At 71.8% G+C, this 113,634-nt stretch carries 103 protein-coding genes, 1 tRNA gene and 1 pseudogene (1 of these 105 cut by a window edge); 68 read left to right on the top strand and 37 right to left on the bottom strand.

Going from position 1 to position 113,634, the window contains the following annotated elements:
* Window positions 1-268, bottom strand: partial view of a CoA transferase subunit A gene (locus tag AC5L35_RS08460; protein ID WP_495058997.1) — the beginning only. It extends 539 nt beyond the left edge of the window; the window shows 268 of its 807 coding nt (coding positions 1-268); it begins with the start codon at window positions 266-268; its stop codon lies off the left edge, out of view.
* 182 nt (window positions 269-450) lie between these two features.
* Here AC5L35_RS08460 and AC5L35_RS08455 point away from each other — a divergent pair, with 182 nt between their 5' ends.
* The 4 genes and pseudogenes from AC5L35_RS08455 to AC5L35_RS08440 all read left to right on the top strand — a co-directional run bounded on the left by AC5L35_RS08455 (window position 451) and on the right by AC5L35_RS08440 (window position 4,014).
* On the top strand, window positions 451-1,248 hold the full coding sequence (locus AC5L35_RS08455; protein WP_495058996.1) for an alpha/beta fold hydrolase: 798 nt from the start codon (window positions 451-453) through the stop codon (window positions 1,246-1,248).
* Window positions 1,248-2,521: pseudogene (locus AC5L35_RS08450) on the top strand (M20 metallopeptidase family protein). The gene AC5L35_RS08455 and the pseudogene AC5L35_RS08450 overlap by 1 nt, the downstream one beginning before the upstream one ends.
* 88 nt (window positions 2,522-2,609) lie before the next feature.
* Window positions 2,610-2,975 carry a BlaI/MecI/CopY family transcriptional regulator gene (locus AC5L35_RS08445; RefSeq protein WP_495058995.1) on the top strand — a complete coding sequence of 122 codons (366 nt, stop codon included), beginning with the start codon at window positions 2,610-2,612 and terminating at the stop codon, window positions 2,973-2,975.
* 217 nt (window positions 2,976-3,192) lie between these two features.
* Window positions 3,193-4,014 carry an aldo/keto reductase gene (locus tag AC5L35_RS08440; RefSeq protein WP_495059259.1) on the top strand — a complete coding sequence of 274 codons (822 nt, stop codon included), beginning with the start codon at window positions 3,193-3,195 and terminating at the stop codon, window positions 4,012-4,014.
* A 79-nt stretch (window positions 4,015-4,093) separates the two neighbouring features.
* On the opposite strand, the gene AC5L35_RS08435 is transcribed toward AC5L35_RS08440, so the two are convergent.
* The gene (locus AC5L35_RS08435) at window positions 4,094-5,593 is read right to left on the bottom strand and encodes an SDR family oxidoreductase (RefSeq protein WP_495058994.1); all 1,500 of its coding nucleotides are present in this window, start codon (window positions 5,591-5,593) and stop codon (window positions 4,094-4,096) included.
* A gap of 65 nt (window positions 5,594-5,658) precedes the next feature.
* Here AC5L35_RS08435 and AC5L35_RS08430 point away from each other — a divergent pair, with 65 nt between their 5' ends.
* The 3 genes from AC5L35_RS08430 to AC5L35_RS08420 all read left to right on the top strand — a co-directional run bounded on the left by AC5L35_RS08430 (window position 5,659) and on the right by AC5L35_RS08420 (window position 9,854).
* Window positions 5,659-7,935, top strand: coding sequence for a hypothetical protein (locus AC5L35_RS08430; protein WP_495058993.1), 2,277 nt, complete (start codon window positions 5,659-5,661; stop codon window positions 7,933-7,935).
* Between the two features lie 167 nt (window positions 7,936-8,102).
* Window positions 8,103-8,495, top strand: a complete 393-nt coding sequence (locus AC5L35_RS08425; RefSeq protein WP_495058992.1) for a hypothetical protein — start codon at window positions 8,103-8,105, stop codon at window positions 8,493-8,495.
* A 525-nt stretch (window positions 8,496-9,020) separates the two neighbouring features.
* Window positions 9,021-9,854: a type IV toxin-antitoxin system AbiEi family antitoxin gene (locus AC5L35_RS08420; protein ID WP_495058991.1), complete on the top strand. Its 834-nt coding sequence runs from the start codon at window positions 9,021-9,023 to the stop codon at window positions 9,852-9,854.
* A gap of 330 nt (window positions 9,855-10,184) precedes the next feature.
* Here AC5L35_RS08420 and AC5L35_RS08415 read toward each other — a convergent pair whose 3' ends face one another.
* Both AC5L35_RS08415 and AC5L35_RS08410 read right to left on the bottom strand, forming a co-directional pair.
* Window positions 10,185-11,507, bottom strand: a complete 1,323-nt coding sequence (locus AC5L35_RS08415; RefSeq protein ID WP_495058990.1) for an amidohydrolase family protein — start codon at window positions 11,505-11,507, stop codon at window positions 10,185-10,187.
* Window positions 11,504-12,130 carry an NYN domain-containing protein gene (locus AC5L35_RS08410; RefSeq protein WP_495058989.1) on the bottom strand — a complete coding sequence of 209 codons (627 nt, stop codon included), beginning with the start codon at window positions 12,128-12,130 and terminating at the stop codon, window positions 11,504-11,506. The genes AC5L35_RS08415 and AC5L35_RS08410 overlap by 4 nt, the downstream gene beginning before the upstream one ends.
* Before the next feature lie 73 nt (window positions 12,131-12,203).
* On the opposite strand from AC5L35_RS08410, the gene paaI reads away from it, so the two are divergent.
* Window positions 12,204-12,656: a hydroxyphenylacetyl-CoA thioesterase PaaI gene (paaI, locus tag AC5L35_RS08405; RefSeq protein ID WP_495058988.1), complete on the top strand. Its 453-nt coding sequence runs from the start codon at window positions 12,204-12,206 to the stop codon at window positions 12,654-12,656.
* Between the two features lie 14 nt (window positions 12,657-12,670).
* On the opposite strand, the gene AC5L35_RS08400 is transcribed toward paaI, so the two are convergent.
* The 4 genes from AC5L35_RS08400 to AC5L35_RS08385 all read right to left on the bottom strand — a co-directional run bounded on the left by AC5L35_RS08400 (window position 12,671) and on the right by AC5L35_RS08385 (window position 16,522).
* Window positions 12,671-13,792: a nitric oxide synthase oxygenase gene (locus AC5L35_RS08400; RefSeq protein WP_495059258.1), complete on the bottom strand. Its 1,122-nt coding sequence runs from the start codon at window positions 13,790-13,792 to the stop codon at window positions 12,671-12,673.
* A 123-nt stretch (window positions 13,793-13,915) separates the two neighbouring features.
* The gene (trmB, locus tag AC5L35_RS08395; protein ID WP_495058987.1) at window positions 13,916-14,662 is read right to left on the bottom strand and encodes a tRNA (guanosine(46)-N7)-methyltransferase TrmB; all 747 of its coding nucleotides are present in this window, start codon (window positions 14,660-14,662) and stop codon (window positions 13,916-13,918) included.
* Complete coding sequence (locus AC5L35_RS08390; RefSeq protein WP_495058986.1) at window positions 14,655-15,704, bottom strand: glycosyltransferase family 2 protein; 1,050 nt, start codon at window positions 15,702-15,704, stop codon at window positions 14,655-14,657. The genes trmB and AC5L35_RS08390 overlap by 8 nt, the downstream gene beginning before the upstream one ends.
* Before the next feature lie 38 nt (window positions 15,705-15,742).
* Window positions 15,743-16,522, bottom strand: a complete 780-nt coding sequence (locus tag AC5L35_RS08385) for a glycosyltransferase family 2 protein (protein ID WP_495058985.1) — start codon at window positions 16,520-16,522, stop codon at window positions 15,743-15,745.
* Between the two features lie 244 nt (window positions 16,523-16,766).
* On the opposite strand from AC5L35_RS08385, the gene AC5L35_RS08380 reads away from it, so the two are divergent.
* From AC5L35_RS08380 to AC5L35_RS08355, 6 genes are all read left to right on the top strand, one after another.
* Window positions 16,767-18,722 (top strand): DUF2339 domain-containing protein, encoded by a 1,956-nt coding sequence (locus tag AC5L35_RS08380; protein ID WP_495058984.1) that lies wholly within the window; start codon window positions 16,767-16,769, stop codon window positions 18,720-18,722.
* Window positions 18,723-18,795: 73 nt separating this feature from the next.
* Window positions 18,796-19,590: a hypothetical protein gene (locus tag AC5L35_RS08375; RefSeq protein WP_495058983.1), complete on the top strand. Its 795-nt coding sequence runs from the start codon at window positions 18,796-18,798 to the stop codon at window positions 19,588-19,590.
* Window positions 19,583-19,912, top strand: coding sequence for a hypothetical protein (locus tag AC5L35_RS08370; protein ID WP_495058982.1), 330 nt, complete (start codon window positions 19,583-19,585; stop codon window positions 19,910-19,912). The genes AC5L35_RS08375 and AC5L35_RS08370 overlap by 8 nt, the downstream gene beginning before the upstream one ends.
* A gap of 44 nt (window positions 19,913-19,956) precedes the next feature.
* Window positions 19,957-21,468: a TldD/PmbA family protein gene (locus AC5L35_RS08365; protein WP_495058981.1), complete on the top strand. Its 1,512-nt coding sequence runs from the start codon at window positions 19,957-19,959 to the stop codon at window positions 21,466-21,468.
* A complete protein-coding gene (locus AC5L35_RS08360; RefSeq protein WP_495058980.1) occupies window positions 21,465-22,880 on the top strand; it encodes a metallopeptidase TldD-related protein in 1,416 nt (471 codons plus the stop codon). The genes AC5L35_RS08365 and AC5L35_RS08360 overlap by 4 nt, the downstream gene beginning before the upstream one ends.
* A gap of 18 nt (window positions 22,881-22,898) precedes the next feature.
* On the top strand, window positions 22,899-23,315 hold the full coding sequence (locus AC5L35_RS08355) for a hypothetical protein (protein WP_495058979.1): 417 nt from the start codon (window positions 22,899-22,901) through the stop codon (window positions 23,313-23,315).
* 54 nt (window positions 23,316-23,369) lie between these two features.
* Here the strand turns inward: AC5L35_RS08355 and AC5L35_RS08350 are convergent, their stop codons facing one another.
* Complete coding sequence (locus tag AC5L35_RS08350) at window positions 23,370-23,915, bottom strand: TetR/AcrR family transcriptional regulator (RefSeq protein WP_495058978.1); 546 nt, start codon at window positions 23,913-23,915, stop codon at window positions 23,370-23,372.
* 146 nt (window positions 23,916-24,061) lie between these two features.
* On the opposite strand from AC5L35_RS08350, the gene AC5L35_RS08345 reads away from it, so the two are divergent.
* Window positions 24,062-25,603, top strand: coding sequence for an MFS transporter (locus AC5L35_RS08345; protein WP_495058977.1), 1,542 nt, complete (start codon window positions 24,062-24,064; stop codon window positions 25,601-25,603).
* 27 nt (window positions 25,604-25,630) lie between these two features.
* Here AC5L35_RS08345 and AC5L35_RS08340 read toward each other — a convergent pair whose 3' ends face one another.
* Window positions 25,631-26,086 carry a hypothetical protein gene (locus AC5L35_RS08340; protein ID WP_495058976.1) on the bottom strand — a complete coding sequence of 152 codons (456 nt, stop codon included), beginning with the start codon at window positions 26,084-26,086 and terminating at the stop codon, window positions 25,631-25,633.
* Between the two features lie 473 nt (window positions 26,087-26,559).
* Here AC5L35_RS08340 and AC5L35_RS08335 point away from each other — a divergent pair, with 473 nt between their 5' ends.
* The 4 genes from AC5L35_RS08335 (at window position 26,560) to AC5L35_RS08320 (ending at window position 32,562) form a co-directional block, all read left to right on the top strand.
* Window positions 26,560-28,386 (top strand): phosphoenolpyruvate carboxykinase (GTP), encoded by a 1,827-nt coding sequence (locus tag AC5L35_RS08335; protein ID WP_495058975.1) that lies wholly within the window; start codon window positions 26,560-26,562, stop codon window positions 28,384-28,386.
* A gap of 116 nt (window positions 28,387-28,502) precedes the next feature.
* Window positions 28,503-28,766, top strand: coding sequence for a DUF3311 domain-containing protein (locus AC5L35_RS08330; RefSeq protein WP_495058974.1), 264 nt, complete (start codon window positions 28,503-28,505; stop codon window positions 28,764-28,766).
* Window positions 28,763-30,412: a monocarboxylate uptake permease MctP gene (gene mctP, locus AC5L35_RS08325; protein WP_495058973.1), complete on the top strand. Its 1,650-nt coding sequence runs from the start codon at window positions 28,763-28,765 to the stop codon at window positions 30,410-30,412. Before AC5L35_RS08330 ends, mctP begins: the two co-directional genes overlap by 4 nt.
* 266 nt (window positions 30,413-30,678) lie before the next feature.
* Window positions 30,679-32,562, top strand: coding sequence for a hypothetical protein (locus AC5L35_RS08320; RefSeq protein WP_495058972.1), 1,884 nt, complete (start codon window positions 30,679-30,681; stop codon window positions 32,560-32,562).
* Between the two features lie 19 nt (window positions 32,563-32,581).
* Here AC5L35_RS08320 and AC5L35_RS08315 read toward each other — a convergent pair whose 3' ends face one another.
* Window positions 32,582-32,884, bottom strand: a complete 303-nt coding sequence (locus AC5L35_RS08315; protein ID WP_495058971.1) for a DUF3024 domain-containing protein — start codon at window positions 32,882-32,884, stop codon at window positions 32,582-32,584.
* 40 nt (window positions 32,885-32,924) lie between these two features.
* Here AC5L35_RS08315 and AC5L35_RS08310 point away from each other — a divergent pair, with 40 nt between their 5' ends.
* The 4 genes from AC5L35_RS08310 to AC5L35_RS08295 are packed head-to-tail and all read left to right on the top strand — an operon-like array spanning window position 32,925 to window position 35,666.
* Window positions 32,925-33,512, top strand: a complete 588-nt coding sequence (locus tag AC5L35_RS08310; protein ID WP_495058970.1) for a peroxidase-related enzyme — start codon at window positions 32,925-32,927, stop codon at window positions 33,510-33,512.
* A 44-nt stretch (window positions 33,513-33,556) separates the two neighbouring features.
* Complete coding sequence (locus AC5L35_RS08305) at window positions 33,557-34,687, top strand: glycosyltransferase (RefSeq protein ID WP_495058969.1); 1,131 nt, start codon at window positions 33,557-33,559, stop codon at window positions 34,685-34,687.
* The gene (locus AC5L35_RS08300; RefSeq protein WP_495058968.1) at window positions 34,666-35,163 is read left to right on the top strand and encodes an acyltransferase; all 498 of its coding nucleotides are present in this window, start codon (window positions 34,666-34,668) and stop codon (window positions 35,161-35,163) included. Before AC5L35_RS08305 ends, AC5L35_RS08300 begins: the two co-directional genes overlap by 22 nt.
* The gene (locus tag AC5L35_RS08295; RefSeq protein WP_169398031.1) at window positions 35,160-35,666 is read left to right on the top strand and encodes a class I SAM-dependent methyltransferase; all 507 of its coding nucleotides are present in this window, start codon (window positions 35,160-35,162) and stop codon (window positions 35,664-35,666) included. Before AC5L35_RS08300 ends, AC5L35_RS08295 begins: the two co-directional genes overlap by 4 nt.
* A 9-nt stretch (window positions 35,667-35,675) precedes the next feature.
* On the opposite strand, the gene AC5L35_RS08290 is transcribed toward AC5L35_RS08295, so the two are convergent.
* Entirely contained in the window at window positions 35,676-35,837 is a 162-nt protein-coding gene (locus AC5L35_RS08290) for a hypothetical protein (RefSeq protein ID WP_495058967.1), read from the bottom strand.
* Between the two features lie 208 nt (window positions 35,838-36,045).
* Here AC5L35_RS08290 and AC5L35_RS08285 point away from each other — a divergent pair, with 208 nt between their 5' ends.
* The 5 genes from AC5L35_RS08285 to AC5L35_RS08265 all read left to right on the top strand — a co-directional run bounded on the left by AC5L35_RS08285 (window position 36,046) and on the right by AC5L35_RS08265 (window position 43,426).
* Complete coding sequence (locus AC5L35_RS08285; protein WP_495058966.1) at window positions 36,046-38,400, top strand: LuxR C-terminal-related transcriptional regulator; 2,355 nt, start codon at window positions 36,046-36,048, stop codon at window positions 38,398-38,400.
* A 78-nt stretch (window positions 38,401-38,478) separates the two neighbouring features.
* Window positions 38,479-40,752, top strand: coding sequence for an ATP-binding protein (locus tag AC5L35_RS08280; RefSeq protein WP_495058965.1), 2,274 nt, complete (start codon window positions 38,479-38,481; stop codon window positions 40,750-40,752).
* An 87-nt stretch (window positions 40,753-40,839) separates the two neighbouring features.
* Window positions 40,840-42,408, top strand: a complete 1,569-nt coding sequence (locus AC5L35_RS08275) for an FAD-dependent monooxygenase (protein WP_495059257.1) — start codon at window positions 40,840-40,842, stop codon at window positions 42,406-42,408.
* Window positions 42,405-43,040, top strand: a complete 636-nt coding sequence (locus tag AC5L35_RS08270; protein WP_495058964.1) for a TetR/AcrR family transcriptional regulator — start codon at window positions 42,405-42,407, stop codon at window positions 43,038-43,040. Before AC5L35_RS08275 ends, AC5L35_RS08270 begins: the two co-directional genes overlap by 4 nt.
* Entirely contained in the window at window positions 43,037-43,426 is a 390-nt protein-coding gene (locus AC5L35_RS08265; RefSeq protein WP_495058963.1) for a VOC family protein, read from the top strand. Before AC5L35_RS08270 ends, AC5L35_RS08265 begins: the two co-directional genes overlap by 4 nt.
* Before the next feature lie 23 nt (window positions 43,427-43,449).
* Here the strand turns inward: AC5L35_RS08265 and AC5L35_RS08260 are convergent, their stop codons facing one another.
* Genes AC5L35_RS08260 through AC5L35_RS08250 form a run of 3 tightly spaced genes read right to left on the bottom strand, consistent with a single transcriptional unit; the run spans window position 43,450 to window position 46,049 of the window.
* On the bottom strand, window positions 43,450-44,214 hold the full coding sequence (locus AC5L35_RS08260) for an amino acid ABC transporter ATP-binding protein (RefSeq protein ID WP_495058962.1): 765 nt from the start codon (window positions 44,212-44,214) through the stop codon (window positions 43,450-43,452).
* 4 nt (window positions 44,215-44,218) lie between these two features.
* A complete protein-coding gene (locus AC5L35_RS08255; RefSeq protein ID WP_495058961.1) occupies window positions 44,219-45,133 on the bottom strand; it encodes an amino acid ABC transporter permease in 915 nt (304 codons plus the stop codon).
* Window positions 45,134-45,140: 7 nt separating this feature from the next.
* The gene (locus tag AC5L35_RS08250; RefSeq protein WP_495058960.1) at window positions 45,141-46,049 is read right to left on the bottom strand and encodes an ABC transporter substrate-binding protein; all 909 of its coding nucleotides are present in this window, start codon (window positions 46,047-46,049) and stop codon (window positions 45,141-45,143) included.
* Between the two features lie 209 nt (window positions 46,050-46,258).
* Here AC5L35_RS08250 and AC5L35_RS08245 point away from each other — a divergent pair, with 209 nt between their 5' ends.
* From AC5L35_RS08245 to AC5L35_RS08225, 5 genes are all read left to right on the top strand, one after another.
* Window positions 46,259-46,585, top strand: a complete 327-nt coding sequence (locus tag AC5L35_RS08245) for an antitoxin (RefSeq protein ID WP_495058959.1) — start codon at window positions 46,259-46,261, stop codon at window positions 46,583-46,585.
* 213 nt (window positions 46,586-46,798) lie between these two features.
* On the top strand, window positions 46,799-48,043 hold the full coding sequence (gene pdhA / locus AC5L35_RS08240) for a pyruvate dehydrogenase (acetyl-transferring) E1 component subunit alpha (protein WP_495058958.1): 1,245 nt from the start codon (window positions 46,799-46,801) through the stop codon (window positions 48,041-48,043).
* 1 nt (window position 48,044) lies between these two features.
* Entirely contained in the window at window positions 48,045-49,019 is a 975-nt protein-coding gene (locus tag AC5L35_RS08235; protein WP_495058957.1) for an alpha-ketoacid dehydrogenase subunit beta, read from the top strand.
* A gap of 5 nt (window positions 49,020-49,024) precedes the next feature.
* Window positions 49,025-50,383 (top strand): dihydrolipoamide acetyltransferase family protein, encoded by a 1,359-nt coding sequence (locus tag AC5L35_RS08230; protein WP_495059256.1) that lies wholly within the window; start codon window positions 49,025-49,027, stop codon window positions 50,381-50,383.
* A 98-nt stretch (window positions 50,384-50,481) separates the two neighbouring features.
* Window positions 50,482-50,961: an FxsA family protein gene (locus AC5L35_RS08225; protein ID WP_495058956.1), complete on the top strand. Its 480-nt coding sequence runs from the start codon at window positions 50,482-50,484 to the stop codon at window positions 50,959-50,961.
* A 20-nt stretch (window positions 50,962-50,981) separates the two neighbouring features.
* Here the strand turns inward: AC5L35_RS08225 and AC5L35_RS08220 are convergent, their stop codons facing one another.
* Together AC5L35_RS08220 and AC5L35_RS08215 are read right to left on the bottom strand one after the other, a co-directional pair.
* Window positions 50,982-51,545 carry an Rv1733c family protein gene (locus AC5L35_RS08220; protein ID WP_495058955.1) on the bottom strand — a complete coding sequence of 188 codons (564 nt, stop codon included), beginning with the start codon at window positions 51,543-51,545 and terminating at the stop codon, window positions 50,982-50,984.
* 67 nt (window positions 51,546-51,612) lie between these two features.
* Window positions 51,613-52,239, bottom strand: coding sequence for an SIMPL domain-containing protein (locus tag AC5L35_RS08215; RefSeq protein ID WP_495058954.1), 627 nt, complete (start codon window positions 52,237-52,239; stop codon window positions 51,613-51,615).
* 99 nt (window positions 52,240-52,338) lie between these two features.
* On the opposite strand from AC5L35_RS08215, the gene AC5L35_RS08210 reads away from it, so the two are divergent.
* The 5 genes from AC5L35_RS08210 to AC5L35_RS08190 all read left to right on the top strand — a co-directional run bounded on the left by AC5L35_RS08210 (window position 52,339) and on the right by AC5L35_RS08190 (window position 58,216).
* Window positions 52,339-53,169, top strand: a complete 831-nt coding sequence (locus tag AC5L35_RS08210; protein WP_495058953.1) for a DUF1206 domain-containing protein — start codon at window positions 52,339-52,341, stop codon at window positions 53,167-53,169.
* Window positions 53,170-53,294: 125 nt separating this feature from the next.
* Window positions 53,295-54,485, top strand: a complete 1,191-nt coding sequence (locus tag AC5L35_RS08205; RefSeq protein WP_495058952.1) for a DUF8462 domain-containing protein — start codon at window positions 53,295-53,297, stop codon at window positions 54,483-54,485.
* 208 nt (window positions 54,486-54,693) lie between these two features.
* Window positions 54,694-55,011: a GroES family chaperonin gene (locus AC5L35_RS08200; RefSeq protein ID WP_495058951.1), complete on the top strand. Its 318-nt coding sequence runs from the start codon at window positions 54,694-54,696 to the stop codon at window positions 55,009-55,011.
* A 52-nt stretch (window positions 55,012-55,063) separates the two neighbouring features.
* On the top strand, window positions 55,064-57,688 hold the full coding sequence (locus AC5L35_RS08195) for a VanW family protein (protein WP_495058950.1): 2,625 nt from the start codon (window positions 55,064-55,066) through the stop codon (window positions 57,686-57,688).
* 102 nt (window positions 57,689-57,790) lie between these two features.
* A complete protein-coding gene (locus AC5L35_RS08190; RefSeq protein ID WP_495058949.1) occupies window positions 57,791-58,216 on the top strand; it encodes a CBS domain-containing protein in 426 nt (141 codons plus the stop codon).
* 13 nt (window positions 58,217-58,229) lie between these two features.
* Here the strand turns inward: AC5L35_RS08190 and AC5L35_RS08185 are convergent, their stop codons facing one another.
* Window positions 58,230-58,781: an NADPH-dependent FMN reductase gene (locus AC5L35_RS08185; protein ID WP_495058948.1), complete on the bottom strand. Its 552-nt coding sequence runs from the start codon at window positions 58,779-58,781 to the stop codon at window positions 58,230-58,232.
* Between the two features lie 289 nt (window positions 58,782-59,070).
* On the bottom strand, window positions 59,071-60,945 hold the full coding sequence (locus tag AC5L35_RS08180; protein WP_495058947.1) for an acyl-CoA dehydrogenase: 1,875 nt from the start codon (window positions 60,943-60,945) through the stop codon (window positions 59,071-59,073).
* Between the two features lie 217 nt (window positions 60,946-61,162).
* On the opposite strand from AC5L35_RS08180, the gene AC5L35_RS08175 reads away from it, so the two are divergent.
* Window positions 61,163-62,179 carry a peptidoglycan recognition protein family protein gene (locus tag AC5L35_RS08175; protein ID WP_495058946.1) on the top strand — a complete coding sequence of 339 codons (1,017 nt, stop codon included), beginning with the start codon at window positions 61,163-61,165 and terminating at the stop codon, window positions 62,177-62,179.
* A 26-nt stretch (window positions 62,180-62,205) separates the two neighbouring features.
* On the opposite strand, the gene AC5L35_RS08170 is transcribed toward AC5L35_RS08175, so the two are convergent.
* The gene (locus tag AC5L35_RS08170) at window positions 62,206-63,024 is read right to left on the bottom strand and encodes a glucose-1-phosphate cytidylyltransferase (RefSeq protein WP_495058945.1); all 819 of its coding nucleotides are present in this window, start codon (window positions 63,022-63,024) and stop codon (window positions 62,206-62,208) included.
* A 303-nt stretch (window positions 63,025-63,327) separates the two neighbouring features.
* Here AC5L35_RS08170 and AC5L35_RS08165 point away from each other — a divergent pair, with 303 nt between their 5' ends.
* Complete coding sequence (locus AC5L35_RS08165; RefSeq protein ID WP_495058944.1) at window positions 63,328-66,051, top strand: helix-turn-helix transcriptional regulator; 2,724 nt, start codon at window positions 63,328-63,330, stop codon at window positions 66,049-66,051.
* A 60-nt stretch (window positions 66,052-66,111) separates the two neighbouring features.
* On the opposite strand, the gene AC5L35_RS08160 is transcribed toward AC5L35_RS08165, so the two are convergent.
* From AC5L35_RS08160 to AC5L35_RS08145, 4 genes are all read right to left on the bottom strand, one after another.
* Window positions 66,112-67,599 (bottom strand): dynamin family protein, encoded by a 1,488-nt coding sequence (locus AC5L35_RS08160; RefSeq protein WP_495058943.1) that lies wholly within the window; start codon window positions 67,597-67,599, stop codon window positions 66,112-66,114.
* Window positions 67,596-69,455 carry a dynamin family protein gene (locus AC5L35_RS08155; RefSeq protein WP_495058942.1) on the bottom strand — a complete coding sequence of 620 codons (1,860 nt, stop codon included), beginning with the start codon at window positions 69,453-69,455 and terminating at the stop codon, window positions 67,596-67,598. Before AC5L35_RS08155 ends, AC5L35_RS08160 begins: the two co-directional genes overlap by 4 nt.
* Window positions 69,456-69,620: 165 nt before the next feature.
* A complete protein-coding gene (locus AC5L35_RS08150) occupies window positions 69,621-70,493 on the bottom strand; it encodes an IniB N-terminal domain-containing protein (RefSeq protein WP_495058941.1) in 873 nt (290 codons plus the stop codon).
* 272 nt (window positions 70,494-70,765) lie between these two features.
* On the bottom strand, window positions 70,766-71,620 hold the full coding sequence (locus AC5L35_RS08145; RefSeq protein ID WP_495058940.1) for an IniB N-terminal domain-containing protein: 855 nt from the start codon (window positions 71,618-71,620) through the stop codon (window positions 70,766-70,768).
* Between the two features lie 272 nt (window positions 71,621-71,892).
* Here AC5L35_RS08145 and AC5L35_RS08140 point away from each other — a divergent pair, with 272 nt between their 5' ends.
* The 5 genes from AC5L35_RS08140 (at window position 71,893) to AC5L35_RS08120 (ending at window position 76,186) form a co-directional block, all read left to right on the top strand.
* On the top strand, window positions 71,893-73,968 hold the full coding sequence (locus tag AC5L35_RS08140) for an Hsp70 family protein (protein WP_495058939.1): 2,076 nt from the start codon (window positions 71,893-71,895) through the stop codon (window positions 73,966-73,968).
* A 182-nt stretch (window positions 73,969-74,150) separates the two neighbouring features.
* Window positions 74,151-74,417 (top strand): hypothetical protein, encoded by a 267-nt coding sequence (locus AC5L35_RS08135; RefSeq protein ID WP_495058938.1) that lies wholly within the window; start codon window positions 74,151-74,153, stop codon window positions 74,415-74,417.
* A 34-nt stretch (window positions 74,418-74,451) separates the two neighbouring features.
* Complete coding sequence (locus tag AC5L35_RS08130) at window positions 74,452-74,919, top strand: GNAT family N-acetyltransferase (protein ID WP_495058937.1); 468 nt, start codon at window positions 74,452-74,454, stop codon at window positions 74,917-74,919.
* Between the two features lie 51 nt (window positions 74,920-74,970).
* Window positions 74,971-75,789 (top strand): hypothetical protein, encoded by an 819-nt coding sequence (locus AC5L35_RS08125; RefSeq protein WP_495058936.1) that lies wholly within the window; start codon window positions 74,971-74,973, stop codon window positions 75,787-75,789.
* A gap of 49 nt (window positions 75,790-75,838) precedes the next feature.
* Window positions 75,839-76,186, top strand: coding sequence for an MmcQ/YjbR family DNA-binding protein (locus AC5L35_RS08120; protein WP_495058935.1), 348 nt, complete (start codon window positions 75,839-75,841; stop codon window positions 76,184-76,186).
* A 42-nt stretch (window positions 76,187-76,228) separates the two neighbouring features.
* Here AC5L35_RS08120 and AC5L35_RS08115 read toward each other — a convergent pair whose 3' ends face one another.
* A complete protein-coding gene (locus AC5L35_RS08115; RefSeq protein WP_495058934.1) occupies window positions 76,229-77,113 on the bottom strand; it encodes a LysR family transcriptional regulator in 885 nt (294 codons plus the stop codon).
* A gap of 71 nt (window positions 77,114-77,184) precedes the next feature.
* Between AC5L35_RS08115 and AC5L35_RS08110 the strand changes: the two genes are divergently transcribed.
* Genes AC5L35_RS08110 through AC5L35_RS08095 form a run of 4 tightly spaced genes read left to right on the top strand, consistent with a single transcriptional unit; the run spans window position 77,185 to window position 80,076 of the window.
* Complete coding sequence (locus AC5L35_RS08110) at window positions 77,185-77,679, top strand: cupin domain-containing protein (protein ID WP_495058933.1); 495 nt, start codon at window positions 77,185-77,187, stop codon at window positions 77,677-77,679.
* 4 nt (window positions 77,680-77,683) lie between these two features.
* Entirely contained in the window at window positions 77,684-78,148 is a 465-nt protein-coding gene (locus AC5L35_RS08105) for a GNAT family N-acetyltransferase (RefSeq protein ID WP_495058932.1), read from the top strand.
* A gap of 56 nt (window positions 78,149-78,204) precedes the next feature.
* Window positions 78,205-79,404: a DNA polymerase IV gene (gene dinB, locus AC5L35_RS08100; protein WP_495058931.1), complete on the top strand. Its 1,200-nt coding sequence runs from the start codon at window positions 78,205-78,207 to the stop codon at window positions 79,402-79,404.
* 33 nt (window positions 79,405-79,437) lie between these two features.
* The gene (locus AC5L35_RS08095) at window positions 79,438-80,076 is read left to right on the top strand and encodes a class I SAM-dependent methyltransferase (protein ID WP_495058930.1); all 639 of its coding nucleotides are present in this window, start codon (window positions 79,438-79,440) and stop codon (window positions 80,074-80,076) included.
* 6 nt (window positions 80,077-80,082) lie between these two features.
* Here AC5L35_RS08095 and AC5L35_RS08090 read toward each other — a convergent pair whose 3' ends face one another.
* Together AC5L35_RS08090 and AC5L35_RS08085 are read right to left on the bottom strand one after the other, a co-directional pair.
* Complete coding sequence (locus tag AC5L35_RS08090; protein ID WP_495058929.1) at window positions 80,083-80,700, bottom strand: GyrI-like domain-containing protein; 618 nt, start codon at window positions 80,698-80,700, stop codon at window positions 80,083-80,085.
* Between the two features lie 83 nt (window positions 80,701-80,783).
* Window positions 80,784-80,857, bottom strand: a tRNA-Gly gene (locus AC5L35_RS08085).
* 186 nt (window positions 80,858-81,043) lie between these two features.
* Here AC5L35_RS08085 and AC5L35_RS08080 point away from each other — a divergent pair.
* Window positions 81,044-82,198, top strand: coding sequence for a UDP-N-acetylglucosamine 2-epimerase (locus AC5L35_RS08080; protein WP_495058928.1), 1,155 nt, complete (start codon window positions 81,044-81,046; stop codon window positions 82,196-82,198).
* A 23-nt stretch (window positions 82,199-82,221) separates the two neighbouring features.
* Window positions 82,222-82,803 carry a dCTP deaminase gene (gene dcd, locus AC5L35_RS08075; RefSeq protein WP_495058927.1) on the top strand — a complete coding sequence of 194 codons (582 nt, stop codon included), beginning with the start codon at window positions 82,222-82,224 and terminating at the stop codon, window positions 82,801-82,803.
* Window positions 82,804-82,815: 12 nt separating this feature from the next.
* Here dcd and AC5L35_RS08070 read toward each other — a convergent pair whose 3' ends face one another.
* On the bottom strand, window positions 82,816-83,604 hold the full coding sequence (locus AC5L35_RS08070) for an ABC transporter permease (protein ID WP_495058926.1): 789 nt from the start codon (window positions 83,602-83,604) through the stop codon (window positions 82,816-82,818).
* Window positions 83,601-84,560 carry an ABC transporter ATP-binding protein gene (locus AC5L35_RS08065; RefSeq protein ID WP_495058925.1) on the bottom strand — a complete coding sequence of 320 codons (960 nt, stop codon included), beginning with the start codon at window positions 84,558-84,560 and terminating at the stop codon, window positions 83,601-83,603. Before AC5L35_RS08065 ends, AC5L35_RS08070 begins: the two co-directional genes overlap by 4 nt.
* A 137-nt stretch (window positions 84,561-84,697) precedes the next feature.
* Between AC5L35_RS08065 and AC5L35_RS08060 the strand changes: the two genes are divergently transcribed.
* A complete protein-coding gene (locus tag AC5L35_RS08060; RefSeq protein WP_495058924.1) occupies window positions 84,698-85,885 on the top strand; it encodes a sensor histidine kinase in 1,188 nt (395 codons plus the stop codon).
* Window positions 85,882-86,505: a response regulator transcription factor gene (locus AC5L35_RS08055; RefSeq protein WP_495058923.1), complete on the top strand. Its 624-nt coding sequence runs from the start codon at window positions 85,882-85,884 to the stop codon at window positions 86,503-86,505. Before AC5L35_RS08060 ends, AC5L35_RS08055 begins: the two co-directional genes overlap by 4 nt.
* A gap of 7 nt (window positions 86,506-86,512) precedes the next feature.
* On the opposite strand, the gene AC5L35_RS08050 is transcribed toward AC5L35_RS08055, so the two are convergent.
* Window positions 86,513-87,106, bottom strand: a complete 594-nt coding sequence (locus AC5L35_RS08050; RefSeq protein WP_495058922.1) for a class I SAM-dependent methyltransferase — start codon at window positions 87,104-87,106, stop codon at window positions 86,513-86,515.
* 281 nt (window positions 87,107-87,387) lie between these two features.
* Between AC5L35_RS08050 and AC5L35_RS08045 the strand changes: the two genes are divergently transcribed.
* Together AC5L35_RS08045 and AC5L35_RS08040 are read left to right on the top strand one after the other, a co-directional pair.
* Window positions 87,388-88,179 (top strand): helix-turn-helix transcriptional regulator, encoded by a 792-nt coding sequence (locus AC5L35_RS08045; protein ID WP_495058921.1) that lies wholly within the window; start codon window positions 87,388-87,390, stop codon window positions 88,177-88,179.
* Between the two features lie 52 nt (window positions 88,180-88,231).
* Window positions 88,232-89,143 (top strand): hypothetical protein, encoded by a 912-nt coding sequence (locus tag AC5L35_RS08040; protein ID WP_495058920.1) that lies wholly within the window; start codon window positions 88,232-88,234, stop codon window positions 89,141-89,143.
* A gap of 19 nt (window positions 89,144-89,162) precedes the next feature.
* Here the strand turns inward: AC5L35_RS08040 and AC5L35_RS08035 are convergent, their stop codons facing one another.
* A complete protein-coding gene (locus tag AC5L35_RS08035; protein ID WP_495058919.1) occupies window positions 89,163-91,604 on the bottom strand; it encodes a heterodisulfide reductase-related iron-sulfur binding cluster in 2,442 nt (813 codons plus the stop codon).
* Between the two features lie 429 nt (window positions 91,605-92,033).
* Between AC5L35_RS08035 and AC5L35_RS08030 the strand changes: the two genes are divergently transcribed.
* From AC5L35_RS08030 to AC5L35_RS08000, 7 genes are read left to right on the top strand one after another with little or no spacing between them, the layout of a single operon-like run.
* The gene (locus AC5L35_RS08030; RefSeq protein ID WP_169400471.1) at window positions 92,034-92,294 is read left to right on the top strand and encodes a hypothetical protein; all 261 of its coding nucleotides are present in this window, start codon (window positions 92,034-92,036) and stop codon (window positions 92,292-92,294) included.
* A gap of 4 nt (window positions 92,295-92,298) precedes the next feature.
* Window positions 92,299-92,799 (top strand): hypothetical protein, encoded by a 501-nt coding sequence (locus AC5L35_RS08025; protein WP_495058918.1) that lies wholly within the window; start codon window positions 92,299-92,301, stop codon window positions 92,797-92,799.
* Entirely contained in the window at window positions 92,786-95,824 is a 3,039-nt protein-coding gene (locus tag AC5L35_RS08020; RefSeq protein ID WP_495058917.1) for an ATP-binding protein, read from the top strand. Before AC5L35_RS08025 ends, AC5L35_RS08020 begins: the two co-directional genes overlap by 14 nt.
* On the top strand, window positions 95,824-97,767 hold the full coding sequence (locus tag AC5L35_RS08015; RefSeq protein WP_495059255.1) for a hypothetical protein: 1,944 nt from the start codon (window positions 95,824-95,826) through the stop codon (window positions 97,765-97,767). The genes AC5L35_RS08020 and AC5L35_RS08015 overlap by 1 nt, the downstream gene beginning before the upstream one ends.
* Window positions 97,757-98,374 carry a hypothetical protein gene (locus AC5L35_RS08010; protein ID WP_495058916.1) on the top strand — a complete coding sequence of 206 codons (618 nt, stop codon included), beginning with the start codon at window positions 97,757-97,759 and terminating at the stop codon, window positions 98,372-98,374. The genes AC5L35_RS08015 and AC5L35_RS08010 overlap by 11 nt, the downstream gene beginning before the upstream one ends.
* A 15-nt stretch (window positions 98,375-98,389) precedes the next feature.
* Window positions 98,390-99,400, top strand: a complete 1,011-nt coding sequence (locus AC5L35_RS08005) for a C40 family peptidase (RefSeq protein ID WP_495058915.1) — start codon at window positions 98,390-98,392, stop codon at window positions 99,398-99,400.
* Between the two features lie 37 nt (window positions 99,401-99,437).
* Window positions 99,438-99,866, top strand: coding sequence for a hypothetical protein (locus AC5L35_RS08000; protein WP_495058914.1), 429 nt, complete (start codon window positions 99,438-99,440; stop codon window positions 99,864-99,866).
* A 259-nt stretch (window positions 99,867-100,125) separates the two neighbouring features.
* On the opposite strand, the gene AC5L35_RS07995 is transcribed toward AC5L35_RS08000, so the two are convergent.
* Genes AC5L35_RS07995 through AC5L35_RS07980 form a run of 4 tightly spaced genes read right to left on the bottom strand, consistent with a single transcriptional unit; the run spans window position 100,126 to window position 103,162 of the window.
* Window positions 100,126-100,914: an ESX secretion-associated protein EspG gene (locus tag AC5L35_RS07995; RefSeq protein ID WP_495058913.1), complete on the bottom strand. Its 789-nt coding sequence runs from the start codon at window positions 100,912-100,914 to the stop codon at window positions 100,126-100,128.
* 2 nt (window positions 100,915-100,916) lie between these two features.
* Window positions 100,917-102,227: a hypothetical protein gene (locus tag AC5L35_RS07990; RefSeq protein ID WP_495058912.1), complete on the bottom strand. Its 1,311-nt coding sequence runs from the start codon at window positions 102,225-102,227 to the stop codon at window positions 100,917-100,919.
* Window positions 102,228-102,233: 6 nt separating this feature from the next.
* A complete protein-coding gene (locus tag AC5L35_RS07985; RefSeq protein WP_495058911.1) occupies window positions 102,234-102,812 on the bottom strand; it encodes a DUF3558 family protein in 579 nt (192 codons plus the stop codon).
* Window positions 102,809-103,162, bottom strand: coding sequence for a WXG100 family type VII secretion target (locus AC5L35_RS07980; protein WP_495058910.1), 354 nt, complete (start codon window positions 103,160-103,162; stop codon window positions 102,809-102,811). The genes AC5L35_RS07985 and AC5L35_RS07980 overlap by 4 nt, the downstream gene beginning before the upstream one ends.
* A 190-nt stretch (window positions 103,163-103,352) precedes the next feature.
* Here AC5L35_RS07980 and dnaK point away from each other — a divergent pair, with 190 nt between their 5' ends.
* Genes dnaK through AC5L35_RS07960 form a run of 4 tightly spaced genes read left to right on the top strand, consistent with a single transcriptional unit; the run spans window position 103,353 to window position 107,536 of the window.
* Window positions 103,353-105,212, top strand: coding sequence for a molecular chaperone DnaK (dnaK, locus tag AC5L35_RS07975; protein ID WP_495058909.1), 1,860 nt, complete (start codon window positions 103,353-103,355; stop codon window positions 105,210-105,212).
* A complete protein-coding gene (gene grpE, locus AC5L35_RS07970; RefSeq protein WP_495058908.1) occupies window positions 105,209-105,880 on the top strand; it encodes a nucleotide exchange factor GrpE in 672 nt (223 codons plus the stop codon). Before dnaK ends, grpE begins: the two co-directional genes overlap by 4 nt.
* 19 nt (window positions 105,881-105,899) lie before the next feature.
* On the top strand, window positions 105,900-107,102 hold the full coding sequence (gene dnaJ / locus AC5L35_RS07965; protein ID WP_495058907.1) for a molecular chaperone DnaJ: 1,203 nt from the start codon (window positions 105,900-105,902) through the stop codon (window positions 107,100-107,102).
* Entirely contained in the window at window positions 107,099-107,536 is a 438-nt protein-coding gene (locus AC5L35_RS07960) for a heat shock protein transcriptional repressor HspR (RefSeq protein ID WP_495058906.1), read from the top strand. The genes dnaJ and AC5L35_RS07960 overlap by 4 nt, the downstream gene beginning before the upstream one ends.
* Before the next feature lie 97 nt (window positions 107,537-107,633).
* On the opposite strand, the gene AC5L35_RS07955 is transcribed toward AC5L35_RS07960, so the two are convergent.
* Window positions 107,634-108,737: a globin domain-containing protein gene (locus AC5L35_RS07955; protein WP_495059254.1), complete on the bottom strand. Its 1,104-nt coding sequence runs from the start codon at window positions 108,735-108,737 to the stop codon at window positions 107,634-107,636.
* Between the two features lie 371 nt (window positions 108,738-109,108).
* Here AC5L35_RS07955 and clpB point away from each other — a divergent pair, with 371 nt between their 5' ends.
* Window positions 109,109-111,721: an ATP-dependent chaperone ClpB gene (gene clpB, locus AC5L35_RS07950; protein ID WP_495059253.1), complete on the top strand. Its 2,613-nt coding sequence runs from the start codon at window positions 109,109-109,111 to the stop codon at window positions 111,719-111,721.
* A 129-nt stretch (window positions 111,722-111,850) separates the two neighbouring features.
* Complete coding sequence (locus AC5L35_RS07945; RefSeq protein WP_495058905.1) at window positions 111,851-112,327, top strand: cupin domain-containing protein; 477 nt, start codon at window positions 111,851-111,853, stop codon at window positions 112,325-112,327.
* A gap of 10 nt (window positions 112,328-112,337) precedes the next feature.
* Here the strand turns inward: AC5L35_RS07945 and AC5L35_RS07940 are convergent, their stop codons facing one another.
* Window positions 112,338-113,585: a flavin-dependent oxidoreductase gene (locus AC5L35_RS07940; protein ID WP_495058904.1), complete on the bottom strand. Its 1,248-nt coding sequence runs from the start codon at window positions 113,583-113,585 to the stop codon at window positions 112,338-112,340.
* Window positions 113,586-113,634 lie beyond the last annotated feature (49 nt).

Here is a 113,634-nt window from a genome sequence, read left to right as displayed (position 1 = left end):
CGAGGGCGTCGCGCATCCGGTGCAGCGAGCCGACGCCGGGGTTGCCGCCCCAGGAGAACACGAGTTTGGCGGCGCAGCCCGCGCCGATCAGCTGGTCGTAGATCAGGTCGGGCGTCATCCGGACGAGGGTGAGGCCGCGCCGCCTCTGCCGGATGATCTCGTGCCCTGCGGCGAACGGGATGAGGTGGGTGAAGCCCTCAAGCGCGACGGTGTCCCCGTCATGCACAAGCTCGGACACCGCCTGCGGCAACGACACGATCTTGGCCACGTGGGAACGCTAGTGCGCGCGGGCAGGCCCGGCAATCGAAGGCGAGTGGCCGGAATCCTTGGGAAACCTCACGTTCCCTGCCCCACCCGGTGCTCGGCCCGCCTGTGGCCCGCACCCCGTACAAATTGTGCACCCCTCGTTTACGCCCCCTTGGGTGAGGCTTCGATGAAGGAAGAGGGGACATGACGGACAGGGACGACGGCCAGTACTTCGGTGGCCTGGCCGGTGAGATCCGGGGCACGGACGACGACCGGCCGCCGCTGGTCCTCGTGCACGGTCTGACCTACGACCGGCGGATCTGGCGGCCGCTGCTGGACGAGCTGGCGACGCTCGACCCGGGCCGGCGGGTGCTGACCGTCGACCTGCCCGGGCACGGGGGGTCGCCGCGGTGGGACGGCTACGACCTCGACGAGGTCGTAGCCGCCGTTCACGGGGCGGTGACCGAGGCCGGGCTCGCCGCGCCGATCGTCGTCGGGCACTCGGTCGGCGGCGTGGTGGCGACCATGTACGCCTCGACCCGTCCGACCCGTGGCGTGGTCAACATCGACCAGCCGTTGCTCGTGGGCAAGTTCGCAGACGTCCTGAAGCAGGCCGAACCGGTGCTGCGCAGCCCGGCCTGGCGCGAGGTCTGGGACCGGATGCTCGTCACCATGCAGGTCGACCGGTTGCCGTCGGCGGCGCGGGAGCTGGTCTCGACCGCTACCTGTCCTCGGCAGGACCTGCTCCTCGGCTATTGGAACGAGGTCCTGGTCTCCTCCGCCGAGGAGATCGGCCGGCGCCGGACCCATGACCTGGGCGTGATTCGGGCCGGCGGGGTGCCGTACCGCTACGTGGCCGCGTCCGAGCCGGATCCCGCGTACCTCGGGTGGCTGACGTCGGCTCTGCCGAACCTCACCGTCACCGTGCTGCCCGACGGCGGGCACTTTCCGCACGTGGTCCACCCGCGCCGGATGGCCGGGATGCTGGCCGGGAACACCTGATGCCTCTGGCGGCCCGGCTGCGTGACGACGCCGCAGCCCTGCAGGACGACCTGGTACGGCTGCGGCGCGACATCCATCGGCACCCCGAGGTCGGCCTCGACCTGCCGCGCACCCAGCGGGCGGTGCTGGACGAGCTGGCCGGTCTGGGGTTGGAGGTCACCCCGGGCAGGACGTTGAGCTCGGTGACCGCGGTGCTGCGCGGCGGACGACCGAGCGCGGCGATGCCGGGCGGCGAACCCGCCCCCGCGGTGCTGCTGCGAGCCGACATGGACGCCCTGCCGATCACCGAGACGACCGGGCTGGACTACGCCAGCCAGGTGGACGGCGCGATGCACGCCTGCGGGCACGACACACGGCGATGCTGGTCGGTGCGGCCCGGCTGCTCAGCGCGCACCGTGACGCGTTGGCCGGCGACGTCGTGTTCATGTTCCAGCCCGGCGAGGAGGGCTGGAACGGCGCCGCCCGCATGATCGACGAGGGGGTGCTCGACGCGGCCGGACCGCGGGTCTCCTCGGCGTACGGCATGCACGTGCGCTCGTACGGAACCCCCAGGGGACTGTTCCGCAGCCGACCCGGCCCGTTGATGGCGGCCATGGCAGAGCTCAAGGTGACCGTGCACGGAGCCGGCGGGCACGCCTCCATGCCGCACCTCAGCCGCGACCCGGTCACCGTGGCGGCGGAGATCGTGACCTCGTTGCAGACCCTGGTCACCCGGCGCTTCGACGTCTTCGACCCGGTGGTCGTCACGGTCGGCTCGATCCACGCCGGGACCAGATCCAACACCATTCCCGACACGGCCGAGATCGCTGCCACGGTGCGCACCTTCTCGGCGGCGAACCAGGCGCGACTGCGTACGGAAGCCACCCGACTGTGCCGGCACCTCGCCGAGGCGTACGGGCTGACCGCCGAGGTCGAGTACGTCGTGGGCTACCCGGTGACGGTGAACGACGAGCAGCAGTACGAGTTCGCCAGTAGGGCGATCTCCGAGGTGCTCGGCGCGGAGCGGTTCGAACCTCTCGCATCACCGGTGAGCGCCGCGGAGGACTTCTCCGAGGTGCTCAACGAGGTGCCCGGCTGCTATCTCGTCCTGGGCGCGAGTGGCGCCGACGATCCGTCGAAGGCGCCGGTGAACCACAGCCCGGGAGCCATCTTCGACGACCGGGTGCTCGCCGACGGTGCGCTGGTCCACTCGGAGCTGGCGATCCGGGCACTGCGATGGCACGCGGCGCGGCGGTCACCCGCGTCACGGGGCGGGCCACCCGCAGGGCCTTGAGGGGTAGGCCCTGCGGGTAGCGGTACCCAGTGCAGGTTGGGCCCTCCGGGCGGTCGTGCGGCTTTATGCTGCTCCGGGGGGAGGACACGTGCGAGGTCTGGGTGAGCTCGAAGCTGCGGTCATGGACGTGCTGTGGTCGTCACCGGAGCCGGCCCACCGCGTGCGCGACGTCCTCGAGGAGCTGACACCGCAGCGCAAGTTGGCCTACACCACGGTCATGACCGTCCTCGACAATCTGCACCGCAAGGGGTGGGTGCAGCGCGAGATGGACGGCCGCGCCTACCGCTACCGTCCCAGCGCCACCCGTGAAGAGGTCACCGCCCGCGCGCTGCGCGACCTGCTGGACGCCTCCGCCGACGTCGAGACCGTGTTGCTGCACTTCGCCCGCTCGGTGTCCGAGCGGGAGTCCGCCGTGCTGCGCGATGCACTCGGCGAGGCGCCGGACGGGCGATGATGATCGCCCTCGGCATGCTTTACGCCAGCACACCCCTGCTCGCCGCAGCGGTACTGCTCCGAATCGCATCCGCCCTGGCCACCGCACTTTCCTGAGATACGGGTGACATCGGGCGAGGCGCCCGTCACGAACTGCGGCGCCCGGTTCGTCACGGTGCGATGGTGACGGCGTGGTCACTCTTCATGACACCGTTCCCGCACTCAGCACGCGCTTCTCGCTGCCGACCGGGCCGGTGAACCGGCTCGGTTTCGGCACGATGCGCGTCCTCACCGGACCCGGAATATGGGGTCCACCGTCCGATCCCGACGCCGCCGTCGCCGTGGTGCGCCGCGCGGCCGAGCTCGGCGTCGACCTCTTCGACACCGCCGACTCCTACGGTCCGGAGGTGGCCGAGGACCTCGTGCGCCGGGCGCTGCACCCCTATGACGGCATCACCGTCGCCACCAAGGCGGGCTTCCTGCGTACGGGGCCCGGCAAGTGGTTCCCGTGCGGCCGCCCGGAGTACCTGCGTCAGCAGTGCGAGCTGAGCCTGCGCCGCCTCGGCGTCGACCGGATCGACCTGTTCCAGCTGCACCGCGTGGACCCGATGGTGCCCGCCGACGAGCAGTTCGGCGTGCTCGCCGAGCTGCAGGCGGAGGGCAAGGTCGCCGCGGTCGGGCTCTCCGAGGTCGACGTCGAGCAGATCGAACGCGCCACCTCGATCGTCGACGTCGCGGCCGTGCAGAACCGCTACAACGTCCTCGACCGCAAGTACGACGCGGTCCTGCGCTACTGCACCGAGCTCGGCATCGGTTTCATCCCGTGGGCGCCCATCAGCGCGGGAAAGCTGGCGGAGCCCGGTGGCGCCGTGGCCGACATCGCCGCCCGGGTCGGCGCCACCGCGTCGCAGGTCTCGCTGGCGTGGCTGCTGCAGCGCTCGTCGGTGATGCTGCCGATCCCGGGCACCAGCAGCCAGGAGCACCTCCAGGAGAACGTCCGCGCCGGCGAGCTGCAGCTGGACCAGGAGGCCGTCCAGCAGCTGGACGACGCCGCAGCCTGACCCACCACCCCGCGAGTCGCCCGAATCCCGTCCGCGAGTCGCCCCGGATCGACCCCTGAGCTGCCCGGAATCCCTAGCCCTACCCGCGGCCGGTGACCTCGCCGTTCCGGTGCCGACGGTCGACCCGCTCGGCGCTGCGGGTGATGTTGCGGACCATGCCTCCGAACACGATGCCGTGGAACGGAGCCACCGACCGCCAGTACAGGTGGCCGGTCAACCCGCGCGGGATGAACACCGCCCGCTGCCCGTACCGCGAACCGTCCGGTTGCGGTGTCACCGTCATCTCCAGCCACGCGCGGCCGGGGACCTTCATCTCCGCGCGCAGCCGCAACGTCCGGCCGCCCGCGTCGTCGCGTAGCTGCTCGACGCGCCACCAGTCCAGCGCGTCGCCGGTCTGCAGCCGGTCGGGATCACGTCGGCCGCGGCGCAGGCCGACCCCGCCGACGAGCCGGTCCATCCATCCGCGCACCGCCCAGGCGAGCGGGAAGGAGTACCAGCCCCGTTCGCCGCCGATCCCCGTGACGACCGCCCACAGCGCGTTCGGATCGGCCGTGCTGCTCTGCTCCCGTTCGTCCAGGTAGACGCTTCCCCCGGACCACTGTGGGTCGCTGGGCAGCGGATCGGACGCCATGTCGGCCACGGCCGCGTCCGACCACCTGGTCTCGACGTCACCGCCGCTGATCTTCGTCAACGCGAGCTGGACGGCCCGGTCGTAACCGGTGCGGCCACCCGCCGGCTCGGGCACGTACTCGAGGATGTCCTGCTCGGAACACACGACCTCGTGCACGAGCGACTCGATGAGCGGGGCCGCGATCGTCTTCGGCACCGGTGTCACGATGTTCACCCAGTGGGCCGACAGGCGTGGGGTCAGCACCGGCACCGGGACGATGCGCCGCCACGGCAGCCCGGCCACCGCCGCGTAGCGCTGCATCATGTCGAGGTAGGTGAGCACCTCCGGGCCGCCGAGGTCGAACGTCCGGTTCACGTCGGGCGGCAGCGTGGCCGCGCCGATGAGGAAGTGCAGCACGTCGCGAACCGCGATCGGCTGGATCCGGTTGCGCACCCACCGCGGCGTGACCATGACCGGGAGCCGCTCGGTCAGGTAGCGCAGCATCTCGAAGCTCGCCGAACCGGAGCCGAGGATCACCGCCGCCTGCAGCACGGCGGTCGGAACGCCGCAGCGCAGGAGGATCTCACCCACCTCGGTGCGGGAGGCCAGGTGTTCCGACAGGCCTCCCTCTGGATGCAGCCCGCCGAGGTAGACGATCCGGCTGACGCCCGCCTCGCGCGCCGCCTGCCCCGTGACGAGGGCGATGCGGCGGTCGGTGGCCGCGAAGTCCCGGTCCGACAGCGAGTGCACCAGGAAGTAGAGGACGTCGACGCCCTCGCAGGCCGCACGCATGCTCGCCGGGTCGAGGAGGTCTCCGCGCACGATCTCCGCGCGGTGGGCCCACGGGACGTCCCGGAGCTTCTCCGGGTCGCGCACCAGGCAGCGGACCGTGCCCGTGCCGGCATCGACCAGCCGGGCGGCCAGCCGGCCGCCGATGTACCCGGTGGAACCCGTGACGAGGTATCGCACCCTCCGATGCTCCTGGTGGGCGGAGGCGCCCGCCACTCGACGACCCGTTTGCGAGCTTTTCCCCGATGATCACCACGGGGCGCCGGGCCGTGATAAACATCCGCCGCGAAGTCTGTGGATCTTGGGAGGCCGGCGCGGTGGTGGTGGATGCGGCGGCGCTCGCCGACGCCCTGGCAACCGGACGGGAGCTCGATCTCGAGGGTGCCGCGCTGTCGGCCACCACCCTCGCGGCCGTCCTCACGGAGACCCCGTCGTCGGGCGCACCCGCGCTGACGCTGCGGCGCGCCAACATCACCGGCGTTCTCCGGCTCACCGGCGCCGAGATCGGCGTCCCCGTCGAGCTGCGTTCCTGCGTGTTCGCCCAGGTTCCCGACCTGCGGATGGCGCACTTCGCCGGCCTCGCACTCACGGGCTGCCGGCTGCCCGGACTCCGGGCGGGCAACCTGCGGGTGGCCGCCGACCTGCTGCTCGACGACGGGTTCACCGCCCATGGACCCGTGCACCTCACCGACGCGCAGATCGGCGGGTCACTGCGGTTCTCGGGTGGGCGGCTGCGGGGAGCCGGGGGCCGGGCTCTCATCGCCGACCGCATCGTCGTCGACGGCACGTTCTACGCGCGGCGGCTGCGCAGCAGCGGTGAGATCCGGCTGCCGGGCGCGCGCATCACGGGCAACCTCGACTGCAGCGGGGCCGACCTGAACAGCCCCACCAGCGACGCGCTCGACGCCACCGGGATCACCGTCGGCGGCAGTCTCCTCGCCGGTCGTCACGACGCCGGGCCGGACGTCGCGTTCTGCGCGTCGGGCCGGCTCATGCTGGCCGGGGCCAGGGTCGGCGGTGACCTCGTGTTCTCCGGGGCACGCATCGAGCGTGGCTCCGCGGCCATGTCCGTCGAATCGGAACCGGAGCCGGGGGAAAGCCGGTTGCCGCTGGTTCCCGGCGGGATCGTGGACGGATCGGCGTGCCTGGTGGCCGACCGCGTCCGGGTGGAGGGCAACCTCGAACTCGACGACGGGGTGCACACCGACGGCACGGTGCGCCTGCCCAACGCCGTCGTCGGCGGATACCTGCGGCTCTCCGGTGCCCGGCTGGTCGGTCCGATGGGTCCGGCGGGGCGCGGGATTGCGCTGCTCGCCGACGGGATGGACGTCAGCGGCGACCTCGAGGGCCGCGACAACGGGCGCGGTCCGCTCCGGTGCGCCGGTCAGCTGCGGCTGGTGGACGCCCACGTCCGCGGGAGCGCGAGTCTCACGGGGATCGCGCTGTCCACGCCGCGCGGGTACGCGCTGCTGGGCGACCGGCTGCGGATCGGCGGCGAGTTCTACCTCCGCCGGCTGGAGTGCAAGGGCACGGTCCGGCTGCAGAACGCCGAGATCGGGGCGACGCTCGACTGCACCGGAGCCCACCTGGAGCAGCCCCGGCTGCGGCCCAACGGAGATGCACGACCCTCCCTGGACCTCCGCGCGGCCACCGTCGGGAAGGACGTCGTCTGTTCGGAAGGGTTCGTGGCCACCGGCGGCGTCCGCATCCGGCGGATGGAGGCGCGCAAGTCGGTGCAGTTCGTCGACGTGACGCTGGGGGCGCCGGAGCCGGAACCGTCGGAGTCCCCGGAACGGTCGGAGTCGGAGGAGGCTGCCGAGCCGGATCGGGTCCGTTATGCCCTCAACGCCCACGGCCTGGTCACCGGGGAACTCGTCGTGCGCCCGGCCCGAGCCCCCGGCGCGGCCGTGCGTCTGGCCCAGGCCCAGGTCGGCACCTTTGAAGATTGCCCAGAGTTATGGAGGGCCGTTGGTGGCATCGATCTGGACGGTTTTGATTACCAGAAACTGAATGACACACATGTGATTGACATCCGAAAGCGGCTAACCTGGCTCAAACAGGTGATACCCGACTACGCACCGGGACCGTACGACCAGATGGCGGCCGCGTACCGGCGCGCGGGCGACGAGGCGGCCTCCGAGCGCGTCCTCATGGAGATGCAGAGCCGGCACTACGCCGAGGCGGGTGTCGCGGGTCGGATCTGGGGTGTGCTCCAGCGGTGGACCGTCGGATTCGGATATCAGCCCTGGTTAGCGGTCTGCTGGCTCGCGCTCTTCGCTGTGCTCGGCGGTGCCTGGTTCGCCACGCACGTGCCGCCGCCCGTCGACAACGGACAGAACCCGGTCTTCAACCCCTGGATCTTCGCCATCGACACGCTGCTCCCGATCGTGAACCTCGGGCAGGACGGGTACTGGCGATTGGACGGCGCATCCCAATGGATAGCGAGTTTGTTGATCGCGCTGGGGTGGATCCTCGCCACAACCGCTGCAGCGGGCGCTGCCCGAATGCTCAAGCGTGTCTGAAGGGGGAGGAGATCCACCCGAACGGGCGGAATCGAGCCGCAGAGCAGTAACGGTCGCTCCGAACCCGTTTCCACGCCCGAGTGTCCCCGTTGTGGGTGTAAGTGCGCAGATAGAACCGCTGAAGGCAGCACCATGGACGGCGCACAGGAAGACGATGGAGGTGACGCGTGTCCCCAGCGACCCGCTACTCGACGACCGACGACGACTGGACTCCGGCCACGGGTAGGCATGCGTTCGACGAGGACGCCGAGCTGACGCCGATCTTTCATGCGCTCACGCGTAGTGGATGGCGCAGTCGCCAACACGAGCCTGCCCCCCCGGCCGCCCGGCCGGCCCAGGCTGCTCCGCCCGCGCCGCCCCGCCCGGATCCGGTCGACGCGTTCCGACGCGACCCCCTGACCGCGCCGATCCCGGTACAGGCCCTCACCCCGGCCCCGTCCATCCCGAACTCGCGGATCTCGGGCACCGGAGCACATGTCGCCGTACCGGCTGCGCGCCACGAACTGGTCGACGAGGGACGGCACCACCACAGACGCGAGGCCTACAGCTCCCGCTGGTGACGTCCCCGCACGTTCGGGCGTGCAGGGATGGACGGCCGCTGGGGAGTGGCCGTGCACGACGGCAGTACTGCACCACTGCCCTGACGAGGGCCGGGGTCGCGCTGGAACCTCGGCGCCGCGGCCCCGGCCCTCAGCAGCCCCACCCCCGCGAGTCGCCCGTCCCGGGTGCGCGAGTCGCCCGTTGCAGCCGCGCGAGTCGCCCCTCCTGGGCGCGCGAGTCGCCCACTTTGCGTCCGCGAGTCGCCCGTTTCGGGTCCGCGAGTCGCCCGCCTCGTTGTGGAAAGGCCCAGGGTCGTTCGGCCTGACAGCGGGTCCTGCGAGCCGAGTTGTCCACATGCCGCCGCAGTTGTCCACAGTTTCGGCGTCCGGCCTCGGCGCTCGGGTTCACCGCGGGATCGTCGAGTCGTGTTTCCGACAACTGGTACAGCCGGTGCATGCCGGCGACGCGATGCCGTCCGGCTGCTCGGTGCGCACCGGGTTCGTTCGGCGATCAGGTCGGGCGAGTTCAGCTCGCCATGGCCGGGCGTGCTCGTTGATCCTGCCCGCGCGGCCGAACCGTCCACCGTGATCGCGGCGGGATGGCTCGCCTCCGGTCCGGACGCGGTCATCACCGGCCCCACGGCTGCGTTCATGCACGGCTGCACGGCGGCCGAGCCGACGCCGGTGCACGTCGTCGTGCCCTACAGCAGCAAGAAGCGGACCCGTCCCGGGCTCGTGGTGCACAACGGCCTCGCGCTTGATCGCGATCGTCGGCTGGTCGACGGTCTGCCGGTCCTCTCCGTGGAGCGCGTCGTCACCGATCTGCTCTGCACCGCCGAGCCGGCGGGCGCGCTGGCCATCGCCGACCAGGTGCTCTCCGCTCTGGCGCCACATGATCGTTCGGCTCTGCGCGACGAGATCCATCGTCGAATCCGAGCACGTCCGGATCCCCGGGGCACCCGCATCGGAGCCCGTCTCTTGAATCTCGCCACCGGTGCAGCCGAGTCCCCGGCGGAGAGCTGGCTGCTCTGGCGGATCGTCGACCGGGGCTTCCCCGTGCCGGTGGTGAACCACTGGGTGTGCACGATCGACGGCGAGCCGCGGTACCGAGTCGATCTCGGCTGGCCGGAGCTGAAGATCGCTGTCGAGTACTACGGGCATGCCGCACATGCCGGGCGCGAGGAGCGGGACGCGGCGCGCATCCTCGAGCTCGAACGGCGGGGCTGGATCGTGATCATCGTCCGCGCGGACGATCTGACCTCCATGTATCGGGTGGAGAGCGAGATCGACCAGGCCTTCACCGCCCGGGGCATGCCCCTTCGCGGCCGCACCGTTGGAGGGCTGCGCGCGAGGCGGCACCGCGAGCTGCGAGCCGGCTGAGCCCGTCATCCGCGCTGACGGACAGGAGTACGGGCAGGCGTCCTGCGACCTGGCCTGCCGGATGACGCACGCCATCGAGCCCGGCATTCGCTGACGGATCACGGCCCCCGTGCCTACGCGCCACCCATGCGCGGTCGGGGCGACTGTGCGCACCAAAGCGGGCGACTCGCGCACTCAAAACGGGCGACTCGCGCGCGCAATACGCGCGACTCGCGCACTCGAAACGGGCGACTCGCGCACCCGGAGCGGGCGACTCGCGCACCTAGAACGGGCGACTCGCGCACCTAGAACGGGCGACTCGCGCACCTAGAACGGGCGACTCGCGGGGGGTCAGTGGAGGCGTGCGGCTGCCTGCCGGAGGTCGGCGGTTGCGGCGGCGCGGTCCACGCGGGTCGGCTCCCGGTCGGCCAGCACCTGCTCGCCCGCCACCCAGACGTCCCGGACGAGCCGGGAGCCCCCCGCCCACACCAGGTTCGACAGCAGCTGGGCGTCGTCCTCGGGCATGACGAACGTGGAGTCGCTCAGGTCGACGTGCACCAGGTCGGCCCACCGGCCGGGCTCCAGGGCGCCGATGTCGTCGCGCCCGATCGCGGCGGCGCCGTCCCTCGTCGACATGAGCAGCAGTTCCGCCGCGGTGAGCGCTGCGGCGTCCCCGCTGGTGACGCGGGCGAGCAGGCCGGCCAGCCGCGCCTCGGCCCACATGTCGAGGTTGTCCCCGGACGCGGGTCCGTCGGTGCCGATGCCCACGCGCACACCGGCGCGACGAAGGGCCGATACCCGTGCGATACCTGCGGCGAGCTTGGCGTTGGAGCCGGGGCAGTGGGCCACGGCCGCGTTGTTGGCCGCCAGCAGCGCGATGTCGTCGTCGGACAGCTGCACGGCGTGGGCGGTGAGCACCCGCCCGCCGAGCATGCCGAGCTTGTCGAGCATCGCAGGCACCGAGCCGTAGGCCTCGCGCTGGACGAGGTCCTCCTCGGCGGACTCGGACATGTGGATGTGGATGAGTGCTCCGCGTTCCCGGGCGTGCTCGCCCACGGACGTGAGTGCCTCCGGAGGCAGCGTGTATGCCGCATGGGGCCCGTAGCCGAGCTCGATGCGCTCGCCGGGACCCGATCGCACACCGATGTCGTCGATCAGCGCGGACACGTCGTCGCGCATCTGCTGCCAGGTGCCGAGCCGGTCCCAGCCCGGCGCGGCGATGATGGCCGGGGTCAGGACGGCGCGGGAACCGACGGTGGTGACGGCGTCGATCACCGCTTCGGTGAAGAAGTACATCTCGACGCTGGTGGTGCAGCCGTTGCGGAGCAGCTCGATGCATCCCGCGGTCATGCCCACGTGCACGTCCGGTGCGGTGAGCTTGCCCTCGGCAGGCCACATCACCTCCTGCAGCCAGCGCATCAGCGGCAGGTCGCCGCCCATGCCGCGCAGCAGCGACATGGGGGTGTGGGCGTGGGTGTTGACGAGCCCGGGGAGCAGGGCGCCGGGCAGCGCCCGGACAGGTGCGTCGTTCGGTGGGGCTGACGACCGCGGTCCGACGTGGGTGATGCGGCCCGTGGAGTCGATGTCGACGACTCCGTTGCGCAGCACCGTGCACTCGGGGTCGCACGGCAGGACGACCGGGGCGGTGAGCCGTTCGCCGAGGGATGTGGTCATCGGCGTGCTTCCAGCAGCGAGCGCAGAGAGCGGAACGGCGGCAGCCAGGCTCCGCCCTCGGGCAGCGAGTCGAGGGTGATGCGCGGGAGGGGCTCGCGGAACACGCCGTCGATGTCCTCGAGGTCGATGAACTCGATCACCTCGGAGGTCAGTGCGAAGCTGGCGTGCTCCCGGAAGCCGATGACCGTGACGCCGGTGCCCTGCTTCTCGAGATCCTCGAGCGGTTCGCGGAACGCGCGTCCGTCGCCGGAGGCCACCACGACGTGGCGCAGCGTGCCTTCCTGCGCCCGGAGGCGGATGTGCGCGAGCATGTCCTCGTCGACATCGGAGTCCTCGCTGATCTTGGGCTTCGCGAACACGGCGAAACCCACGTTGCGCAGCGCCTCGACCCACGGCCGGACGACCTCGGTGCTCCCCGGCACCACGTTGGTGAACACCGTGGCCTCGGCGACCGCCTCCGGTCCGGCGAGATCCAGCAGCCAGCGGCCCACCGCGTCGAAGCGCGGCCGGAAGGCGGCCGTCGGGCGGGCGCCGAGCAGCGAGCCCAGACTCATGTCCATGTTGGGCGCGTCCCAGACCAGCATCACGCGGGGGACCGGGTCCGTCGGGATGGTCGCGGTCACGAGCGCCGGACCGGGGAGCAGGTCGGGGTCATGAAACGACCCTAGCGCTGCGTGAGCGATAGCATCCGCGGCGATGGACGAGAGGGCGTCAGGGTGGACCGGGCCGGCACCCGAGGACGTCGCCGCACGCACCGCCGAGGCGATGGAACGGGCCGACGCGGCCGGTCGTGGAGCCGGCGTGCGGCTGCTCGACGTCGGTCCCGGGCGCGCGAGGGTCGGCATGGCCGTGGCGGAGCGGCACGTGAACGGCCACGGCATCTGCCACGGCGGGTACCTGTTCCTGCTCGCCGATGCCGCGCTCGCCTACGCGTCCAACAGCTACGGCACCTCTGCGGTCGCGTCGGGCGCCGACATCACGTTCCTCCGGCCGGTGCCCCTCGGAGCCGAACTCATCGCCGAGGCGGTGGAACGGGCGAGGACGGGCCGGTCGGGGCTGTACGACGTGACGGTCCGCAGCGGCGAGTCGGTGGTGGCGGAGTTCCGCGGCCGGACCCGTCAGGTGCCCGGCCTGCCCCCGCCGGTCTGAACGGAGCCCCCTGGTCAGGGGTGGTTCGGGGGGAGGAAGGCCGGGCGCGTCGCCGGGTCGGGCTCGTCGTAGTAGCGGTGGTACACCGGCGTGAGACCCCCGGAGACGGGCGGCACGATCCAGCTCCAGTCGGCCGGGCAGCGCCGGCCGGCGCTCTCCTCGCGGGCGACGTGGGTGAGGAACCGCCGCGACTCGGAGTGGTGGTCGGCCATCGTCACGCCCGCCACGTCGAAGGAGTACTGTACCGCCCGCACCATCTCGACCAGCGCCCGGTCGCGCCACAGGGTGCGCTCCGAGCTGGTGTCGAGCCCCAGCCGCTCCGCGACGACGGGCAGCAGGTCGTAGCGGTCGGCGTCGACGAGGTTGCGGGCACCGATCTCGGTGCCGAGGTACCAGCCGTTGAACGGCGCGGCGGGGTAGGTGACGCCGCCGACGTCGAGCGGCATGTTGCTGATCGCCGGTACCGCGTGCCACCGCAGGCGTAGATCGGCGAACCAGTCGTGGTCGGGGTGGATGAGCGGGACCTCGAGCACGGCGTCGGCCGGGACGTCGAAGATCTCGGGCTCGTCGTCGCCTGCGGAGATGAGCAGCGGCAGCACGTCGAATCGGCCGGGCGGATCGGGCCGCCGCCACCCGGCCGCGACGGCGCGCTGGGTGAAGTCGACGTGGCGCCCGTCGCCCCGGGTCTCGCCGGTGGGTAGGCGATGCCCGGCGTACCGCACGAGCTGGTCGTTGTGGATGCGCGGGCCGGGATGGTTCGGCCGGTCCGGCGCGAAGATCGTGATGGTGGAACGGATGCGGCCGTCGCGGGTGGCGTCACGCAGGTGCCCGACGCACTCGGCGGCGACGTCGGCGGGGGCGCTGACGTGTCGCCTGTCGCGCACCCGCAGGCTGTTCCAGTACAGCCTGCCGATGCAGCGCGCCGAGTTGCGCCAGGCCACGCGGGCGCCGAACGTCAGCTCGTCGACGGTGTGGGTGTAGCTGCCGGTCTTCTCGATCTCGTGTCGCACTTGCCACATCCGGTGGTCGAACCTGGTGGGTGGCGAGGTCTCGGCGTAGAACTGATCGAGGAACTCCTCCGCCGCGGCCGGGTCCACGGTGGCCGTCGGCGGTGCGGGGGCGGCAGCTCCGGTCAGGCTGCTGTCAGCCTTTCGGGGAGCGGGTACGGCAGCATTTGTTGCAACGAGCGATGACACCCGGCGCTCAGCCTTTCACTCGCCGACACCCCTGGGGAGCGGGGCGTCGTCCTTCCTACACGGTCACACCCTGTGATCAGAAGGTGGCCCGGTGCCGACACGCCGATAAATTAGGTCGTGCACGGCGCGTCCCTCGAGACGCGCGCGCTGCTCGAACTTCGTGACGGGACGCCAGTCCGGACGCGGTGTCCAGCCCCCGGGGAGGCCGGCCGCGGTGTTCTCCAGCAGCGGTTCGGCGTCGCAGACCTGACGCATCTGGTCGGCGTAGTCGTCCCAGTCGGTGGCCATGTGCAGGGTGCCGCCAGACACGAGCCGCGAGGCGGCCAGCGCAGCGAAGTCCGGCTGGACGAGCCGTCGCTTGCGGTGCTTGCGCTTGGGCCACGGGTCCGGGAAGAAGACCCGGACTCCGGCGAGCGAGGCGGGCGGCACGCACTCGCGCAGCAGCGCGACCGCGTCGCCGCGCAGCAGGGCCACGTTCGTCAGCCCGGCATCGGCGAGACGCATCAGCAGTTGCGCGAGGCCCGGCTCGAACACCTCGACGGCGACGTGGTCGACCTCGGGGGCGGTCGCGGCGAGCGCCGCCGTCGACTCCCCCATCCCGGACCCGATCTCGAGCACCAGCGGCGCCGTCCGACCGAACCATGCGGGCGGGTCGAACGGCTCCGCGCCGCTCAGCAGGTCGGCGACGTCGCGCCCGCGGCTCTCCCACCACCGGTCCCAGGCGTGCTGCTGGCCCTCGGTGAGACGGCTGCGGTGGTGGACGAAGCTGTGGATGGGCGGGTGCACCGCGGTCTGCCCGACCTCAGCCACCCGTGTTCGGGCGGGGGGCGCCTGCGGTGCCCGCGGTGGCGGCAGGGAGCCGCACCCCCGCGGTGGCCCCGGGCAGCTTTCCCCTGAGGAAGCCGGCACCGGTGCAGGCGAGAGCGGTGACGACGGCGGCCGCCGACACGACGTTGCGTTGGCGGAGCTCGCGAACCACGGCTGTGGGCAGCACCTTCGCAACATAGCTGCGCTCGGTGGAGAGCGCGTCGTCGGTGCCGACGAGCTTGGAGACCGCGGCCTTCGACAGCCCCTCCGCCCAGCTGCGACGGCGCAGGTAGGCCCACTCCACGCGGTCCTCGCTCACCCGGTGGTCGACGATGGCGCGCGGCTCGAACAGGATGCGGATCTTCTCGCCCGCCCGGTGGTAGGCCTGCCGGGCCCGGATGCAGAGCTCCGTCTCCTCGCAGCCCAGCGGGTTCTTGCCGATGCGGCCGATGTCCTCGGCGAAGCCCCCGACGCGCTCGAACACCTCACGGCGGAACGACATGTTGCAGCCCATCAGGTTGCGCACCTCGGACTGCTGCCTGGGCTGGCCGGTGTAGGTGCAGCCGACGATCCAGTCGAGCTCGCCCGTGGCGTCGCCGTTGCGGGGATCGGCTCCCGGCAGGACGTGCGGACGTCTGGTGCGCATGGGTATCCCGACCGACGGCCAGCGCGGGTGCGCGACCCCGCCGACCGCGGCGACCGTGGGGTCGCTGTAGGGCTCGAGCAGGGCGGCGAGCCATCCGGGGCGCGCTGCGGCGTCGTCGTCGAGGAACACGATCACGTCGGCGGTGGCCTCGGCGATCGCCGTGTTCCGGGCACCGGACAGGCCCTGCTTGTGGGCGTTGGGCAGCACCCGGACGCCGCGCGGGCCGAAGGCCTCCTGAGCACGGGTGAGGAGCGAGGCGTTGTGGTCGACGATCACCAACGTCTCCGCCGCGGGGACGTCCTGCGCCTCGACCGAATCGACCGCGGCGACGATGTCGTCCCACCGCTTCTCGGTGTAGACGCAGATCACGACGGTCGCCGTGACGGCGGGCGTACTCACGGGGCGGTCTCCTTCAGGCAGTGGGTGACCGCGCGGCGCTAGCGGCGGTCGGACTTGCGGCGGTCGGCGCGCCGGTGCTCGGCCAGCAGGGTACGCAGCACCCGCGAGCCGTCGGCGAACGTGCGGAGGTTGGTCTCGCCGAACATCCGCTGCCGCTCGATCGAGGGCACTTCGGTGATCTTCAGGCCGGCTGCGGCGATGCGGCAGTTCAGCACCGTCTCGATCTCGAAACCGTCGCCCCACAGCATTCCCTCCGGGGGCGGCGGCGCGTCCACCGGGGGCAGCTCGAGGACCGGCAGGAGATCGGACCAGAACGCGTTGTAGCCGTAGCAGAGGTCGGTGTACGCCGTGCCGAAGAGCGCGTTCGCGACCCCGTTGAGCCCGGCGTTGCCGGTCTTGCGCAGGAGGGTGATGTCATCGCTGCCGCCGCCGTTGGTGAACCGGCTGCCCTTGGCGAAGTCGGCCCCGGCCACCAGCGCGGACACGAACGAGGGGATCTCCGCCGGGTCGGCGGAGCCGTCGGCGTCGAACATCACGATGACGTCGCCGGTGGCCGCGCCGAACCCGCACGCCATGGCGTTGCCCTTGCCCTTGCGGGTCTGGGTGATCGTGCGGACCCACGGCAGGACGCGCTTCGCGACCTCGATGGATCCGTCGGTGGAGTTGCCGTCGACCACGATGATCTCGTGGACGGCGGGGCGGACCGCGGCGATCGCCGGGAGGATGATCTCCAGGTTGCGGGCCTCGTTGCGGGTGGGCACCACGACGGAGACGGCAGGGAACCGGGAGCGGCTCGGCTGGGGGCGCGGTCGGGGCACGCGCAGCGTTCGACGGTCCGCCTCGAAGGGCGCCGCCCCTACGGGGACGGCTGGGCGGGCAGGTGAAACGGCGCTCACACAACCTCCAGACAAGTCCGCTCGATCGGGACAACGAGGCTGTCCCGAGCGGGTTGCGGGTGATCGGGCACGATTCCCCCGGATGGGGGTACGTGATGGATCTGTGACCCGAACCGGGTAGGGATACGGACCCCGCCGGACTCGGCGGGGCGCCATCCTGCCCGGCATGAACACCGAGACCGTGGATCCCTACGTCGCTCTCGCCACCGAGATGAGCCTGCTCGGACGCAGGCTCGACGCGATGAGCATGGATCTGGTGCGGCTGCGTGCTGCTGCCGCCCCGGTCGGTCCCGGACCGGCGCCGGCCGTGGAGGCGCCTTCATGGTCACGTTCTAGAGACGCACGTTCGGTGGGGCGGGTTGCTTCGGACATCGGTCCCGAATCTCGCGACCACGCGGATACTTCCGCCGGCGACCCGGCCCGGCGGGCTCCGTCGCCGGTCGGGCCGCCGGTCGGCCCCTACCCGGCCGGCCGGCGGTCGCCCGGCGTGTCGGCATCCGGCGCGGCCGCGCCCGGGTGGCCCCCGGTGGCCGGCGGCCCGAACCCGGCGCCGATGGCGCGGGCGAGGTCGACGATGTCGGGCGCGCGGCTGCTGGCCTGGGTCGGCGGGGGCGTGACGCTGCTCGGCGTGGTCCTGCTGCTCGTGCTGGCCGCGTCGCGTGGCTGGTTCTCCCCACCTGCGCGGGTGACGGCCGGTGCGCTGCTCGGTATCGCGCTGGTCGGCATCGGGCTGTGGCTGCACCGCAGGGAGAACGCGCGCGCAGGCGCTCTCGCGCTGGCGGCGACGGGCCTCGCGACGCTGTACCTCGTGGTCGCCGCGGCCACCGTGCTCTACGGCTACCTTCCCGTCGTGCCGGCCTTGCTGGTCGAGCTGCTGGTGGCAGCCGCAGGCCTCGGGCTGGCCGACCGGTGGCGGTCGCAGCTGTTGGGTGGCGGTGTGGTGGTCGGGGCGGCGCTGCTGGCACCCGTGATCGTGGCGGACTGGCGGCTGGTGGCGCTCGCACTGGCCCTGCAGCTGGCGGCGCTGCCGGTGGTGCTGCGCAGGCGCTGGCCCGTACTGATGCTCCTGGCCGCGGCCGGACCGGTGCTCTTCGGATCGGCCGTCGGCGCCCTTGTCGCCGTGAACGACGAAGCGGCCACGGTCGCGGTCGTGCTCGCGGCCCTGGCGGTGGGCCTCTCGACCGCGGTGCCCGCCGCGCGGCTGTTGCCGCGGGGACCCGTGGCCGGGTTGGTGGCCGCCACGCCCGTCCCGGTGCTCGCGACCGCGGCCGCTCTCGGTGACTGGGGCGGTGGCGCGGTCGCCGCCGTCGCTGCGCTCGCACTGGGCGGGTTCGCCATGACTCCCGGCCTGGACCGCCTGCTCCGGACGGTGGGCATCACAGCGGCGGCCATCGCGCTGTTCGAGGCCACGCTGGTGGCGGTGGAGGGGAGCGGCGCCACCGTGGTGCTGCTCGGGCAGGCGGTGGTGCTCGCCGTGCTGGCTGCCGTGCTGCGCTCGCGGCTGCCGCTGAACATCGCGATGGCGTACGGCGCCGTCGGGTCGCTGCTGGCGCTCGCGCAGGACGCTCCGCTCGCGGCGCTCGTGCAGTTCCCGGCCTTCCCCTACCACCAGGGCGGCCAGGGCGCCCTCCTCACCGGCGCCGGGGTCTCGGTGCTGGTGTTGGTGCTCGCGGTGGCGCTGCTGGTGGCGGCAGGCCGGGTGGACCTGATCCGGCCCGACGCGGCGTCCGCCCCGCTGTGGGTACCGATCGGGGTCGTCGGCCTCTACGGCGCCACGTCGCTGGTGGTCACGGTCGCGCTGCTCGTGTCGCCGGACCGCGCAGGGTTCACCGGGGGGCACGCCGTGGCGACGGTGTCCTGGACGGTCGCCGCGCTCGTGCTGCTGGCCCGCGGGATCAGCAGGCCCGCGCTGCGGATCACCGGGCTCGTGCTGGTCGGCGCGGCCGTCGCGAAGCTGGTGTTGTTCGACCTCGTCGCGCTCGACGGGCTGGCCAGGGTGGCGGCGTTCCTCGGGGCGGGCCTGGTGCTGCTGGCAGCCGGCACGCGGTACGCGCGGCTCGTCGCCGAGGCAGAGAAGGAGAAGCCGGAGCAGTCCGGCGGTGTCTCGGCCGACCCGAGCTGACCGGTCGTTCGCGATCGCACACCGCTGCCGCCGTTCGGCCCCGCCGCTGCGCCTGCGCTGCGACGCTGGCCGGATGCCCGATCGCTACGTCGACGCCGTTCGTGCCCGCCGTGCCGAGCTGCGCGCCGCGCGCGCCCTGCTGACCGGCAGCCACCGCGTGGAGCTGCGCAGCTGTCTGGCGCTGAGCCGGATCACGGCGGCTGCCGACGCGGACGCGGCGCTGGCCGGGCTCGCGCGAGAGGCGGCCGACCACGTCGACGCCGGCCCATCGGTGGGCCGGCAACGGCTCCCCGGCCTTCTCTCCACGGCGGTCGACGCCGTCGCGGTCGAGGTCCACGCCGGTTGGGCGGCTGCTCTGCGGCCCGCGTTGCGCAGGATCGCAGGCGAACGCGGTCTCGTGCTGGATCCCGGTTGGCCGCGGCTGCCGCCGCCACGGCTTTCCGGCCTGGTGGCGACGGTGCCTGCACCGGCCGCCCGGCCGTGGTCGCTGCTCGCCGGGGCGGCCGACGGCGCAGCGATCTGGAGGCTCGCCCTGTTTCCGCTGGCCGTGCTGCCCCTGCTCGGGTTGCCTGCCCTCGCCGGGCCCGCGCTGGCCCCGCTCGCCGTCGGCATCGGAGTCGCGGCGGTGGTCGCCGCCGTGCGGGCCCGCCGCGCGTCGGCGGAACGCCTGCGGCTGCACCGGCACACCGAACAGGTGCTCGCCGCGGCCACCCGGGCCGTCGACGCCGACCTCGGACGCCGGCTGGTCGAGCTGGAGCGGGCGGCGGTGGCGACCCTGGACGCCGCGGTGCTGCGCCGCCGTGCGGAGGTCGATGCCGAGCTGGCCCTGCTGGCCCCCGAGCGCACCGGGCAGGTGTCCGGTGCCTGAGCTGCCGCTGCCCGGGCCACCGCCGGGGCGCCATCCGGGGCTCGTGCCGGACGACGACGCGCCCCCCGACGTTCCCGGTGGGTTCGACGTGTCCGGTGGCTTCGACACCGACGGCGACGGCCGCGCCGACACGACGGTCACCTGCGACGGCGTCGACCTCGTCCTGCTCACCGACCTCGACGGCGACGGGTTCGCCGACCAGATCCTGCGGATCGGCCCGGACGGGACGGTGCGGCAGACGGTCGTGGAGCCGCCCGCCGGGGCCGGCACCGGAATCACCGACGGCCTGCGCGGCGGGGCCGAGGCGGGGTACGAGCCGTGAGGTCGGCGCGCCGGCACCGAGCTGCGGGCCAGTAGGTTGCGGGGATGGCCGTAGATCGGATCGACCCGGAGTTCCGGGCTCTGCCGCTGGCCGCTCTGGCCGACGCCGCCCTCGCCCGGGGGCGCGAGCTGGGGGCGCAGCACACCGACCTGCGGGTCGAGCGGATCGTGTCGCAGTCGATCGACCTGCGCGACGGCACCGTCACGGGTGTCGCCGACAGCACCACCGTGGGCCTCGCGGTGCGGGTGATCGTCGACGGGGTGTGGGGCTTCGCATCCCATGTCGAGCTCACCCCGGACAGGGCGGCGGCCACGGCGGAGCGCGCGGTGGCCGTGGCCCGCACCCTCGCGCCGGTGGCGATCGAGCGCGTCGAGCGGGCCGCGGAGCCGGTCTACGCCGATGCCGTGTGGGTCTCGGAGTACACGGTCGACCCGTTCACCGTCCCCACGCGGGAGAAGGTGGAGCTGCTCACCGACTGGTCGCAGCGGCTGCTCGCCTCGGACGGCGTCGACCACGTCCAGGCCGGGGTCGCGGTCGTGCGGGAGAACAAGTTCTACGCCGACTCGGCGGGCACCACCACCACTCAGCAGCGCGTCCGGATCGACCCGACGGTCACGGCCACCGCCGTCGACCGTGCCGCGGGCGGCTTCGAGACGATGAGCTCCCTCGCCGCGCCCGCGGGCCGAGGCTGGGAGTACCTCACCGGCGACGGCTGGGACTGGGACGGCGAGCTCGCCCTGATCCCGGAGCTGCTCGCGGAGAAGACGAAGGCGCCGTCGGTGCGGGCGGGCACCTACGACCTCGTGATCGACCCGACGAACCTGTGGCTCACGATCCACGAGTCCGTCGGGCACGCCACGGAGTACGACAGGGCGATCGGCTACGAGGCCGCCTACGCCGGCACCAGCTTCGCCACCCCCGACCTGCTCGGCACGCTGCGGTACGGCTCGGAGTACATGCACGTCACCGGCGACCGGACCGTGCCGCACGGGCTGGCCACCGTCGGCTTCGACGACGACGGGGTCGCCACGGGCGAGTGGGACCTGGTGCGCGACGGCGTGCTGGTCGGTTACCAGCTCGATCGGACGTTCGCGCCCCGGCTGGGGCTGGAACGTTCCAACGGCTGTGCGTTCGCCGACTCGCCCCACCACGTGCCGATCCAGCGGATGGCCAACGTGTCGCTGCAGCCCGACCCGGTACGTGACACCAGCACCGACGAGCTCATCGCCGGGGTCGACCGGGGCATCTATGTCGTCGGCGACAAGTCGTGGTCGATCGACATGCAGCGCTACAACTTCCAGTTCACGGGCCAGCGCTTCTACCGCATCGAGGACGGCAAGCTCGCCGGCCAGCTGCGCGACGTCGCCTACCAGGCCACCACCACCGACTTCTGGGGTTCGCTCGACGCGGTCGGTGGTCGTTCCACCTGGCTGCTCCACGGCGCCATGAACTGCGGCAAGGCTCAGCCGGGGCAGGCTGCCCCGGTCAGCCACGGCTGCCCGTCGGCCCGGTTCCGTGGCATCAACGTGCTCAACACGCAGGAGGAGGGCCAGTGACCTCGACGAGGCGAAGCGGTGCCCCGGCAGCGGTGCTCGCTCCGCAGGAGGTCGTGGAGCGGACGCTGGTCGCGGGGTCCCATCTGCACGGCTGTGCCGTGCTGGTCCACGAGACCAGCGAGGCCGTCCTGCGGTGGGCCAACTCCACCATGACCACCAACGGGCACACCACGTCCGGCCGGGTCACGGTGATCGCGTTCGTCGTGGTCGAGGGCGGCACCGCGGCCGGTGTGGTGAGCTCCAGCGCCGCGGTCACCCACGTCGGGCAGCTCGAGGACCTGGTTCGCGCGGCCGAGGCGGCAGCGCGTGACGCCGGGCCGGCACGCGACGCGATGCCACTGGTCGAACCGGACGGCGACGACCCCGGCTGGGGCGATCCGGGGGCCGAGACGTCGATCGGGGTGTTCGGGTCGTTCGCCGAGGGCCTGTCCGAGGTGCTGGCCGGGCCCCACCGGCAGTACGGGTTCGCCAGCCACGAGATCACCACGGTCTGGCTCGGCTCGTCCACCGGGGTGCGGCGCCGCTGGGTGCAGCCCACGGGGTCGGTCGAGCTCAACGCGAAGACACCGGACCTCGCAGGGTCGGCCTGGACCGGCGTGTCCACGGCCGACTTCCGCGACGTCGACGTGGTCGCGCTGGCCGCGGAGGCGGCACGGCGGCTGGAGTGGGGGAAGCGGCGGGTCAGCCTGCCCGCGGGCCGGTACGAGACGCTGTTGCCGCCGTCCGCGGTGTCCGACCTCCTGATCTACCTGGCCTGGTCGATGGAGGGCAGGCCGGCGCAGGAGGGCCGCAGCGCACTTGCGGGCCCGGACGGTCTGCGCGTCGGTGAGCGTCTGACCGACCTGCCGCTCACCATGGCCAGCGACCCTGCGGCGCCCGGGCTGGAGTACGGACCGTTCGTCACCACAACCCGCTCCGGCGACGGGGTCAGCGTCTTCGACAACGGCGCGCCCACCCGCCGCGCGGAGTGGGTCGACCGGGGTGTGCTCGGCGAACTGGTGTACTCGCGTGCCGAGGCGGCCGAGTTCGGCACCACGTTCACCCCGTCCGGGCACAACCTGGTGCTCACCGGGGGGTCGCAGGCCTCGATCACCGACATGGTGGCGCGCACCGAGCGCGGCGTGCTGCTCACCTGTCTCTGGTACATCCGCGAGGTCGACCCGACCACGCTGCTGCTCACCGGGCTCACCCGGGACGGGGTGTACCTGGTGGAGGGCGGTGAGGTGGTGGGTGAGGTCGACCACAACTTCCGGTTCAACTACTCGCCGCTCGACGTGCTGCGCCGCACGACCGAGGTCGGGGCCACGGAACAGACCCTGCCGCGGGAGTGGAAGGACTGGTTCACGCGGGTGGCGATGCCGCCGGTGCGGGTGCCGGAGTTCAACATGTCCTCGGTGTCGCTGGGCCGCTGACGCGAGCGCCGTCCGGCCGTGACCGGCGACCGGATGGCGCTCCGCAGTGTGGCGTTGCGAACCTCCCGGCGCTCGGTGCCGTTGACTACAAGGTGCGCCGAGGTCGTCGCCGGGTCGTTGACGGGAGAGGGGCCGAAGGTGTCGTTCGAGGTGGTGAGCGTGTACACGTTGCTCGTCGGGGATGCGGCAGGCCCACCGACGGTGAGCGTGCACACCACGGCCGACGACGCCTGGCGGGCGCTGGACGCCGAAGTGCGCAGGCGGTGCCACATGCGGCCGCGGCCGCGGCGGCGGATGGATTCCGAGGCCGCCACGCGGCTCGCCGACGCCTGGCGTGCGGGTGAGCCGGAGTCACGGTTCTGGAACGTGGCCGTGCACCGGCTGCCGATCCCGTTGCCCGTGATCGCGCGGTCGGCCAGCACCGCCGCCCGCTGACGCACCGGTCGCGCCCGGCGGTGCTCCCGAGTCCCTGACCGATCCCCCGCGGGCTCAGTCGGTGTCGGCGAGGAGGAAGCGGCGCATCCGCTCCAGCAGGTCCTCCACGTCGAGGCCGGGGGGCAACGGGGTGCCGGTGAGGGTGCGCAGGTAGAGCCCGTCGCCGACGAGCTGGGCCAGCCAGGCGAGCACCGGGTCGGCGAGCTCCTCGCGCAGGGCGGCGAAACCGTCGGCGTCCACCACGGCGAGTGCATCGCGCACGGCCTGGCCCGCCGCCGTGCCGTCGGCGAGCCGCAGCACGGCGAGGTAGGTACGGGTCACGCCGCCCGGTACGCCACCGCCGGGCGCTGACGTGCGCAGGTAGTAGGCAACGGGCCCGTCGGGTGCGCTGCGGATGGCGTCGGCGTCGGCGGCGCTGCGCTCCCGGAGCCGGTCGAGCAGCCCTGCGGCGAGGGCGTCCTTCGACGCGAAGTGGTACAGCAGGCCGCCCTTGGACACGGTGGCGGCCGCTGCGACGGCGTCGAGGGTGACGGCACCGGCGCCGTGCTCGATCAACAGCGTCTCGTACGCGTCCAGCACGCGGTCCCGGGCGCTCGCCATCGACCGAGTGTAGAGGCCGAGTGTGCTCGGCCACGTCGGGCGCCAAGGGGGAACAACCAGCGGAACTGTACCGTCTAGACGGTATATTAACGCGCATCTCCCCGATCACTACCTGCCCATGACGGGCGGCGCTCTCCGAGGACGTCATGACCGCTGTTGCCCCTGCCCGCCTTCCGCTCGCCCCGACCCGTGCCGACCATCGCGCGTGGATCGGGCTGGCTGTGCTGTTCCTTCCGACGGTGCTGGTCGCCCTCGACAACACCGTGCTCGGCTTCGCCGTGCCCGCGATCAGCGCCGCACTCACACCGTCCGCACCGCAGTTGCTGTGGATGGTCGACATCTACCCGCTGGTGCTCGCGGGCCTGCTCGTCACGATGGGGACGCTCGGGGACCGCATCGGGCACCGCAGGACGCTGATGATCGGCGTCGCCGGGTTCGGTGCCGTGTCCGCCGTGGCCGCCTTCGCGACCGACGCCCTGTACCTCGTGGGTGCGCGCGCCCTGCTCGGGTTCTTCGGCGCCATGCTGATGCCCGCCGCGCTCGCCCTGCTGCGCACGCTGTTCACCGACCGGGCGCAACGCCGGCTCGCCGTCGCGATCTGGGCCACCGGCTTCGCCGCGGGTGCCGCGCTCGGCCCGATCCTGGGCGGCGTGCTGCTCCAGCACTTCTGGTGGGGCGCGGTGTTCCTCGTCAACGTGCCGGCGATGCTGCTGCTGCTCCTGCTGGCCGGCCTGATCCTGCCCGAGTCCAGGACCTTCGCCCCCGGACGGCTCGACCTGGTCGGTGTGGCGCTGTCGCTGCTGACGATGGTGCCCACCGTGCTGGCGATCACCCTCGTGGCCGACGAGGGCATCAGCGCGACGGTGCTGCTCGCACTGGCGGTGGGAGCGGGCTCGGGCGTGCTGTTCGTGCGCCGGGCCAGGGCCCGGCTGGCGGCCGGCGAGGAGCCGCTGCTCGACGTCTCGCTCTTCGCGTCGGCGGTGCTGCGGGTGTCCGCGCTCGCCAACGCGACGACGATGTTCGCCCTGACCGGCCTGCTGTTCTTCTCCGCCCAGTACCTGCTGCTCGTGCTCGGGCTCTCGCCGCTGGACGCCGGGCTCGTGCTGCTGCCGGGATTCGTGATGACGATGCTGGCGGGGCTGGTGGCCTCGCGCCTGGGACGCATGTTCCCGCTCCGCGTGCTGGTCCCGGCCGGGCTCGGGCTCGCCGCTGCCGGGTTCCTGCTGTGCACCGCACTGGCCGTCGACACGTCGGTGACGGTGCTGGCGGTGGCGTCGGTGCTGGTGGGCGCGGGTATCGGGCTGTCGGAGACGATCACGAACGACGCGATCCTGACCGCTGCCCCCGCGGACCGCGCAGGATCGGCCTCGGCGGTGTCGGAGACGGCCTACGAGATCGGTGCGGTGCTCGGCACCGCGGTGCTCGGCAGCGTCCTCACCGCCGTGTACCGGTCAGGAGTGCGCGTGCCCACCGACGTGGATCCCGCGGGCACCCACGCCGCCCAGGAGACGCTCGGAGGTGCGGTGACCACCGCGGCCGGGCTCCCCGGCCACGACGGTGACGTACTGCTGGCCTCCGCACGTGCCGCGTTCGTGTCCGGGATCGACGTCGCGGCGCTGCTCGGAGCCGGCGTGGTGGTGGCGGTGGCGGTGGTCGTGCTGCTCAGCCTGCGGACCAGGGCACGCTAGGGCTCCGCGGGAGTCACTGCCCGGATGTCACCGGGCGGGCGGCGGCTCGGTCGGGGCAGGCGGGGGTGCGCTCTGCGCCTGCGGCTGGCCGCCGCCCCCGATGCCGCGATCGGCCAGGCGCTCCTGGACGTGCTCGGAGATCTGGTCGGCCCGGCGGCGCTCCCGGACCCGGATGAGCACCAGCATGGAGACGCCGTACGCCACGCCGAGCACGAGCAGAACCACCCCGAGCCGTGCCACGAGCGTCTGGAACGGCTGGCCGTTGCCAGGGACCCAGTCGATGACGGAGATGATTGCCAGCACGCCGAGCGTGATCAGGTGGAACAGCACGGAGAGCAGCAGGTTCACCGATCGGGTGACCTTCTCGTCCTGGAAGACCTCCTGGAGGAAGGGCTCTCCCGCCGTCACGAGGAGTCTCCCGACGAAGAACGTCAGTGCGATCGACACTGCGAGCAGGGTGATGTACAGGGCGGTGTCGGTCATGTGTCCTCCGGCATCGAACGTGATCGGCACACTACGCGGGGTGTAGAGCGTGGACCACCGGAAGCAGGAGCCGGTACCACCGGAAGCAGGAGCGCCTCGGCGCCTGCGCTGCGGTCCGCACACGGGCGCCACCCGTCCGTGCTGTCCGATGTGGCACGGAATGTGGCGGTTGTCTCTGCTGCCGCGGCACCGGTCGCCGGGGGACGCGTGTGCGGTCGCGACAACCCACTGGTCATGAGGGGTACCAGGCTTCCGGGCCGGTCTTCGACGCATTGTCGACGGAAAGCGTTTCCGGCCTTCTGAATCGATTACATGATCGGTCCTGTGAGTCAATCGACAGCTGCCAGCGGTGGGGGAAACCGGACACCGGCGGTACCGTCAACTTTCATCTTTGACCTGCACACCCGGCCCAGGCGGTCCGGGTGCGCGCAGCATTCCCAGGGGGCCGGGGCGCCGGCGAGAAGCGAGGAAACATGACAGCGATGACCGTCTCAGGGATCGACGAAGCGCCGACCGAGAACGAGCGCCTGCTGTCCTGGGTGCGCGAGGTCGCCGAACTGACCACGCCCGAGCGCGTCGTGTGGTGCGACGGATCCGACGACGAGTGGGATCGCATGACCACGCGGCTCGTCGAGGCGGGCACGTTCGTGAAGCTGGACGAGCGGAAGAAACCCAACTCCTACTGGGCGACCTCCGACCCCGACGACGTGGCGCGCGTCGAGGAGCGGACCTTCATCTGTTCGCTCGTCGAGGCCGACGCGGGCCCCACGAACAACTGGATGGACCCGGCCGAGATGAAGGCCACCATGACCGAGTTGTACCGCGGGTGCATGCGTGGCCGGACGATGTACGTCATCCCGTTCTGCATGGGTCCCCTCGATGCCGACGAGCCCTTCCTCGGCGTGGAGATCACCGACTCCGAGTACGTCGTCGTCTCGATGCGGATCATGACGCGAATGGGGAGCGCGGTCCTCCCGCTGTTCGACGGACCGGCAGGCGACAAGTTCGTGCCTGCGCTGCACTCCGTCGGCGCGCCGCTCGAGCCGGGGCAGCAGGACGTCCCGTGGCCCTGCAACGACACGAAGTACATCACCCACTTCCCGGAGAGCCGCGAGATCTGGAGCTTCGGCTCCGGCTACGGCGGCAACGCCCTGCTCGGCAAGAAGTGCTACGCGCTGCGGATCGCCTCGGTGATGGCCCGCGACGAGGGCTGGATGGCCGAGCACATGCTGATCCTCAAGCTGATCAGCCCCGAGGAGAAGGCGTACTACGTGGCGGCGGCATTCCCGTCCGCATGCGGGAAGACGAACCTCGCGATGCTGCAGCCGACCGTTCCCGGTTGGCGGGCCGAGACGGTTGGCGACGACATCGCCTGGATGCGTTTCGGCGAGGACGGCCGCCTCTACGCGGTGAACCCGGAGTACGGATTCTTCGGCGTCGCGCCCGGCACCAACTGGAAGACCAACCCCAACGCGATGCGCACCATCGAGAAGGGGAACTCGCTGTTCACCAACGTCGCACGAACCGACGACGGTGACGTCTGGTGGGAAGGCCTCGAAGGCGACCCGCAGCACCTGACGTCGTGGACCGGTGAGGACTGGACGCCCGATTCCGACAAGCCGTCCGCGCACCCGAACTCGCGCTACACCACGCCGATCTCCCAGTGCCCCGTTGTAGCGCCGGAATGGGAGGACCCGCAGGGTGTGCCGATTTCGGCGATCCTGTTCGGTGGACGGCGCAAGACCACGGTGCCGCTGGTCACGGAGGCCCGCGACTGGCAGCACGGCACCTTCATGGGCGCGACGATGTCGAGTGAGAAGACCGCCGCCGCCAAGGGTGGTCTCGGGCAGGTCCGCCGCGACCCGATGGCCATGCTGCCGTTCCTCGGTTACAACGTCGGCTCCTACTTCCAGCACTGGGTGAACCTGGGCAAGAACGCCGACGCCGACAAGCTGCCGCGGATCTTCTACGTCAACTGGTTCCGCCGCGGTGAGGACGGCCAGTTCCTGTGGCCCGGCTTCGGCGAGAACTCCCGCGTGCTGAAGTGGGCGATCGAGCGGATCGAGGGCACGGCCGCGGCCACCGAGACGGCCGTCGGCTACGTCCCCACCGCCGACCAGCTGGACCTCGATGGCCTCGACGCGCCGCTGGCCGACATCGAGGCGGCGCTGGCCGTCGACCCCGAGGAGTGGAAGGCCGAGATCCCGCTGATCGAGGAGTGGTTCGAGGTGGTCGGCGACAAGCTGCCCACGTCGCTGCGCGATGAGCTGGAGGCATTGAAGCTGCGCCTCGGCATGTGACCGATCCGGCAGGCCGCATGGTGTGACCATTGCCATGCGGCCGGCCGGTTCCGGCCTCCCTAGGATCACGTGAGTTTTCTGATCCGGGGGGACGAATGCCGAGTTCTGTTGATCGCGTGAACGGTTCGGGCGAATTGCGCTGGAATGCGTGGAATCTGCTCCTGCTCGTCCCGTTCCTGATTCTCGTCACGCCGTGGATCAACATCGCCGAACCCCGGCTCTTCGGGATGCCGTTCTTCTACTGGGTACAGCTCGTCTGGGTGCCCTTCAGCGTCGCCGTCGTGGCGCTCGTCCACGTGCGCACCCGCGGCGAGCGGGGCCCGAGGGTTCCCGCCGGGCCCGATGACGTCGACGTCCTCGACGCCGGTGCCGCCCGATGATCCGCGTTCCCGAGCTCGTCGTCTTCACGGTGCTGTTCCTCGGTGTGTCCGCGCTCGGGTTCCTGGCGGCCCGCTGGCGAGCGGCTCCCTCGCTCGACAACCTCGAGGAGTGGGGCCTCGGCGGGCGCCGGTTCGGCTCCTGGGTCACGTGGTTCCTGATCGGCGGTGACCTCTACACCGCCTACACGTTCGTCGCCGTGCCGGCGTTGTTGTTCGGCGCCGGTGCGACGGGCTTCTTCGCGCTGCCGTACGCCGTGGTCGCCTACCCGCTGGTGTTCCTGCCGCTGCTGCGGATGTGGTCGGTGTCGCGGGTGCACGGGTACGTCACCCCCGCCGACTTCGTGCGTGGTCGCTACGGCAGCCCCACGCTGGCGCTGCTGGTGGCGATCACCGGGCTCGTCGCCACGATGCCCTACATCGCGCTGCAGCTGGCCGGGCTCGAGGCCGTGCTGCGCACGATGGGTCTCAACGGTGCCGGGCTTCTCGGACACCTGCCGCTGCTGATCGCGTTCCTGGTGCTCGCCGCCTACACGTACCAGTCGGGGCTGCGGGCACCGGCGCTGATCGCGTTCGTCAAGGACATCCTGATCTACATCGTCGTGCTGGTGGCCGTGGTCTACCTGCCGATCCGGCTCGGCGGCTGGTCGTCGATCTTCGGAGCGGCGGACGCGAAGTTCGCCGCGAGCCCGTCGCCGACCGACGGGGTGCTGCTGGGCGGCAACAACCAACTGCAGTACATCACCCTGGCGTTCGGGTCGGCGCTGGCGCTGTTCCTCTACCCGCATGCGCTCACGGGCGTGCTGGCCTCGCGCCGGCGTGACGTGGTGCGGCGCAACATGGTGGCCCTGCCCGCGTACTCGTTCCTGCTGGGTCTGCTCCTGCTGCTCGGCTACGTCGCGATCGCCGCCCACGTGCAGCCGATCACGAACAACGCCACGGGCCGGCCGGACACCAACACGATCATCCCGATGCTCTTCGCCGACCAGTTCGGCTCCCTGTTCGCCGGGATCGCGTTCGCCGCGATCGGCATCGGCGCCCTGGTCCCTGCGGCGATCATGTCCATCGCCGCCGCGAACCTCTGGACGCGCAACATCTACAAGGAGTACCTGCGGCCCGACGCCACCCCGGTGCAGGAGGCCAAGCAGGCCAAGCTCGCCTCGCTGCTGGTCAAGGTCGGTGCCGTGCTGTGCATCGTGCTCATCGACCCGCAGTTCTCCGTCGACCTGCAGCTCATCGGCGGCGTGATCATCATCCAGACCCTGCCGGCCGTCGCGATCGCGCTCTACACGCGCTGGCTGCACCGCTGGGCGCTGGTGGCCGGGTGGGTGGCCGGGATGAGCTACGCCCTGTACCTGCTGTGGATCATCCCGAACCCGGCGACGGGCAGTGCCCACTTCGGCGGCTCGGCACTCGCCCTCGACCGGCTGACGGTCCTCGGCTGGCACCCGTTCGCCGGCTCGCCGGTCCAGATCTACGTCGGGTTCGTCGCTCTGGTGGTGAACCTGCTGGTGTCGGCGGTGGTCACGGTCGGCCTGCGCGCTGCCGGCGTGGCGGAGGGCGAGGACAGCACCGCTCCGGAGGACTACCACGCCGACGAGGACTCGGATCGTCGCCCTGAGCTGGTCACCACGACGGCCGGTGCGTGACGGGGGGAACGGTCGCCGCCCGGCGACGGATTCCGACCGCTCGCCCGTTGTTCCGGGATGGTTCTCGCCGGGTCGTCCCTCCTGAGGTCTGACCTTTGGGACGTGCCTCGTTATCCACTCGACAGAGTGACCGGACATCGCTGAACATGGACCGTTCGGTCGCCCGCCGATTGCCGCATCCCCTGTCCCAGGTGCAACATCCTGACGGCACCCGCGATACGAGTGATGACCGTCGCCGTTCGGCGGCGGCAGTCGGAGGTGACCACGTGCTGGATGTCGGACCGGCGAACCAGAACGGCGAGGACGACGCCGATCTCGCCGTCTTCGTCGACCGCCTGGCCGCCGCGGGGTCGGACCGAGCCACCACGTCGGCTCAGGCGCAGATCCGCCGCGTGATCGCCGCGGGCGCGCCGCCGCCAGGGCTGCGCAGGCTGGCCGAGGCGTTGGCCGCGTCGGTGGCCGAGCTGCCACCGCCGCCGCGCCGCCCGGCCGAGGACCCTCGCTCGATCGTCTCGGCGATGCGGGACAACACCCTCGTGCTCCTCGAGGACTTCGACGCGGCCGCGGTGGCCCGTGCGGTGGCAGCCCTGCTGGCCGACGGCCGGCGCATCGTCGTCACCGCCACCGATCCGGCGGAGCTCTCCGCGGTGCGCGGCGCCCTGCCGGCCGACACGGTGTCCCGGGCCCTCGACGCACTCCCGTCGCTCACCCCGGCGGAGCTGCGTGAGCTGCGCAGGCTCCTCGCCACCTCCACGCCGGAACGACGCGCCCGGGCCGGCCAGGAGCTTCCTGCGGACGGGATGCTGCCCTCGCCGGACGAGGTCGCCCACCTGTGCGCCCAGGCCGACGACACGGTCGGCACGGGCGACGGTACGTGGATGGTTCCCACGCTCCTGTCGGACCTCGACCCCGAGCGCCGCAGCGCCGTCACCTCGGTCGCCCGGTGCGTGAACCGTTCACTCGGGGCCCTGCCCGCGCGCTGGGAGCACCCGTGGGCGTGGACGCTGCTGTCGAACCTGATCTACGGCCACCACCGCGCGATCTTCGACCGGATGCTGGAGGACACCGCGCAGGTGGTCACGGTCCTGGACCGGACGCGCCACCTGCCGCCCGTCACGATGTCGGAGCCGACGCCACCCGACGCGTTCGACATCCTGCGCCGCTACCGCGAGCACCTCGAGTCCGGAGGGCGGGCCCGGGGCGGCTACTTCCGCAACACCGTGCAGCGGGAGGTGCGGCCGCTGCTGGCGCTGGCCCGGGTCGGGCCCCGGACGCCGGAGACGGCCGACGACGTCCACCGCGTGATCGAGCATCTCGAGCTCGGCGAACGGCGCAACCGCATCGCCGCGGGCTGCGCGGAGCTCGGCCTTCCCCTGCCCCGCGGTGAGGGTGAGCTGGTCGAGCTGGCCGACGGCCTGGTGAAGGTCGCCGCAGCGGCCCGCTCGGTGGGGGCGCTCCGCCACGACGTGCTGTTCCTCGCGCCCAACTCGCCGCTGTCCGTGCCGAACGTGGAGTCGGCCGAGGAGATCGCCGGCGCCATCCTCGAGTACGCCGACCACGGCTCGGCCATCGTGGCCGGCCGCAGGCTCGACGCCATGGCCGACGACGTGGCTGCGCGCGCCGGCGCGGTCCCGGCACCCGAGTACGAGCTCGCCGCCGCCGCGCTGCGGCAGCGCGACGCGGCCGGGTACGCCGCGGCCGTCGACGCGCTCGCGGCGGCCCGCCGCGACGTGCGCGACGAGAACCTCCAGGTCGGGCTGCTGCAACGGTTGGGTGCGGACGCGCCGCAGCTCGCCCACGCCTGGACCACGCTGGCCCAGACCGATCCGGCGACGCTCGGCCTCGTCGTGTTCCTGCCGGTGGATGCGCTCCTCTCGGCGGTCCCACCGGCAGACAGCGCCGACGTCGTGCTGGTGCTCGGGGCGGGCGGGCTCGGGGTCGAGCGGCTCCTGCTCACCGCCGTGGCCCCGCGGATGTTCGCGGTGGTCGCCACCGACGAGTCGCAGAGCGACACCGACACCCCCACCTTGTCGAGCGTGCTGCGGCGGGCGTCGGCGCTGGTGATCCGCGGTCGGCCGACCGGTGGTGCGCGGGTGGTGTCGCTGGGCAGCAGCCGCAAGACGGCCCGGGCCGGTCAGGCCGGGGCCTGAACCGCCCGGTGCCGGACGCTCAGTCGCGCACCTGTTCCAGGAGCGCGATCGGGTCGGGGCCTGCCGTCTCGTGCTGCCAGCCACCGTCTGCCACCGCCCGGTAGAGCACCCACCCGCCGTCGTCCTCGAGCCGCAGCAGCGCCACCGGGGTGGCCGACCACTCCACCTCGAGCTCGGGGTAGGCAGGCGGTCTGCGGTCGAGGATCGTGACCTCGTCGCCCTGGATCGTGTAGCCGAGCCGCTGTTGCTCGCGCTCGGCATCGGGGACGACCTCAGCGCACCACTGGGACAACCGGCTGCGGATCTCCTCGGGCACGTCCATGAGCGCATCGTGTCGCGTCCGAGGGCTACCGTCGAGGGCTATGAGTGCTGCGCCGCACCCCGTGAGCCGGTTCGGCCATGTCGAGCTGGAAGACATGCCGGACGATCTGCGTAAGCGGATCGAGAAGATCACCGAGAAGTCCGGGTTCGTCCCGAACGTGTTCCGGGCTCTCGCCCGCAGACCGGCCGAGCTGCGGGCGTTCCTGGACTACCACGATGCCCTGATGGACTCCGATGTCGGGCTGAGCAGGGCCGAGCGTGAGCTGGTGGTGGTGGCGACGTCCGGCGCCAACAACTGCACCTACTGCGTGGTCGCCCACGGTGCGATCCTCCGGGTCCGGGCGAAGGACGCCGAGATCGCCGACCGGGTGGCGACGAACCCGTGGGGGGTCGAGCTGAGCCCGCGGGAGCGCGCGATCGTCGATCTGGCGCTGCTGGTCGCCACCGACTCCGCCTCGCTCACCGACGCCGAGCTCGACGACGCCCGCATCGCAGGACTCTCCGAGGACGAGATCTGGGACGTCGGGGCCATCACCGCGCTGTTCGCGATGTCCAACCGGCTGGCCCATCTGACAGCGCTGCGACCGAACCCCGAGTTCTTCCTGATGGGGCGGCTGCCGAGAATCTGAAGATCGGCAGCACGCCGCCGCAACCCACAGGTCATGCTGTGGTGATGCGACCCAGGGACGATGCGCGGATGTCGAACCTCTTCGGGCAGCGGGTGGCGATCGTCTCCTACCGCCTCGGGATGGCCGACGGCGTGTCGGTCACGGCGGCGCAGTGGGCCACCGCCTTCCGGCGGCTGGGGATGCGGGTGCGCCTGGTCGCCGGCGACGGACGCCCCGACGCGCTCGTGCCGGGCCTCGCGCTGGACTCCGCGCAGCCGCCGCAGCGGCGACTGCTGGACGCGGCGTTGGCAGACATCGACGTGGTCGTCGCCGACAACGTGTGCTCGCTGCCGATGAACCGGGCAGCCGGTGAGGCGGTGGCCGAGTGCCTGCGCGGCCGCCCCGCAGTGCTGCGCCACCACGACCTGCCGTGGGAGCGGGAGCAGTACGCCGGGGTCACGACCTGGCCGCCGGACGACCCGTCGTGGCACCACGTCACCGTCAACGAGATGGCGCGGCAGTCGCTCGCGGCCCGGCGCGGCATCCGCGCCACCACCGTCTACCACGGCTTCGACGAGACGCCGCGTCCCCAGGAGCGCGACGGTCTGCGTGCCCTGCTCGACGTCCCCGAGGGGCCCCTCCTGCTGCAGCCCACCCGCGCGATCGCCCGGAAGAACGTCGACGTGGGGCTGGCGCTCGCCGAGGCGCTCGGCGGCACGTTCTGGCTCACCGGTCCGGCCGAGGACGGCTACGCGGCCGAGCTCGACCGGCTCCTGCAGGATGCTCGTGTTCCGGTGCGGCGCAGGCTCCCGGAGGGCACCGACATGGCGGCGGCCTACGCGGCGTGCGACGCGGTGGTGTTCCCGTCGTCCTGGGAGGGGTTCGGGCTGCCGCTGATCGAGTCGGCGCTGCACCGCAAGCCGATCGCGGTCGGCGACTTCCCGGTGGCGCGCGAGCTCGCCGCGTTCGGGTTCCGGTGGTTCCCTGCCGCCGACCCCGAGCCGCTACGGGAGTGGCTCGCGGACCCGGACCCGTCGCTGCTCGACCACAACGAGGCGATCGCCCGCACCCACTTCGGGATCGGCGCACTCGCCAGGAGGCTGGAGCTGCTGCTGTCCGGTGCACCGGTATGCCACCATTCCGGCACCGACAAGGATGCCGGAGGGCAAACCGCATGCGACTGCTTGACCGCCTGATCACCCGCGCCCTGCGCGGTCCGCTCGATGCGCTGGTCGCGGAACAGGTGGCCCGACAGGTCCAGGAACTGAAGCTCGACGCGCTGTACTCCTATCGCTGGCACGGTGATCGCTCGCGCCTGCGCATTCCGGACACCGCCGTGGTCAACAACGCACTGTTCAACATGTCCGGCGGCACGATCACCATCGGCGAGTACGCGTTCTTCGGTCACGACGTCTCGGTGCTCACCGGCACCCACGACATCAACCAGTTCGGGCGCGACCGCCAGCTCGCCTTCCCCCGGTCCGGTCGCGACGTGGTGATCGGCGACGGCGTCTGGCTCGCCAGCGGGGTCACCGTGTTCGGCCCCGTGACGATCGGCGAGCACGCCGTCGTCGCGGGCGGGTCGCTGGTGCGCGAGGACGTGGAGCCCTACACGGTGGTGGCAGGGCGTCCGGCGAAGGTCCTCAAGAAGCTCACCCCGCCGACCGCATGAGACTGGAGATCGGCGCCGGGGAGAAGCCGCATCCCGACTACGACCTGCACGTCGACGTGCTCGCGCTGCCCGACATCGAGGTCCGGTGCGCGATCGACCGGCTCCCGTTCGCCTCGGGTTCGCTCGACGCGCTGCGGGCCAACCACGTGCTCGAGCACCAGAGCTACGAACTCGTCCGGGAGACGCTGCGGGAATGGGCCCGCGTGCTGCGCACCGGCGCGGAGATCGACATCGGGGTCCCGGACGCACGGTTCGTCGCCACGCAGTGGGTGGAGGGCACGATCGACACCGCGGAGGCGAACTACTGGATCCTCGGTGGCCACTCCGAGCGGGAGGCGCACCAGGGCGTGGACGCGCGGGGGGTGCCGCTGTGGATCTGGAACGCCCACCACACGCTGTTCGACGCGGAGTCGTTGCGTGCGGCCGTCGCGGAGTTCTTCGTGGTGGAGGAGCTGTTCACCTACGACATCCGCAACCTGCGCCTCTACGCCCGCAAGCCCTGACGCACACGTCTACTTCGCCGTGCCGGCGGTCTCCTGCTCCGCCGCCCGCTCGGCGAAGGCCACCCAGACCCCGCAGAGCCCGGTGACGAACAGCAGCCCCGTCACCACGGCCTCGATCTGCAGCGGGGTGAGCCGTGTCGTCCCCGGCGGAATGAACGCGGCGGCCGCCACGAGCGCGTAGAGCAGCGGGTACGCGCGCGACTGTCGGAGGCCTTCCCGTCCCGTCCCGTTGACGTCGTACGGGGCCTTCCGTCCGGAACGACACCTCGCGTAGGGGTTATCCCGGATGGCCGGTTGGCGACCACCGGGGTCAGGCTGCTGGTGGCCCGGGCCGTGGGGGTGTCCGGGCCGACGCAACCACGACGGGAGGACCCGCACGATGGTCGGTCGGGAGGTCGAACGGGCCTTCGCCGATATTCTCGTGGCCGAGGTTGCGGCCGGCTCGCCGCGCGCCCTCGCGGTGCGCGGCGAGCCCGGCATCGGCAAGACCCTGCTGTTGGAGCACCTGGCCGCCTCCGCCGTGGCCGCCGGGTTCGTCGTCCGGACCGATCGGGCCCACGGTGACCGGGCCCGGCTCTTCGGGGTACCGGTGGGAGCGGCGGCCGGCCGGCACCGCAGGCACCAGGTGGTCAGCCGGCTGCTGGCGGGGCTGCCCGACGGAGCACCGCTCCTGCTCGTGCTCGACGACGCGCACCGCGCCGACCCGGCCACGGTCGAACTGGTCGGCCACCTGCTGCGGCATCCGCCCGGGGCGCGGGTGCTGCTCGGCCTGGCGCTGCGGCCGCGGTACGCCTCGTCCGCGCTGCTGCGCACCCTGCACGCCGCGCAGCGGCGCGGCTCGCTCGACACGGTAGAGCTCGGGCCGTTGCCTGCAGAGGACGCCGAGGCGCTGCTCGGGGGCGCCGTCGCCGGGGCGGACCGGGCGCGCGTCATCGCCGAGAGCGGGGGCAACCCGTTCTACCTCCACCAGCTCGCACGAGCGCCGGGCGACGGGTGGGGGCCCCCACCGGCTATCGTCGCGTCGTTGCGGGAGGAGCTGTGCGACCTGCCGGCCACTGCCGCTCTGCTGCTCTCCGCTGCCGCCGCCGTCGGCGATCCGTTCGACGCCGGGTCGGCGGCGGCAGGAGTGCCCCTGCCGGAGGGCGAGGCGCTCGACCTGCTCGACGAGCTGTGCCGGCGCGACGTCGTGCACGGGACCGCGGTGCCCCGGCGGTTCGCGTTCCGGCACCCGGTGCTGCGCCGGGCCGCTCGCGGCGCGGCCCGTCCGGGCGTCCGGAGTGGCGGCCCGGCCCACCCGGTGCCCGCCCGGCACACCCACGCCCGCGCGGCGGCCGACCGGCGGCCGCACCGCGGACCGGACGCGGTACGCCTGCTCACCCACGCCCTGGCCGCACTGCCCGACCCGCTGTCGGCCACCGCCTCCCGGCTGCGGCTCGCCATCGCCACGGTGCACCTGTGGGGTTCCGACCCCGAGGAGGCGTTCCGCTGGGCCGGCCGGGCTCGGGTCGCGGCGCGGGATCCGGTGCTGCGCGGGGTGGCCGCGGCGTTGCTGGCCGGTGCCGCCTGCCGCTCCGGCACCGTGGCCGAGACCAGGACGGCGGCCGACGAGGCGCGCGCCCTGCTCGACCCCCTCCCCGACGACGTCGTCGCCGCGCACGTCGACGCCGTGGCGCTGCTGGGCTGGAGCGAGACCACGATCGAGCGGCCCGGACCGGCGTGCGCCCACCTGCGCCGGGCGCTCGTTCTCGCCGGCCGGACGGGACAGGCGTACCTCCTGCCGGAGGCCCACGCCGGCCTCGCCGTCGCACTGACCTGGACCGGCGCGCTGGCCGAGGCGGCCATGGCAGGCGACGAGGCCGTCGGCTGCGCACAGCCGACCGGCATGGCGGACAGCCGGGTGCGCGCGCTGGGGAGCCGCTGCGCCACCGCGGTCGTCGCGGGCGACCTGGCCGTGGCCACGCGGCTGGGCGAGCAGGCCCGCGGTCTCGCGGGTGCCACGCCCGAGGTCATGGCGACGGCTGCCGAGGTGCGGCTCGCGGCCGGTGACCACGAGAGCGGGATCGCGGCCCTCCAGGACGCCGGGGGCGGTCCCGACCTGCCCCTGATGTCGCGCGGCAGGCGGCCCTACTGGTTCGCGCTGCTCACCGAGGCCGAGATCCGGGCCGGTCGCCGGGCCGACGCGACGGGCTGGGCCGAGCGCGCGGAGCAGGCGGCGGCAGGTCTCGGCCTCGCCGGCCGCACGGGCTGGGCGCTGCGGGCGGCAGCGGCCGTCCGCAACGCCCACCGCGAACACGCCCCCGCGGCCGGCATGGCGCTGCGGTCCGCCGAGCTGCTCGACCGCGCCGGCAACCCGGTGGAGGCGGCCCGCTCCCGCACCCTCGCCGGCAGCGCGCTGGGCGCGGCGGGCCGGCGGTCCCGGGCCGCTGCCGAGCTGGCAGCGGCGGCGGACGTGCTGGCCGGGTGCGGAGCCACCGGGCTCGGCGCGCAGGCGGACGCCCTGCTCCACGGCATCCGCTGCGGGGGTGGCGGTGCCGGGAGCACCGCACGGGACGTGCTGAGCCCCCGCGAGCACCAGATCGCCCAGCTCGTCGCGAGCGGCTGCACCAACCGCGAGATCGCCGAGGAGCTGATGCTCTCGGTGAAGACGGTCGAGACGCACCTCGGACGGGCGTTCGCGAAGCTGGGGGTGTCCACGAGGTCGGCCCTGGCGGCCCAGGTCAGAACGGGTATATGATCTTCGGCGACTCCGCCGAGCGGGTCACGGGGCCGCGCTCGCGTGGTCCTCACCGCGTCGCTGTGGAAACATCCGCCCGTGGGTAGAACGACCGGTACCGCCGCCGAGCGGCCGGTCATGCCCGAGGACGCCGTTCACAACCTCCCGTTCGATCTCACGCGCTTCGTCGGGCGCGAAGTAGAGGTCGCCGAGGTGACGGCCACGCTCGCCGCGGAACGGCTCGTCACCCTCACCGGGCCGGGCGGATGCGGCAAGACGCGCCTGGCCACCAGGGTTGCGGTGGATGTGCTCGACCGGTTCCCGCACGGGTGCTGGTTCGTCGACCTCGCCGCCACCGCCGACGGACACCTCGTCCCGCAGCTGGTGGCCCAGGCCCTCGGGGTGCGCGAGCAGCCCGGCACCCCGCTGCCCGAGCTGCTCACCGCCACCCTGCGCGACCGCACGCTGCTCGTCCTGCTCGACAACTGCGAACACGTCGTCGAGGCGGTCCGCGGCCTGGTTCACGAGCTGCTGGCCGGGTGCCCGCGGGTGCGGGTCCTCGCCACCAGCCGGCGGTCACTCGGCCTGCCGGGTGAGGTGGTCTGGCGGGTACCCCCGCTGCAGCACGGCGACGCGGTGCGGCTGTTCCTCGAGCGCGCCCGCCATCGGATGCCCGGCTTCTCGCTGACGCCTGCCACGTCGCAGGCGATCAGCGAGATCTGCCGTGGCCTCGACGGGCTCCCCCTCGCCATCGAGCTCGCCACCGCCCGCGTCTCGGTGCTCGCCGCCCCGGAGATCGCCGCCATGCTGTCCGACCAGCTCGACCTCCTCGCGGGCGGCGACCGTGGCGCGGAGCCCCGCCACCGCAGCCTGGAGGCGGCGCTGCGATGGAGCTACGACTTGCTCGACGACCCCGAGCGGCTGTTCTTCGCGCACCTGTCGGTGTTCTCGGGCTGGTGGGGCCTGGACGCGGCGGGCGCGGCTGCCACGACCGACCACCGGCCGCTCGACCTGCTTTCGGTGGTCGTCGACCAGTCCCTGGTGGTGGCCGAGACCGGAGCAGGCGGCACCACGCGGTACCGGATGCTCGAACCGGTCCGGCAGTTCGGGCTCTCGCTGCTCGTCGAGCAGGGGGCGATGGACACGGCGCTCGCGGCACACGCCGCGTGCATCCTCGAGCTCACCGGGCGCGCGGCCGTCGGGCTGCGCGGTCCCGACCAGCTGGACTGGCTGCGCAGGCTGGACGACGCCGAGCCCGACCTGCGGGGCGCCACCAGCACGCTCGTGGCGGACGGCGACGGCGAGCGGCTCGCCGACCTCGGCTGGAACACGTGGTTGTTCTGGTGGCTGCGCGGCCACTTCACCGAGGGGCGGCGGGCGATGGAGCACGCTCTCGCCACCCCGCTGCCGGCCGGAGCGCGAGCACGAGCCGCGTTCGTCGCCGGCACGATGGCCTGCGGGCAGGCCGACTACCGCCCGGCCGCCGACCTGCTCGACCAGAGCATCCGGATCGCCCGCGAGGTGGGCGACACCGCCGTCGAGACCTACGCGCTGAGCAGCGCGGGGTTCGCGGCGATCGGCCTCGACGAGCAGGAGTGGGGCGTGGAACTGCTGGAGCGCGGCGTGGGGCTGGCGCTGTCCACCGGTGAGCTGTGGGCCGCCTCGTTCATGTCGTGCTTCCTCGGCACGGTCGCCCGGGCAGCGGGCCGGCTGGACCGGGCGACAGCGCTGGGCCGCAGGGCGCTCGACCTGGCCAGGGCGGTGGGTGACCGGGAGGGCGCGGCGATGGCCTCCCACCTGTTGGCCGGGATCGCCGTGGACGACGGGCACGACGCCGACGCCGCCGTCCACTTCCGGGAGGGGCTGCGGCTCGCGGCCGAGGTGGGCGACGCGCCGAACGTCGCCTTCTGCCTCCAGGGACTCGCCACCGTCGACCCCGACGTCGCCCGGGCCGTCCGGCTCTGGTCGGCCGCCGAGGCACTGCTGGCGCGGGTCGACGCGGGTGGCTACGTCTCCGGGCCGGACCAGGAGGGGATGCGCCGGGCCGTCTCCTCCGCGCGGGCCGAGCTGGGGGAGGCGGCGTTCGCCTCGGCCTGGGCCACCGGTCAGGATCTGTCCCCGGCCGAGGTGCTGTCGCTCGCGCTGGACCGTGGTCCCGGCCTGGCGCAGATGGATCCCGACGGACTCACCGCCCGCGAGGTGGAGGTCCTCGACCTCATCGCAGGCGGCCGGGCCAACAAGCAGATCGCCGCGCAGCTGGCGATCAGCGTGTCCACGGTGGAGCAGCACGTCACGCGGATCTACTCCAAGATCGGCGCCCGGGGGCGGGCCGACGCCACCGTGCACGCCCTGCGCCGCAGCGCCCGCCGCTGACAGATCCGCCGCCCGCCGCGGTTGACACAGGGGACTCGACGTCCGATTTTGTATACGGAGTCCTTACCGTATACAAATTGGGGCGTGATGTCCGAGTACGAGGTGGACGTGCTGGTCGTCGGAGCGGGACCGACGGGCCTCACACTGGCCTGCGCCCTCGCCGCCGAGGGCGTGGCCGTCCGGGTGGTGGACCGGGCAACCGGCCCGGCGGCGACGTCGAGGGCGAACATCCTGCATGCCCGCGGGGTGGAGGTCCTCGGCCGGGTAGGAGCGCTCGCCGACCTGAGGAAGCGGGCGCGGGCACCGATCGGCATGACGATGCACGTACGCGGCCGCCCGATCGCGACGATGCGGTTCCTTCCTGACCCGCTCGGGTCGGTCCAGGCGCTGTTCGTGTCGCAGGCCGATGTGGAGGCCGAGCTGCGGTGTCGGCTCGCTGAACTGGGCGTCGAGATCGAGTGGGGCACGGCGGTGACGGCCCTCGAACAGGACCCGGCGGGGGTGACCGCAGTGCTGGACAGCGGGACCCCGGTGCGGGCGCAGTGGCTGGTCGGCTGCGACGGAGCCCGCAGCACCGTGCGCGACCAGGCGGGGATCGCCTTCCCCGGCGTTTCGATGGTGGAGCAGTTCCTGCTGGCCGACGTGCGCGCCGATTGGGCCCGTGACCCGTCCACGTCGGCGGGCTGGTTCCATCCGGACGGGTTGCTGCTGACCATCCCGATGCCCGACACGGACGGCGGGGGTCTCCTGTGGCGCCTCATGGCCGACGTCCCGGCCACAGTGGAGCGACGGCTCGACGGGGCGCAGATCGTCGAACACCTGGTGCGGATACTCCGGGACCGGGCAGGCGAGACGGACGTGCGGATCCGCGAGGTGGTGTGGACCTCGGTGTTCCGCATCCATCGCAGGCTCGCGGCCGACTACCGACGAGGACGGATCCTGCTGGCAGGCGACGCCGCGCACATCCACAGCCCCATTGGTGGGCAGGGTATGAACACCGGCATCGGCGATGCGGAGAACCTGGCGTGGAAGCTGGCCCTCGTCGTCCGGCAGCGGGCGGGCGAGGCCTTGCTCGACACCTACGCCCCCGAACGCAGGCCGCTCGCGGCCGTGGTGCTGCGCAGCACCACGGCCAACACCCGCATCCTGGTCGGCGAGGGTGTCGTCACCCGGTTCCTCCGCGACCGGGTGTTCGTCCCCGTCATGAACCTGCCGGCCGTGCAGCGCAGAGCCACCCGCGGTGCGTCCCAACTCTGGGTGAGCTACCGGAACGGTCCTCTGGGCGGGTCGCGTCGCGGTGGGGTGCCGCGGCCGGGTGATCGGGTGCCGGACCGGGACTGCACCCGGGCCGACGGCACGTCGGCTCGGCTGCACTCCGAGCTCGGGCCCGGTTGGGTGCTGTTCGCGCCGCGGCCGGAGGATGGCCCGGACGGGAACAGCGGGGTGGGGAACGGCGTGGACGTGCACGGGCTCCTTGCGGTGGCGCGTGACCACCTCGGTGACCGGGTGGTGCTCCTGCACCCCGCCGGCCCGGACCGGAAGGAGACGGCACTGCTCGTGCGACCCGACGGGCACCTCTGCTGGCGGGGGAGCTCGACGACGGAGCTACATCGCCTGCTGACCGGCGTGCTGCAGCAGGGCCGGAGCCCGACGTGACCACAGCCGAACCAGCCCGGCGCGAGGGGCCGGGCCGGCCCCGCGACCCGGGCGCCGACGCGGCGATCCTGCGCGCCGCGGTGGAGCTGCTCGTCGAGCGAGGTGTCGACCAGACGAGCATCGAGCAGATCGCCAGGCGCGCCGGTGTGGCCAAGGTGACCGTCTACCGACGCTGGAGCTCCAAGGAGGACCTGCTGGCCCAGGCGATCGAGACGGCGAGGTCGGCGATCCCGGACGTGACGACGGGAGCCACCGGCCCGCTGCCGGACCGGATCGAGGAACTGCTGCCGCGGTGGGGAGAGGTGCTGGCCGACCCGCGCTTCCGGAACTTGTCGGCCCGTCTGCTCGGCGCAGGCCCCGAGCACCCACGGCTGCTGGCCGCCTACTGGCACCACCATGTCGAGCCGCGCAGGCGGCAGGCGCGGGCGGTGCTGCGGCAGGCCCAGGCCGACGGCGTGCTCGCACCCACGGCCGACGTCGACATCCTGATCGACATGATTCAGGGGGCGGCCATCCAGCACCTGCTCCTGCGTCCCGGCACTCTCGACGCTGCAGAGATCACCCGCTACCTGCGTGCGTTGCTGATCCAGGCCGGTTTCTCGCTCGACGGCGCCTCTAGGGTCGGGCCGTGACCGCCCGGATCTCCCACACCACGTTCGACGCCGTCGACGCCCATGCCCAGTCCGTGTTCTGGGGGGACGTCCTCGGCTTCCGGGAGGACCCGGACGACCCCAACGAGCCCGGCCACGAGGAATGCATGATCTTCTCGCCCGACGGCTCCGAGCGGATCCTGTTCATCGGGGTGCCGGACCCGAAGCAGGTGAAGAACCGGCTGCACCTCGACCTCGTGCCCGCAGAGGGCAGCCGGGACGAGGAGCTCGCCCGGCTGCTCGCGATCGGTGCCACCACCGTGGCCGACCTCCGCCGTCCCGACGGCGGCGGCTGGGTGGTGCTCGCCGATCCGGAGGGCAACGAGTTCTGCATCTTGCGCAGTGAGGCCGAGCGCGCCGCCGGCTGACCTCGGCTAGCTACCGATTCCGGCTACAGCACCTTCGACAGGAACGCCTGCGTGCGCTCGTGCTGCGGGTTGCCCAGAACGTCGCGGGGACGGCCTGCTTCGACGATCCGGCCCTCGTCCATGAACACCAGGGTGTCGCCGACCTCGCGGGCGAACCCCATCTCGTGGGTCACCACGACCATCGTCATGCCGTCCCCGGCGAGCCCCCGCATCACGTCGAGCACCTCACCGACGAGCTCCGGGTCCAGGGCCGAGGTGGGCTCGTCGAACAGCATGAGCCGCGGCTGCATCGCCAGTGCCCGCGCGATCGCCACCCGCTGCTGCTGCCCGCCGGAGAGCTGGGCCGGGTAGGAGTCGTACTTGTCCGAGAGGCCGACGCGGTCCAGCAACACCATCGCGCGCTCGCGTGCCGCTCTGCGCGGCTCCCGCCGGACCGTGCGGGGCGCCTCCATGACGTTCTCCGCGGCCGTCTTGTGCGGGAACAGGTTGAACCGCTGGAACACCATGCCGATGTCGCGGCGCTGCCTCGCCACCTCCGACTCGCGCAGCTCGTGGAGCTTGCCGCCTGCCTCGCGGTAGCCGATGAGCTCGCCGTCCACCCGCATCGCCCCCGCGTCGATGCGCTCGAGGTGGTTGATGCAGCGCAGGAACGTGGACTTGCCCGAGCCGGACGGCCCGATGACGCAGGCGACCTCGCCGGGCATGACCGTGAGATCGATGCCGCGCAGCACCTCGACGTGACCGAAGCTCTTGTGGATCTCGACCGCTTCGACCATGGGTGTGGTCATGTCGTCACCGTGCCTGCTCGGGGGCCCGCCACGACAACAGCCGCGAGCCCGTGGGACCGCGGCTCGTGCCCCGTCCGTAGTGGCGCTCGACGAACCCCTGCCCGATCGAGAGCAGCGACGTCAGCGCCAGGTACCAGGCCGCGGCCACGATGAGCAGCGGGATCGTCTGGAAGTTGGTGGAGTAGATCCGCTGCACCGAGGTGAGCAGCTCGAAGTAGCCGATCACCACCACCAGCGAGGTGGTCTTCAGCATCGAGATCGTCTCGTTGCCGGTCGGCGGGATGATCACGCGCATGGCCTGCGGCAGCACGATCCGGCGCAACGTCTGCGAGCGCGACATGCCCAGTGCGCCCGCCGCCTCCGTCTGCCCCTCGTCCACCGACTGCAGGCCGCCGCGGACGATCTCGGCCATGTAGGCGGCCTCGTTCAGCCCGAGGCCGAGCAGGCAGGCGGCGAACTGGTTGATGAGCTGGTTGGTGTCGAAGGAGATGAACTCCGGTCCGAACGGGATGCCGAGCGCCAGCCGCGGGTAGAGCGCGGCGAGGAAGTTCCAGAACAGCAGCTGCGCGATCAGCGGGGTGCCACGGAACAGCCAGATGTAGACGGCCGAGACGCTCGAGAGCACCGGGTTCGGCGACAGCCGCATGATGGCGAGCCCGATGCCGCCGACGATGCCGATCGCCATCGACAGCACCGTGAGCACGAGCGTGTTGCGCAGGCCGTTCAGCACCGGCCCGGAGAAGAGGTACTCCCCGACCACCGGCCAGCGGAAGCCGTCGTTGGTGAGGATCGTGTTGACGAGCATCGCCGCCAGCACGGCCAGCACCGCGACGGCCAGCCACCGCCCGGGGTGGCGCACCGGCACGGCCTTGATCGGTGGCGGCCGTCGAGCGGTGTCGAGAGGTGGAGAGGCGGTCACCGCGACGTCAGCTCCGGACCTCTGGGGTGGTGATCGCGCCGTTCGACACGTTCCACTTCTGCAGGATCGCGGCGTAGCTGCCGTCGGCGATCATGGCCTGCAGGGCGCCCTGCACGGCCTGGGCGAACTGCCCCTGGTTCTTGGCCAGCGCGATGCCGTACGGCGCCGTGTCCCACGGCTCGCCGACCACCTCGACCGCACCGTTGGTGGTGGTGACGGCGTAGGAGACGACCGGGGAGTCGGCCAGCATCGCGACGATGCGCTTCGACGTCAGCGCGAGCGTCACGTCGGTCTGCTGCTGGAGCTCCGTGACCGCGATCGCCTGCTGCCCCGCCGCGGTGCACGCCTGGCTGCGGGCGGCCACGTCGTCCACCTGGACGGTGCCTGCCTGCACACCGATCGCGCGACCGCACAGGTTGTCGGGCGTGATGCCGTCGGGGTTGCCCGACGCCACGGCCAGGCTGGTGCCCGCGGAGAAGTAGCTGACCATGTCGACGGTCTTGATGCGCTCGTCGTTGATCGTGAACGAGGAGATCCCCAGCTCGTAGCGGGCACCCTCGATGCCAGGGATGATCCCGGAGAACTGGCTGTTCTGGAACTCGGGGGTGAGCCCGAGCTTCTGCGCCACGGCGGTGCCGAGATCGACGTCCATCCCGATGATCGTGGTGCCGTCCTGGCCCGTGAACTCGTTGGGCGGATACGACGCGTCGGTGCCGAACACGAGCTTGCCGTCGGAGGAGACCGAGGCGGGAACCATGGCGGCGAGCGCGTCGTCCTTGGTGACGGCCGCGGCGGTGGTGGGAGCGCCACCGGAGGTGGCGCCGCTGCCGTCCCCGCCGGAGCCGCACCCAGCGAGGGCGACGGTCAGCGCAGCCGCGGCGAGCACGGCCGGTAGCGAACGGGTGGTGGCGTACACAATGACCTCCGGTACCTGACGGGGAGTACGCGGGGATGCTGCCATTTCGACACGCCTCGGACACCGTTGAGATGGTCACTGTTGTGTGACGTCACGCTCCGTAGTTCATCGGGGATCTCAGGTGATGTCCGGCGCTAGGGTGGGTACAGGAGTTCCACGACGCCGCGCACACGCTGTCGCGGCGGCACCACATACGACGGAGGAGCGCAATGCCGCTGTTCAGGAAGTTGGCCACGCTGGCCACGGTCGCGGAGGCCGCGCGCCGGTACGCGAAGAGCAACCCGGACAAGGCAGCCAAGTTCGTCGACCAGGCTGCGAAGTTCGTCGACAAGCAGACGAAGGGCAAGTACTCGGGCCAGATCAGCGGCGCCGCGCAGAAGGCGAAGAGCGCCGCCGGGATCCGGCACATCCCCGGTACCGGGAGCAACGGCTACACCCAGGGTTACGACCGCACCAACAACTTCGGTCAGACCGGGGGCCCCACCACTCCGCAGGCCCAGCCCGGTCAGCCCTACCCGGGCACGCCGGAGCGCTAGCAGCGCCAGTGCTCGACGAGCGGCACGTCCCCGTTACGGGGACGTGCCGCTGATGTACCGCGCGTGCTTCCGGGCGTCGCTCCCGGCTCGCCGCCCCTCGTGCCAGGATTGCGCTACGCCGGACAAGGTGCCCCCACCCGGGTGCCGGGCTCCGGACGCGCCCGCCCCGTGCCGCCACGAACGGTCGCGGGTCCCGAGCATGAGGAGGCATCCGTGTCCGATCCACACGACTGGGCCCCATCCGTTCCGGCGGTGCCCGACCAGCGCCCCAGCCGCGAGCACGTCCTCGCCGCACTGAAAGCCACTGACGAGGGTGATCCGAACCTCGTCCAGTTGCTCACCCCGGAGGGCGAGCGGGTGTCCGACCCCCGCTTCGACCACTTCGCAGACGACGTCGACAGCGCGGGTCTGCAGGACCTCTACCGCGACATGGTGCTGGTGCGCCGCTTCGACCGCGAGGCCAACGCGCTGCAGCGTCAGGGACAGCTGGGCATCTGGGTGCCCCTGCTCGGGCAGGAGGCGGCTCAGATCGGCGCGGGCCGGGCCATGCAGCCCCAGGACATGGCGTTCCCGTCCTATCGGGAGCACGGGGTGGCCTGGACCAGGGGGATCGACCCCACCGAGCTGCTCGGGATCTTCCGCGGCACCGACCACGGTGGCTGGGATCCGCTGGCCACCCGCTTCCACCTGTACACGATCGTCATCGGCAACCAGTGCCTCAACGCCACCGGCTACGCCATGGGCCAGCGGTTCGAGGGCCGGGTCGGGAACGCGGTGGGTGCGGGCGACGACGGCTCGATGAACGAGGCCACCGTCTGCTTCTTCGGCGACGGGGCCACCAGTCAGGGCGACGTGCACGAGGGCTTCGTCTGGGCCGCCGTGTACGACGCCCCCGTGGTCTTCTACTGCCAGAACAACCAGTGGGCGATCTCCGAGCCCACGGAGCGTCAGTCCAGGGTGCCGCTCTACAAGCGGGCGGCCGGCTACGGCTTCCCCGGCGTCCGCGTCGACGGCAACGACGTGCTCGCCTGTCTCGCCGTCACCCGCTGGGCGCTGGAGGAGTGCCGCACCGGCAACGGACCGGTGCTCGTCGAGGCCTTCACCTACCGGATGGACGCACACACCACCTCCGACGACCCGTCGCGTTACCGGCTGGCCGACGAGCTCGAGCTGTGGAAGCTGAAGGACCCGATCGAGCGGGTGCGGGTCAACCTGGTGCGCGAGCACGCCGTCGGGCAGGAGTTCTTCGCGGACGTGCAGGCCGAGTCCGACGCGCTGGCCGCCCGGTTCCGCGAGCACTGCCTGCAGATGCCCCCGCCCGCACCGGACCGGATGTTCGCCAACGTCTACGCGGAGGGCTCGCCCACGATCGACGCCCAGCGTGCGGAGTACCTCGCCTACCACGAGTCGTTCGAGCCGGCGGGATCGCTCGCGGGCTCCGGCGGGGAGGGGGTCTGAGATGACCGTTCTCACGATGGCCAAGGCGCTCAACGACGGTCTGCGCGCGGCGATGGAGCGCGACCCGAAGGTGCTCGTCATGGGCGAGGACGTCGGCAAGCTGGGCGGGGTCTTCCGGGTCACCGACGGCCTGCAGAAGGACTTCGGTGAGCAGCGGGTGCTCGACACCCCGCTCGCGGAGTCCGGGATCATCGGCACCGCCGTCGGCCTCGCGATCCGGGGCTTCCGCCCGGTGTGTGAGATCCAGTTCGACGGGTTCGTGTTCCCCGGGTTCGACCAGATCGTCTCCCAGCTCGCGAAGCTGCACTTCCGCTCGCAGGGCAAGGTGCGGATGCCGGTGGTCGTGCGCATCCCGTTCGGCGGCGGGATCGGCGCGGTCGAGCACCACAGCGAGTCTCCGGAGTCGCTGTTCGCCCACGTGGCCGGGCTGAAGGTCGTGGCGTGCTCCAACCCGGCCGATGCCTACTGGATGATCCAGCAGGCCATCGACTGCGACGACCCGGTCATCTTCTTCGAGCCGAAGCGGCGCTACTGGGAGAAGGCCGAGGTCGATCTGCACGCCACCCCGGTGCCGCTGTTCGCCTCGCGCGTCGCCCGCGCGGGTTCGACCCTGACGCTCGCGGGCTACGGCCCGGTGCTGCGGACGTGCCTCGAAGCGGCCACGGCCGCCGAGGCCGACGGCCACGACATCGAGGTGATCGACCTGCGGGCCCTGTCCCCGCTGGATCTCGGGCCCGTCGTCGAGTCGGTGCGCCGAACCGGCCGCCTGGTCGTCGTCTCCGAGGCTCCCTCGGAGGCCTCGGTGGCCGCCGAGGTGGCCGCCAGGGTGCAGGAGCAGTGCTTCCACTCCCTGGAGGCCCCGGTCATCCGGGTCACGGGCTTCGACACGCCATATCCGCCGTCGAAGTGCGAAGAGGACTACCTGCCCGATCTGGATCGGGTGCTGGACGCCGTCGACCGTTCGCTGGCCTGGTGACGGGGATGCGTCGCGAGTTCGCCATGCCGGATGTCGGCGAGGGGCTGACGGAGGCCGAGGTCGTCACCTGGCACGTCGCTCCCGGTGACACCGTCACCGTCAACCAGGTGATCGTCGAGATCGAGACGGCCAAGGCGGCGGTCGAGCTGCCGTCGCCCTACGCGGGAACGGTCGGGGAGCTGCTGGTCGAGCCGGGCCGCACGGTGCCCGTCGGAGCCCCGATCATCGCGATCGAGACCGCGGAGGCGGCCCCTGCGCAGGCGGCGGCGCCTGCCGACGAGGCCGGCGCCAAGATCGGGGAGGCCGGCAAGGACGGCCGCATCGCCACCCTGGTCGGTTACGGGCCCCGGCCGGGTTCGGTGCAGCGCCGCGCCCGCCGCTCGCCTGCCGCCCCGCCCGCGGCGGCTGTGCCGAACGGACGCCACGTGCTGCCGGACCCTCCGGACCGCGGCACGGTCGTTGCGGCCGAGAGCCCGGCAGCGGGCCCGGTGCCGCTCGCCAAGCCACCGGTGCGCAAACTCGCCAAGGACCTCGGGATCGACCTGCGGTCGCTCACCGGCTCCGGGGCGGGCGGCGTGATCACGCGGGAGGACGTGGAGGCGGCCGCGGCCCTGCCCGTCGGGTCCGCGCCCGTCGGGTCCGCCCGTCCGGCGGCGCCCTCGGTGGGCGGGGTGCGGCGCGAGCCGATCCGCGGGGTCCGCCGGGCCACGGCGGCGGCCATGGTGAGCAGCGCCTTCACCGCTCCGCACGTCACGGAGTTCCTCGCCGTCGACGTCACCGAGACGATGGCCCTGCGCGACAGGCTCCGCAGCACGCGGGAGTACACCGAGGTCAAGCTGACCCCGTTGGCGTTCGTCGCCAAGGCGGTGTGCCTCGCGGCGAGGCGTACCCCGGAGGTCAACGCGTCCTGGGACGAGGCCGCAGGCGAGATCGTCTACTACGACCGCGTGCAGTTGGGGATCGCGGCGGCCACGCCACGGGGGCTGATCGTCCCGAAGGTCCGGGACGCCGACACGCTCACCCTGCGGGAGCTGGCCGCGGCACTGGGCGAGCTCACCGCCACGGCGCGGTCGGGCCGGACACCACCCGCCGACCTCGTGGGCGGCACCATCACGATCACGAACGTCGGCGTCTTCGGCGTCGACACCGGCACGCCGATCCTCAACCCGGGGGAGGCGGCGATCCTCGCCGTCGGTGCCATCAAGCCCTCGCCGTGGGTGGTGGACGGTGAGCTGGCGGTCCGCACGGTGTGCCAGCTCGCGCTGTCGTTCGACCACCGGCTGGTCGACGGCGAGCAGGGCTCCCGGTTCCTCGCCGATATCGGTGCGCTGCTCACCGATCCGGGGCTCGCTCTCACCTGGTGAGGCACCTGCCCGGCGGCGGGGACGTGCTCCGCCGCCGGGTGACCGATCCGTGACCACGAGTTCGGGAGCACAGAGGCCGTCTCGTGCGTTACTGGTGTATGGCGTTCGTCCTTCTGTACCTCGTCGTCGAGATCGTCGCGCTGGTCGCGCTCGGATCCGTGATCGGGTTGGGCTGGACGCTCCTCGTCCTGCTGGCCGGATCGATCCTCGGCCTGTGGCTCGCCCGCAGGGAGGGGCTGCGCGCCGCGCAGGCGATCGGCGACGCCGTCACCAATCGTCGGGTGCCCACCGCGGAGGTGACCGACGGCATGCTGGTCGCCGCGGGAGGGGTGCTGCTGTTCGTTCCGGGCCTGGTCACCGACGTGGCCGGCCTGCTGCTCCTGCTGCCGCCCACGCGGTCGCTGGTGCGCGGGAGGCTCATCCGTGCGGCTGAGCGGCGGGCGCCGGGGCTACGGACGGCCCGCATCCGCGAGCGGGGGCCGGTCGTCGACGGCGAGGTGGTCGAGGAGCCCCGTCCGGCCGACGCGCCACTGGTGATCGAAGGCCGGACCGTGCCGGGGCCGGGCGAGCCCCGCTAGGGGCCACTCCCTAGGCCGCGCTACCCGGCACGGCCCGTCCACTCCGGCTCGACGCGCTCCCAGTCGTCGGCCCACTGCCGGGCGTCCAGGGCGTCGAGCCGGGCGCGGCACAGGACGGCGCAGAGAGCGAGCATCGCCCAGCAGGCGAGCAGCGTGCTGAGCCCCGCGGTCAGTCCGGTCACGCGGGAGTCGGCGAGCCGGGTGCGTGCGTCGACCACCTCGCCGGCGGCGTTGACCGCCACGGTGATCATCGCGCCCTGCGGCAACCCGGCGTCAACGCGGAGCGAGCCGGTGCGGAGCAGGCCGCCGGGCGTCGTCCACCGGGCCCGGGTGGCGAGGGTGGGATTCAGCATCGCCGCCTCCGGCAGCGGCGAGGGTTCGAGCAGCTCGGCCTGCGCGAGCGTGGTGCCGGGAGGGGCGGTGGCAACCTGGTGCCCGCTCGCCGCCGCGCCGACCAGCACGGCGACGCCGATCGCCAGCGCTCCGAGCACCAACTGGGCGCGGCGTAGCGCTTGACGTGCACGATCGGTGGCACGGAGGAGGGATGGGCCGGAGTCGTCGTCACGCGGCGTGGGAACATCCACGGCGCCATTGTCGGGTATCCACCCGTTCGGCCGTCAACGCCACCCGGTAGTGGTGACGCGTTCCACGTCAGGTGAGGAGCGTCCAGCTGGCGACGCATCGTGCGGTCACCCGCACCGGCTCGGGTTCCAGGCCGAGCTCGCGGACGTCCGGACCGCCCGAGGCCCGGGCCGCCAGCGCGACGTGGCCGCCGTGCGAGGGCGCATCGGACAGCCTGCGCAACGCACCGAGCCGACCGTTCAGAGCCGTGGCGTAGCCCTCGGCGCGCTGCCGGGCGTCCTCGACCGCGCGGCGCTGGGCCTCGCGCTGAGCGGCCGCGGGATCCGCCAGCGCCCAGCGCGGGCCGTGCAGACCGGTCGGCTCGGCGCCGACGAGTGCCGAGAGCACCTCCTCCAGCGCGGCGGTGTCGGTCAGCGTGAGCGCGATGTCCTCCCCCGCCCGGCAGCCCACCACCCGGTCTCCCTGCCATTCGTTGTGCACCCAGAACTGCCGGTTGCGGACGACGAGTCCCGGCAGCTCCAGAGCCGGTCCGGCGGCGGCGACCCGGCGCCCGAGCTCGCGGACCGCGTCGGCCCGGTTCTCCGCGAACCCGGTGAAGCTCACGTCCAGCTCGGCCCGGTCGCCCAGCTGCTCGTGATGGCCGGTCCCCTCGGTCACGATCTCCGGGGAGTGCGGGTCGATCGGAGTCTCGGTCACGCCCGCCAGGAAACCAGATCGGGTCGTATCCGATCGTCTAGCAACTGAACGAGAATGCCTGAGAGTGTGCGATCAACACCGCCGGGATACTGAGATCCCATGTCTGATCCCGGCGCACGCCTCCGCACTCTGGTTCACGAAGGACGGTCCGACGCGCCCGGCCGGCTCGTGGACGCCTTCGGCCGGGTCGGGTTGGTCGGGTACGGGGTGGTGCACCTGCTCGTGGCGTGGCTCGCGCTGCAGATCGCGTTCGGGGTGCCGGACGTCCCGGCCGATGCGGAAGGGGCTGTCGGGACGATCGCCCGCACCCCGGGCGGTTCGCTCGCGCTCTGGGTGGCCGCCGTGGGGCTCGTCGCGTTCGCGGTATGGCAGGTCACGGCGGCCGCGGTGGGGTTCAGATGGGTGGACGGGAACGAGCGCGTCCGCAAGCGGGTGGGGGCGGTCGCCAAGGCGATCGCCATGTCGTCGCTCGCCGTGCTCATCGTCGACTACCTGCTCGACGTGGGCTCCTCCGGCACCACCGCGCAGACGCTGGCGGCCGGCGTTCTCGCGCTCCCGGCCGGGCGGCTGCTGCTCGGGCTCGGCGCCGGCACGATCCTGGTGATCGCGGGCGCCATGATCTACACGGGGGTCCGGCGCACGTTCATGGGTGATCTGGAGGTGCGCCACCTCGGTCCTCTCGCCCGCCGAGTGATCGAGCTCGTCGGGGCGGCCGGGCACCTGGCGCGTGCGCTCGCGCTGGGCGTCGTCGGGGTGCTCGCCGGCAGCGCCGCCCTGTTCGCCGACCCGGCACGGGCGGGTGGGCTCGACGCCGCGCTGCGCACCCTGAGCGCCACGGCCCTCGGGTCGTCGTTGCTGGTGGTGGTGGCCGTCGGCTTCGCCGCATTCGGCTTGTTCTGCCTGGCCGACGCCGCGACCCGGCGGGCTTGATCGGGCTCTCTATCTGATTCTCAGATTTTCACGAGAAAGCTGGATACGACCCGATCCGCGACACGCCATCGCGGTTCCTAGCCGCCTCTACGGTGCAGGCAAGAATCGCCGATACCGTCCGATGCGTGGACCCCGTGCGCAACCCGTTCGCCCCCGGCGCCGGCCAGCGCCCTCCCGAGCTCGCCGGCCGCGACAGGGAGGTCGACGCTTTCGAGATCGTGCTCGAACGGGTCTCCCGGGGGCGCCCGGAGCGCAGCCTGGTGCTCACCGGCCTGCGCGGCGTCGGGAAGACGGTGCTGCTCGGTGAGCTCCGCTCGATGGCCATCCGTGCCGGATGGGGCGCAGGCAAGATCGAGGCCCGCCCGGAGGCCGACCTGCGCAGGCCGCTGTCGGCCGCCCTGCACCGGGCGATCCGCGACCTCGCCGTGCGGCACCGCGCTCCCGACCGGGTGGACGAGGTGCTGGGCATCCTCAAGGCGTTCGCCCTGCGCTCCGCTCCGGACGGGGCGAAGCTCCGCGACCGCTGGCAACCCGGCATCGACGTGCCCGTGAAGGCGGGGCGCGCCGACTCCGGGGACATCGAGATCGACCTCGTCGAGCTGTTCACCGAGGTGGCCGAGCTGGCGGCGGACGTCGGCACCGGCGTCGCGATCCTCATCGACGAGATGCAGGACCTGCGTCCGGACGACATCTCGGCGCTGTGCGCGGCCTGCCACGAGCTCTCCCAGTCGCGGGCGCCGCTCGTGGTGGTCGGCGCCGGGCTGCCGCACCTGCCAGCCGTGCTCTCGGCGTCCAAGTCCTACTCCGAGCGCCTGTTCAAGTACGTCCGGATCGGCCAGCTCGATCGCCCGGACGCCGACTTCGCGTTGCTCGCGCCCGCCGAGCGGGAGGACGCCTCCTTCGATCACGACGCCCTCGACGCCCTCTTCGAGGCCTCGAGCGGCTACCCCTACTTCGTGCAGGCGTACGGGAAGGCCGCGTGGGACGCGGCACCGCGCAGCCCGATCAGCGCGGCCGACGTCAAGCTGGCGGCCCCGGAGGCCGAGGCCGAGCTCGCTGTCGGGTTCTTCGGCTCCCGCTACGAGCGGGCCACCCCGGCCGAACGGGAGTACCTGCGCGCCATGGCGGAGCTGACCGAGGGCCGCGACGAGCCCGTGGGGACCGCCGGGATCGCCGACCACCTCGCCCGCCGGGCCTCGTCGCTCTCACCCGCTCGGGACAGCCTGCTCAAGAAGGGGCTGGTGTTCTCCGCGCAGCGCGGTCAGATCGCGTTCACGGTGCCCCACTTCGGGCGTTACCTCCTCACCCAGGGGTGAAGCCGTTAGCCCGATCGGGTGAACGCGGCGGTTCTTGTGAGAGGAAGTAACGCACTGCGACTTTCGTTCGATTGCCAGTACAGCCCCGTGGTGCTGTCGGACCCCCGACCTGACAGCGCCGCGGGGTCTTCTCGTTCCCGGGCCGCGACCCGGGCGAGCTACGAGGTCAGCGATAAGGGCGCCTGGTGAAGGTCGTACCATCTGGCCGGTGCAGGACCCGAAGCTCGAGATCCAGATGCTGCACGACCGTGTGATGGTGAAGCCGGAGACGAGTGGTGAGCGCCGAAGCGGCGCCGGCATCGTTATTCCAGCAACCGCAGAGGTCGCCAGACGTCTGGTTTGGGGGGAAGTATTCGGTGTGGGGGCGAACGTCCGCACGGTCAAGGTAGGTGATCGGGTGCTGTTCGCCCGCGACGACCAGTACGAGGTCGACGTGCAGGGGGTCACGTACCTGGTTCTCCGGGAACGTGAGTTGCACGCCGTCGCCACCGAACGCACCGAGCACGGCACGGGGCTCTACCTGTGACGAACCGGGTCTGCTTCAGGCCCGGTCCGAGTTGTGAGGGGAAACGGACTTCATGCCCGAGCGGCAGTCCTCGCCCGGCGAGGTGACGGCCCGTCCGGAAACGGATGTGCCGGAAAACGACATCGACCGGGGGTCGGCGGCGCAGGGGCGCCCGGCTGACGCCCCTGAGGGGACGGAGGGCCCCGACTCCGTGGCCGAGCAGGTGGCCGAACAGGTCGCGGCGGCACCGGATGCGACCGAACCCGCCCCCGTCGAACCCACCGCCGACGCGCCGACGGGCGCCGAGCCCGTGCTGGACGCCGCCGCTGCGGTGGAGATCGCGACGGCGGTCCCCGAGGGGACTCCAGGTGTCGCGGCACGTCCCGCTGCCGCTCCGGCGGAGCAGCCGGCTCCGGAACGCGCCGCCGAGACGCCCGGCGCGCCCCCGGCGCGTCCGCGTCCGCGTACGCAGACCACCCCCGATGCGGGTGACGGTGACGAGAGCCCCACGGTCCGCACCGCAATCGGCGGAGCCACTGACGGTGAGGGCCCGACGGTTCGCACGCCCGTCGGCACGCCGACCTCCGCCGCGCCCGGCAACGGCGCCGCCGGTCAGCCGCGAGCGGCAGGCGCCCCGGCCCGTGACACGGCCGCGACCGTCGGCCCGGCGAACGGCCGGCAGGCGCGGGGCCCGGTACAGGGGGACCCGTCGACCGTCGCCGTCCGTGCCGCAGGCGCATCCGCCGCGGCCCCGGCCCGGCCCGCCACACGCCAGCCCACCCCGGCCACCGCCTGGTTCAACCCGGTCGACGCCGAGGCCACCCAGGTCATCCCGCGCGCTCCCGCCGCGCCGCCTGCCCCCGCGCCGAGCCCGGTCGACCCGCCCACCGAACGCATTCCCATCACCCGGGCCACCGGCTTCGGCTCCACCGCTGCCCCGACCGCGGCGATCAACACCACCTCGGTCACGTCCCCGCCGCCCCCGCCGCCGCGCGACAACGGTGCGGACGGCTCGGACTCCGGCGCGCGTCCTCATAAGCGCAAGCGCCGGATCCTTCTGCTCACGGGTGTGGTCGGTGCGCTGGCACTGATCTACGTCGGCGACCTGCTGATCAACTCCGGTTCGGTGCCGCGCGGCGTCACCGTGGCGGGAGTGTCGGTGGGCGGCCTCGGCCTCGAGGATGCCGAGCAGCGGCTCCGCGCGGAGATCGAACCGCGCACCCGGCAGCCGATCCAGGTCACGGTCGGAGAGGCGCGCAGCGAGATCGACCCGGCCGCCGCGGGCCTCGCCGTCGACTGGGACGCCACGCTGGCCACCGCGGGCTCCCAGCCGCTCAACCCGATCACCCGGATCACGTCGTTCTTCACCCAACGCGAGGTCGGTGTCGTCACCACGAGCGACGCCGACAAGCTCGACGTCGCGCTGGAAGAGCTGTCCCCGATCGTCGACAAGCCCCCGACCGAGGGGTCCGTGCGTTTCGAGGGCACCACGCCCGTCCCGGTCGATCCGGTGCCGGGCCAGAATCTCGACGTTCCCGCCGCCGGCGGCGTGCTCAAGAACGAGTGGGCCACCGGCCGTCCCGTGGCACTGCCGCTCACCGTGCTGCCGCCGTCCACCACGCCGGAGGATGTCGCCGCCGCGATCGACCAGGTCGCCCGGCCTGCTGTGGCGGAGCCGGTCACCATGGTCGGCGAGGGCGGGGCCAGCGGCACCGTCAGCCCGGACGTCATCGCGTCGGCGCTCTCGTTCCGCGCCGAGGGCGGTGACCTGATCCCGGAGATCAACCCGGCCGCCGTCACCGACGCGCTCAAGCCCCAGCTGGCATCGTCCGAGCGTCCGGGTCGCGACGCGTCGCTCGACTTCTCCTCCGGCAAGCCCGTCGTCGTCCCCTCGCAGGACGGTCGCGGGGTCGACTACGAGGCCAGCCTCGCCCCCCTGCTCGGCGTGCTCACCGGCACCGGGGAGCGGGAGATCACGGCCGTCTACGCCGACCAGCCTGCCGAGCTCACCACCGAGGAGCTGAACGACCTCGGCATCACCGGGGTGGTCGGGGAGTTCACCACCGGCGGGTTCGCCGCCGACTCCGGGCGCAACATCAAGCGAGCCGCGGAGCAGATCAACGGGATGATCGTGGAGCCCGGCGAGACGTTCAGCCTCAACCAGGCCACGGCCCCGCGCAACGCGAGCAACGGCTACGTCGAGGCGGGCATCATCTCCGACGGCCACCCGTCGCGCGGCGTGGGCGGCGGCGTCTCGCAGGTCGCCACCACGCTCTACAACGCGGCGTACTTCGCCGGCATGGTCGACGTGGCGCACAAGGAGCACAGTTTCTACATCAGCCGCTACCCGGCCGGGCGTGAGGCCACGGTCTTCGAGGGCTCGATCGACCTGAAGTTCCGCAACGACAACCCGACCGGTGTGCTGATCCAGACGGTGTGGACGTCGAGCTCGCTCACCGTGCGGCTCTACGGCACCAAGGTCTACGACGTGACGTCCACGCCGGGGCCGCGCACCAACCCGACCAACCCCAACACGGTCACGATCCCGCCGGGGGAGCCGTGCAGCCCGAGCCAGGGCGCGCCCGGTTTCACCGTCACCGACACCCGCACGCTGCGCAACGTCAGCAGCGGGGAGACCAAGCACGAGACCCGCACGGTGCGGTACAACCCGTCGCCGATCGTCGTGTGCGGAGCGTGAGTCACCGAGGCACTCAGTAGCCCGCTCGACGATCTGGTCTTCCCTGGGACACCGGATGTTCGTACTCTCGGTCCACTGCTGTCGAAGGGATCGAGGATCGACATGCGAATCGCGGACGTGCTGCGGAGCAAGGGCAGCAGCGTGGCGACGGTCGACCCGACGGCCACCGTCGCCGATCTGATCTCCGAGCTGGCCACCCACAACGTCGGGGCGTTGCCCGTCGTCGAGGGCGGCCGGCTGGTGGGGATCGTCTCCGAGCGCGACGTCGTGCGGAGACTGCACGATGCCGGCCCGGAGCTACTCGAGGCCAGGGTCGGGGACATCATGATCGCGGGGGTCACCACCTGTGCCCCCGGCGACAGCGTGGCCGACATCGCCGCGGTGATGACCAACCGCCGGTTCCGGCACCTGCCTGTCGTGGTCGACGGGGAGCTGGCCGGCATCGTCAGCATCGGCGACCTGGTCAAGGCCCGGATCGACCTGCTGGAGTCCGAGCGCGAGCAGTTGCAGAGCTACATCGCCGGTTGATGCCCGCGCCCCGCTACCGCAGGGTCTTGAGCGCACCACCCCAGGCGAGCACCTGGTCGAAGACGTCGGTGAGGCTCGCGACGTGCCTCTCGGTCGGCTTGAAGTCGTAGAAGTTCTCGAAGTCCCGGTACGAGTCGAGAGCGACCTGCGCCCGCACGGTGGCGACCTGCAGTTCGGCGAGGACCAGCCGCAGGTGCTCGACCGCGCGGATTCCTCCCGCGGCGCCGTAGCTGACGAATCCCGCTGCCTTGTTGTTCCACTCCCGGTGCAGGAAGTCGATGGCGTTCTTGAGCACCGCGGAGGTGGAGTGGTTGTACTCCGGGGTCAGGAAGACGAACGCGTCGAAGCCGTCGATGAGGGCGGACCACTCCCTGGTGTGCGGCTTGTCGTACTGGCCGACGATCGGGGGCACCGGCTCGTCGAGGAGCGGAAGATCGATGTCGGCCAGGTCGATGAGGGTGAACTCGGCGTCGTCACGCTTGCCCGCCACCTCCATCACCCAGTTGGCGACAACCGCTCCGACGCGGTTGGGGCGAGTAGTTCCGAGGATGACGGCTACCTTCATGCTCGACCTCCGAGGCGAGTTCCTGTGGAATGAGGCGGGAGGTCCGGAAATGCCCGATTGGCGAATTCCCGGACGTCTCCAGTAGGAGGAGCACCGGTCCCCACCTGCGGCTTTGCCGGTGGGGACCGGTCTACTGGTCCTGTTACCTCTCAGCTTTCGGCATACGTCCGGGATGCGAGGTGTGTCCTCTGCATCCGGCGGTCGTACCCGCGGCACAGTTTGTCGCGGAAATGATCAGGAGACCAGGCATGACCGAGTGGCGTACGTCGCTCCCGCGCCGAAACGGCTACTAGAAGGCCGCTTCGGACATTTCCATGAGTGAGTTGTCGGCCGTCTCGACCACCGCGCGCTGCGCGGTGAGATGCGGGAGCACCGTCTTGGCGAAGAACCGGGCCGCGGCGACCTTGCCCTCGTAGAAGGCTCCGTCCCGGGTCGCCGCAGCGGCGACCGGCCCGTCCCCGCCGAGCGCGGCGAGCGCGACCTCGGCCTGGCGCAGCAGCAGCCACCCGATCAGCAGGTCTCCGACCGCCATCAGCAGCCGCACGGTGTGCTGGCCGACCTTGTAGATGCTCGAGGGGTCTTCCGCGGATGCCCTGAGGTGGCCCGTGAGGCTCACGAGCATCCCCTGGACGTCGCCGAGCGCCACGCCCAGTTGCGCGCGCTCCTCCTTCAGCCGTCCGTTGCCCGCCGTGCCCATGAGGTCCGGGGCATCGAGGAAGGCCTGGATCTCGCCGGTCACGTGGGCGAGTGCCTGTCCGTTGTCCCGCACGATCTTGCGGAACAGGAAGTCCAGCGACTGGATCGCCGTGGTGCCCTCGTACAGCGAGTCGATCTTGGCGTCGCGGATGTACTGCTCGATGGGATAGTCCTGCAGGTAGCCGGACCCGCCCAGGGTCTGCAGCGAGAGCAGCAACTGCTCCGAGGCCCGCTCCGACCCGACGCCCTTGACGATCGGCAGCAGGAGGTCGTTCACCCGCTCCTCCAGTGAGACGTCCTCGCCGGCGGCCTGTCCGATCCGGATGCGGTCCTGGTAGGTGGCCGTGTAGGTGTAGACAGCGCGCAGCCCCTCGGCGTACGCCTTCTGCAGCATGAGGATCCGGCGGACGTCCGGATGGTGGGTGATCGTGACGCGTGGTGCGGCCTTGTCGAGCATCCGCGGCAGGTCGGCGCCCTGCACGCGCTCCTTCGCGTACCCGAGCGCGGAGAGGTAGCCGGCCGAGAGCGTGCCGATGGCCTTGGTGCCCACCATCATCCGCGCGTACTCGATCACCTCGAACATCTGCGCGATGCCGTCGTGGACCTCGCCGAGCAGCCATCCCGTGGCGGGAACACCGTGCTGGCCGAACGTCAGCTCACAGGTCGTGGAGGCCTTGAGGCCCATCTTGTGCTCGACGCCCGTGACGAAGGCGCCGTTGCGCTCGCCGGGCTCGCCGGTCTCGGGGTCGAAGTGGAACTTCGGCACGAGGAACAGCGAGAGGCCCTTCGTGCCGGGCCCGGGGGTGATCCCCGGGCCCTCGGGACGGGCCAGCACCAGGTGCATGATGTTCTCGGTGAGGTCGTGCTCGGCCGAGGTGATGAAGCGCTTGACGCCCTCGATGTGCCAGCTGCCGTCGGCCTGCTGGATCGCCTTGGCGCGGCCGGCGCCCACGTCGGAACCGGCGTCCGGCTCGGTGAGCACCATCGTGGCGCCCCAGCCGCGGTCGATCATCAGCTCGGCCCAGCGCTTCTGCTCGTCGGTGCCGTTGCGGTGCACCACCGCCGCGAAGTTGGGGCCGGCCATGTACATGAAGGCGGCGGGGTTCGAGCCGAGGATGAGCTCCGCTGCGGCCCACTGCACGGTGGGCGGGATGCCGTAGCCGCCGAGCTCCGCGGGCAGGCCGAGGCGCCACCACTCGCCGTCCCAGAGCACCTTGTAGGCGTCCTTGAGCGACTGCGGCAGCGTGACGGAGTGCGTGGCCGGGTCGAAGACGGGCGGGTTGCGGTCGGCGTCCGCGAACGACTCGGCCAGCGGGCCGGAGGCGACGGCGTTCAGCTCCTTGAGCACGCCGCGCACGGTGTCGGCGTCGACCCCGTCGAAGGGTGCGCTTCCCAGCCGGTCCTGCACCCGGAACACCTCGAAGAGGTTGAACTCGAGGTCCCGCAAGTTGCTCCTGAAGTGGCCCATGTCCCTGGACTCCTCATCACGCTGACGACCTACTCGGCGGTAACAACGACCATATTACTGGTCGGTAACCCAGGCAAGACCGCGAGTGGCACCGCTCGCGCGCTCACACCTTCGGGTGCGGCGGTTGTGCCGTCCGCAGGCGTGACGCATGGTTCATATGGGGCAGTTGTGATCAGTGGTACGACAACGACCGGGGGTGGCGGTGGGTCGGGAAGGCATGTCCCGTCGGGGGCTCCTGCTCGGAGGGCTGGCTGTGGCCGCCACCGCCACCGGGGTGGCGGGCACGAGCAACGCGTGGGCCTCCGTGCCGGACATCATCGACTGCGACAGCTGGGGAGCGCGCCCGAACAGCGACGTCGTGCAGGTCTGGAACCAGCGTCCGGTCAAAATTCTCGTGCACCACACCGCGACGCCGAACGTCGCCGACCTCAGCCTCGGAGCGGGCGAGCGGCTCGCGCGCGGCATCCAGAACTTCCACATGGATCGGCGCGGCTGGCTCGACTCGGGACAGCACTTCACGATCAGCCGCGGCGGGTACGTGCTGGAGGGCCGTCACCGCACCCTCGAGGTGCTGCGGATCGGCAAACGACAGGTCGAGGGCGCGCACTGCACGGGACAGAACGTCGTGGCCGTCGGGATCGAGAACGAGGGCACCTACACGGCGGCCGACCCGCCTGTGGGCCAGTGGAACCGGCTCCGTGACCTGTGTGCCTACATCTGTCAGCAGTACGGGATCGACCCGACCGAGATCTTCGGCCACCGGGACTACAAGGACACCGCGTGTCCCGGCGACGTCCTGTACGGGAGGCTGCCGCAGCTGCGCACCGAGGTCGCCGGAGTGCTCGGGCAGCACCTGAGCCGGCGGATCGCCGTGAAGGAGTCGTGGCCACTGCTGCGGGTGGCCGACCGCGGTCCCGCCGTGCTCGCGGCGCAGCACCTCCTCCGTGAGGTCGGGATGACCGACGTCGCGGCCGACGGCAGCTTCGACCGCCGGACCGCCGACGCCGTGCGGCGCTTCCAGACGGCCCACCGCACGGAGGAGGTGAACGGGATGATCGGCGGCGAGTCGTGGCCGCTGCTGGTGCGCCCCGTTCGGCCGGGAGCCGACGGTGAGGCGGGACGCGCGGCGCGCGCACTGCTCGCGTCCGGCGCCCCCGGCCGTCCCGCCGAGTCCCTCGTCGGTGCCGAGGACTGGCGGCGGCTCCTCTCGGCCCCCACCTCACTGGCGGGCTGACGCCGCCGGGTGCCCGGCGGCGCACGTCACCAGCGCGTGCCGTCCCCCCAGACCTTCCAGGGGGCATCGCCGGTGTCCCAGTGGCTGTTGAGCCACTCGTAGTCCTTGTAGGTGTCCATGGCGGCCCAGAAGCCCTCGTGCTTGTTCACCGTGAGCTCCTGGTTGCGGGCCAGCTTCTGGAGTGGCTCGCTCTCGAGGAACAGCCCCTCGTCGTCGTTGAGGTAGTCGTCGAGGAACGCGCGCTCGAACACGAAGTACCCGCCGCTCACCCAGCCGTTGACCTGCGTGGGCTTCTCGTTGAACTCCGCGACGACGTTGCCGTCGACCTGCATCTCGCCGAACTTCGATGTCGGGTGCACCCCGGTGACGGTGCCCATGCGGCCACCGGCCTCATGCACCTGCACGAGTTTGTGGATGTCCACGGCACTCACCCCGTCGCCGTAGGTGACCATGAAGCGGGGAGTGTCGATGTAGTGGCGGATCCGGCGCAACCGTGCGCCGGTGCCGGCGGCGAGGCCCGTCTCGGCGAAGGTGATCTCCCAGTTCTCGTCCGCCACCCCGTTGCGGAACTGCGGCTGGTGGTCGCCCTGCGAGAGCGAGAGCGTGAAGTCGGACGTGTGGGCGCGGTAGTCGAGGAAGAACTGCTTGATCTCCCAGCCCTTGTAGCCCAGGCACAGGATGAACCTGCGGTACCCGAAGTGGCTGTAGAGCTTCATGATGTGCCACAGGATCGGGCGGCCGCCGATCTCCACCATGCCCTTGGGCAGCCGCTCGCTGACTTCTCGGATGCGTGTCCCTTGTCCCCCACAGAGGATGACGACCGGAATATCGGAATTTGGTTCCACCGGGAGCTTTTCCCTCCGCCGTGTCTGGGAGCGTCACTGTCCGATTTGGGGATGACGCCGAGAACGACCACTTCGTAGTGCACGGGGTGATCACGCGGCAAGTCCTGGACTGTGACCATCTGCACACGTTCTGCACTCACAAGGTTCGCACCCCGGTCATCGGCCGCGGCACTGGACGGAGTATCCCGTTGCCCCGAACGGCGGACATCATGGCTGTTCGTCGCACTGCGGCGAAGAGACGCACGCCACTCTGAGTACGCTCGCCTGCGCCCATCGAACGACCGATGACGGGGGTTGTGGTTGGTGTCCACGCGAACGCAGCCGATCTCCGAGGTCGCAGCGGAAGCATCGGTGGCCGGATCGCCGGTCGCGCGGCGCCTCGTCCGGGAGGCCGCGGCGGGCACCACCGGGGTACGCAGGGTCGACATCATCGGCCCCGGGGGCCACGGCAAGACCGTGCTCCTCGACGCGATGTCCGGCGCTTTCCGCGAGCAGGGCATCTCCGTCCGGCGCGACGTCCCGGGAGCGGGAGAGCCGCTCGGACCGGGTGTCGCGCTGCTGATCGACGACGTGCATCTGCTGGCACCGGTCGAGCTGCAGCGGCTCGCGCAGCTGGCCGCAGGCCCGGACGGCCATCTCGTGGTGGCCCACCGGCCGTGGCCCCGCCCGACCGGCACCGCTGCCCTCGGCGCGGCGCTGGCGTCGGCCAGGCCGCCGGTGGTGCTCGACGCGCTCGACCGCACCGGGGTCGCCGCGCGTGCCGGCCTGCTGCTGGGCGCCCGGACCGGAGCGCTCGAGCACCCGCCCGCCGAGCTGGTCGACCGGGTGCTCGCCCAGACCGGAGGGGTTCCGGCGCTGGTCGACCGGTTGCTGACCGCGTTCATCGAGCAGGCGGGGCCGGACCGCAGCCGGGTCGGCCTGCCCGGCCGCCCGCCGGCGGGACTGCTCGCGCAGCTCGGCTACGTGGTGCAGGCACTGGGCCCCGGGGTGCGCGGGCTGCTGCTCGCCCGCGCGCTCGGCGCGCCGTTGGAGGCCGAGGTACTGGTGCCCCTGCTCGCCATGTCGGACGGCGACGGTGCCGCACGGCTGGACGAGCTGGTGGAGGCCGCGCGCGCGGCCGGCCTCCTGACGGCCGACGGGCTGCCGATTCCGCTGGTCTCCGCGGCGGTGCTCGCGCACACCCCGCAGGCGTCGCACGTGGAGATGCGCCGCGCGCTCGCCGAGATCGAGCTGAACCGCGGGGGCAATCTCCTCGTCGCCGCGCGGGGCCTGCTCGGCACGGGAGCCAGCGGAGCGCGGGTGGCCGCCGTGTTCATCGCGGCGGCGGAGGAGGCGCTGCGGACGGCCTCCCCGGTGGCGGGCGAGTTCTTCGATGCCGCCGTGCGCGCCGGATCGCCCGCCCTGGACCTGGCCGCGCGCCGGGCGGAGGCCGCCGTGCTGGCAGGCGACCTCGACCAGGCCCTCTCCCAGGCCGACCAGGTGCTGTCCGACCCCGGACAGGTGCCACCCGACCACACCGTCCGGGCCGGCACGGTGGCAGCGGCCGTACTCGCCCGCCGGGGCATGCTGGCGCGCAGTGCGGAGCTGTACCGGTGGATGGGCACGGCGTCGATGGGCAGCGCCGCGGTGCTGGCGGTACCCGCGCTGATCGGCACGGGCGCGCTCGACGAGGCGCGCGAGGTGCTCCGTGGGCCTGTCCAGGCGTCCGGTGCCCCGTCCCGTCCGCCGACGCTGCTCGCAGGCGCCGAGGAGCTGATGGCCAGGGGTGTGTACGACTCGGTCGCCGGCTCCCCGACGGCAGCGTTGTCGGAGCTGACCCGCGCGGCGTCGCTGCTGGAGTCCTCGAACCGCGCGGCGCTGCTGCCGGACACCCCCGCCGCGCTCGCCGCGCTCGTCGCGGTGCACTGCGGGGAGCTCGACGTCGCCCAGTCGGTGCTGGAGCGCGCGGTCCGCGTGGGGCTCGGCGGCCGGAGCGCGGCAACCCGCCACCGCCTGCTGCTCGGCTGGATCGCACTCTTCCGCGGGGCCACCACGACGGCCCGCGCGGCGCTCGTCTCGGTGTCACCCCCTGGCACGCAGCTCGAGCCCCGCGACGAGTTCCTCGCCGCCGCACTCGAGGTGGCGCTGGCCCGCCGCACCGGTGACCTCGCGTCGCTGATGCCCGCGTGGGGCCGTGCCCGCGAGGCGATCGTGCGCCACCCGGTGGACCTGTTCGTGCTGCAGCAGCTCGGCGAGCTGTCGATCGCGGCCACCCGGCTGCGGGAGCCGAGCTGGGTTCGCCCGCACCTCGACGAGGCCGCAGAGCTGCTCGCCAGCCTGGGCGACCCGGCCCTGTGGGCCGCGCCCCTGCACTGGTCGGCGTTGCAGGCCGCGATCCTCTCCGAGAGCCGCGAGGCCGCGCAGCGGCACGCGGTGGCGCTGGAGGCGGCGGCGGGTGCCAGCCGGTACACCGCGGCGATGGCCACGGCCGCGCCCCACTGGGTGCGGCTGCTGGACTCGGAGGTGGACGCGCCGGCCGTCGAGGCGGCGGCGCGGGGTCTGCACTCCGTGGGAATGGCCTGGGAAGGCGGGAAGCTGGCGGGCCAGGCCGCCATCCGCACCCGCGACCGCAAGGCGATGAGCACCCTGCTCGGGTGCGCCCGCGCGCTGCAGAGCAGCGGGTCCGGCCGAGCAGGCGCGGAGCCGGACGCTGCCGGGCCCGCCGATGTCGACAGCGACACCGGGCCCACGGGTATCCCGGTCACCGTGCCGGCGGCGCGCCAGAGCGGTGGACAGCCCCCTGCGGTCCCGGACCCGGACCTTCCTCCGGCCACGGGCGAGGAGGGCCCGCTGAGCGGGCGCGAACGCGAGGTCGCGGCGCTGGTGCTCGAGGGGCTGACCTACAAGGAGATCGGCGAGCAGCTCTTCATCTCGGCGAAGACCGTGGAGCACCACGTGGCCCGGATGCGCCAGCGGCTCGGCTCCGGCAGCCGGGGCGAGCTGTTCGCCCACCTGCGCCAGATCGTCGGCAACGCCGCGGAGTCCTAGTCGAGGAGCGCGCTGAACAACTCGGCCCTACTGCGCTACGGGCGGAGTCGCAGCACCCTCCTAGCGGTACAGGCCGGCGAGCACGCCCTCGCAGCTGCGGACCACCAGCCGGGCGACGTCCGACACGGCGCGTCCGGACATGGGGCTCTCCGCCCGCCGCTGCCAGCGGGCCACGGCGTCCAGTGCCGCGGCGCGCAGCTCGTCGGGGTGGGCGTCGGGTTCCAGCCCGAGGCGCGCGGCGGCCGAGCCACCGTCCCCACCGAGCAGCCGCTCGGCCTCCTGCAGCGCCTCGGTGGGCAGCCGCACCGCACCGGAGCGCAGCGTCGAGAGCAGCCGCAGCTCGGCGAACTCGTGGGCGCCTGCCAGGATCCGTTCGACCTCCGCCACCAGTGGTGCGGCGGAAGGCCGGGGCTCGCGGGTGAGCACGAGGTCGACGGCCAGCAACGCCGAGCGCGCCTTGAGCAGGTCCCGGCGCTCGGTGAACTGCGTGGCGAGCACGCTGCGCAGATCGTCGAGCCCGCTGCGCTTCACCAGTTCGGTGGCGATGGCGTTGGGATCGTTCATGCCCTGCCGGATCAGGGTGGTGGACAGCCGCACCCCGAACAGGCCGAAACGCTCCATGAGGCGCGCGCGGGCGTCGGCGTCGGGCCCGGTGGACGGGTCGGGGAGCTCGGTCCGGGAGAACCGGTCGACCGACAGGAGCATCGCGTCGAGGTCGGACCGGGGCAGCTCGGCGAGCGCGGTGAGGGCGGTGAACTCGTGCTGGCGCATGGTGCGCCCGGTCTGGGCGAGCAGCCCGGCCACCGCCACGACCGTCTGGCACAGCCCACGGATCTTCTCGTCGGCCCGGTAGCGGCGCGCGATCCGCCGTGCCGAGCTCAGCGCGTCGAGCCGCCCGACGCCGATCTCGTCGGCCCGGGACAGGACGCCGATCGTGTTGACGGGCGTGGCCCTGGCCACACCCTGGTCGAAGAACGACTCCAGGAAGCGCACGTCCGTGGCGTGCAGGTGGCGCATCAGGTAGATCACGGCGTCGGCCTGGCTGGGCGACTCGTCGGGGGTGAGGAAGGCACCCGCCCTGGCCGAGGTGTCGGCCGACAACGACGCGATACCGGGGGTGTCGATGAGGGTGTGGGTGCGCAGGCTCTGCGACGGCCACTCCACCTCGAGCTTGTCCACCTGCTCGACGGGCGTGCCCTGCAGGTCGAAGGACAGCGCGCCGTTCGCGCGGCTGATCGCGAGCTGCCGCGGTGGCACGCCCTTCGGGTACATCATCACCTTGGGGACCTGGGCGTCGATGTACCACGTGACGATGCGGGTGCACTCGCCTGCGTCGGTGGGTGCGATCTCCTCGCCCACCAGGGCGTTGAGCAGCGTCGACTTGCCGGCCTTGACCTTGCCGGCGATCGCGACGCGCAGCGGTTCGTCGAAGCGGTTCAGGTTGTGCTGCAGCCAGCCGACGGCGTTCGGGCTGTCGCGGTAGGTGTCGATCGTGCGCCGCAACAGCACGCGGACGACGGAGCCGAGCGCGGGGGTGGGACCGTTCACAGGGACTTCCTCGCCGGGCTCCGGGGCGCGGCCCCCGACCCGACGGCGACGGGTTGCCCGGTATTCAGGTCCTTCACGAGTGCGCGCGCCCTCGTGGCGAGTCCGTCGATGCGCTCGAGCTCGGCCTTGAGGTCGCGGATCCGCCGCTCCCGCTCGGAGCTGGTGGTCTTCACCGCGTTCTGCGCGGCGAGCACCGACGTGGCCAGCGAGGTGCTCATCTCCTCGGCGATCGCGCTGAAGTGGTCGCGCAGCTGCCGCTGGGTGCGCCGCAGCATGTCGCGGGAGTCCTTGCCGACCTGGAAGGTCACCTCGTCGATGTGCTTGCGCACGGACTGCTTCCCGTCCGACCGCCGTTTCATCAGCTGCCTCTTGCTCTCGTCACGCACGGACTTGACGCCCAGCGCGATACCCGCGGGCGCTCCCGCGAAGATGGGCAGGCCCATGAAGGCGCCGAGCATGCCGAACATCAGCATGCCGCTGTAGCCGCCCCGCATACCGGTCAGGAGCTTCTGGCCCGTGCCGAACTTCTCCACCTCGGGCCGGACGAGCGGGTCGACCTTCCCGGCCATCCCCTCGTCGTCGAACCGCAGCTCGGGAAGCAGGATGTCGGCGCCTTCGGCGAAGTGCTCTGCGACCTGCCCGGCGAGCCAGCGGGCACGTTCGGCCGCCCACACGAAGTTGGCCGACGCCGCGGAGGACACCTGCTGGTGGAACCACTCCGCGAACTGCTCCCAGATCTCGGCCGGGTCGGCGTCGTCGATCAGCTGTTCGGCCTCGCGCGTGATCGTGCGCAGCCGGTCGCGCAGGTCGTAGTCGATGTCGGACTGCAGGTCGGCGACCCCGTCGTTGAGCGTGATCTGCCAGCGTGACGAGCGCTGCTTGAGCTCGTCGGCGTTGCCCTTCGCCCGGGACAGCTCGGCGACGAGCGACTCCATGCGCTCCGGGTCCTGCTGGACCTCGAGCTCCGCCTTCATCCCCGCGGCGAGCTGTTCGCTCACGGACAGCACGTCGTGGCTCGTCGAGCGCCGGTCCAGGTCGTCGGACTGGGCGACGACCTTGTTGAGCAGGAAGTTCACCAGCTGACGGAACCCCGACTCGTCCATGAGCGCGGTGTCCTGCGTCTTGGCGGCGTGCAACCGCAACATCGAGGACACCGGGAACATCTCGGCGTCGATCCCCGTGGCGGTGAGGTGGCCACGGTCGAGCTCCATGATCCGGCGCCAGTGCGGGTAGAGGTCGGTCTTGGTGAGCACACACGCCACGTTCGGGCACAGCTTCAACGCCGCCTGCAGGAACTCCAGCTCCGGGCCCGTGTACTCCTGCGCGGTGTCGGAGACCAGCAGGACGGCGTCGGCGCTCGGCAGCGCGGACATGGTGGCGGCGCCGTGGGCGGACCCCAGCCCGCCGACGCCGGGGGTGTCGACGAGCACCAGGCCGCCGGCGAGCAGCTTGCGGGGCAACCCGACCTCGGCGTAGCTCAGCATCGCCTTGTTGCCCGGGTTGCCCGCCTCGGAGACGTACTCGGCGAGCCGCCCGGCCGGCACCTCGATGCGCTCAGGAGACGCGTTCTCGCCGCCCTCCCGCACCAGCGCGACCGTGGTGGTCTCGGCGTGCTTGACGACGGTGGGCACGGCGGTGGCGATGTCGTCGTCGACCGGGCAGACCGGGGCGTTGACCAGCGCGTTGACCAGCTGGCTCTTGCCCTGCTTGAACTCCCCGACGACGAGGACCCGCACATCGGGGTCGACCAGGCGCTTGCGCGTCTGGAGCAGCCTGCCGCCGAGATCGGACCGCTCGTAGGCGGTGGTGGCCTTCAGTGCGAGGTCGACCAGTTCGACCGCTGCGGGTACCGCCACGGTGTCCCTGCCCTCCTCACGGCTGCATTTGCAGGCGCGAGCCTGCTTCCAGAAACGACGCCGGCCCCGCCACCTCGGAGGATCCCGTGGAGTGGCGGGGCCGGTGGTCGCATCAGCTGGAGATTACCCCGGCATGGGGTGGGCTTCGGCGACCGGTGAACGTGATCAGTGGTCGATCGTGAGGTCGTTGTGGCTGTCGACGTCGTTGTGCGTGGTGTCGTTCGAGTCGACGTCGGTCGAGGAGTGCGACTCGTTGAAGGAGCCCGACGTGTTGTCGTTGTCCTCGTTGAACGAGTCCTCGTACTCGGTGCTGGTGTTGGTCTCGGTGGTGGTGTCGTTGAACGAGCCGTCCACGTCGGAGCTGCCGTCGGCGTCGCCGCCGACCGCGATCGCGCCGCCGTTGTTCACCGAGACGTCCTCGAAGGAGGTGCTGTTGGCGTCGCCGTCGCCGAACGCGGCGGTGTTGTCGTCACCGCTGATGACGTTGTTGTCGTCACCCACGACGTTGTGCTCGCCGTTGACGTTGTTGTCGCCGACCTGGTTGTCGTCGCCGGTGACGATGGTGGAGTCCTCGATGTCCTCGCCCGCTGCCACGGACCCGTCGCCGGAGGCGACCGTGGAGTCGATGTCGATGTCCTGGTCGAAGTCGCCGCCGCCGGTGTCGATCTGCTGGTTGACGGAGTTGTCGACGATCGTGTCGCGGTCGTCGATGTGGTTGTTCGTGATGTAGGTGTTCAGGTAGCGGACGGTGGCGTCGTGGTCGTTCTCACCGTCGTGCCGGTCCGGGGTGTGCGGCGGGGGCACGTGGACGTTGTGGTGGCCGCCGTTATTGCCGCCGGTGTTGTGCTCGCGGTCGAAGTCGGCGTCCTGGCTGTCCTCGAGCAGGACGAGGGCGTCGCGGACGTCGTCGGGCGAGATGTCGCCACAGGAGGCGAGGAAGCTGTCGGGGTCGTCCTTGTAGGCGGCCAGCGCCTCCGGGTCACGCAGCAGGTTGAGCAGCAGGTCGAGCAGCGAGGTCGAGGTGGTCATCTCGGTCATCTCCCCAATGTGGGTCGGGTTCGCGGGCTGCCGGGCGAACCGGCGTTGCCAGGAAAACTAGGTCGCTCCGCCGGCCGGGCCATCGGGGATCGTCCAGAGTTCTCGATCCCGGGGGTGGGGGCTCGGCGTCGTGTCTGCCTGGGGGATCGGGGGCCGGGACCGGCCTTCCGATCGGGCGGGAGGGCGGCCTCCCGGACGTGCGGTGGTGCAGCGCCGGCCGCGGCCCCGCTCCTGCAGGAGCGGGGCCGCGGCCGGGCGCGGGTGGAACCTGATCAGTGGTCGATGTCGACGTCGTTGTGGCTTCCGACGTGGTTCACGGTCTCGTCGTGCGAGTCGACGTCGGTCGAGGAGTGCGACTCGTTGAAGGAGTTCGACGTGCTGTCGTTGTCCTCGTTGAACGAGTCGTCGTACTCGGTGTGGTTGTTGACCGTCGTGTTGGTCTCGTTGAACGAGTCCTCGACGTCGTAGTCGCCGCTGGCGTCGCCGCCGACCGAGATGGCGCCGCCGTTGCCCACGGAGACGTCGTCGAAGGAGGCGCTGTTGGCGTCGCCGTCGCCGAACGCGGCGGTGTTGCCGTCGCCGCTGATGACGTTGTTGCCGTCACCCACGACGTTGTCGTGCCCGCTGACGTTGCCGTCGCCGACCTGGTTGCCGTCGCCGCTCACGATGGTGGAGCCGTCGATGTCCCCGCCGGCCGCCACGGAGCCGTCGCCGGAGGCGACCACCGAGTCGACGTCGATGTCCTGGTCGAAGTCGCCACCGTGGGTGTCGATCTGCTGGTTCGTCGAGTTGTCGACGATCGTGTCCTGGTCGTTCACGTAGTTGTTGGTGATGTACCGGTTGAGGTACTCGACCGCGGCCTCGTGGTCGCCACCCTCGTAGTGAGCCGGAACCGGCGGCGGCGAGGGGAAGTGCACCTCGTTGTGGCCGGTGTTGTACTCCCGGTCGAAGTCAGCGGTCTGGTTGTCCTCGATCAGCGTGAGGGCGTCGTGGACGTCCGCCGGGCTGAGGTCGTCGAGGCCGTAGTACTTCAGGGCGGCGTCGGGGTCATCGGCGTACCAGTCGCGGGCCTGCTCGTTGGTGAGCAGCTCACGCAGGAACTCGAGCAGCGTCATCGGCTCGCTCATGGCGATCATCTCCGGTGTGTCGGTGGGGTCCCGGTCGGGCCGACCGGCGTTGAGACGAAAGCTATGAGGGGGGCGCCCCCGGGCCATCGGGGATCAGCCATGGTTCGCGAACCGCCCGTTCGGGGATTCGGCACCGAGCTGTCGGGGGACCCGGGGGAACACGTAGGGGATCGGGCTCTCACCAGTGCGTGACCCGTTCGGGAGCTAACGGACATACGCAATACTGCGATGCCGTTAGAGGTGGGACCGATCCCGGCACCGGGGCCGGATCGGTGGCTGAGGGGAACTCGATGGGCTACCAGCTCGGTATCGACCTGGGGACGACGTATACCTCAGCTGCCGTGTGCCGGTCGCCTGGCCAGGGCTGGGCCGAGCCGGAGGTCGTGACCCTCGGTACCCGCAGCTCCATCGTCCCGTCCGTGCTGTTCGTGGGCCCCGAGGGCTCGGTCGTGGTCGGTGAGGCCGCCGAGCGCCGCGCACTGACCGACCCGGACCGGGTGATTCGCGAGTTCAAGCGCCGCATCGGCGACCCGACGCCGATCCTGGTGGCCGGCCGGGCGTGGGCGCCCGAGGAACTGTCGGCCCTGCTGGTCCGGTGGGTGGTCGACCGGGTGGCCGAGCGTGAGGGCGGGCCTGCCGACCGGATCGCCGTCACCCACCCCGCGTCATGGGGCACGCACAAGAAGGACCTGCTGGCGGAGGCGCTCGCGGACCAGGGCCTGACCGTCACATTCCTGGCCGAGCCGCAGGCCGCCGCCCTGCACTACGCGGCAGCCGAGCGGATCCCCACCGGCTCCGCGATCGCCGTCTACGACCTGGGCGGTGGCACGTTCGACGCCGCGGTCGTCCGCAAGGGCGACCCGTCGGCCGACGCGGCCACCATCGGGTTCGGGCTGCTCGGCCATCCCGAGGGAATCGAACGGCTCGGTGGCATCGACTTCGACGACGCCGTCTTCGACCACGTCCGGGCGGGCCTGCCGACGGCCTTCCCCCCCGACCTGGACGACACCGACCCCGCGGTGCTCGCCGCCGTGGCCCGGGTGCGGCGCGAGTGCACGGAGGCCAAGGAGGCGCTGAGCAGCGACACCGACGTCTCCATTCCGGTGCTGATGCCCGCCTCCCGCGGTTCGGTGCGGCTGCACCGCAGCGAGTTCGAGGCGATGATCCGGCCCCACATCGAGGACACGGTCGCCGCGCTGCGGAGGGCGGTCGCCTCGGCAGGCCTCACCCCCGAGGAGCTGAGGGCGGTGCTGCTGGTCGGCGGCTCGTCGCGCATCCCGCTGGTCGGACAGCTCGTGTCCGAGCAGCTCGGCAGGCCCGTGGCCGTCGACGCCGACCCGAAGAACGCCATTGCCAAGGGGGCCGCGCTGGCGGTGTCGCCGAAGCCGACGGCGTCGTGGCCGGGCGTGGTGATCCCCCCCGTCGCCGGTGCGACCGAGGTGGTCGAGCACTGGCCCCCAGCAGGTGGCGTCGTGTTCCCGCCTGCCCGGCCGCCGTTGCCCGCCCTCACCCCCGCGGGCGCCTCGTCGCTGTCCGGGGGGTTTCCGGCAGCAGGCGGCTACCTCGGACCGTCCCACGAGCCCGCCACCTCGTTGCTCGCCGGCGGCGCAGCGCCGTCGTCCCCGCCGCAGGCGGATTGGAACCACCGCGAGGCGGCGCCCGAGCAGCGGCAGGTCGGGTTGCTGGTGGGGATCGGGGGGCTGCTGGCCGCCGCGGCGGTCGGGGCCGCGGTGATGTTGTGGCCCACCCCTCCCTCGTCGGCGGAGATCGGCACGAACAACCGGCCGAGCGACGCGGTCGCCACGTCCGAACCCGAACCCGGTCCCCCCTCGGCGCCGGTGGTCCCCCCTCCCGACACCGGAGCCCCCCGGGAGGATGCCGGGGGTGACGGCGGCGGTTCGGCCGGCAACGGCAACAACGCGCCCGGCGGCGGGGCCGCCCGCGCGCCCGGCGTGGCCCCCACGCGGCCCAGTGCGGGCGGATCGACGCCCACCACCACCGCGGTGGTCGATCCCCCGCTGGGCGGGCCGACCACCGAGCCGCCACCGGCGCAGACCACCACCGACCCGCCACCCTCGAGCGGCACCGACCCCGGCACCACGCCGGGAACCGGAGGCCCGGTAACTCCACCCGTCGGCGGCACGGTCCCCCCGACCGCGGGTGGCACCCCGCCGGTCGAGACCCCTCCGGGCGGTGGCGGCACCCCCGTCGACGCCGGAGGCGGCACCCCGCCTGCCGGGGACCAGCCGGCGAGCGGCACGGGCGCGGCCGGCCCGACCGGGAACGGCGCCGCCGCGCCTTCCGCGCCGTCGACGCAACCGCCGACGGCTGCCTCACCGACCGTCTGACCCGGCGCCCGGGTCCTGCGCGACCATCCGGCCGGACGACGTACCTCCGGTCGAACAGAACTGATCGCCCGTCTTGCTTCACTCGTGTCGCTGCGTCCCAACACCGTCACATCCGAGCAGGCTCCGGCGATGAACGTGCATATGGCGCGCCGGTGGCGCGTCGGGGGAGAGGGAGAGCTGTAGTGCTGCGGATGGGCGGGGCGGTCATCGCCATGGAGATTGCGGCGTTGGGCGTCGCGTACGGGGCCTTCGGGTGGCCCGTGCTGTTGGTCGGGGTACCTCTGATTCTGGGGACGGTGCTGGTGCTCGCGTTCGTGCGGGTGTCCGAGGGAGCGCGTCGCAAGCTGCACGAACACCGCGCGCAGCGCGCACGGCCCGTGGTCGCGGGCGGTCTGATGAGCGGGTTCTTCACCCCGATACCGAGCGGGGACGACCGCGCGAGGCGCTGACGCGGGAAACCGGGCGGGGCGGGACACTGGCCGGGTGCTGATCCGGCCGGCCCGCCCGGACGAGGCCGCCTTGCTGGCAGCGCTCGCCGTGCGAGCCAAGGGACACTGGCCCTACCCGGCGGAGTTCCTCGCCCGCTTCGCGCGCACGCTCGGACTCACGCCCGAGGTGGTGGCGGCCAACGACGTGCAGGTGGGCGAGCGGGCGGGCGAGATCCGTGGGTTCTACACGCTGCTGCACCGCGGCGACCTCGTCGTGCTGGACGACCTGTGGCTCGAGCCCGCCGAGATCGGGCGCGGGTCGGGACGGCTGCTGTTCGAGCATGCGGTGGCCCGTGCGACGGCTCGCGGCGGGCGCTTCCTCGAGTGGGAGGCCGAGCCGTACGCCCTGGGCTTCTACGAACGGATGGGCGGTGTGACGGTCCGCTGGACGGACTCCCCGCTCGGCAGACCGCTCCCGGTGATGCGGCTGTCGTTACCGCATCCTTGCCCCCCCGGGGCCTGAACCCGGCGGGTCGGACGAGCGGCCCGCGGCGCGGGGCGGCATGCTGGCATCGTGCTGGTCGGGATCCTGCTCGCGACTGTCGCGATGGTCCTGAACAGCTTCGGGGCCCTCCTGCAGGCCGCGGGTGCGCGTCGTGCCACCCGTACCCGACCTGCTGCGATCCAGCCCCGCTACATCGCCGGGGTCTCGGTGGACTTCGTGGCGTGGGGCTGCGCAGTGCTGGCGCTGCGCGTGCTACCCGTGTTCGCCGTGCAGGCCATCATCGGTGGGACGATCGCCCTGACCGCCGTGGTGAACGCCCGGATGATCGGTGTGCCGTTGCCGATCAGGAACCGGATCGCCGTGGCGGTGTGCCTGGCAGGCCTGGTCATGGTGGCCGCCAGCGCGGGGAGCGAGCAGCCGCCGGTCCGCCCGCGTGGCGTCGACGTCGTCCTGCTGGTCTCGCTGCTGCTGCTGGCTGTCGCCGTGCTGATCCTGCGGCAGGGCAAGCACGCGTGGCCGCTCGCGCTGGTGTCGGGCCTGGGGTTCGGTGGCACCGCTCTGTCGGTGCGGGCAGCGCACGTCCAGACCGGGGAAGGGTTCGACCTGGCGCTGCTGCTCGGCCAGCCGTCCACCTACCTGGTGGTCGGGTTCTGGCTGGTGGGGATGTTCGGCTACACGGCTGCGCTGTCCCGGGGCGACGTCGGCGCGGTCACCGCGGTCTTCACGGTGACCGAGGTGCTCGTACCGGGGATGGTCGGCATCCAATTGCTGGGCGACCCGGTGCGCCCCGGCTGGGCGTGGGTGCTGGCGGCGGGACTGGGGGCGGCGCTCGCGGGCACGGTGGTGATCGCGAAGGCCCCACCGCTGCGGCCTCCCCGGGCGCGCTGACCTCCGATTCGTCCATGACGGCCGGCGCGGAGCAGGCCACGATGGCTCCATGCCGAGCTGGGACGACGTCGTGGCGATCGCGAGCGGCCTGCCGGAGGTGGAGCGGTCGACCTCCTACGGGACGCCGGCCCTGAAGGTGAAGGGCAAGGGTTTCGCGCGGCTCCGCGCCGAGGCCGAGGGCGGCCTGGTCCTGATGTGTCAGATTGACGAGAAAGAGGTCCTGCTCGCCTCCGGCGACCCGGCGTTCTACACGACGCCGCACTACGACGGGTACGGCGCGATCCTCGTCGACCTGGAGAAGGTGTCGCACCAGCAGCTGAGGGAGCTGGTCGAGGACGCGTGGCGCGAACGCGCCCCGGTGCGCCTGCGGAAGGCGTTCGACGCGGCACGCTCGTGATCCGGCGTCGGGTGACCCCCAAGCGGTGAACACGCTGCCGCGTCAGCCGGCCCGGCTCCGGATGACGCGGGCGAGCTCGCGCACGCGTTCCGTCTCGCCCGCCCGGCGCCACACGACCGCCCACTCGACGTGGGGCGCGTCCCGGAACGGCACGAAGGTGATCCTCGGGTGCGCGAAGTACTGCCTCGCGTGCGCGGCGAGGGGGCAGATGCCCTCGCCCGCCGCGATCACCGCGAGCAGTTCCTGGAACGTCGTGAGGACGCGTCCGCGCCGCACCGGATGGCCGCCCGGCGTCGTCCACGGCTCGGGAGGCTCCACCCAGTAGGGCGGTGCGGGCCGGGCCGCGCGGAACACCGTGTCGCGTGCGAGGTCGTCGAGCGTCACGGAGTCGAGCCGGCTGAACGGGTGCCGCATCGGCACGGCCAGCACCATCGGTTCGGTGAGGACGACGGGGCCGACGGCCAGGTCCGGCTCGGTGACGGGCAGCAGTGTGACCAGCGCATCCACCTCACCCCCGCGGAGCATGCCGAACGGGTCGCGGAAGTCGGCCTCCCGGACCTGCACGTCGCCGTCCGGGCGCCGGGAGCGGTATGCGTCGAGCACGTCGGCGACGAGGTCGGCGACCCCCGGCGCCTCGAACCCGAGACGCAGGACGCCGCCCGTCCCGCGTCCCGCGTCCGTCGCCCGCGCCACACCGTCGACGATCTGCCGGAAGGCGGGCGCGAGATCGTCCCGCAGCCCGGCTCCGATCGGGGTGAGGGCCACACGGCGGCTCGTCCGGTCGAAGAGCGGGGCGCCCACCTGGCGCTCCAGTTTCTTGATCGTCTGACTGATCCTGGCCTGGGACACGTGCAGCCGCTCGGCCGTGCGGCCGAAGTGGAGTTCCTCGGCGAGCGCGAGGAAGATCTCGATCTCCCGGAGCTCCATAACGCAGAGGTTATCGTTCGAGTTCACGTCTGTCGTTGTTCCCGGCCCTGTCCGGCGCGAGAGTCGACGTCATGAACACGACCACGGCACCACTGCTCGTCCGGGCGTCCGACGCCGAGACCCTCACCGGTGACCCCGGCGGGACCATCGCCCTGCTCGCCGACTCGGCCACCACCGGCGGGGTGGTCACCTGCAACAGGTCGACCTTCCGGGCAGGCGCCGACGGCGCCCCACCGCACTTCCACGCCCGCGCGTCCGAGCTGTTCGTCGTGCTCGGCGGCAGCCTGCAGGTGCTGGTCGAGGACCGGCTGCACGTCCTCGACCAGGGTGACCTCCTGCTCGTCCCGCCGCGCGTGCCGCACGCCTTCGGTGCCGTCCCGGATGCGGATGCGGACGTGCTCTTCGTCTTCACGCCGGGGATGGATCGGTTCGACTACTACCGGCTGCTCGACCGCGTCCACCGTGGGGAGGCCGAGCCCCGGGAGATCGGGGAGTCGCAGGCGCGCTTCGACAACCACTACGTGGAAAACGCTCTGTGGCGGGAGGCGCGCGCCGCGACACGATGACGTCATGATCGACGGTGTCGCGATTCGAGTGGCGGGCCCGCAGGACGCGGAGGGCATCGCCGGGCTCAGGAGGACGCTCCGCGAGGAGCAGCTCGGGCGGCCGAGCCACGACGACGGGTTCGACGCCCGCTTCGAGGAGTGGATCCAGGGCGAGGCGGGGCGACGGATCTCCTTCCTCGCCGATGCCGGCGACCGGCTGATCGGGATGATGCACCTGGTGGTCTTCGAGCGGATGCCGAGTCCGGAGCGGGCCCCGGCGCGGTGGGGATACCTGGCGAACGCCTTCGTCCTCGAGGGATTCCGTGACCGTGGTGTCGGCTCGGCACTGCTCGACAAGCTGCTGGGGCACGCGCGGGAGATCGGGTGCGTCCGGGTGGTGCTGTCGCCGAGCGAGCGTTCCGTGCCGTTCTACGCCCGTGCGGGATTCGGCCCCGCGACCATGCTGATGGCTCAGGTGCTCGAGGCATGACGCCGGACCGCTGATCGGGTGACTCCGCGGCCCGGCGGCCGGATCGATGCGAACATATGTTCGTGTCGGGCGAGGGGACGATCCTGCATGCCGATCTGGACGCGTTCTACGCGTCGGTCGAGCAGCGCGACGACCCCCGGCTGCGCGGTCGTCCGGTGATCGTCGGGGGCGGTGTCGTGCTGGCCGCGAGCTACGAGGCGAAGGCCTGCGGCGTCGCCACGGCGATGGGCGGCTCGCAGGCTCGGTCGCTGTGCCCGCAGGCGATCGTCGTGCCGCCCCGGATGTCCGCCTACTCCGCCGCGAGCAAGGCGGTGTTCGAGGTGTTCCGCAACACCACGCCGTTGGTGGAGGGCCTGTCGATCGACGAGGCGTTCCTCGACGTCGCGGGGCTCCGCCGGATTGCCGGGGCGCCGAGCGGGATCGCGGCACGGCTGCGCGCCGAGGTGCTGCAACGGGTCGGGCTCCCGATCACCGTCGGGGTGGCGAGGACGAAGTTCCTCGCGAAGGTGGCGAGCGGTGTGGCCAAGCCGGACGGCCTGCTCGTCGTGCCGACCGACGACGAACTCGGCTTCCTCCACCCGCTCGCGGTGGAGCGGCTCTGGGGCGTCGGCAAGGTGACGGCCGCCAAACTCCACGAGCACGGGATCTCCACGGTCGGCGAGGTCGCCGAACTCCCCGAGAAGATCCTCGTCTCCCTGCTCGGCGGGGCGCTGGGCCGGCATCTGCACGCCCTCGCCCACAACCGCGACCCCCGACCGGTGCAGCCCGGCCGCCGGCGGCGTTCCATCGGGTCCCAGCGGGCGATGAGCCGCCGGGCGCCGAGCACGCCGGAGGCCGTCGACGCCGTGGTCGTCGCCCTGGTCGACCGGATCTGCCGGCGGTTGCGGGGCGCCGGCCGGGTGGGGCGCACCGTGGTGCTCCGGCTGCGGTTCGGCGACTACTCACGGGTCTCGCGGTCCCACACCCTGCCCCAGCCGACCTGCTCGACCGAGGCGGTCCTCACCGCGGTGCGGGCGCTCGCGGCCCGGGCCAGGCCGCTGATCGACGAGCGGGGGCTCACGCTCGTCGGGGTGGCGGTCGCCAACCTCGACGACGATGCCGCGCTGCAACTGGTGCTGCCGTTCGACGAGGAGGCGGGCACCGCTCTCGACGCGGTGCTCGACACCGTCCACGACCGTTTCGGTTCGGCGGCCGTCACCCGCGCCGTGCTGCTCGGTCGAGATCCCGGCCTCTCGGTCCCGATACTGCCGGACTGATCCCGGCGGGGATCCGCCCTCTACGATCCTGCCGTGGACGACAGTACGAATGAGCTTCGACGAGCCCACGACGAACTCGCGGAACTGTACGCCGAAAAGCTGGCCGATGCGCTTGACCGGATGCCGATCGACAGAGCGGTACTGGGCTTGTTCTGCGACTTGATTCTGGAGTCGGGAAACAGCAGAAGAGTCGGTGACGTCGGCTGTGGATCGGGACGCCTGGCGCCTTTCGTGGCCGCCCGCGGACTGGAACCGTATGGTGTCGACCTGGCTCCCGAAATGGTCCGCGTTGCGCGTCGCGACTACCCCGGTTTTCCCTTCGAGGTCGCTGACGTGCGCGATCTGCCGTTCGCCGACTCCTCGCTCGGTGGTGTCGTGAGCTGGTACTCGCTCATGTATCTCCACCCGGCCGCCCGCCCGGGAGCGTTCGGCGAGTTGGCTCGCGTGATCGAGACGAACGGTTTCTTCGCCACCGCCTTCAAGGCGGGCGACGATGAGCTCAGGCGTGGTGGCCGTACCGCCCGCGTGGAGTTCGACACCTACTGGCTGTCCACCGAGGAGATCGCCGGGAGGCTGGACGGCGCCGGCTTTCGTGTCGTCTTCAGCGCCGGCCGGCCGGCCGATCCTGACGAGGCGCAGCCGCAGGGCTACCTGATCGCTCAGAAAAACTGACGGGGTTCATGCGTCGGCCACGGGCTGTCGCAAGATCGTGCGCAGCTTGGCCGGCTCGGCTCTCCGTGGGTCGCTGAGGTAGATCTCATGGTGCTTTCCGACCATTCGGAGGCCCTGCTCAGGGACGAACTCCTCATGCATGTGCCGGAGCAGTTCGGCCTCGTCGTCGTAGGCCCCGACGTGAAGAGCCTGCACGCAGCGTCCCTCGGACAGGGCCTCCAGGCGGACGTCGTCGAGCCGAGTCGGTCGGTCCTTGCGGCCGACCTGCTCGACGGCTTCGGTGAACATCCCGGCCGTGATCCAGTCGGGAACCATGATCATCAGGGTCCAGTCCCACTGCGCCTTGTCCCGTGCGGTGGTGAAGGTGCCCATGTCGTCGGCCCACCACAGGCCCTCCAACGGCATCACGACGTAGTCGCGGTCGAGGATCTTCTTGCTGGCGAACTTGAGCTTGTAGGCCACCGGGTAGAGGGCAGAGACCGCGTCCCCGTAGACGGGTGTGTTCGGGTCGCCATGGCCGTCGATCATGAGGTACTGCAGGTCCGGCACGCGCGTGACCTGCGGTGAGTTGCGCTTCGCCGTGTAGCACGCCAGTTCCCGCTTGAAGTCGAGCTTCGTCGTCACGAGGTCTCCTGAACCAGACAGAAGTCACGATGACAGAAGGCCCAGCGCGGCAAGAAGAATGCCGCTGAGCTGGGCCTTCGGGGTGGAGCGGATGACGGGAATCGAACCCGCGTATTCAGCTTGGGAAGCTGATGTTCTACCATTGAACTACATCCGCAGAGTGTACGAAGGAGCTTAGCACCTCACACTCCGTAACGAGCAAGGCCAGTCCCGTACACCCAACAGGGTGGTTCTCACCCGTACGATCCGGTTGGTGAGATCGGGACTCGACGGCCGGTAGACACCCAGTTCACACTGCTGGAGCCCCGTAAGGCCAGCTCCCCCGGCCGCGAAGGACCCGAGCATGACTGAGCTCGACCCGCACCTGGGTTCGCTTCCAGCCCAGGACCACGATCATGACGTGCTCCTGATCGCCGGGAGCCGCCCGGAGGTCGCTCGCCTGGCGCCGGTCGCCACCGCGTTCGCCGACGCCGACCGGATCCGAGCGCTCACCGTTGCCACCGGTCCCGACCCGATGAGCGTCCACGAGGCCTTCGAGTCCCTGGGAGTGCCCGCCGAGGTCACCCAGCTGTTGCGGGAGCCGCCCGGTCCCCATCCGGCCGCGATCGCATCGCTGTTGATGACGCGGCTCGACGAGCTGCTCGTTGATCTCGACCCGTCCGCCGTCATGGTCTACGGAGGCGGCATGACGGCGGTGGTGGCCGCCCAGGTCGCCTTCTGGCGGCAGATTCCGGTCGTGCACCTGCAGGCGGGGGTGGCGGGCGACGACCTGCTCTGCCCGTTCCCGCAGGAGGCCAACAGGCGTGTCATCGGGCAGCTCGCGTCGCTGTTCCTCACCACCACCGGCGACGCCGCGCTGGGCAGCCCGGTCGGGCCCAACGCCATCTCGGTGGGCGACACGCTGGCGGCCAACCCGCGGCCTGCCGATCTCCGGTTCGCGCGGCTGCTCCGGCGGGTGCGGTCCGGCGGTCCGCAGATGGTGCTCGTCGGGCTCGACCGGCCCGACTCGCTCGGCGTCCTCGCCGGTCTGCCCGACCTGCTCGATCGCGAACCCGACATCGAGATCGTTGTCTACGGCGAGCTGGCGAGCCACGGTGCCGCCTACCCCCTGCTGGCCCACCCCCGGGCCACCGTGGTGCGCAACCTGCCGCTCGCGGAGCTCGTCTGGCTCCTCTCGGCCAGTGCCGTCCTGGTCTCGGACGACCCCGAGCTCGTCACCGACGCTCCCGGCCTCGGCACGCCCGCCGTGCTCGTCGACGGCCCGCACATCGCGGAGCCGGGCGACTCGATCCGCAGCATCCTCAGCCCGGCTGTCATGACCACGGTCCGCCAGGTCATCAGGGCCGCGCCGAAGCCGGCGGCCCTGCCGTCCGACGGTCTCGAGGCCGCACGGGTCGAGCAGGCCGTGGCGTGGATGTTCGGGCTGTGCCCGTCGCCGGTGCTCTCCCCGACCTTCCCCACGTCCATGACCGACCCGGCCACCAACACCGAGGTCTGACGCGGCGCAGATACGCTGGTCCAGTGCTGCTGTCCGACGGTGACCTCCGTAAGGAGCTCGAGGCTGGACGTCTCGTGCTCGACCCGTGGGATGAAGCGATGCTCCAGCCCTCGAGCATCGACGTGCGGCTGGACCGCTTCTTCCGGGTGTTCCAGAACTCCCGCTACACCCACATCGACCCGGCTCAGCAGCAGGACGAGCTGACGTCCCCCGTCGAACCCGACGACGACGACCCCTTCGTGCTGCACCCCGGCGAGTTCGTGCTGGGGTCCACGTTCGAGTCGGTGTCGCTGCCCGACGACCTGGCCGGGCGGCTGGAGGGCAAGTCGAGCCTGGGGCGGCTGGGCCTGCTCACGCACTCCACCGCCGGCTTCATCGACCCCGGGTTCACCGGGCACATCACGCTCGAGCTCTCGAACGTGGCGAACCTGCCGATCACCCTGTGGCCGGGGATGAAGATCGGGCAGCTGTGCCTGTTCCGGCTGTCGAGCCCCGCCGAGCGCCCCTACGGCAGCGACGGCGTCGGCTCCCGCTACCAGGGGCAGCGGGGGCCGACGCCGTCGCGGGCCCACCTGAACTTCCACCGCGCCGACACCCGGCGCTGAGCTCGCGGGCCGTCAGTGCCGGGGGTCCCAGCGGAACCGGCGCAGGGCCAGGGCCCCGAACAGCACCGGCCAGCCGACGATGGCCACGAGCGCCGGCAGTATCGCCGGCAGCCCTGCGGTGGCCGCCGTCCAGCTGCCGCCCGTCATGGCGAGCTGGGCCAGGTCGCCGACCGCAGCGCCCGGCGCCACCATCAGTGCGGGCCACCACCCCTGCGCAGGTGCGAGCGACGCCACGACGCCGACGCCGAGGATCACGAACATCAGCGGCAGTGTGGTGATCTGCGAACGCTCCGGCGACGGCGTGACGACGCTCGTCGCCAGTGCCGCCGTGACGACGAGAGCCAGGCCGCCCAGCACCGCGAGCACCAGCGGCAGCGGGTCGACCGGCGTCGGCGCCCCGGTGCCCACGTTGACCACCGCGAACACCGCCAGCTGGAGGAGGCCGAGGACGACGCTCGGCGCCAGCGTGGCCACGAGCAGCCCGCGGTCGGACAGACCGCTGGTCCGCATCCGCTTCAGCACCCGGGACTGACGCCGGGCCACGAGCGTCTGCGTCGCCGTGATGTAGGTCCCCATCGCCAGTGCCACGGCCAGCTGCAGCGTGATGCTCACCGCCTGCCGTGCCGGGTCGCCGTAGCTGCTGAACTGGAACGTCCAGAACACGCCCAGCCCCACCGGCAGCAGGATCGAGGACACCGCCACCGTCTTGTTGCGGAGGATGAGCCGGACCTCGGTCGTGGCCAGGGCCACGACGCGTCCCACCGGCGTCACCGTGGCCGCCGTCGTTGTCGCCGCGGTCATGGCCGCGTCACCTCCATCTGGTCGGTACGCACTGCGTGGTAGATGTCGGCCAGCGAGGCAGGTGCCGCTCGCAGGTCGGGCAGCCGCACCCCTCGAGCGGCTGCCCAGCTCAGGAACGTCGTGAGGTCCCCCTGCAGGTCGTCGGTCCGGACCTGCACCCGCTCGCCGTCGCGCTGCGTCGTTCCCCTGAGCTCCGGCAGATCGGCCACCTCCGCCGGGAGCGTGGCCGAGAAGCGGGCAGGCTGAGCGGCCACGATCTCCGCCAGCGTCCCGGTGACGGCGACCCGGCCTTCGTGCATGATCGCCACGCGGTCGGCGAGCGCCTCGGCCTCCTCCAGGTAGTGCGTGGTGAGGACGACGGTCCGGCCGGCCTCCTGCAGCTCCTGGATGGCGTCCCACGTGCGCCTGCGCGACTCCGGGTCGAGCCCGGTGGTGGGCTCGTCGAGGATCACCAGCTCCGGCGACCCCCACACCGCCATCGCCAGGTCGAGCCGCCGCTTCTCGCCGCCGGAGAGCTTCCCGACGGAGACGTCGCGGCGCTCACGCAGGTCGAAGCGCTCCAGCAGCCGCTCCGGGCGGTCCGGCCGGTCGACGAGCCGCTGCCAGAGCGCGAGCGTCTCGCCCACCGTCAGCTCCTCGACGAACCCACCCTCCTGGAGCTGCACGCCCATGCGCTCCTGCAGTGCTGCCCGCTCCGTCGCCGGGTCGAGCCCGAGCACGGCGACCGTGCCCCCGCTACGGGTGCCGAAGCCCTCCAGCACCTCCAGCGTCGTGGTCTTCCCGGCACCGTTCGTGCCGAGCAGCGCGAAGATCTCGCCACGCCGCACGTCCAGGTCGATGCCGCGCACGGCCTCGAAGTCGCCGTAGCGCACGTGCAGGTCGCGCACGGCGATGGCGAGCTGGGTGTCCGAGGATGCCGCCGCACCGGGGCCTGCCCGATCTGTCGTCTGTGTCATGCCATAACGATCGCTACCGGGGGGTAGGTGCCAGTAGTACCGCTGATAACCGGTCGAGCTGACAATCGGCAGAGGCGGCGATGACAGGTGTCATCAACTCCGGGCCTGGTGGCCTTCCGTTGGCTAGGTTTCCCGTCGTGAACGTCTCGCCGCTGGCCGGAGCCGAGGAGCGGAAGGTCAGAGCGGCGCGCCGGTTCGGTCGGATCGGGTTGCTGATCACCATCGGGTACCTGTTCGTGGTCCCGATGACGATCGCGTTGTACGACTGGCCGTCCGGCGGTTTCATCGCAGCGCTGCTGGCCCTGTTCGTCGCCGCGCTGGTCCTGCACGTCTGGCGGATCAGGGAGCTCACGAAGTCGCTCGGCCGGCGGGCACCGACCTGGTTCATCATCGCCGCGGCAGCTGTCGGGCTGGCCGTGTCGCTGGTCGCGCTCGCCGGCGGACCGATCGGGTTCGTCTGGTCGATGGTCACGGGGGTGCTGCTCGGCGACATCATCGGTGGGCTGCGCGCACGCTGGGCCGCGGCGTGGGTGGTCTCGGCCGTCGCTGCGGTGTTCGGCTTCGGCTACGTGATCATGCTCGCGGTCCTCGACGAGTCCTTGTGGCCGCCGTCCCCGCTCGTCTTCGCCGGCCTCGCGGCGTTCTTCGTCGGATCGATGTGGACACTCGACGTCGAGCGGCTGTGGTGGCTCAAAGCCGTCACCGATCTGGACGACTCCCGGCGCGCGGCCGCCGAGCTCGCCACCGCCCGCGAGCGGCTGCGGCTGGCCGACGACCTGCACGACATCCTGGGCCACGCGCTGGAGGTGGTCGCGTTCAAGAGCGAGTTGGCGTCGCGGCTGCAGGCCGCGGACCCGGACCGGGCCCGCGCCGAGATGGACGAGGTGCAGCGGGTGGCTCGCGAGTCGCTCACCGAGGTCAGGGCGCTCGTGCGGGACGCACGCAGCACCGACCTGGTCAGCGAGCTGGCCGGGGCTCGCGCCGTGCTCGACTCCGCCGGCGTTGACCTGGTCGTGCGCGGCGACCCCGCGTCCGTCGGGCCCACGGCGCGCAACGTGTTCGGCCGCGTTCTGAGAGAGGCGATGACGAACGTGCTGCGGCACGCTGAACCGAGTCACTGCACGATCGACATCGAGGTGTCGGACCGCCAGGCGCGGCTGCGGGTGGTCAACGACGGGGCGCTGCCGGGCGACGGCACCGATACCGGTACCGGGCTGGTCGCGCTCGATCGCTACCTCCACGAGCACGCGGGCCGGCTCGACGCGGGCCCCGGTCCGGACGGCACCTTCCGCGTCGACGCCGTGCTGCCCGGAACGTCCCGGTGACCGGCACGGACGGCCGGATCCGTCTCGTGCTCGCCGACGACGAGTCCCTGACGCGGGGCGCCGTCGGGGCGCTGCTCGGCCTGGAGCCCGACCTGCTGGTCGTCGCCGAGGCCGGTACCGGTGACGAGGCCATCGCGAGCGTCCGCCGGCATCGTCCGGACGTGGCCGTGCTCGACGTCGAGATGCCGGGCCGCGATGGTGCCGAGGTCGCCCAGTGGGTCGCCGTCAACGAGCCCGCCACCCGGTGCATCATCCTCACCCGGCACGCGCGACCCGGCGTGTTGCGCCGCGCGCTCGCGGCGGGCGCCACCGGGTTCGTCACGAAGAGCGCCCCGGCCAGCATGCTCGCCGACGTGATCCGCCGGGTGCACGGCGGCGGGCGTTACGTCGACCCCGAACTGGCGATGACGGCACTCATGACCGAGGACTGCCCACTCACCGGACGTGAGCTCGAGGTGCTGCGAGCCGTCGAGGGGGCGGGCACGGCCGCCGACATCGCCCGGCGGGTCCACCTCTCGCCCGGAACCGTGCGCAACTACCTGTCGTCGGCGATGCAGAAGCTCGGTGCCGGCACCCGGCTCGAAGCAGTGGAGCGGGCGCGCGACCGCGGGTGGCTCTGACCGTCGCTCAGCGGGTGGCGCGGTAGAACCTGACGCCGAGCCGGCCCGGGCCGAGATCGGAGACGTCGCTGAGGCCCACCTCGCGCATGCGGGCGGGGATCCGGTCCCCGGCGTTGTCGTGCAGTCGCGGGTGGCGGCGCGTCAGCCTGCTGAGGAGCCCGCGGTGATCGTCGCCCGCGAAGTCGACGAGGTGCAGCCGGCCGCCCGGCCGCAGCACCCGCCGGGCCTCGCTCAGGACCAGGTTCTTCTCGCCCTCCTCGATGTGGTGGAGCATCAGGCAGGACAACACGCGGTCGACGCTCTCGTCGGGGTAGGGCAGTTCTGCCGCGCTGCCGAGGTCCCACTGCACGGTGTTGCCCTTGCGTGCGGACTTGCGCCGGGCACGGGCGAGGGCCAACGGATCGGGGTCGAGGCCCACCACCGTGGCCGCCGGATAGCGGCGCGCCACCAGCAGCGTCAGGTTGCCGGTGCCGCACCCGATCTCGAGCACGCGCAGACCGGACGTGATGCCTGCCTGGTCGGCCAGCGTGCGGTGCAGGGAGCGCGCACCCAGCAGCCAGGTGAACACGTCGTAGTAGGGCAGCAGGCGGTCGTGCCCCATGGCGGGAAGGTAGCTGTGCCTGTGCCCGTGCCCCGTGTGCTGTGGTGCCTGCTCGGCCATGGTGGAGCTCCTCTGCGATATGCGACGATCATCCGGTGTCTTCCTCCAGTCTTGATCGCGCGTCAGCTGCGGCCAATGACGGATTCGCGGGTGCAGTACGACGATCCTCGGTTCTTCCTGCCATCGGCCGGGACGTTCCCGTCCACACCTACCCCCGGCTGCCCGGGGTACCGCCGGTCAGCGTGGTGCGCTCCCCCGGAGCGCGCCAGGAGCACGGGTCCGTGCGCACCCACGCACACGACTTCCTCGTGCTGTTCTACGTCGAGCGCGGCGGCGGTTCGATGCGGATCAACGACCACGAGTGGCGGCTCGGCACCGGCGACGTGTTCGTGCTGGCACCCGGCGAGGTCGTGACGCCCGACCGGATGGTCGGCGCAGGGGTGCCCGAGGCGTGGGCGGTCTTCTTCCCGTCCGACGTCGTCGAGCCGAGCCTTCCCGGGGCGTTCCTGTCCTGGCGCGCCCACCCTCTGCTGTTCCCGTTCGTCCGTGGCCTGGCGGGTGGCGCGCAACGGCTCCACGTGCCGGCCGCCGACCGGCCCGGCTTCATATCGCAGCTCGCCGCGCTGGAACGCGAGCTCCACGAGCGGCGGGACGGCTACAACGAGGCCGTACTGGCGCACCTCACGCTCCTGCTCGTTGCCGTCTCCCGGCTGGTCACCGACGTGTCCGACGACCTCACGCTGCGGGACGAGCCGATGCTCGCCGCGGTCTTCGACGTCATCGAGGAGCGCTACCGGAGCCCCATCTCGCTGAGCGACGTCGCGCGTGCCGTGGGCCTCACCCCCGGCCACCTCACGACGGTGGTCGGGCGCAAGACCGGGCGCACGGTCCAGCAGTGGATCACCGAGCGGCGCATGACGGAGGCTCGCCGCCTCCTGGCCGAGACCGACCTGACGGTCGAGACCGTCGGCGCCCGGGTCGGCTACCGCGACGCCAGCTACTTCATCAAGCGGTTCCGGAGCAGCCACGGGTCCGCGCCACAGGAGTGGCGCCGGGCGGGTCGCCGTAGCTGACCCAGCGCTACCACTGGGACACGGACCGTCCGAGCAGTAGATTCGGATGCCGATGGAACCGCGTCGACCCACCCCGCCTCCGTGGCTGCCCGCGGCGCGTCCGCAGGTTCCCCCACCAGCAGTCCCTGGCCCGCCCCCGCCACCTCCGGGCCCGCCACCCGCCGGCCCGAAGGCCCGCCCGCGCTTCGACTGGCGGCGGCTCATCCGGTCCCCGCGCGGCGCTGCCGGGCTGGCGATCACCGCGGCCGCCGTGCTGCTGTGGCCGTTCTCCGGCCTGTCGTGGATCCCCTGGCTGGCCGGACTCGGAGCGCTCGTCGTCCTCCGGTTGCTGCGGCTCGACGGCCCGCTGCGCGGATGGGACCTGCCCGTCGCCGGGCTGGTGGTCGTCATCGGGCTGATGATGAGCACCGGGCCGTGGGCCTGGGCGCTGGCGGCGAGCATCGGAGTGCTGCTCGCCGGCCTCGCCCAGCTGCCCTGGTGGCGGCTCGCGGCGGTGGGTGCGGTGCTGTGTCTGATCACCGGCGTCGGATTCACCTTCACCAACGTTCGCCAGCAGCAGCAGGCGGCGGCGTCCTATGCGCAGTTGCAGCAGGAGAGCAAAGCGGATCAGGGTGCGCCCCGTCCGCAGAGCGTGCTGCCGTCCCTGCTCAACCGGATCGCGCTGGGCAGCCCCGGTGCGGTGTGCGACAACCTGCTGGCCGAGCCCGCCCGAGCGCCGTTCGCTGCTTCGGTCGGGCAGCCCGACTGCGCGGCCGCCGTGATGGCGCTCGCCGCGCAGGTGTCCGATCGCATCCGGTACGCCCAGGCGAACGTCCCCACCACGCCCACTCCGACGGGACTCCAGGTCGACGCCTGCACCATGGACTGGGGCACGACGACGCCCGCAGGTCCACAGGTCGGCCATCTCACCATCGAGGCCGTCGCCCCGTCCCGGTACGTCGTGACCGGATTCCGCCCCTGCTGAGACCGGTCGTCGCCCCGGGTCAGTCCCCGCTCTGTCGACCTTCCTGAGCCGTGGGATCGCCCGGGCGGGCGCCCTTCGGCTCCGCGCCGCCGGTGCCTGCCCCACCCACCGACACGTCGCCGTCGGGTTCGGCGGTGACCGCGGACTCGTCGCCCGGCCCGTTGACCTGGGTTCCGCCGGTGGGGGTGGTGTCGGCGGTGTGCGGCGAGCCTGCCCCCACCGCATCCACGGAGCCGTTGGCGGCGGCGCTGTCGGCGTCACCGCGCCGGACCGAGGCGAGCAGCATCTGGGAGACGTCGAGGATCTCGACGCCCGCGCCCTTGTCCTCGCTCTGCCGCTGGGTGAGTCCGTCGGAGAACATGACGCGGCAGAACGGGCAGCCGGTGGCGATCTTCTCCGCCCCGGTGCCCAGTGCCTCGTCGACGCGCTCGAGGTTGACCCGCTTGCCGATCTTCTCCTCCATCCACATGCGGGCACCGCCTGCGCCGCAGCAGAAGGAACGGTCGGCGTGACGCGGCATCTCGTTGAGCTTCACCCCGGCAGCGCCGACGAGCTCGCGGGGCTCCTCGTAGATCTCGTTGTGCCGACCGAGGTAGCACGGGTCGTGGTAGGTGACGTCGGTGAGCGCGCCGTCGGGCGCGGCGACCGGGACGAGCTTGCCCTCCCGCACCAGCTTGTTGAGCAACTGCGTGTGGTGCACCACCTCGTAGTGCCCGTCGAGCTGCGGGTACTCCCGTCCGAGGGTGTTGAGGCAGTGCGGGCAGGTCGTGACGATCTTGCGGGTGCCCGGCTCCCGGCCTTCGAAGACCGTGTTCAGGATCTCGACGTTCTGCTGGGCGAGCATCTGGAACAGGAACTCGTTGCCCGATCGGCGGGCCGGGTCGCCGGTGCAGCTCTCCTCCGGGCCGAGCACGACGTACCCGACGCCCGCGCGATGCAGCAGTTCGGCGGTGGCCCGCACCGTCTTCTTGGCGTTGTCGTCGAACGCGCCTGCGCAGCCGACCCAGAACAGGTACTCGGTGTCGGCGGACAGCTCGCCGGCCCCGTCAGCACCGAAGACCGGCACCTCGAAGTCGAGGTTCTTGGTCCAGTCGAGCCGGTCCTTGGCGTTCTGGCCCCACGGGTTGCCCTTGTTCTCCAGGTTGCGGAACAGCACGCCGAGCTCGGAGGGGAACTCCGACTCGATGAGCACCTGGTGCCTGCGCATGTCGACGATGTGGTCGACGTGCTCGATGTCCACCGGGCACTGCTCCACGCACGCGCCGCACGTGGTGCAGGACCACAGGACGTCAGGGTCGATCACCCCGCCCTGCTCCAGGGTGCCGACCAGCGGACGCACGGCCTGCTCGGGCCCCGAGCCGGGCACCCGGCCGAAGCCGGACTCCGGGACGTGGTGGCCGTTCCCGCCTGCCTGGTCGGCCCCGCCGGTGACCGAGACAGCGCCCTCGTCGGGCATGCCCTGCCCGCCGATGATGTAGGGCGCCTTCGCGAGCAGGTGGTCGCGCAGGTCCATGATCACGAGCTTCGGGGAGAGCGGCTTGCCGGTGTTCCAGGCCGGGCACTGGCTCTGGCAGCGGCCGCACTCGGTGCAGGTCGCGAAGTCGAGCATGCCCTTCCACGTGAAGTCCTCGACCTTGCCGCGCCCGAACACGTCGTCCTCGCCCGGATCCTCGAAGTCGATGGGCTTGCCGTTCGACTCCATCACCGGCAGCGGGCCCAGCGCCTTGGGCAGGCGTTTGGCCGAGACGTTGATCGGGGCGGTGAAGATGTGCAGGTGCTTGCTGTAGGCGATGATCACCGTGAAGACCAGCATCACGCCGATGTGCAGCAGCAGGCCGACGCTCTCCAGCACCTCGAGGGTGCCCTCGGACAGGCCGTCGAACAGATGGCCCACGCCGATCGAGACGAACGCGCCCGAGGTGTAGGGGAAGACGCCGAGGGCCGAGGACGCGCCGCGGAAGAAGAACATCGTCCACAGCACGTTGAAGATCATGAAGAGGATCAGCCACGCGCCGCCGGTGTGCGAGCCGTAGAACCGCGACGCCCGCGCCTCGCGCTCCGGCGCGTTGCGCAGCCGGATCACCGCGAAGACCCCGAGGGAGATCAACGCCGCGGCGGCGATGAAGTCCTGGAGGAACCCGAGCACCGGCCACCGGCCGATCAGCGGGATGTGGAAGTCGTGGTCGAACAGCGCTCCGTACGCTTCGAGGTACACCGTGATCAAGATCACGAAGGCCCAGAACGTGAAGAAGTGCGCCAGCCCCGGGACCGACCATCGCAGCAGCTTGCGCTGCCCGAAGACCTCCACGAGCTGGGCCCGCAGCCGCTCGTTCAGGGCGTTCGTGCGGTCGTGTGCCGGCTGACCGGACTTGATCAGCCGGTAGAGCCACAGGGCGCGACGGCCGGACACCGCCACGGCGATCACTGTCATCGCCAGTCCGATGACCAGTCTGACAACCACGGGCTTCCTCCCAGGGCTGGTCCGCGGCGGTGGAGCCGCAGGCCGTTGCGGAGCAGGGTAGACCGCCGTCCCCGGCTCGCGACCGGGAACGTTCGGGCCGATCAGGGGCCAACTTACCGGCCGGTAACAGTGAGCGCGATTCGACACGTCGCGGTCTGCAAAGTCGCACCCGAAGGTCGGTTCGGGGCGCATCAACCGATCAGTCGGGACAGTCGGAGGGCAAACGATCCCCAGGTCAGTCACCCTGTCGGCGGTGCACACTGCTCGTTGTGTGACCTCGTGCCCGCCGTGCGGGCGACCCTCTATGCTCCCGCTGGTCAGCATGGTCTACTCAACGCTGGATAGCCGAGTCGACACGTTCGGGTATCACCAGCCCGGGGGGTCGGGTACGGGCAGCCTCGGGTGGGTAGCGCCGCAAGGAGGAGCCGTATGACCGGACCAGAGGCGCTTGCGCATTACGCGCAGGGGCTGACCACCAACGGGCTCCAAGGGTGGATCCAAGACAACGTTGTCCCGCTCGTACTGCTCGGTATCGCGATCATCCTGTTGTGGATCGGCGGGCGCGGTGACAACGCGGGCGTGGCGCGCCGAAGTGTGGGACTGCTCGTCGGGCTGGTCGCGCTCGGCATCGCCGTCTCGGGCAACGGCCCGCAGATCGGCAATTTCCTGGCAAGCCTCCTCGTCGGGTGATCAGTTGCTCGTTCGCACCGACGACGAGATCTACCGCGTCGACTCCGTCTGGCTGGGGCCGCCACGTGCCACCTTCCCGTGGCGTGCGCGGTACGTCAGCTACGGCCTCGGCCTGCTCGTCATGATCGGCGTCATGTTCGTGCAACGACGGGTCGGTATCGGGCTCGACTTCTTCTCCGTAGCGTGGGCCCTCGTGATCACCGTCGTGATCACGCGGTTCCTCGGTCAGCGCATCGACTACGAACGACCCCTCGGGCAGGTTGTGGAGCTCTTCCGTCACGAGATCACCGGGCCGAGGGTGCGCACGGCAGTCGGCGGCGGCGAGGTCCGCTCCGACCACGTGCGCGTCGGGCCGGTCGTCCGGGCTCGCAAGGCGAAAGTGAAGGCATCGAAGACACCGAAGGCATCGAAGGTGCCTGCGGAACGCGATTCGTGGCAGACCTCGCGGACGAAGGACCGGGCGGCGGCCGGGCGTGGAAAGGGACGTTCACGTGGCGCGACGTGACGCCCGTCGCGACAGCAGTCCACTCGAGAGACAGCGTGGCGGTCGCCGCGGTCGCGCGTTGGCCGGTGAGGCCGGACTGCCGAAGTACGTCCCCCAGATCGCGCTGCGGTCGATCGAGGGCCATCTGACCCGTACCGGCACCCAGGTGATGGCCTGGTACCGGCTCGCCGCGCAGGCCTGGAGCTTCCGGAGCGACTCGCAGCGCGAGGTGCTGATCCGGCAGATCGCCGCGCAACTGGGAGAGCTGCAGGGCCGCTGGCTGCACCTGCGGGTCACCACCAGGCCCTACCCCGTCCACATGTGGGCAGAGTCGTTCGACCACAACGCGCTCGGCCGGATGCCGGACGTCGCGGGCGCACTGGGCTGGGACGGGTTCCTCGAGGGCGAACAACGGCACCTGATGGGCCTGTCGATGTCGGACAAGGAGGTCTTCCTCGGCATCGAGGTCTCCGGACGGAGCGTGCTCGACCGCTGGGTCGAGCGGGCTGCCCCGGTTCTGGGCAGGGTCGCGCCCGCCGCGGTGCGCGCGGAGATCGCTGCGCTGTCCACCGAGGTGGGACACCTCGACTCGCTCGTCGCAGGCAGCGGACTCGACGCCGTGCCGGCCTCCGCCGACGACATCTCCTGGTTGATGCACCGTTCGTGCGCGCTCGGCCTGCCCGCACCGCGCACGCTCTCGATGGTTCCCGGCGGGGTCAGCCGGTGGGAGACCGAGGACCTCGCGGCGTTCACCGACGGCATCGACATGCACCAGGAGCCCTACGCACCCACCGTCCGTGTCGTCGGGCGACTACGCACTCAGACCGTCTCTCGGAACGTCGCTGTCCTGTCCGTCGGGCTCATGGACGGGCTGCGCATCCCCGAGGTCGACGACCCGTGGATGCAGCACTCCGACCGGCTCCCCTTCCCCGTGGAGTGGTCGGCGCGGATCTACGTCCGGCGTCCCGAAGAGGTGGCGGGTGAGCTGCAGCGCCAGATGGGGAAGGTGCGCAGCCAGATCCGGCACTACACACACGACCACGACCTCGACCCGCCGATGTCGCTGGCCCGGCAGGCCGACCGCGTGCTGGAGGTCGAGGACGAGCTGACCACCGGGCTCACCCAGCTCAACACCCGCCTGTACGGCTGGTGGCGGGTCGCGGTGTCCGGCAAGGACGAGGCCGAGGCGGTCAGCAGAGCCCAGCAGGTGCTCGACGTGTACCGGCCGAAGGTGCAGATCGAGCACCCCGAGGCGCAGTACCGCTTCGCCCGCGAGTTCATCCCCGGTGAGCCGCTCGCGTCCACCGCCTACCGGCGGCGAGGCTCGGTCACGTGGGCGGCGTCCGCCGTTCCCGCGGCCACCGCGTCCGTCGGCGACCGGCGCGGCATCATGATCGGCGAGACGTGCACCGCCACTCGCCGCCCGGTGGCCTGGGACCCATGGCTCGCGCAGGAGGTGCGCAGGGCGTCCGGCCTCACCGCGGTGGTCGGCGGGCTGGGGTCCGGCAAGTCGTTCCTCACCGGGGTGATCGTCTACAAGACGCTGCGGGCAGGCGCCCGCTGGACGGTTCTCGACCCGTCGGGCCCGCTCGCGGAGCTCACCCGCCTGCCCGAGCTCGCGCCGTTCAGCCGCCACATCAACCTGCTCCGCGCCGACCCCGGCATCCTCAACCCGTACCGGGTGGTCGCCGAGCCGCGTCCGGAGCACTTCCTCGACGAGGAGGACCCCGAGCGGGCATGGCGGCGTGAGCGCTCCCTCGCCGCGGCCACCCGACGACGGCTCGTCCTCGACGTTCTCACCGGGCTCCTGCCCTACGACGTCGCGCGGCTGCCGCACACCCGCATCGTGCTGCTCCGCGCGGTGCGCGAGGTCGGTGGCGCCACCGACCGCCACCCGGGCCAGGTGATCGACGCGCTGCGCCGGCACGCGCGCGACGGCGAGGAGCACGCCGGCGTGGTGGCCGACTTCCTGGAGGAGCGCAGGGAGCTGCCCCAGGCGGCGCTGCTGTTCCCCGACACCTCCCGCGACGACCCGTGGCAGGCCGACCGGGAGTACCGCCTCACGGTGCTCACCATGCAGGGCATGACGCTGCCGAGGCCCGGCAGTCCTCGCGAGGAGTGGACCGACGGTGAGTCGCTCGCCGTGGAGCTGCTGAACCTGGCGTCCTGGCTCACACAGCGCACGATCTACGACGCCGACCGCAACCTGCGCAAGGGCGTCGCGCTCGACGAGACCCACTTCCTCTCCCAGGTGCCCACCGGCAAGGTGCTCATCGACCGGCTCGCCCGCGACTCGCGGAAGTTCAACGTCCGCGCGCTGTTCGCCTCCCAGCTCGCCGGCGACCTGCTGCGGGTCTCGGGGTTCGCGTCGCTCGTCAACGCCGTCTTCGTCGGACGCACCGACGACGAGGAGGCACAGAGTGAGGCACTGCGCCTGCTGAAGGTGCCCACCGGCGTCGGGTACGAGCAGATGCTCGGCACGCTGTCACCACGGCCCCGGCACGACGACCGGCCCGACGACACCCCGCGGCAGTTCATCTTCGCCGACGGGCACGGCGGCGTCGAGAAGATCCGCATCGACCTCGAGGCCCCGCATCTCGAGCACGTGCGCGAAGCGCTCGACACCAACCCCGACGCCAGCCGCGTCTCCGTCCGTGGCGTTCCGGCCGCCACCGCACCCGCGGCGGTCCGTGCCCCGGACGAACCGGCCCCACCCGGTCCTGTGGCGCCGGGCCACATCCTGAACAAGTCCGGTGGGACCCGTCGTCCCCCCGAGGACCTCGGCGACGATCTCGACGAGGAGTTCGCCGACCTCGACGACTCCGACGGCCTGCTGGTGTCCGGTGCGTCCACCCGAGCAGGCGGCCCGGTCAACGGCAACGGCTCGGGCAGCGTCAACGAGCTTCTCGACGACGAGGAACTCGATCTCCTCGGCGACGTCGACACCGGTGTCGAGGACCGGCACCCCGACAACGGCAATGGCAACGGTGATCCCGTCGGCCACGGCCAGGACCGCATACGTACGGTCGGGGAGGCCCGTCGGTGATGCCCGGGGGGCTGCCGCCGGTCGCAGGTTGGCTGCCGGTGGCACTGGTGCTGGCTGCCGCCGTGCTGGCGGACTCGTGGCGTCGTCGCCGGGCCCGCGCTGACGCGGAGCCGCGTCGCCTGCCTCGCGCCGAGAAGCCACGTCGCCGGGTCGCACTGCTGATCGTCACCGGGCTCGTCGGCGGTTCGGTGCTGCTCGGGCAGCCCGCCTTCGCGCAGTCGCTGGACTGCAAGGAGTCGCCGGAGCCGGACCGGCCCGGGACGGGGCTGGTGGGTTCGCTCGATCCCCCGACCTACGGGGTGGGCGAGCCCGGCAGCGTCTACGACGAGGTGGGGTACGCGGGCCTCGTCTGGTACACCTACGACCTCGGGTGCGCCGGAACGGTGGTCAACCCCGCGACCTCCACCGACACCTGGCTGGGTAACCAGACCTTCAACGTCGCGAAGTTCGCCGTCGCCGGGGTGAACTGGTCGCACTACCTGATCGCCGACGGCGGTGAGCTGCTCGCCCCGCTCGACCAGCTCATCGGCGACGGCACGCGGGCGATGTACGACGCGGTGTTCACCACGTGGGTCGGCCTGGCGCTCCTCGTTCTGGCCGTGCTGCTTCTCGTGCTCGCGCTACGCGGTGACCTCGCGCGCCAGACCCAGCGTGCCGCGTTCGCGGCGCTCGCCCTGCTGGTGGGCTCGGCGGCGTACCTGGCGCCGGTCGACTGGGCGAAGGCGGCCGACCCGCTGCTGCTCAACGGCGTCACCGACATGCAGCAGGGCTTCCTCGGGCAGGTCGGGCTCGGCGACCGGGACACGCTGCCCACCGTGCTCGTCGACCAGGTGATCTACCAGAACTGGCTGCGGGGTGAGTTCGGGTCGCCCGACGTTCCCCAGGCGAAGGAGCTCGGCCGCGACCTGCTGCGCGCGCAGACGTTCACCAAACCCGAGGTCGCCGAGGGTCGCGACACCGTGCAGCTCGCTGAGCAGAAGAAAGCCGACTTCGCCGCGCTCGCGGGTCGGATGGGGGACCGCTACTCCTACTTCCAGGGCAAGTCCGGCAGCCGTATCGGCGTCGGGATCCTGGCGGTGGTGCAGGCGTTGTGCATCGCGCTGTTCCAGCTGCTCTCCAAGGTGCTGGTGCTGGTGGCGATGCTGCTGCTGCGGCTCATGGTGATGACCGCGCCCGCGGTCGCGGTGGTCGCCATTCTCAAGCCCGACATCCTGCCGTCGGTGCTGCGCGTCGCGGGCGCGGCGATCGTGAACACGCTGGTGGTGGGGGCTCTCGCCGGGCTGCACGCGCTGCTGGTGGTGTCGTTGTTCCGTCCGGGCAGTGGCGTCGACCTGTGGCTCGCGCTGCTCGTCACGGGCGTCGTCACCGTGGTCCTGTGGGCCGTCGCCCGCCCCTTCCGGCGGCTCGTGTCGATGGTTTCGCTCACCCGCGAGCAGTTCGGGGGAATCGTGCCCGGCGCCGGTACCGGCCCCATGTCCCGCGTCTGGCAGCGGGTGCGCGGTGGACCGACCGAGGACCGCCAGACCCGGTGGTGGGACGAGCGCCGCGGGGCGGCCTCCACGTACGGCTACCCGGACGGCGGACGTCCCGAGGCGGAGCCGGGAATCCGGATTCCCACCCAGGCGAGCGCGCGGGCCCCGCGGCGGCGAACCGAGGTCGAGGCGCCGTCGTCGGAGCGGCTCGTTCCGGGAGCACGCCGTCCGGCCCTCCCCACGGGGTCCGGCGGAGTCGGCGGCGGGGGACCGACGCCGAGCTGGGCCGACCCCGGCGAGGTCGACGAACGCGTGATCTACCGCCGGCCCGACGCGGTGCCGTTGCGCCCCGGTGGCGCACGTCCGGTGCGCGCCGAGCTCGTCGACGGTGTCCCCGTGTACCGCATCTACCGGCCCCGTTCGACGCCGGCGGCCTACAGCCCGAGCGGCGGGTCCGGCCGTGCCGATTAGGTCCCCGCGCGGGCGCGCCGCTGCCTATCGGTCGATCTGGCAGTGGCCTCTCCGGTCCCCCGCCCGGCTCGCCGTCACCGGGATCCTCATCGTCGCCGTGGCAGCCGGGGTGAGCATCGGCGTCAACGCTCTCGGGGGCGGTTCGTCAGGCCGAGGCCTGCTCGCCGCGCCGTCGTCCACCGGTGCCGCCCCGTCCGCCTCCCGGCTCCCGGGATCCGCTGCCGTCCCCCTGACTCCCGCCCCGACGGCACTCCCCCCTGTGCCGGACCTCGAGCCCACCACCCTTCCGCTCTCGCGGGCCCCGGCGGCGGCGCTCTCGGTGGCGGCACGGTGGTCCGCGGCCTGGGTCCGCCCGCCGGCCGGCACCACCATGCAGGCGTGGCTCGACGGTCTCCGGCCCACCACGACCGATGAGTACCTGGGGGTCCTCAGCAGCGTCGACCCGGGCAACATCCCGGCCACCCGGGTCACCGGGGAGCCCCGCGCCGTGCGGGTCGCCCCGAGTTCGGTGCAGGTCCGGGTGCCGACGGACGCCTTCACACTGGTCGTCCTCGTCGTCGACACCGACACCGAAGGCTGGCGGGTCGCCGGCTACGACCGGGCGTGACGCCGTGGGCACGCGATGAACGTCCTGCGGCCGCTGCGGCTCCTGATCCCGTTCGTGGCGATCGCCGCCGCACTCGGTCTGTTCCTGGGTGTCGGCTTCATCGCGTTCAGCACGGGCGGGGGAGGCGGTCAGTCCCCCTCCTCGTACGGACCGTGCGACGCCGGGCTGGACTCGAGCCCGCTCGCCAGTGGCAGGGCGCCGCTGCAGGCCGCCGACCTGAGCGACGACCAACGCCGCAACGCCGCCACGATCATTCAGGTCGCCCGGAACCTGGGGGCTCCGCCGCGGGCGTGGCTCGTCGCGCTCGCCACGGCCATGCAGGAGTCCACCCTGCGCAACATCAACTACGGCGACCGGGACTCGCTGGGGCTGTTCCAGCAGCGCCCGTCCCAGGGCTGGGGGTCGCCGACCCAGGTCACCGACCCGACGTACAGCACCACGATCTTCATCCAGCGCCTCCTGGCGGTGCCGGGGTGGGCCGACATGCCCGTCACGGTGGCGGCCCAGACCGTGCAGCGCTCGGCGTTCCCCGACGCGTACGCCAAGTGGGAGGGCCTGGCCTCCGATCTCGTGAAGCAGCTGGCCGACGTGTCCGACCCGGCGGGGTGCGGGCAGACCAGCGTGCTTCCCGACGGCGCAGCGGGCGCGGCCATCGCCTTCGCGCTCAAGGAGGTCGGGAAGCCGTACGTGTGGGGTGCGACCGGACCCAACACCTACGACTGTTCCGGGTTGATGCTGCGCGCCTTCCAGGCCGCGGGGATCAACCTGCCCAGAGTGTCGAGGCAGCAGTTCTACGCCGGTGGCCACGTGCCGGTCGCTCAGGCACAGCCCGGTGACCTGCTCTTCTACGCCACCGATCCCTCGGACCCGGCCACCATCCACCACGTCGTGCTCTACATGGGCAACGGGCAGATGGTGGAGGCGCCCTACACCGGGCAATCCGTCAGAGTGCGGCCGGTGCCGTGGGATTATGCGGAGCTCGTGCCGCTGGCCACTCGGCCCGGCACCACACCGAACCGTGCCTAGGGTCGTGGTCGGCGGCCACGTACGAGCAGGAGTAGCAATGCCCCCCGAACCCTTCGTTCCGGCGTCCACCACGCCACTGCAGGACTACCTCGACCGGCCCACACTCGGCGCCACCGAAGACCATCTGGTGGTGCCGCGCTCGCTGGCCCAGTCGATGCCACTGCGCTGGCAGCAGGTCTTCGTCGGGCTGCTCGCCGACCTGCACGACGCCTACGGTCACCTGCCCTGGCCCGACTACATGGTCGTGCCGAGCCGCTGGGAGCTGCTGATTGATCTGGACGAGGAGCAGCTCGCCGCGGCCGGCTACGTGGCCGACCTCGGTCCGGACGGGGACCTGGAGTACCGCAACAGCGCCGACGAGGTGGTGCCCGATCCGGAGAACCACCGCGTGCTGGCGCCGGTGTCCGACCCGCTGCCCCCGGCCTCCAGGGGCCGCATCGAGCCCCGCCCGGCCGCCCCCCTCTGACCCACCCCCGCGAGTCGCCCGTTCCGCGCCCGCGAGTCGCCCGTTCTACACCCGCAAGTCGCCTGTTTCGTGTGCGCGAGTCGCCGGTTCCGCGCCCGCGAGTCGCCTGATGGGCGTGCGTGAGGCGCCGGGGTTTTCGTCGGTACCCGTCGGGGAGTCGCGAGTTCCCCGCGAGTCGGCGCGAGACCTTGTGTGGAAGCCGCCCGCGAGCGGTCCTCTCCGATCCGGAGGCCGGAGCCGTGAGCCCCGATGCGGCCGGTCAGACCCCTGACCCGCTCACGGCGCCTGCGAGGTCGGCCAGGTCGTCGAGTAGCCCCTGTTCCGTCACCGGCCCGATCGTCACCGTCGTGCAGCCCGCTTCGGTTCGCCGGACCTGGCGGAAGTGCCCGTCGTCGGTGCGATGCATGCCCACCACGTACGGCGCCCGCCGTCGCCGGCCGCCTCCGGGGCGCGCGGTGGCTCCGAACTGCCCGCGTTGACGAACGCCGGAACACATCCGGACCAGGCGGCCGGCGTCGGGCCGGGGAACGCCTCGCCACACCAGTTCCTCGGCGAACCGGCCGGGATCGTCGGGCGCGACGGATCGGGCTGCGTCGAGCGTCGCCGCGGGCACCGTCACCACGGCACCTGGACCGGGCGTGACGGGACCGATCAGCTCGACGAGCGCAGGTGCCGCCGCGTCGGCCGGCAGGTCGAGCAGTGCGATCTGCGCCCCGTGCCGGACGGCGAGCGTGCAGCGGTTCCCGCGGCATGCCGCCAACCCCGCGACCAGGGTGTCGCCGCGGAATCGCAGGTCGAGCGTCAACTCGGCCACGGCGAGCAACCGCATCTGCTCGGCGAGCACCGGTTGCGGGCCGCGCTCGTCACCCAGTCCACGGCGCCGCAGGTCTGCACAGACGCCGGCGACGATGCGACGGCGCTCCTCCATGGTCCGGCCCGCACTCGGCGGATCCAGCTGCGGCGGGGTCTCCCCCAGGCCGAGCAGTTCCCACGAGACCTCGAACTCGGTGAGGCGCAGAACGGTGGCGCGGGTCCAGTCGAGGCCCATGGTCAGCCGTCCCGCCCCTCGATGACCGGCTCGGTGTGGGGTGGCAGGTCCACGTCGAAGGCCTCGGTCGACGGGATCCAGTACCGGACCTTGTGATCGGTCGGCCCGGCACCCGCTCCGGCTCCCATCCCGCCCAGGAACGGGGCGTGCCCGCCGGTGCTCAGCGCGTTCGCCGTTCTCGCCGATCCTGGGGCCGCCGCACCGGTGCCCACCCCCGGACGAGCCGCGCCGGACTGCTCGGATCCCCCGGCCAGCCGCCCCGCGAACTCGCCCCCGCTCGTGCCTCCCCGGCCGAGCCCGACACCCGTTCCGCCCCCGGGGACGGAACGGCCGGTCCCACCGGACAAGCCGGCCGCGCCGTTCGTCCCGACGCCGCCCTGGCCGCCGCCGCCGGGGAACCGCTCGCTGCCTCGCCAAGCCGGAGCGGAGCTACCTGCGCTTCCCCGGCTGAAGCCGCCCCCGGCGTCGTTGGAGCCGGGACGCGATGATCCCGGCGCGTGCAGCCCTCCGGCAGGCCCGATACCAGGCACAGCACCGGGAGGCTGGGCACCGGTCACCGGAGGAGGCCCGGCGTTGGCGCCCACCCCGATGGCCTCGGGCGCGAACCGCCCCACCGTCGGAGTGCCCGGTGGGGCCGCGAGGCCGGGAGGCGCCGACGGTCCACTCGCAGGCCCGATTCCGACGGGATCGGCACCGAGGGGGCCGGGGGACGGGAACGGGACCGCGCCGGAGGGCCCAGGGCCGCCGGGCGCGGTCGGTGCCGACGCCGGTTCGACGAGCGGAAACGCGTCCAACCGCTCGCGACTGACCTGCTCGTGGCTGTAGAGCGCCTCGTTGGCTCGAGCGTCGAGCGTCCGGTTCTCCTCGAGGGTGGCCGTGAAGTCGGACTGGACGTCGAACGTGTCCCCGAACGCCGTCCGCATCCCGGCCCCGTAGGCGTCGATGCCGACGTCCCACCAGTCCCAGTTCCCCGGGTCCTGCCAGGCGATCTTCGGACGCATCTCCTCGAACGACCGGCCGTAGCCCGCGACGGCGCTGCTGCCGGCCCCGCCGTCCAGCCCCGCCGCGCCTGCCCGATCGGCCGCCCGCGCGAGCGCCCCGGCCGCCGCCTCGGCCGCCTGTCCGTGCCACTGCAGCCCCAGCGGGGCGAGGAGACCGCGGATCGCATCGTCGGACGCGACGAACGCGTTGCCCAGATTGCCCATCCCGATCCGCGCGGGTTCGGTGGCCTGCAGACCGACAGCACCGTTGATCCACGAGAATTTGGTGCGCAGATCGAAGCCCTCGTAGCGGTAGTAACCGATCTCGGTCATGCCACGTCACCCGCCCGACTGCTCGATGAGGGTCTGGACGGCCATCTCGGCCGCCACCTTGGCCTTGTCACACGCCAACTGTTTGGTCATGGGGACGGTGGAGCCGTCGTACTCGTATCTCAGTACCAGGTTCTGTCCGTACGCCGTGTCGACAACCATCACGCAGTGGGTTGTCGGTGGGAGGTGTGGAGAGAGTGTTTCGATAGTGGCGAATCCGTGGACATATACGACCTTCGCCCCGGTCACGCTGCCAAGGGAGACGTCGGCGCCCTGAGCCTTGTTGAGTCGGATTTGGTATGCGTCCTGCGGCTCCTCGGGGAATCGTGTCCAGGCGCACGCCGGGCTCTGCGGGTCTTCACCAGGGGCGCCCGATCTTCCGCTGCCTACGCCGAGCAGCTGCTGCTGAGTGGTGGTGAGGAGCGAACACGGGTCGACTACGTCGAGGGATAACTCGCGGGGGCGTGGCGACAGCTTTTCCGTAGGGGTAGGTGAGCTGCTTGGAGGAGGAACATCAGAGCCGGCCGCCGTGCATGCTACGAGAACCACGCTGCTCAGCAGTAGTGCGATAGTCAGCCGGGTGATCATGAGGAGAAGGATCGAGCTATCTCTTCGTCGGCAAAGCCGTAACCTCGCGCTATCTCTCCCAGTTTCTGTCCTGCGGCTTCGAGCAGTTCGGTGTACTGGTGGCAATGTGCGATGAGGGCGGCGATCCGCTCGTTGAACGCAGGGGCTGCATCCCCGGAGACGGGATCTCGACCGCAGTGGCCGACCGCCAGATCGATCGTCCCCATTCGCAACGCATCCTTGAGCCGCAGAGCCTCCCCCAGCAGCGCGGCCCGCGCCTGCAGCACGGTGTCCCGATCCACCTGGAGCGTGAGGGACTCGACGGCGGCGTCGAGTTGCCCGTGGTGCGGGCCGGGGCGCGGCGCGATCATGCGGGCAGCGTAGGACGCCCGTGGCGGCGGGTGGGGCGGTTCGGAGGAAGTGCCGGGAACACGTCCGGCCGGTGGTGCGTTGGACGGGACAGCAAGTTGAGCGGGATCGGCTCAAGGGCGCCGTGCAGGCGCCGCCGGTTCCGTGTAAAACTTGAGCGAACTGAACTCAAGCTACTCGGAGGCAATCACCATGGCTCGTGCGGTCGGCATCGACCTCGGGACCACCAACTCCGTCGTCGCCGTCCTCGAAGGTGGCGAGCCGACGGTCATCGCGAACTCGGAGGGGGCGCGGACCACACCGTCCGTCGTCGCTTTCGCCCGGAACGGCGAGGTGCTCGTCGGACAGTCGGCGAAGAACCAGGCCGTGACGAACGTCGACCGGACCATCCGGTCGGTCAAGCGTCACATCGGCACCGGCTGGACCACCCCGGACGTCGACGGGAAGAAGTACTCCGCCCAGGAGATCAGCGCGCGCGTGCTGCAGAAGCTGAAGCGCGACGCCGAGTCGTACCTGGGTGAGACGATCACCGACGCGGTGATCACCGTTCCCGCGTACTTCGAGGACTCGCAGCGCCAGGCCACCAAGGAGGCCGGGCAGATCGCGGGCCTCAACGTCCTGCGCATCGTCAACGAGCCCACCGCCGCCGCTCTGGCCTACGGGCTGGACAAGGGCGAGAAGGAGCAGACCATCCTGGTCTTCGACCTCGGTGGTGGCACGTTCGACGTCTCACTGCTGGAGATCGGTGAGGGCGTCGTGGAGGTCAAGGCCACCAACGGCGACAACCACCTCGGTGGCGACGACTGGGACGAGCGGGTCATCACCTGGCTCGTCGACAAGTTCAAGAACAGCCAGGGCATCGACCTGACCAAGGACAAGATGGCGATGCAGCGGCTGCGTGAGGCCGCTGAGAAGGCCAAGATCGAGCTGTCGAGCCAGTCGACGGCCACGATCAACCTGCCGTACATCACGGTCGACGCCGACAAGAACCCGCTGTTCCTGGACGAGACGCTGTCGCGCGCCGAGTTCCAGCGGATCACCTCCGACCTGCTGGACCGCACCCGCGCGCCGTTCAACCAGGTTGTGAAGGACGCCGGCATCTCGGTCGGCGACATCGACCACGTCGTGCTCGTCGGTGGTTCCACGCGCATGCCGGCCGTCACCGAACTGGTGAAGGAGCTCACCGGCGGCAAGGAGCCCAACAAGGGCGTCAACCCGGACGAGGTCGTGGCCGTCGGCGCCGCACTGCAGGCAGGTGTGCTGCGCGGTGAGGTCAAGGACGTCCTGCTGCTCGACGTCACCCCGCTGTCCCTGGGCATCGAGACCAAGGGTGGCGTGATGACCAAGCTCATCGAGCGCAACACCACGATCCCCACCAAGCGGTCGGAGATCTTCACCACGGCCGACGACAACCAGCCGTCCGTGCAGATCCAGGTGTTCCAGGGCGAGCGTGAGATCGCGTCCTACAACAAGAAGCTCGGCATGTTCGAGCTGACGGGTCTGCCGCCCGCCCCGCGTGGCGTGCCGCAGATCGAGGTCTCCTTCGACATCGACGCCAACGGCATCGTCAACGTGTCGGCGAAGGACCTGGGCACCGGCAAGAGCCAGGCCATGACGATCACCGGCGGATCCGCCCTGGGCAAGGACGAGATCGACCGGATGATGCGCGAGGCCGAGCAGCACGCCGACGAGGACAAGAAGCGTCGCGAGGACGCCGAGGTCCGCAACCAGGCCGAGTCGCTCGTCTACCAGACGGAGAAGTTCGTCAAGGAGAACGACGAGAAGCTCCCGTCCGACGTCAAGGACGGCGTCAACGCCGCTCTCGGCGAGGCCCAGGCCGCGCTGAAGGGCACCGACTCCGACGCCATCAAGGCGTCGATGGAGAAGCTCGCCACGGAGTCCCAGAAGATGGGCGCCGCGCTGTACCAGCAGCCGGGTGCCGAGGGTGCCGCCAACCCGGGCGCTGACGCCGGGCAGGCCCAGGGCAGCAACAGCTCCGACGACGACGTCGTGGACGCCGAGATCGTCGACGAGGAGAAGGACAAGAAGTGACTGATCGCGACCGCAACGAACACGGCGAGAACGGTGCCGAGGGCGAGCGGGTCGTGGTTCGGGACCGGCGCCGGATCGACCCGGTGACCGGGGAGGTGCGGACCCCGGCCGGTGAGCCGGCCGGGGCCGCCCCGGCCGAGTCGCCGGAGGCCGGCCTGGATGCGGTGGCGGCTGCAGAGCTCGCCGCCCAGGTGGCCGAACGCACCGCCGACCTGCAGCGGGTCAGCGCGGAGTACGCCAACTACCGGCGCCGCGTCGACCGCGACCGCGAGTCCGTGCTGGTCGGGGCGCGGGTGCAGTTCGTGTCCGAACTGCTCACCGTGCTCGACGACCTGGAGCGGGCCGACGCCCACGGCGATCTCAACGGTCCGTTCAAGGCCGTTGCCGACAAGCTGATCTCCGTCGTGCAGAAGCTCGGCCTGGAGTGGTTCGGGCTGGAGGGCGAACCCTTCGACCCGTCCGTGCACGAGGCCGTGCAGCACGAGCCCAGCGACGTCACCGGCCCCACCGTCACCGTGGTGTCGGCGGTGCTGCGCCGCGGCTACCGCATCGCCGACCGCGTCCTGCGGCCCGCGATGGTGGCGGTCACCGACCGCGCCGACGACGGCACCGCCACCGAACCCGATGCAACGCCCATGCCGGAACCCGGCCCCACCCAGGGCCCCTGAGAAGACGCGAGGAGGCGGAGTGACCCAGCGCGACTGGATCGAGAAGGACTTCTACCGCGAGCTGGGCGTCACCTCCGGCGCGTCCGCGGACGAGATCAAGAAGGCGTACCGGAAGCTCGCGCGTGAGCTGCATCCGGACGCCAACCCCGGCGACGCCAAGGCGGAGGCGCGGTTCAAGTCCGTGTCCGAGGCCTACGGGGTGCTGTCCGACGAGAAGAAGCGCCGTGAGTACGACGAGACGCGTGCGCTTTTCGCCGGTGGCGGCGGTTTCGGAGCCGGTGGGGGCTTCCCCGGCGGCTTCGGGACCGGAGCGGCCGGTGGCCAGAGCTTCGACCTGAACGACCTGTTGAACCGCACCGGCGCCGGGGGCTCCGGCGCTGGTGGGGCCGGGGGTCTCGGCGACCTCCTCGGAGGCATCTTCGGCAACCGCGCGGGGGCGGGCCCCACCGGGCCCCGTGCCCAGCGCGGGGCCGACGTCGAGAGTGAGCTGCGTATCGACTTCGTCGACGCCGTGCGCGGCGCCGAGGTGCAGCTGAGGCTGTCGTCGCCCGGTCGATGCGAGCGGTGCGGTGGCACCGGGGCCCGCCCCGGCAGCACGCCGCATCAGTGCCCCACGTGTGGTGGCGTCGGCCTGGTCAGCCGCAGCCAGGGCGCGTTCGCGTTCTCCGAGCCGTGCCGCGACTGCCGCGGAACCGGCCGGATCATCGACGACCCGTGCCCGGAGTGCGGAGGCGACGGCGTCAGCACCCGCACCCGGCTGCTCACCGTCCGGGTTCCGGCCGGTGTGGCCGACGGCCAGCAGATCCGGCTCAAGGGCCAGGGCGAGCCCGGCCGCGGCGGCGCGCCTGCCGGTGACCTGTACGTGAAGGTGCACGTCAACCCGCATCGGCTGTTCGGGCGGTCGGAGCGCAACGCCGACGACCTGACCCTGACGGTTCCGGTCACCTTTCCGGAGCTGGTGCTCGGCAGCACGCTGACCGTGCCCACGCTCGACTCCACCGTGTCCCTCCGGATCCCCCCGGGCACGTCGAGCGGGCGCACGTTCCGGGTGCGTGGCCGAGGTGTGAAGCGCAAGAACGGCAAGACCGGTGACCTGCTCGTCACCGTGGAGGTCGCGGTGCCGGGCTCGCTCGACGAGGCGGCCACCGAGTCGCTGCAGGCCTACGCCGAGGCCACCAAGTCGTTCGACCCGCGGGCCGACCTGCTCGGGGGCCGGCGATGACCAGCGGCGGCCCCGCGCTACCGCCGGGCGCCAACCCCGACAGCCCTGTCTTCGTCATCTCGGTGGCGGCAGAGCTGGCCGGGCTGCACGCCCAGACTCTGCGCAGCTACGACCGGCTGGGGCTCGTGAGCCCCGGCCGGTCGCCCGGCGGCGGCCGTCGCTACTCGGCTCGCGACATCGCGCTGCTCCGCGAGGTGCAGCGGCTCTCCCAGGAGGAGGGCGTGAACCTCGCGGGCATCAAACGCATCATCGAGCTGGAGCAGCTCGTCGACGAGCTGCGCGCGCGCCTCGACGAGCTGGCGCACGACCTGATCGCCGCTCACACTGCCGCCGACCAGGCCGCTGCCAGCGTGCACGCGTCGTACCGACGAGATCTCGTGCCGGTGGACCGTCGCCAGGCCCTCGTGGTGTGGCGGCCGAAGCCTCGGGAATGACCGACGGGTGCTAACCCGCGATCACGCTCGGTGGCGGGTCCTCGGGCACCGAGTCGGCCCGGCGTATCGAGACACCAGCTCAGCGCCGAGAGCTGGGCTAATCCATCGTGAACGGGTCGTACCGGATGCGGTCGAGCGGCGTGCCGGCCACGAGCATCCGGGACACGGTGGCGCGGATCATGGCCGGGGAGCCACAGACCATCACGTCGTGGTCGGCCCACGCGCCGTAGCGCGTGACCACGTCGGCCAGCGTGCCCCGTTCGGCACCGGAGCCCGACTCCTCCTTCTCGACGACGGGGACGATGTCGAGCCAGGTGTTGCTGTAGGAGAGTCGCCGCAGGCTGGCGAAGTCGTAGAGGTCGTCCCACGTGCGGCCACCGACGAAGACCTGCGTGTGGGGCTGGGCCGGCCGCGCGGCCAGATCCTCGAGCAACGCCTTGATCGGCGCCACGCCGGTGCCGCCGGTGACCATCAGGAGGTCGCGACCGGACTCCGCCTCGACGTGCATGCGGCCCATCGGCGGACCGATCCGCCAGGTGTCGCCGATCCTGGAGTGGGCGACGATCGCCCGGCTCACCCAGCCGCCGTCGACGGCGCGGACGTGGAAGTCGAGCGTGCCGTCCGGCCGGGGCGCGTTGGCCGGGGAGAGGTAACGCCACAGGCGCGGTCGCTGGGGTGTCTCCACACTCAGGTACTGGCCTGCCTGGTACGGGATCGGCTCGCTGGTCTGCAGGGTGATCATCGCAAGGTCCCAGCCCACCCGCTGGTGGTCGACCACCCGGCCCAGCCAGGACGCCGGACCGCGCTCGGCCTGAGCGGCGTTGATCATGGCGTTGGCCACGATCCCGTAGGCGTTGGTCCAGGCGTGCTCCATCTCCTCGGTCCACGCGGGACCGGAGAACTGCCGGATGCTGCCGATCAGGGCCGCCCCCACCGCGTCGTAGTGCTGGGCGAGCACTCCGAACTTGCGGTGGTCCCGGCCCAGTTGTTCGAGGAACGGCACCAGGTCGTCGGGCTGGTCCACCATCTGGACGACGTGCACGAGCGCCCGGAGCAGCCGGCTGCGCTGTACCTCCATGTTGATGGGGAACAGGTCGCGGGTCTGGGGAGCGATCCGGAAGAGGGTGCCGTAGAAGTGTCGCCCGAGCTCCTCGGACTGCGGCTCGACCTCTGCGAAACTGGAGCGGATGACCTCGACCATCCCGGACTGCTCGCTGCGGGACTCGCCGACGGAGAGGTCGGCGGCGAGCAACTGTTCAGCGGTCATGAATGGCCGGCTCTTCCTGCTCGATGGTCGGGGGGCGGAGGGAGGCGAGTCCCAGGCTGGAGAAGCCTAACGCTCGGGAGGGCCTCTGGTGACCCTCCGTTGACCCGAGGATCAGCCTTCTCGCAGCCAGGTGGCCCTGCCCCCGCCCGTCCGCGCGCTGCGGGACCGTTCGGCGCACGGTTGTCCGAATCTGACGGCGGCTTGCGAAAACAAGCAGAGCTGAGTGGAACAGGCTCAACTTTCCTGACGTTGTCCGTAGCGACGGGCACGATGGTGTCCTGGCGACGATGCAGGAGGAACAGGGGATGGACTCCTTCAACCCCACCACCAAGGCGCAGCAGGCCATCTCGGCCGCGGTGCAGGCCGCTGCGCTCGCCGGCAACCCTGATGTCGGCCCCACACACTTGCTGGGTGCCCTGCTGGCGCAGGGCGATGGGATCGCCGTGCCGCTGCTCACGGCGGTAGGTGCAGACCCCGCGGTCGTGCGCACCGAGCTCGCGCAGCTGGGCAACAGGCTGCCATCGGCGGCCGGCGCCACGGTGAGTGCGCCGCAGCTGTCCCGCGACGCGCTGGCGGCGATCACCGCCGCGCAGCAGCTCGCCATGGAGATGGGCGACGAGTACGTCTCCACCGAGCACCTGCTGGTCGGGCTCGCCGGCACGCGTGGTCCGGTCGCCGATCTGCTGCGCCGCCACGGTGCCACCCCGGACGCGCTGCGTGAGGCGTTCACGAAGGTGCGCGGGTCGTCCCGCGTCACCAGCCCGGACCCTGAGGGCACCTACCAGGCGCTGGAGAAGTACGGCGTCGACCTCACCGAGCGGGCCCGCAAGGGCGAGCTCGACCCGGTGATCGGTCGCGACACCGAGATCCGCCGCGTGGTGCAGGTCCTCTCGCGGCGCACCAAGAACAACCCCGTGCTGATCGGTGAGCCGGGCGTCGGGAAGACCGCGATCGTCGAGGGGCTCGCCCAGCGGATCGTGGCAGGCGACGTCCCCGAGTCCCTGCGTGGCAAGCGGGTGATCTCCCTCGACCTCGGTTCGATGGTCGCGGGCGCGAAGTACCGCGGCGAGTTCGAGGAGCGGCTCAAGGCCGTGCTCAAGGAGATCACCGAGAGCGCGGGCGAGGTCGTCACCTTCATCGACGAGCTGCATACGATCGTCGGGGCCGGCGCCACCGGCGAGGGTGCGATGGACGCGGGCAACATGATCAAGCCCATGCTCGCCCGCGGTGAGCTGCGGCTGGTCGGCGCCACCACGCTCGACGAGTACCGGCAGCGGATCGAGAAGGACGCCGCGCTGGAGCGCCGCTTCCAGCAGGTGCTGGTCGGCGAGCCCAGCGTCGAGGACACCATCGGGATCCTGCGCGGGCTCAAGGAGCGGTACGAGGTGCACCACGGCGTGCGGATCACCGACGCCGCGCTGGTCGCCGCAGCCACGCTGTCCGACCGCTACATCACCGCCCGCTTCCTCCCCGACAAGGCCATCGACCTCGTCGACGAGGCCGCGTCGCGGCTGCGCATGGAGATCGACTCCCGGCCCGTCGAGATCGACTCGGTCGAGCGCGCCGTGCGCCGGCTGGAGATCGAGGAGATGGCGCTGGAGAAGGAGAACGACCCCGCCTCCCGCGACCGGCTCGACGCGTTGCGTGCCGAGCTGGCGGAGAAGCGCGAGGAGCTGTCCGCCCTCACCGCCCGGTGGCAGAACGAGAAGGGCGCGATCGAGAGCGTCCGTGAGCTCAAGGAGCAGCTCGAGGGGCTGCGCGGAGAGTCGGACCGCGCCGAGCGCGACGGCGACCTCGGCAAGGCGGCGGAGCTGCGCTACGGGCGCATCCCGGCGTTGGAGAAGAAGCTGGAGGAGGCTACGGCCGTCACGGCTCCCGATGCCGACCTGATGCTCAAGGAGGAGGTCGGCCCGGACGACGTGGCCGACGTCGTGTCCGCATGGACCGGTATCCCCGCGGGCCGGATGCTCGAGGGCGAGACGGCCAAGCTGCTGCGCATGGAGGACGAGCTCGGCAAGCGGGTGGTGGGTCAGACCGAGGCCGTGCGCGCCGTGTCCGACGCGGTGCGCCGGGCCAGGGCCGGCATCGCCGACGAGAACCGGCCCACCGGGTCGTTCCTCTTCCTCGGCCCCACCGGCGTGGGCAAGACCGAGCTGGCCAAGGCGCTCGCCGAGTTCCTGTTCGACGACGAGCGGGCGATGGTCCGCATCGACATGAGCGAGTACTCGGAGAAGCACAGCGTCGCCCGGCTGGTCGGCGCCCCGCCCGGCTACGTGGGCTACGACCAGGGCGGACAGCTCACCGAGGCGGTACGGCGCCGTCCGTACACGGTGGTGCTGTTCGACGAGGTGGAGAAGGCGCACTCCGACGTCTTCGACACGCTGTTGCAGGTGCTCGACGACGGCAGGCTGACCGACGGCCAGGGCCGCACGGTCGACTTCCGCAACACGATCCTGGTGCTGACCTCCAACCTCGGCTCGCAGCTGATCACCGACCCGTCGCTCGACGACCGCGGTCGCAAGGACGCGGTCATGGCGGTCGTGCAGCGGCACTTCAAGCCGGAGTTCCTCAACCGGCTCGACGACGTGGTGGTCTTCCACGCGCTGTCCACGGCGGAGCTCACGCACATCGTCGACATCCAGCTCGACGTGCTGCGGCGGCGGCTGGCGAAGCGCCGGCTCACGCTGGAGGTCTCCGACGCGGGTCGTGAGTGGCTGGCCATGAACGGGTTCGACCCGGTCTACGGCGCGCGGCCGTTGCGCAGGCTCGTGCAGTCGGCGATCGGCGACCAGCTCGCGAAGGAGCTGCTGTCCGGTGACATCCGCGAGGGCGACACCGTGCGGGTCGACCTCGACCCGGAGGCGAGCGGCGGCATGGGCGGTCTGATCGTCGGGCGTGCCCTGCCGGCCACCATCTGAGGCAGCGGTTCCTCCACGCACCGACGGGACGGTGCCCGGGCCAGGCCCGGGCACCCTCCCGTTGTCGTGTGCCGGGGTGTAGACCTTGAGGCCGGACCACAGGGTGAGTGATCGCGGCCAGGAGGCGACATGACCGGCGAGGAGATCGTGCTCGGCCCGCTGCCCAAGGGCATCACGCTCGCGAACGAGGGCATGCAGAAGAAGGTGTGGAACGTGCTCGGCCACACCTACTCGATGAAGGCGGCAGGCGAGTCGGGCTTCGCGTTCGAGACGTTCGACCCGCCCGGCACCGGTGTGCCGCCGCACGTGCATCCGACCCAGGACGAGCACATCTACGTCCTCGAAGGCGTGTTCACCCTCTATCTCGACGGCCAGTGGGAGACGGCGGGCCCGGGCGACACCGTGCGGATGCCGCGGAACCTGCCGCACGCCTACTACAACCGCGGCGACGCGCCTACGCGAGGGCTGTTCTGGGTGAGCCCGGCCGGCCGGCTCGCTGAGCTGTTCGACAAGTTGCACAACCTCGAGGACCCGGCCGAGGTCGTGCGCGTGTCGGCCCTGTGCGGCGTGGACTTCCTTCCGCCGGGAAGCGTGGAAGGGGCCTGAGCGGCCGCGCTCACGTCGTGGGCCGGTCGGCCTGACCGCCTGCGGATCGGGAGATCCGGGCGTAGCTGCTCACCACGGCCTCGAGTTCGGCGGCGTCGATCACGTCCTCCAGCCGAGAGAACCCGTCGGGGGCCCGGCGCTCGACCTCGTCGATCACGCTCTCCGGCCCGCCCACCCGGTTGCGCCGCACCACCTCGCTGGTGGCGGGCAGGCGGTCGTCCTGGTACGCGCGCAACGCGTCGGCGGGATCGGCGTGCCGCACCAGTTGGCGGCCGAGGCTCGTGGCATCGAGGATCGCCTGCCCCGCCCCGTTGGAGCCCATCGGGTACATGGGGTGGGCGGCATCGCCCAGCAGCGTCACGCGTCCCCTGGTCCAGTGGGGCAGTGGGTCGCGGTCGCACATCGGGAACTCGAAACACTCCCTGGTGGCCCGGACGAGACCGACGTGGTCGACGTGCCGCACCCGGAACCGGTCGAGGTGGAGTTCCAGCTCGGCCGGGTCGGCAGGCCGTGACCAGTCCTGCCGCCGGGGCGGAGGGTCGCCGGGGCGTCCCGTCAGCACGCAGACCGCCCAGTTGGTGAGCCTGGTGCCCGGGGCCGACCCCCTGCCGATCGGATAGATCACCAGCTTGGCGGCCGTGCCCCCGGCGATGACCATCGAGCGCCCGGCTCCGAACTCCGGCCAGTCGGTGGCTCCCCGCCACATCAGTACCCCGTTCCACCGAGGGGCGCCCTCCGCCGGGAACAGGATGGAGCGCACCGTCGAGTGGATGCCGTCGGCAGCCACCAGTACGTCACCGCGCACCGGCTCGACGGCGTGGCCGTGCGGGTCGACGAACTGTGCACGGACGCCGTCCGCGTCCTGGTCGAAGCCGACGAGCCGGTGTCCGGTGCGCACCGCGCCGACCCCGAGTCGTTCGCGGACCGCCGCGAGCAGCACACCCTGCAGCCGACCCCGGTGGAACGAGAGCTGCGGAAACGCGAAACCTGCGTCCGTGCCGCACGGTCTGCGGAGAATCTCGTGCCCCAACCGGTGGGTGTAGAACAGCTCCTTGGTCCGGATCCCCACATCGTCCAGCGGGTCGAGCAGCCCGAGTCCGGCGAGCTCCTCGACCGCGTGCGGCAACGCGTTGATCCCCACGCCCAGCTCGCGGATCTGCTCGCTCTGCTCGTGAACGACGCAGTCGATGCCGTCGTGGTGCAGCCGCAGAGCGGTGGTGAGGCCCCCGATTCCCGCTCCCACGATGATGACCCGCATGGCGGTCCCCCCGTCCGACCGAGGCTCCCAGGATGGCGCAGATTTCCGG

This window comes from Pseudonocardia sp. OZ21, from assembly GCF_059359135.1.
The sequence above is the reverse complement of the archived record's forward strand: the minus strand, read 5'-3'. Positions and strand labels throughout refer to the sequence as shown.

What these genes read in the sequence shown, in the direction of transcription:
- AC5L35_RS08455 (WP_495058996.1), top strand. Translation starts at nt 451, where the DNA reads ATGACGGACAGGGACGACGGCCAGTACTTCGGTGGCCTGGCCGGTGAG.
- AC5L35_RS08430 (WP_495058993.1), top strand. Translation starts at nt 5,659, where the DNA reads ATGATCACCACGGGGCGCCGGGCCGTGATAAACATCCGCCGCGAAGTC.
- AC5L35_RS08415 (WP_495058990.1), bottom strand. Translation starts at nt 11,507, where the DNA reads ATGACCACATCCCTCGGCGAACGGCTCACCGCCCCGGTCGTCCTGCCG.
- paaI (WP_495058988.1), top strand. Translation starts at nt 12,204, where the DNA reads ATGGACGAGAGGGCGTCAGGGTGGACCGGGCCGGCACCCGAGGACGTC.
- AC5L35_RS08380 (WP_495058984.1), top strand. Translation starts at nt 16,767, where the DNA reads ATGAACACCGAGACCGTGGATCCCTACGTCGCTCTCGCCACCGAGATG.
- AC5L35_RS08375 (WP_495058983.1), top strand. Translation starts at nt 18,796, where the DNA reads ATGCCCGATCGCTACGTCGACGCCGTTCGTGCCCGCCGTGCCGAGCTG.
- AC5L35_RS08365 (WP_495058981.1), top strand. Translation starts at nt 19,957, where the DNA reads ATGGCCGTAGATCGGATCGACCCGGAGTTCCGGGCTCTGCCGCTGGCC.
- AC5L35_RS08350 (WP_495058978.1), bottom strand. Translation starts at nt 23,915, where the DNA reads ATGGCGAGCGCCCGGGACCGCGTGCTGGACGCGTACGAGACGCTGTTG.
- AC5L35_RS08345 (WP_495058977.1), top strand. Translation starts at nt 24,062, where the DNA reads ATGACCGCTGTTGCCCCTGCCCGCCTTCCGCTCGCCCCGACCCGTGCC.
- AC5L35_RS08340 (WP_495058976.1), bottom strand. Translation starts at nt 26,086, where the DNA reads ATGACCGACACCGCCCTGTACATCACCCTGCTCGCAGTGTCGATCGCA.
- AC5L35_RS08335 (WP_495058975.1), top strand. Translation starts at nt 26,560, where the DNA reads ATGACAGCGATGACCGTCTCAGGGATCGACGAAGCGCCGACCGAGAAC.
- mctP (WP_495058973.1), top strand. Translation starts at nt 28,763, where the DNA reads ATGATCCGCGTTCCCGAGCTCGTCGTCTTCACGGTGCTGTTCCTCGGT.
- AC5L35_RS08315 (WP_495058971.1), bottom strand. Translation starts at nt 32,884, where the DNA reads ATGGACGTGCCCGAGGAGATCCGCAGCCGGTTGTCCCAGTGGTGCGCT.
- AC5L35_RS08310 (WP_495058970.1), top strand. Translation starts at nt 32,925, where the DNA reads ATGAGTGCTGCGCCGCACCCCGTGAGCCGGTTCGGCCATGTCGAGCTG.
- AC5L35_RS08305 (WP_495058969.1), top strand. Translation starts at nt 33,557, where the DNA reads ATGCGACCCAGGGACGATGCGCGGATGTCGAACCTCTTCGGGCAGCGG.
- AC5L35_RS08300 (WP_495058968.1), top strand. Translation starts at nt 34,666, where the DNA reads ATGCGACTGCTTGACCGCCTGATCACCCGCGCCCTGCGCGGTCCGCTC.
- AC5L35_RS08295 (WP_169398031.1), top strand. Translation starts at nt 35,160, where the DNA reads ATGAGACTGGAGATCGGCGCCGGGGAGAAGCCGCATCCCGACTACGAC.
- AC5L35_RS08285 (WP_495058966.1), top strand. Translation starts at nt 36,046, where the DNA reads ATGGTCGGTCGGGAGGTCGAACGGGCCTTCGCCGATATTCTCGTGGCC.
- AC5L35_RS08275 (WP_495059257.1), top strand. Translation starts at nt 40,840, where the DNA reads ATGTCCGAGTACGAGGTGGACGTGCTGGTCGTCGGAGCGGGACCGACG.
- AC5L35_RS08260 (WP_495058962.1), bottom strand. Translation starts at nt 44,214, where the DNA reads ATGACCACACCCATGGTCGAAGCGGTCGAGATCCACAAGAGCTTCGGT.
- AC5L35_RS08245 (WP_495058959.1), top strand. Translation starts at nt 46,259, where the DNA reads ATGCCGCTGTTCAGGAAGTTGGCCACGCTGGCCACGGTCGCGGAGGCC.
- AC5L35_RS08235 (WP_495058957.1), top strand. Translation starts at nt 48,045, where the DNA reads ATGACCGTTCTCACGATGGCCAAGGCGCTCAACGACGGTCTGCGCGCG.
- AC5L35_RS08230 (WP_495059256.1), top strand. Translation starts at nt 49,025, where the DNA reads ATGCGTCGCGAGTTCGCCATGCCGGATGTCGGCGAGGGGCTGACGGAG.
- AC5L35_RS08225 (WP_495058956.1), top strand. Translation starts at nt 50,482, where the DNA reads ATGGCGTTCGTCCTTCTGTACCTCGTCGTCGAGATCGTCGCGCTGGTC.
- AC5L35_RS08210 (WP_495058953.1), top strand. Translation starts at nt 52,339, where the DNA reads ATGTCTGATCCCGGCGCACGCCTCCGCACTCTGGTTCACGAAGGACGG.
- AC5L35_RS08195 (WP_495058950.1), top strand. Translation starts at nt 55,064, where the DNA reads ATGCCCGAGCGGCAGTCCTCGCCCGGCGAGGTGACGGCCCGTCCGGAA.
- AC5L35_RS08190 (WP_495058949.1), top strand. Translation starts at nt 57,791, where the DNA reads ATGCGAATCGCGGACGTGCTGCGGAGCAAGGGCAGCAGCGTGGCGACG.
- AC5L35_RS08185 (WP_495058948.1), bottom strand. Translation starts at nt 58,781, where the DNA reads ATGAAGGTAGCCGTCATCCTCGGAACTACTCGCCCCAACCGCGTCGGA.
- AC5L35_RS08180 (WP_495058947.1), bottom strand. Translation starts at nt 60,945, where the DNA reads ATGGGCCACTTCAGGAGCAACTTGCGGGACCTCGAGTTCAACCTCTTC.
- AC5L35_RS08175 (WP_495058946.1), top strand. Translation starts at nt 61,163, where the DNA reads ATGTCCCGTCGGGGGCTCCTGCTCGGAGGGCTGGCTGTGGCCGCCACC.
- AC5L35_RS08150 (WP_495058941.1), bottom strand. Translation starts at nt 70,493, where the DNA reads ATGACCGAGATGACCACCTCGACCTCGCTGCTCGACCTGCTGCTCAAC.
- AC5L35_RS08145 (WP_495058940.1), bottom strand. Translation starts at nt 71,620, where the DNA reads ATGAGCGAGCCGATGACGCTGCTCGAGTTCCTGCGTGAGCTGCTCACC.
- AC5L35_RS08120 (WP_495058935.1), top strand. Translation starts at nt 75,839, where the DNA reads ATGCCGAGCTGGGACGACGTCGTGGCGATCGCGAGCGGCCTGCCGGAG.
- AC5L35_RS08115 (WP_495058934.1), bottom strand. Translation starts at nt 77,113, where the DNA reads ATGGAGCTCCGGGAGATCGAGATCTTCCTCGCGCTCGCCGAGGAACTC.
- AC5L35_RS08110 (WP_495058933.1), top strand. Translation starts at nt 77,185, where the DNA reads ATGAACACGACCACGGCACCACTGCTCGTCCGGGCGTCCGACGCCGAG.
- AC5L35_RS08105 (WP_495058932.1), top strand. Translation starts at nt 77,684, where the DNA reads ATGATCGACGGTGTCGCGATTCGAGTGGCGGGCCCGCAGGACGCGGAG.
- dinB (WP_495058931.1), top strand. Translation starts at nt 78,205, where the DNA reads ATGTTCGTGTCGGGCGAGGGGACGATCCTGCATGCCGATCTGGACGCG.
- AC5L35_RS08080 (WP_495058928.1), top strand. Translation starts at nt 81,044, where the DNA reads ATGACTGAGCTCGACCCGCACCTGGGTTCGCTTCCAGCCCAGGACCAC.
- AC5L35_RS08070 (WP_495058926.1), bottom strand. Translation starts at nt 83,604, where the DNA reads ATGACCGCGGCGACAACGACGGCGGCCACGGTGACGCCGGTGGGACGC.
- AC5L35_RS08065 (WP_495058925.1), bottom strand. Translation starts at nt 84,560, where the DNA reads ATGACACAGACGACAGATCGGGCAGGCCCCGGTGCGGCGGCATCCTCG.
- AC5L35_RS08050 (WP_495058922.1), bottom strand. Translation starts at nt 87,106, where the DNA reads ATGGGGCACGACCGCCTGCTGCCCTACTACGACGTGTTCACCTGGCTG.
- AC5L35_RS08040 (WP_495058920.1), top strand. Translation starts at nt 88,232, where the DNA reads ATGGAACCGCGTCGACCCACCCCGCCTCCGTGGCTGCCCGCGGCGCGT.
- AC5L35_RS08030 (WP_169400471.1), top strand. Translation starts at nt 92,034, where the DNA reads ATGACCGGACCAGAGGCGCTTGCGCATTACGCGCAGGGGCTGACCACC.
- AC5L35_RS08015 (WP_495059255.1), top strand. Translation starts at nt 95,824, where the DNA reads ATGCCCGGGGGGCTGCCGCCGGTCGCAGGTTGGCTGCCGGTGGCACTG.
- AC5L35_RS08005 (WP_495058915.1), top strand. Translation starts at nt 98,390, where the DNA reads ATGAACGTCCTGCGGCCGCTGCGGCTCCTGATCCCGTTCGTGGCGATC.
- AC5L35_RS08000 (WP_495058914.1), top strand. Translation starts at nt 99,438, where the DNA reads ATGCCCCCCGAACCCTTCGTTCCGGCGTCCACCACGCCACTGCAGGAC.
- AC5L35_RS07995 (WP_495058913.1), bottom strand. Translation starts at nt 100,914, where the DNA reads ATGGGCCTCGACTGGACCCGCGCCACCGTTCTGCGCCTCACCGAGTTC.
- AC5L35_RS07990 (WP_495058912.1), bottom strand. Translation starts at nt 102,227, where the DNA reads ATGACCGAGATCGGTTACTACCGCTACGAGGGCTTCGATCTGCGCACC.
- AC5L35_RS07985 (WP_495058911.1), bottom strand. Translation starts at nt 102,812, where the DNA reads ATGATCACCCGGCTGACTATCGCACTACTGCTGAGCAGCGTGGTTCTC.
- AC5L35_RS07980 (WP_495058910.1), bottom strand. Translation starts at nt 103,162, where the DNA reads ATGATCGCGCCGCGCCCCGGCCCGCACCACGGGCAACTCGACGCCGCC.
- dnaK (WP_495058909.1), top strand. Translation starts at nt 103,353, where the DNA reads ATGGCTCGTGCGGTCGGCATCGACCTCGGGACCACCAACTCCGTCGTC.
- AC5L35_RS07960 (WP_495058906.1), top strand. Translation starts at nt 107,099, where the DNA reads ATGACCAGCGGCGGCCCCGCGCTACCGCCGGGCGCCAACCCCGACAGC.
- AC5L35_RS07955 (WP_495059254.1), bottom strand. Translation starts at nt 108,737, where the DNA reads ATGGTCGAGGTCATCCGCTCCAGTTTCGCAGAGGTCGAGCCGCAGTCC.
- clpB (WP_495059253.1), top strand. Translation starts at nt 109,109, where the DNA reads ATGGACTCCTTCAACCCCACCACCAAGGCGCAGCAGGCCATCTCGGCC.
- AC5L35_RS07945 (WP_495058905.1), top strand. Translation starts at nt 111,851, where the DNA reads ATGACCGGCGAGGAGATCGTGCTCGGCCCGCTGCCCAAGGGCATCACG.
- AC5L35_RS07940 (WP_495058904.1), bottom strand. Translation starts at nt 113,585, where the DNA reads ATGCGGGTCATCATCGTGGGAGCGGGAATCGGGGGCCTCACCACCGCT.